Consider the following 115,343-nt stretch of genomic DNA (forward strand, 5'->3'; position numbering starts at 1 on the left):
CTGCTGGGCTGTCCACTGGTGGCGGTTGAGCCAAACCCAGCGGGCGGTGTCTGGCTGGACACGCCCTCGGCGCGTATCGAGGCGGATTTCGTGGTGTTCGCCACGGGGTTTCGCACCGACTTTCAGCAGCGCCCGGAGTTCGCACCGTTCTCTGCACACATTCGCGTCTGGCAGGACCGCTTCAAGGCAGCCAGTGACGAGCAGGATGAGGAATTGGCGCAGTTGCCTGATCTGGGCAACTGCTTCGAGTTTCAGGAGAAAACGCCGGGGGCCTGCCCAGGCATCCAGCACATTCACTGTTTCAGCTACCCCGCGGCGTTAAGCTATGGCGCGGTGTCCGGTGATATTCCGGCCATCAGCGAAGGCTCCAAGCGTCTGGCTCACGCGCTGGTCGGGCAGTTGTTCAACGAAGACGTCGCATTGCACTTCGACGCCATGCGCGATTATGCCGACCCGGAATTGCTGGGCGACGAGTGGGTCGCCAGCCAGCCGACCGCCGACGAGTTGCGTCCGTGATCGGCTGGGCGTTGCGTCGGTTGACACAGTCGTTGCTGGTCATTCTGCTGATGACCCTGGTGGTGTTCGTCGGTTTGAACGCCATTGGCAACCCGATGGATATTCTGGTGGGCGAAGACCTCAATCAAGCCGAGCGCCTGCAGGCCATTGCACACCTGGGCCTCGATAGGCCGCTATGGGAGCAGTACCTGATCTTTCTCAAGGGCGCAGTGCACGGCAATCTTGGCCAGAGCTTCGTCTATCACGAAGACGCCATGCGCCTGATTCTGCAACGGCTGCCTGCAACCTTCGAACTGGCGTTCAGTGCGCTGTTTCTGGCGGTGGTGATCGGCGTGCCGCTGGGGATGTTCGCCGGGACCTGGCCCGATCATCCCGTTTCCAGACTGCTGATGGCAGGCAGCATCGTCGGTTTTTCGCTGCCAGCATTCTGGGTCGCATTGATGATGATCATGCTGTTCTCGATCACGCTGGGCTGGCTGCCCGCCAGTGGGCGCGGTGAGACCCGCGAATGGCTGGGCGTGCAATGGTCATGGCTGACACTGGACGGCTTGCAACACCTGCTGTTGCCCGCGCTCAACCTGGCGTTGTTCAAGATATCGCTGGTGCTGCGTCTGACCCGCGCCGGTGTGCGTGAGGTGCTGCCCCAGGAGTTCGTCAAGTTTGCCAGAGCCAAGGGCCTGTCGCCGCTGCGGGTGATGTGCATGCACGTCATGCGCAACACCATGATTCCGGTTGTCACCGTACTGGCCATGGAACTGGGCTCGACCATTGCCTACGCGGTGGTCACTGAAAGCATTTTTGCCTGGCCCGGCGCAGGCAAGTTGATTCTGGACAGCATCAACATGCTGGACCGCCCGGTGGTGGTCGCTTACCTGATGGTCGTCGTGGTGATTTTCGTGGTGCTCAACCTGATCGTCGATGGCCTGTATTACCTGCTTGATCCACGCGTTCGCGTCGAGGCTTCCCGATGAATGCCATTCCCAAAGCTTCGACCACCAGCGTCGGCCTGCAAGCGCAGTCGCCCTGGCGGCGCGTGGTCGTTGAATTCACCCGCTCGCCATCGGCCATGTTCGGCCTGGTCGTTTTGACCATTATCATTCTGGTCGCGGCCCTGGCGCCGTGGATCGTGGTGCAGAACCCCTATGACCTGATGCAACTGAATGTCATGGATGCGCGCATGGCGCCCGGCAGCCCGAACATGGACAGCGGGTATACCTACTGGCTGGGTACTGACGGGCAAGGGCGTGATCTGGTTTCAGCGATCATTTATGGCTTGCGTATCAGCCTGTGGGTCGGCATTGGTTCGGCGCTGATTGCCGCCGTGATCGGCACCTTGCTGGGGCTGGTCTCGGCCTATGCCGGCGGCTGGGTCGATGCGCTGCTGATGCGTCTGGTGGACCTGCTGCTGTCGTTTCCGGTCATTCTCATGGCGCTGATGATACTTGCCTGGCTGGGCAAGGGCGTTGGCAATGTGATGCTCACGCTGGTGCTGCTGGAGTGGGCCTACTACGCCCGGACTGCGCGGGGTCAGGCCTTGACGGAAAGCCGTCGCGAATACGTGGACGCGGCGCGCGGGCAGGGCATTGGTCCGTTGCGCATCGTGATCGGCCATATTCTGCCCAACTGCCTGCCACCGCTGATCGTGATTGGCGCACTGCAGATCGCCCGCGCCATCACGCTGGAGGCGACTCTGTCGTTTCTCGGTCTGGGCGTACCGGTTACCGAGCCGTCGCTGGGGCTGCTGATCGCCAATGGCTTTCAATACATGCTCAGTAACGAATACTGGATCAGCCTGTTTCCGGGGCTGGCGCTGCTGATCACCATTGTTGCGATCAATCTGGTCGGTGACCGTTTGCGTGATGTGCTGAACCCGAGGTTGCTGCGATGAGCCTGCATGACGCAACGCCAATGGCTCAACAGCCGACCCTCGAAGTGCGCGGTCTGTGCACCTCGTTCTACACCCGTGCAGGCGTGTTGCCTGCGGTGCGGGACATATCCCTGAGCGTGCAGCCGGGGCGCATCCTCGGCCTGGTCGGCGAATCGGGATCGGGCAAATCGGTGACCGGCTTTTCGATTCTGGGGCTGGTTGACGAGCCGGGCCGTATCAGCGCAGGCCAGGTGCTGTTCAAGGGACGTGACCTGACGAAGCTGTCGGCCTCCCAATTGCGGGACGTGCAGGGCAATCGGGTCGCGATGATCTTTCAGGACCCGATGATGACCCTCAATCCTGTGCTGCGCGTCGATACCCAAATGGTTGAGGCCGTGCGTGCCCATCGTTCGGTCAGCAAGCGCGAGGCGCGTGAACACGCCAGCCGCACATTGGCGCTCATGGGGATCGCCAGCCCGGAAGAACGCCTGCGTGCGTACCCGCATCAATTGTCCGGCGGAATGCGTCAGCGCGTGGCGATTGCCATCGCGTTGCTGCACGCCCCTGACCTGATCATCGCCGATGAGCCGACCACCGCCCTGGACGTGACCATTCAGGCGCAGATTCTCAGCGAAGTGCAGAAGCTGGTCAGGGAGCAGGGTACGTCGTTGATCTGGATTACCCACGACCTGTCCGTTGTGGCGGGACTGGCCGACGACGTGGCGGTGATGTACGCCGGGCGCATCGTCGAGCAGGGGGCGGTCGCCGATGTGCTGGACCGGCCGCAACACCCTTACACCCAAGGGCTGATCGACAGTCTGCCCAGTCGCAATCGGCGCGGTCAGCGCTTGCGGCAGATTCCCGGCATGGCCCCGGATCTGCTGTCGATGCCTGAAGGGTGCGCGTTTGCCGCCCGTTGCCCAAGAGCCTCCTCAGTCTGTTCGCAGGAGCCTGAGCCTCGCGAAGTCGCGCCGGGCCAGACGGTTCGTTGTTTTCACCCGGGAGCCGCCGATGTCCAGTGACCTGATTCCCTTGATCGAGCTGAATGGGGTCAGCAAGACCTTCGGCAAGCCGGTGGTTGAACGCTCCCTTCAAGGCATGCTGCAACGCTTGCACCTGACACGACCCAGACCGGTCACCCATGCGGTGGATAGTGTGGATCTGCGCATTGTCCGGGGTGAAGTGGTGGGGCTGGTGGGTGAATCCGGCTGCGGCAAGTCGACGCTCGGGCGCATGGTGGCAGGCCTGTTGCCTGTCTCTTCGGGCACGGTTTCGGTCGACGGCAAACCTGTGGGCAGCCTGACTCCCAGCGAGCGCAAGGCACTTCGCCTGAAGGTGCAAATGATCTTTCAGGATCCCTCGTCGAGCCTCAATCCGCGTTTGCGGGTCGACCGTATCGTCGGCGAAGGTGCTTTGCTGCATGGTTTGACCGACAGCAAAGGCGTGGACGACTACGTCAGTGCGCAACTGCAACGTGCCGGGCTCAGCCCGCAACTGCGTCAGCGTTATCCGCATCAGTTCAGCGGCGGCCAGCGTCAGCGCATCGGCATTGCCCGTGCGCTGGCCGTACAGCCTGAATTGCTGGTGTGCGATGAGTCGGTTGCCGCGCTGGATGTGTCGATTCAGGCGCAGATTCTCAACCTGTTCATGGATCTGCGCGATGAGCTGGGGCTGACCTATCTGTTCATCAGCCATGACCTGGGCGTGGTCGAGCATCTGTGTGACCGGGTCGTGGTGATGTACCTGGGTCGGGTGGTCGAGACGGCATCGGTCGATGACCTGTTCTCCCGTGCCAACCACCCGTACACACAGGCATTGCTGGCGCAAATTCCACGCTTCGATATTCGCAGTACCCGTTATGACGCGATCAAAGGGGAAATCCCCAGCCCGCTGAACCCGCCTGCCGGGTGTCATTTCCATCCTCGCTGCCCGCACGCCATGGCGCGCTGCCGCGAGGAAGTTCCAGCGCTGAGGGAGGTTTCGCCGAACCACCGGAGCGCGTGTCACCTCAACGACAACCTCTGAACGAGTGCCCAGACGCTCGTGTTCCCTCTTGCCCTTGATTGCGTACCAGGAATCCTCATGAAACCACTTGTTCGTTCCCTGTTAGCTTCAGCCCTTGTCCTGGCCGCCGGCAGTGCCGCTGCACAGAACCTGCGCATCGGTTACGCCGACCCGATTTCATCCCTTGATCCGCAACTGAACAACTACGCCGGAGACCGTTCGGTGGCGCTGCATGCCTTTGAATCGCTGGTCAGCCGCCGCGATGACAAAACCTTGCCAGGCTTGGCCAAGAGCTGGAAGGTCGTCGACGACACCACGTGGGAATTCAACCTGCGTGACGACGTGAAATGGCAGGATGGACAGCCGCTGACCGCTGACGACCTGGTGTTTTCCTTCGAGCGCGCCCGCAACGTACCGGGCAGCGTAGCGTCCTACGCCGGAGCCACGCGCACGGTGGCGTCGGTTACCGCCAAGGATGACCACACGCTGATCATCAAGACCCGCTTGCCCAATGCCAACCTGCTGCCGGATGTTGACTCGATCTACATCGTCAGCCGTCACGCAGGCGCCAACGCCACCAGCGCCGATTACAACTCCGGCAAGGCCATGATCGGCACCGGGCCTTACCGCTTCGTGTCATTCGTGCCTGGCGACCGCACGGTATTCGAGCGCAATGACACGTACTGGGGCGAGAAGCCGACCTGGGACAAGGTTGATTATCGTTTCATCGCCAACGCGGCCAACCGCACCGCGGCACTGCTGGCGGGCGATGTCGACGTGATCGACAAGGTCTCGCCGACCGATGTCGAGCGCCTGCGCCAGACCCCAACCGTGAAGGTTTATGCCTATCAGGGCTTGCGTGCGCTGCTGATTCAGCCGAGTTTTCGCGCCGGTCCCAACGAGTTCATTCGCGACAACGCGGGCAAGCCTCTGCCGGAAAATCCGTTGCTGGACGTTCGGGTGCGCAAGGCGCTGTCGCTGGCCATCAACCGTCAGGCCATCAACGAACGCATCATGCAAGGCACTGTCACCGAGGCCAATCAATGGATGCCTGCCAACACGTTTGGCTACAACCCGGACGTGAAAAACATTCCTTATGACGCGAAGCAGGCCAAGGATCTGCTGGCACAGGCAGGCTTTCCCGAAGGCTTTCAGTTGACCGTGCACGTGCCTGGCGACCGCTACCCGCAGGCGCCGGAAGTCATGCAGGCCGTCGCGCAATTCTGGTCGCGCATTGGCGTCAAGGTGCAACTGGAGGTGTTGCCGTGGGCGGTGTATGCCGGCAAGGCCAACAAGAACGAGCTGGCGATCAGTGTGATCGCCTGGGGCAATGGCACGGGCGAGGCGGCTTATGCGCTGACCAACATTCTGACCACCGTCGACAGTGCCAAAGGGCAGGGCGCGTCCAACTGGGGTCATTACAGCAACCCGCTGGTGGACAAGGCGCTGGCGGACTCCACTGCCGAATTCGATGAGGCCAGGCGTCGTCAGATTCTGCAGGGCTCGGTCAAGGTGGTCAGCGATGACGTCGGCATCATTCCGCTGTTCCACTACCAGAACATCTGGGCTGCGCGCAAAGGGCTGAAAGTCGAGCCGCTGGTCAGCGACCGCACTGCCGCCACCATGGTTACCGAACAGCCTTGATCTTTCCTGCCTTCGCATCGCCATTCCAAGCGCGATGCGAAGGCCACACGATGTTGAGAATGCCATGACATTGACGACTGAAAGCCCCCATCAGCCTGACCTGCTCGACGACCTGTTGAGCATTGAGCCAGGCAGCCCGTTGCATCGGGTTCGCCATGCCCGCGACAAGGTTGCGTCGGCAACCCAGGGCAGTCAGGCGCTGTTTTTCGATCCAGCGCTGGATAACAACCTCTCACTGAGCGAGCGCCACTGGGTCGCTTATTACGCGGCGCGGCTGGGTGAACAGGCAACGCTGACCGCTTATTACCTGTCGCAACTGCAGGCCCTGGGTATCAAGGCTTCAGTACTGGCAGATGTCGATGCCGGGTCAATCGATGTGCTGGCCGATGCCCGTCTGGCAGCGATATTGCGCTTTACCCGCACGTTGATCGAATCACCGGTGCATGGCGACCAGGCCGCGCTGCTGGCCCTGCAACACGAAGGCCTGAGCACCGCCGAAGTGGTGGTGCTTGCGCAACTGATCGCCTTTATGTCCTACCAGGTGCGTCTGGCCGCTGGGCTTGGTGCGCTGCAATCTGCCGGAGCCATCCAATGAGCGAGCTGATCGAAAGCCATGGTTTCACCAATCAGGTGCTCGGCTGGAAAGCCTGGTTGCCCACCGTTGACCTGAACAGCGCCACGCCTGAACAGATCGCGGTGCTTGAAGAAAGCCATCCGCAGGCCAAGACCTCGGACTACTACCTGACCCTGGCGCATCACCCGGACATTCTTCGTCAGCGCTCGCAAGCCTTCAACGCCATCATGTACGCACCGGGCGGGTTGTCACGCGCCGAGCGGGAGCTGGCCAGCACCGTGGTGTCGCGCATCAACCGCTGCGTGTACTGCGCGTCGGTGCATGCGCAACGGTTCGAGCAACTGGCCAAACGCACCGATGTTATCGCTCAGGTGTTCGCCGATCCTGCCACCGCAGGCACGACCGAGCGAGAGCGTGCGATCGTTCAGTTCGCCATCGACCTGACGCTTGAGCCCGCGTCACTCAATGCCGGTCACATTCAGGCGCTACGCGCACAGGGGCTCGACGACGCGCAGGTGCTGGACCTGATTCATGCGATCTCGATTTTTGCCTGGGCCAATCGCTTGATGCTTAACCTGGGGGAGCCGGTTTATCCTGAGGCGGGCGCGCAGGACTGATAGCCTTGCGGGCGTCATCATGATCAAGGAGGTGAAGGGTGCTGATTGCGCAAATTTCCGATGCTCACGTGAGGCCCCGCGGCCAGCTGTATCAAGGCGTAGTCGATTCCAATGCGATGCTCGCAGCGGCGGTCGATCAGTTGAACAGGCTGGACCCTGCGCCTGACCTGATACTGTTCAGCGGTGATCTGGTGGACGAGGGCCACCCTGATGAATACGCAATGGCGCGGGAGCTACTGAAGCCGCTCAGAGCGAGGCTGATGCTGATTCCCGGCAACCACGATCATCGCGGTAACCTGCGTCGTGCGTTTCCCGAGCATGCCTACTTTGATGATGATCAAAGCTGCCACTTCGTTTATTCAGGGCCTGAACCGGTGCGTATCATTGGTATGGACATCAGCGTGCCCGAACAGCATCACGGCGACATGACCGATGCCGCGACTCAGTGGCTGGAGCGCACGCTGGCGCTGGAGCCCGACAAGCCGACCCTGATCATGATGCACCAGCCGCCGTTTTCCAGCGGCATTCCTTATATCGATGAGTATCGCTGCGAAAGCGGCGAGCGCCTGGCCGAAGTGGTGTCCAGGTACCCGGCCGTGGAGCGCATCGTCTGCGGGCATATTCATCGTTTCATGCAACTGCGCTTTGGCGGAACGCTGCTGTGCACGGCGCCCAGCACGACCACTGCCATTGCCTTGCAGTTGCGCGCCGACGCCACAGAGGCATCCTACCTGGAGCCGCCTGCATTGCTGCTGCATCACTGGACGCCTGAAAACGGCCTCATCACTCACTGGGTTCCGGTCGGAACCTTCGCCGGGCCGTTCGCGTTTGCCTGACAGCGGTGCTGGCTGTTTCGGCCATGTGTATGGCTTATTCAAGTGCCCCCGTCAGACCAGCCTGGGCTGCACCGAATCCGCCAAGCGGGTCAGTATCAGGCAGCACGACACTGCGCCGGCGTCCAGTACACCGATCGAACGCTCGCCCAAGCGGCTGGCGCGACCGATTTTTGCCATCAGATCCCTGGTTGAGTCACGCCCTTGGGAGGCCGCGCGTTTCATGGCTTCCAGCGCATCGTTGAACGAAGCGCCTGAAGCGTGAGCCTGTTCGAAGGCCTCAACCGCCGGAATCAAGGTGTCCATCAGGCACTTGTCACCCACACCGGCTTCGGTAATGTCCTGCAACGACGTCAGGCCGCCGCGCAGCAAGTGGGCGAAGGTGCTTGCGTCGATCTGTTCACTGCCGCGCACTTCGTCGGCCATCCCAATGAACAAGCTGCCATACAGTGGCCCCATGGAACCACCGATGCCTTCCATCAGGCTGAGTGTCAGTTCATCGAGCGCCTCGGCGAGGGTCAGTTGGCGGCCTTCGATGCTGCGTCCGCAGTGGGCGAACCCCTTGGCCATGTTGATGCCGTGGTCGCCGTCGCCGATGGCACCATCGACCTCACTGAGGTACTCGCGGTTGGCCACTATCACGGTGACCAGATCGGTGACGATGGCGCTGCCATCATGAGTGGAAAAATGCTGGCTCATGGTTCACTCCGCCTGGGTCATGCCGATGGAACGGCAAGGGTGGTCGATCAGGGTTTTCAGCTCGGCGTCCAGACCCAGCAGGGTCAGGGTAACGCCCATCATTTCCAGCGACGTGAAGTAGTTGCCGACGTAGCAGCGATGAATGTTCAAACCACGGGCACCGAGCTGGCGCTCTACTTCGGCGTAAAAGATGTATAGCTCCATGACGGGCGTTGCGCCGAGGCCCGAAACCAGCACCACGACGCTGTCGTCACGGCTGAAATCGCGATCAGCGAGAATCGGTGCCAGCATGCGTTCAGCCATCGCTGCTGCGGATTCGATGGGAATGACTTCAATGCCCGGCTCGCCGTGGTGGCCGATACCCAATTCCATCTGGCCGTCCGGGATCTGAAAGTTGGGCTTGCCCACGGCGGCGATGGTGCAAGGCGTCAGGCCGACACCAATGGAGCGGCACTGGTCGACGGCTTTCTGCGCCACGCGGATCACGCCGTCCAGGTCGTAGCCCAGTGCCGCAGCGGCACCGCCGGTTTTCCACATGAAAATTTCCCCGGCCACCCCGCGACGTTTGGCAATGTCGGCTTTCGGGGCCGAGGCCACGTCGTCGTTGGCGACTACGGTACGAATCTGCAAATCCTTGCTGGCGGCCATTTTCATCGCCAGCTTCACGTTCATGTTGTCGCCTGCGTAGTTGCCATACAGGCAGGCCACGCCAGCACCGTGATCAGCTGCGCGGAAGGCGTCGAAAAAGCTTTTGGCGGTCGGTGAAGAGAAGATTTCGCCCACCGCGACCGCATCCACCAGGCCAGGGCCGACATAACCCAGAAAGGCGGGCTCGTGACCAGAACCACCGCCCGTTACGATACCGACCTGGCCTTGCGGTGAGGGCCTGGTTTTGCGGATGACCCTGGGGTTCGTGTCGTTTTGCGACAGTTCGGGGTGCGCAACCAGAATGCCGCGCAGCATGTCTTCGACCACTTGGTCCGGATCGTTGATGACTCGATTCATAACGCGGTGTCCTGTGTTCTTTTTATAAGGAGAGTGCGTATCAAGGTTCCAGTACTACTTTCAGCGACTTGTCGCCGCGTTCCATCACGGCAAAGGCTTCCTTGAAGTCGGCGAGGGCGAATTTGTGAGTCACCACGTCGCGCATGTCGATCTTGCGATTGCCAATGAAATCGATGGCACGCGGGTACATGTATGGCCCCAGATGTGAGCCCAGCACGTCCAGCTCCTTGCGGTCGCCGATGATCGACCAATCTACCGTGGCTTCGTCGTTGAACACACTGAATTCAACGAAACGCCCCAGCTTGCGCAGCATCGCCAGGCCCTGATTGACCGCTTTGTGGTGCCCGGTGGCTTCTATATAGATGTCACAGCCGTACCCTTGCGTGATGTCCCGAATTTTGGTCAGCACATCCACTTCGGCCGGGTTCCAGACTTCGTCGGCACCCATGCGCAAGGCGAGGGCGGCACGCTCGGGTTTCATGTCCAGCACGATCAGCTTTTTCGGGTTGCGCATACGAACTGCGCCAATGATGCCCAGGCCCAGCGTACCCGCCCCGGCCACTACCACTACATCATCGAAATCGACATTAGCGCGTTCTGCCGCGTGCAGCGAGCACGCCAGCGGCTCGATCAGAATCGCTTCATCCGGCGCAATGGAATCGGGCACTTTATGAATGATGCCTTCCCTGGTGAAGATCATGTACTGGGCCATGGCTCCCTGAACGTTATTCTGGAAACCGTACAGGTCGTGCTTCTGGCACATCCAGTACTGACCGTGGTTGCAGAAACGGCAGCCCCAGCACGGCACGATCTGTTCGGAAATCACCCGGTCGCCGACCTTCACGCCGCGTTTTTCTGCGCCAGGACCCAAGGCAACCACACGGCAGACGAACTCGTGGCCGGGGATCATCGGTGGTTTGACGTAGCGGGGCTGCTCGGCATCGCCCCAGAACGAGGGTGCGCCGCGGTAGGTCTTGATGTCGCCCATGCAGATCCCGCACAGCTCGACCTTGGTCAGAATTTCGTCCGGGCCGGGCGTCGGGACGTCCACTGTTTCAAGGCGATAATCTTCCGGGCCATAACAGACCACGGCCTGCATGGTGGCGGGAATCACCGGAGAGAGTTGCTCGGCAGTGCGTTCGGTAACGGTGGACATGACGAAAACCTCGCGACAGAAAGTGAGTTACTGAATGCTGTAGCCGCCATCGATCACCACGTTTTCTCCGGTGATCATGCTGGCGACATCGCTGAGCAGGTACAGCGCCAGCGCAGCGATTTCTTCCGGCTGGGCGAAGCGGCCCGCCGGAATCTGCAATTTGGCCTTTTCACCCAGCTCGCCAGCCCAGGCTTTTTTGCCCAGTGCGGTCTCGACGATGGTGGGGGAGATGGCGTTGACGGTGATGTGTGGTGCCCATTCCATGGCCAGCACCTTGGTCATGCCGACCACTGCAGCCTTGCTGGCGCAATAGGCGACGTGGCGATCCAGGCCAATGACCGCGGCCTGCGACGCCAGGTTGACGATACGCCCGCTGCCTTGCGCGAGCATGTGTCGGGCGCAGGCCTGTGCCACGAAAAAGCTGGCCTTCAGGTTGATGTCCAGCGTGGTGTCCCATGCGTCTTCGGTGACGTCGGCAGCCTTGTCCAGCAGTGCGACGCCTGCGCTGTTGATCAGGTAATCCAGCCGCGTGAAGTGCTCAAATACGCTGTCGATGCTGCGCTGCACCTGATCGAGCTGGCGCAGGTCCACGGCGAGGCCGATATGCCCGTCGCCAAGGCGCGCAGCGACGTCGACCACCGCAGGGTCTCGGTCAAGCAACGCGACCCGCGCGCCGCGCTCGACCAGCAGGCTGGCACAGGCCAGACCGATCCCGGCGGCCCCGCCGGTGATCACCGCGCACTTGCCGGTAAGGTCGAAGGCCTGATTCCAGAATCCAGACATGAACGTGACTCCTGTATTGGGGGTTTTATCTGCCTATGCTCGTTGCCACACCGGCTACTCATTGCTAGACACAAATCTTGTAGCAGCCAACGGACTGTGGGAGGCGGCTTGCCGGCGATGCGTTTTTTGATGCTGCACATCAGAGGCTGAGCTGACGCCATCGCCGGCAAGCCGCCTCCCACAGGTTTTGCATCCAGTCAGGCACTCAGGTTTTGGCTGCCATCAGGGAAGCTACTTGCCGCCACTCACCTGCTGGTAAAGCGCATCGGCATTGGCGTCCGTCACCGGCACCCAGGGCAGGATGTAGTTCTTGTCAGTCCCGTCACCCCATTTGACGTCTTTGGCGTAGCGCTCCCAAATGACGGATTGTGGTTTGTAATCCTTGCCGGCGAGGGCACGCAGGGCGACGTCCAGTGCGCCCTGGGATTGGGCCTGAGCGTCCTGAAGGAAGGTGGTCACTTCGTTTTTCTTGGCTGCCTGAATCGCATCCGGCATACCGTCGATGGAGGTGACGGGGACTTCGGCAGGCGTCAGGCCGCGGGATTTGACAGCCTGCAATGCGCCGAGGGCCATGTCGTCGTTTTGCGCGATGATGCCGGAGATGCCGCCATTGGGGTGCGCGTTGAGCCAGTCTTCCGTCAGGGCCAGGGCTTCGGCGCGTGACCAGTTGGCGGTCTTCATCTCGATAATCTTGATGTCAGGGTGTTTCTTCAGGACTTCCATCTCGCCCTTTTCACGATCGATCTGCGCGGATTGGCCAATCGGTCCCTGAATGATCACCACATTGCCTTTGCCTTTGAGCTTGTCGACCATGGCCTGGGCCTGCAGTCGTCCACCCTCGACGTCGTCGTTGCCGACATAGGGCACTGTGGTGCTGGCCACGCGAGTGTTGGAGGCAATGACCGGGATATCTTCTGCCATGGCTCGGGCCACCGTGCCGATGCCTGCCTTGGTGTCGATGGGCACAAAGATGATCGCGTCATAATGCTGGGTGATCATGGTTTCGATCTGGTTGTTCTGGGTCAGTGCGTCATAGTTACCGTCGAATACGGTGATCTGCACGGTGCCGTTCTTGACCGCCGGGTGCTGCTTGAGCTCACGCACCCAGTTCTGCATGAACTGGCCTTTGAGCCCGTAGACGGCCGCGCCGATCTTGTAGGTCTTGCCATCTGCCGCCAGGGTGATGCTGCTGGCCAGCAGGGTGAGCGCCGCAACAGCGGCCAGGGAAGTGCCGAATTTCATGATGAGAACTCCGTTATTGTTGTAGTCAGTCGTTCATTCAGAGGAAAAGCGATTAGCGTTTTTTCTTGCGCCACACGTCGATCAGTACTGCGAACACGATGATCAGGCCCTTGGCGACCTGCTGGTAATAGGAGGACACGCCGAGCAGGTTCAGGCCGTTGTTGATCACCCCGATCAGCAATGCACCGAACAGCGTGCCGACAATGCTGCCAGTGCCGCCTGACAGGCTCGTGCCACCGATGACCACCGCGGCGATGGCGTCCAGCTCGTAGGACATACCAGCCTGGGGCAGGGCGGAGGTGGTTCGGGCGGACAGCACCACCCCGGCAAGGCCTGCCAGCAACCCGGACACCACGTACACCGAAAACACCACTTTGCGTACGCCGATGCCTGAGGTGCGGGCACTTTTCTCGTTGCCGCCCACGGCGTACACATAGCGGCCGTACGTGGTGTAGCGCAGCACCATCCAGAAAATCAGCGCCACCACCGCGAAGATGATGATGGGCACGCCAATCGGCCCAAGCTTGCCGATGCCGAGTGCCAGATAGGCTTCCGGCAGGTCGGTGACCGGGCTGCCGTCGTTGAGAATGAAGGTCATGCCACGCGCGATACTGAGCATGCCCAGGGTGGCGACAAAGGGCGGGATAGACAGGTTGGCGACCATGAAGCCGTTGACTACGCCCAGCATCGCCCCGGCGAACATCCCGGCACTCACCGCCGCCAGCAGGCCATAACCCTGGGTTGCGACCAGCGCGCTGCACAACCCGGCGAAGGCCAGAATCGAGCCGACGGACAGGTCGATGCCCTTGGTCAGGATCACGTAGGTCATGCCGACCGCAAGAATGCCGTTGATGGAGGTCTGGCGCAGGATGTCCATCCAGTTGCGCCAAGTCATGAAGTACTCGCTGGAAAAGGCCATCACGATACACAGCACAATGAACACCAGTGGCAGGCCAAAGCGGTCCAGCGAAAGACGCAGGCGGCTGCGAGGGGTGGCAGTAACGGGGGCGGTTATGGTTTTGGCATTCATGAGGCAAGACTCAACAAGGCTTCCTGGGAAAGGTCGGTGTCGCTGCTGATGGTCACCAGCTGACCGGCCTTGAACACGGCGATCCGGTCGCTCAGGCGCAGCAGTTCGGGCGCTTCGGACGACACCACAATGGCCGCGCCACCGGCTCGCACGAACTGGTCCAGCAGGTGGTAGATCTCCTGCTTGGCCCCTTCGTCGATGCCCCGGGTCGGTTCATCGCAGAGCAGGCAGATCGGCTCGGTCGACAGGCATTTGGCGAGCACCACCTTCTGTTGGTTGCCGCCGCTCATGGACGCCACGGGCAGGTCGAGTGAAGAGGTCTTGATCTGCAGGCGCTTGACCATGTCTTCGGCCAGTCGGGTCTCCTTGCGGGCATTGATCAGCGACCAACTCGACAACTGTTTGTAAGCCGACAGGGCGATGTTGGAGAGGATGCTGCTGCTGAGCACCAGACCACTGTCCTTACGGTCCTCGGTGACCAGCGACATTCCGGCGCGTATCGTCGCCTTGGGCAGGCCGACCGGCATGGGTTTGCCTTGCAGGGTCACTGTGCCCGCGTCCGGCGTGGTAAGCCCGTAGATGCAATTGAGAAATTCGCTGCGCCCCGAGCCCATCAGGCCATAGATGCCGAGGATTTCGCCCTGACGCAATTGCAGGCTGATGTCGTGAAACTCGCCATGGCGACTCAGGCCGCTCACGCTCAGGCAGCATTCGGCGGCGCATGCGCGACCCACTTTATGGTCGATGCGTGTCAGTTCCTGACCCACGATGCCACGAACCAGATGCGCCCGATCAATGTCGGCCATGCGCCCGGTTTCGACGAATGCCCCGTCGCGGAAGATGGTGTAGTCATCGGCAATCTGAGCCAGCTCGCTGAGGCGATGGGAGACATAGACGATGCCAGCACCTCGGGCGGTAAGGCGGCGAATCGCCTTGAACAGCGTCTGCGCTTCGCGCTCGCCAATGGCCGAGGTGGGCTCATCCATGATCATGACTTCGCAGTCGTAGCTGAACGCCTTGGCGATTTCCACCAGTTGAATCTGCGCAACGCTCAGGCGGTGCATGGGGCTGGTGGCCTCTACGTCAAACTCCAGACTTTCGAGCAGTTCACGCGTGCGCCGGTTTAGCTCGCGGGTGTCGACAATACAGCCCGCCCGACGTGGCTCGCGGCCCAGCCAGATGTTCTCGGCGACGGTCATGTGCGGGATGGGTTCCAGTTCCTGAGTGATCATGGCGATTCCCGCTGCCAGCGCTTCACCCGGACGATTGAACTGCACGGGATGGCCGTTGAGCAGGATGGTGCCGGCGTCACGCTGGGTGATGCCCATCAGAATGCTGAGGAAGGTCGATTTGCCTGCGCCGTTACCGCCGCACAGTGCGTGAACACTGCCTGCGCGCAGTGAGAGACGGCCGTCGCGCAGGGCAGGAATGCCAGCATAGGCCTTGGCGACGTGTTCAGCCTGGAGCAGTAATGGCGTGGCCATTGGCGTGTCCTCGTGCTGTGAATTCTTATTAGGTGCACTGGTGTAGCTCAGTGAGCATATGTGTATCAAATGAAATTCTGTTCAGTCAATCTCTTTCCTGAAAATTTCAGAATGGGCGAGCTGGCCGCCATTAAGCGGTCTGTCCGGCTTGCGTTTGAATCCTTGCCTAAAACTTGCTTGACAGAAAGGTGTGAATGCCTGAGAAATAAGTGATCGGAATTTCACCGATTGAACATTTGGTCAGTCATAAGTGACCCTGGCAGTGGAGCCAAACGCCATGAACACATTTTTCCCGGTGGCCATCGGATGCGATGAAGCGGGTTATGAGCTCAAAGAGTTGTTGAAGCGTCACATCGAGACACTGGGCTATCCGGTGACCGACTTCGGTACCCATTCCACCGCACCGGTGCTGTACCCGGACATTGCCCTGGCCGTGGCAACGGCCATCAATGCGGGGCAGCAGCGGCTGGGCATACTGGTCTGTGGTACGGGAATCGGCATGGCGATCTCAGCCAACAAGGTGCTGGGCATTCGCGCCGCTCAGGCGCACGACACTTACTCGGCAGAGCGGGCGCGCAAGAGTAACGATGCGCAGATTCTGTCCATCGGCGCGCGGGTGATTGGCGCTGAACTGGCGAAAAGCATCGTCAAGTCATTCCTGGAGTCGGAATTCGAAGCGGCGCGCTCCGGTGCCAAGGTCGATCGCATCAGCGCCATCGAGCGTGACGGCCATCAGTAGTGGACGCAGGGGGGCGGGAGTAGGGAGAATGCCCCTTTGACGTCGAAACGGAAGCCCGTCCACATGAGTGACAGTAACCAGCGCATGGCCAGTGACATCGATCTGATGACCGAAGTCGCGATGCTTTATTACCTTGAGAACGTCACTCAGGAAGCCATCGCCAAACGTTTCGACCTGTCCCGCGCAAAAGTCAGCCGACTGCTCAAACGCGCACGTGACGAAGGCATTGTCGAGGTGCGCGTGCTGCAGCATCCGGCCATGAACAATGAGCTTGAACAGGCCTTGGTGGAGCGGTTTCAACTCGACCGCGCGCTGATTGCAGTCGATCACAGCGACCCCGACACCCAGCGCTCGGCGGTTGCCAGTCTGGTTGCCAACTACCTGAACAAAACGCTGAGCGACGGCATGATTGTCGCCGTGGGCATGGGCCGCAACGTCGGAGCGGTGGCAGATAACGTGTTCCTGCCAGTGACGCGCAACTGCACCTTTGTGTGCGCCATCGGTGGTTCGCTCAAGGCGGGCGAGTACATGAACCCCGATCACATCTGTCGGCGTCTGGCGCTGCGCTTTGGCGGCGAAAGCGAAAGCCTTTACGCCCCGGCGCTGGTCGCCAACCCGGAATTGCGTGGCGTATTGATCAATAACGACACTGTACGTTCGACCCTGGACCGCGCTCGCCGCGCCGACATTGCGCTGATCGGCATTGGCGACATGAGCGAGAACAGCAACATGGTGCGCATGGGCTGGTTCTCGCCACAGGAAATTGCCCAGGCCCGGTTATCTGGCACGGTGGGCGACATGATGGGCTATGACTTCATCGACATCCATGGCCAGCCTGCGGTCAACGCCATCCAGGGCAGGGTGATTGGATTAACCGTTCAGGAGTTGTTTCGCATCCCGGATGTGGTCGCCATTGCCAGTGAAAACACCAAGGCGGCGGCAACGCTGGGTGCGCTGCGTTCCGGGGTGATCAACACCTTGGCAACCACAGTGACCAACGCGCACACGATCCTGGCGCTGGACGATGCCACGCGTAAGCGTTGAGATTCTTGCGGGTGTTACGCGGTCAATGGCCAGGCAGGGCAGCACGCGCCTGCCTTACGGCCCTGCCATCCACTTGGCCAGGCTGTGCCGGCCGCTGACGCCCAGCTTTGCGGTGGCGCGCTTGAGGTAGGTTTCCACCGAACTGTTCTTGACGTTCAGCCGCCGCGCCATCTCCGCAACCGAGCCTCCCGTCAGTAAGCCTATACAGACCTCCTGTTCACGGGCCGACAGCGTGATCGCGTCCTGCGCCAGGCGTCCACTGAATGCTTCATCGATCGACCCTGGCTCTGCGTCGATTTTTTCCGCAGTCGATTGCACCAGCAACTGTGAATGGTGCTCGACCAGCGGCAGCAGCATGTCGGAAAGGCTCTTGAGCAACGACAACTCGCTCAGCGAAAACGCTTTCGTTCCCGTCAGGCGATAAAGGCAGATGACCCGTCGCAGATCGCCACTGCTGGAGACCAGGCTGCAGATATGCACGTCGCGGCGTGCGCATTTCTGTCCCACGGATGCTTTTGTCTGGATCAGTAACGAGTCGTCCATCTGCACAATGCACGGCATCAGGGACTGACGCAGCGTGTCCGATGCGTAAAGATCATGCTGCAAGCCTGCGCCACCCAGGCGGGTGATGCGCTCGACACGTGCCTGAGCCACGTCCAGCGTCCATTCGCTCAGATCAATGCCTTGAACAGAAACCAGGGTGTCGACGAGTTGCAGCATTTGTCCGGTAAATGACGAGCCGCCAGTGCTCGAAACCAGATGACCCAATTCCAGATAGAAGCGCGGGTCATAGCGAGTGTTCGGCGAGCGTGTCGTTTTCATCTTTATCTGCTCCCTGATTCTGACCGTGCATGGGCGTTGCCCTGTTGTGAGCGCGTCGTGGGGTAATGACGGATGCACTGGATGATTTGGCGTATTCAACCGAAGGATCTATCCGACGTCTGTAGCAGAAAACAGGGACAGACTTACCGACCGATTCATTACACGGGACAAGTAGAGTTCTTTAGCACTTGATCAGCATCATCCTACGCAAGCGCCGAGACGTCTATCTCACGCAGCTGAGTGATGGCTATACGCCAGCGTCCGGGTTTAGCGGGACAGACACTGATAATGACCAATGGTTCAATTCCTGACTTATTCGCCAAGAAGGACCTTGAGCCATGTCGGCCGTCGACCTGTTCCCCCTGACCGCGCCCCAACGCGATATCTGGCTTGACCAGATCAGCCGCGGCGACTCGCCTCTCTATAACATCGGCGGCTACCTGAAGCTGGTTGGCCAGGTGAATCCCGTGATGCTGAAGCGTGCGCTTGAGCAACTGCTGGCCGCGCATGATGGCTTGCGTACAGTGCTGGTACCGGGCGCAGGGGCTGATGGTTTGCCGATGCAGACCTACGCCGAGTCCATACCGGTCTCTCTGCCGGTGCACGATTTACGTGATCATCCCGAGCGGGTCGAGGCGGCGCAGACGTTGATGCGCGAGCAAATGCAGCGTCCCTATGCGCTGGACGGCAGCCCGCTGTTTCGTTTATGTCTGGTGCGCTTATGTGAAGACCAGCATTGGCTGGTCATTCAGGCTCACCACCTGATCCTTGACGGCTGGGGCTTCGGGCAGATGCTCAAGTCTCTGGGTGAGCATTACACCGCGCTCTGTGAAGGCGGCACTCTCGAGACCCAGGGGTTGTCCTACAGCGAGTTCATCAGTGATGACGCGCGCTACCATGACTCGCCGCGTCATGCGCGGGACAAGGCTTATTGGCTGGACAAGTACCGGGAGCTGCCCGAGCCGCTACTGGTGTCCCGTTATCACAACCGCAGATCGACCGACCCGGCGCCATCCCATACCTGGGTCCAGGCATTTCCCGCTGAGCTGCACACGCGCATGCACCAGTTTGCCGAACGCTTTGGTGCCTCGGCGTTCCACGTTCTGCTGGCCGCGCTGCATGTCTACTTCACCCGCACTGCACAGCGCGACGACTGGGTGGTCGGCTTGCCATTGCTCAATCGCACCGGCGCGCGTTTCAAGGCCACGCTGGGGCATTTCGCCCAAGTCAGCGCGGTGCGCATGGACTTTGAGCAGGAGCTTGATTTCGCTGCCCTGGTCATCGCGGTGCGTGACACCCTCAAGCGGGATTTCCGACATCAGCGCTTTGCGCTCAGTGAGCTTAATCGCACCCTGGGCATTTCCCGCGAGGAGCGGGCGCAGTTGTTCGAGGTCTCTGTGTCCTATGAGCAGGATGACCATGACTACCGTTATGGCGATGCGCAAGCACAGGCCGTGAAAGTCTCCAATGGTTACGAAACCACGCCTCTGGCGTTGCACATGCGGACCAACAGGTTCAGTGATCAGGCATGGTTGCATGTGGTTCACCACCGCGCCTGGTTCAATGATGCCGAAGCCGAGGCGATTGGCGAGCGTCTGTTGCAGGTGATCGAGCAGGGGCTGGAGAACCCCGCGCTACGCGCCGAAGCGTTCGATCTGCTGACGCCCGCCGAACGTCAGCACATCAGCCAATGGAACGAGACCGACACGGTTGTTGCGGGCCCGCAGTTGATCCATCGGCGTATCGAGCAGCATGCCCAGCAGTGTCCGGACGCAGTGGCGGCCGTCTTCGACGGACAGCGCCTGACCTATCGGCAGCTCAACCGCAGCGCCAACAGCCTGGCGCTGCGCCTTATCGAATCAGGCATCGTGGCTGACGACCGCGTTGCGGTTGTGTCGCGACGCGGGCTGGACACCCTGGTGAGTCTGCTGGCCGTTCTCAAGGCCGGTGCCGCTTATGTGCCGATCGACCCTGCGCATCCACGCGAGCGGCTGGCCTATCTGCTGAGTGACAGCGCGCCGTCGGTGGTGCTGACGCGTGAGAATCTGCGTGAGCGCCTGCCACTACTGACTCAACCGGTGATCGAGCTGGACGACTGCGATAAAGAGAGCGGCTCCGACATCAACCCCGACGTCGAGCCCCTGTGCAGTCACCACCTGGCCTACGTGATCTACACCTCCGGGTCCACTGGCCAGCCCAAAGGCGTCATGGTGGAACACCGAATGCTTGCCAATCTGGTGGACTGGCACTGTGATGCGTTCAAGCTGACGGCGGGCGGGCATGCCTCCTGTCTGGCCGGGTTTGGTTTCGATGCCATGGCCTGGGAGGTATGGCCGACCCTGTGCGCGGGCGCGACCCTGCATCTGGCACCGGTTCAGGAGGGCGGCGAAGACATCGACGCGATGTTGCGCTGGTGGCTGGCCCAGCCCCTGGATGTCAGCTTCCTGCCGACGCCCGTGGCTGAGTACGCGTTCAGCCTGGACGAAGATCATCCGACGCTGCGCACCCTGCTAATCGGGGGTGACCGCCTTCGCCAGTTTGCCGAAAACCGACGTTATGCGGTCGTCAATAACTATGGGCCCACCGAAACCACAGTGGTTGCCACTTCCGGGCTGGTGCGCGCGGGTGCATCACTGCACATCGGCGGTCCGGTTGCCAATACGCGTGTCTACGTGCTGGATGAGCGACTGCAGCCAATGCCCGTCGGCGCCACAGGCGAGCTGTACATCGGTGGCTCGGGGGTCGCACGAGGCTATCTCAACCGGCCACAGATGACGCAAGAACGCTTCCTCGCCGACCCGTTCAGCCTCGATGCTCAGGGACGCATGTACCGCACCGGCGATCTGGTGCGCTGGAATGCCGACGGTACGCTGGAGTACCAGGGCCGCAACGATGATCAGATCAAGATTCGCGGCATGCGCATCGAACCTGGCGAAATCGAGGCGGCGATTGCCAGCCAGACAGGCGTCAAGGAAGCCGTGGTGCTGGTGCGCGACGAGCACCTTCTGGCCTGGTTCACCGAAACCTCGGCCGTGGACCCTGATCAATTGCGCCAGACGCTGCGGGCCAGACTGCCTGCTTACATGGTGCCGCGTGCGTTCACCCGGCTGGACGTCCTGCCGCTGACCGGCAACGGCAAACTCGACCGCCGTGCGTTGCCGGATCCGGATCCTGCCTATTTGCTGGGGCACGCTTACGAGGCACCGACAGGCGCGACGGAAATCGCGATGGCCGCTGTCTGGGCGCAGGTGCTGGGCGTCGAGCGAGTAGGGCGTCATGACAACTTCTTCGAGCTGGGGGGGCATTCTTTACTGGCGATCACGCTGGTAGAACGTTTGCGCACGGCCGGGCTCAAGGCCGATGTGCATGTACTGCTGTCCCAGCCGACGGTCGCGGCACTGGCGGCCAGCAAGGACAATGCCCGCGAGTTCAGCGTACCGGCCAATGCCGTGCCGCCGGCCTGTGAACGGATTACCCCGCAAATGCTGAGCCTGACGCGTCTTGATCAGGCTGCGATCGACCGCATTGTCGCCAGCGTGCCAGGCGGTGCGCCCAACGTGCAGGAAATCTACCCGTTGGCGCCTTTGCAGGAAGGCATCCTCTATCATCATTTGTCTGCCACCCAAGGCGATCCGTACCTCCTGCAATGGCGCCTGGCGTTCGACAGCGTGGAGCGTTTGCACGCATGGACCGATGCGCTGCAGCAGGTCATTGACCGTCACGACATCCTGCGGACCGCCGTGGTCTGGGAAGGGCTTGAAAGCGCGCAGCAAGTGGTCTGGCGCAAGGCCGATCTGCTGGTTCAGCCGGTCAGCCTCGACGCCGATTGCGTGGCCGACGAGAACGCCGCCGTCAGCGTCATGGATCGCCTGCATCAGCGATTCGACGCCCGCCATCATCGTCTGGACCTTTCCCAGGCACCTTTGATGCGACTGGTTCATACCCATGATCCGGCCAATGGCGAAGTGGCTGCCGTGCTGTTGTTCCACCACCTGGTTCTCGACAACGCCGCGATGGAGGTGGTCACACGGGAAATGGAAGCCCTGCTGGCTGACCGACAGACGAGTCTGGCCGCGCCGGTGCCTTACCGCAACTACGTGGCGCAGGTGCGCCTGCACAGCGACGACGCTCGGCACGAGGCGTTTTTCAGTGACATGCTGAGCGATGTGGACGAACCCACGTTGCCCTTTGGCGTGCAGGATGTACACGCCGATGGCAGTGATATCGAGCAGGCCCGACGGGTGCTCGACAGCGACCTGGCGTTGCGCGTGCGTGAGCAGTCCCGACAATTGGGCGTCAGTGCGGCGAGCCTGATGCATGCCGCCTGGGCACGTGTCCTGAGTGTGATCGCCAACCGCCAGGATGTGGTGTTCGGCACGGTGCTGCTGGGACGCATGCAGGGTGGCGAGGGCGCGGATCGGGCGCTCGGGGTGTTCATCAACACCTTGCCGCTGCGCATCGACACTGCCAGCAGCACTCGCCAGGCCGTGAAAACCGTGCATTCACGGCTGTCAGCCTTGATCGCTCATGAGCAGGCCTCACTGGTGCTGGCGCAGCGTTGCAGTGGCGTGGCGTCCGGCTCACCGCTGTTCAGCGCGTTGCTCAATTATCGCCACAGCGCCACCGTCCGGCCGCGCGACGGCGAAGGTGTGTGGCAGGGCGTGCGCGTGCTGGGTGGCGAGGTGCGCAGTAATTACCCGCTGACCCTCAGTGTCGACGATCTGGGCGAAGGCTTCGACCTGCACGTGCTGTCTCGACAAGGCATGGGGGCCGAGCGCATCGCAGGCTGGATGCAGAACACTGTGGCGAATCTGGTGCAGGCACTGGAACAGGGCGTTCCCGAACCGCTGCAAAGCTTGCCGATTCTGGACGCGGCCGAGCGCGAACGACTGCTGAACGCGTTCAATGCCAGCGCACACCGTTTCCCCGAAGGTCTGACGGTGCATGCTCAAGTGGAGTCCAGCGTTGCAAGCCATCCGCAGGCCCTCGCCGTGGTTCAGGGCGAGGAGGTGATGACATACGCCGAGCTCAATCAGCGTGCCAACCGCCTTGCGCACCACTTGATGGGTCTGGGCGTGAAGCCGGACGAGCGTGTTGCGTTGTGCCTGCGTCGTGGCCCGGGCCGCGTGGTCGGCATGCTGGCCATCCTCAAGGCAGGAGCTGCCTACGTTCCAATAGATCCGGCTTACCCGGCAGAGCGCATTGCCTATCTGCTGGAAGACAGCGCACCCCGTGCAGTCGTGACCGAAAATTCGACGGCCAGCCTGGTCGGCTCCGTGTTTCAAGTCAATCTGCAACACAGCGACTGGCATGACGCACCTGACAGTAATCCGCAAGTAGCAGGTCTCAACGACCGTCATCTGGCTTACGTCATCTACACCTCAGGCTCCACTGGCCAACCCAAGGGCGTGATGGTGGAGCATCACACCCTGAACAATCTGGTGCACTGGCATTGTCAGGCGTTCGACCTGCACGCCGGCAGCCACACCAGCAGTGTGGCCGGTTTCGGTTTCGACGCCATGGCGTGGGAAGTCTGGCCAGCGCTTTGCGCCGGTGCCGTATTGCACGTGCCGCCTGCTCAGGTGGCCAACGAGCAGGTCGATGAATTGCTCGACTGGTGGCTGGAACAACCGCTTCAGGTCAGCTTTTTGCCGACGCCGGTGGCCGAACAGGCGTTCGGTCGCGCACGTCAGCATCCGACGCTGAGCACGCTATTAATCGGCGGAGACCGTCTGCGCCAGTTCGATAAAGACCCAGGGTTTGCGGTCATCAACAATTATGGCCCGACGGAAACCACCGTGGTCGCGACCTCAGGACAGGTCATTCCAGGCGCGTCGCTGCACATTGGCGGACCGGTGGCCAACACACGTCTTTACGTGCTGGACGAGCAACGGCAACCCGTGCCGGTCGGCGTGATCGGCGAGCTTTACATCGGGGGGGCGGGTGTTGCACGTGGCTACCTGAACCGCCCGGATCTGACCGAAGAGCGATTCATCGCCGATCCGTTCTGCACACAGGCGCCGGCAAGGATGTACCGCAGTGGCGATCTGGTGCGCTGGAATGCCGATGGCACGCTGGATTACATAGGCCGTAACGACGATCAGGTCAAGATTCGCGGGATGCGTATCGAGCTGGGCGAGATCGAGACGGTCCTTGCCGCTCAACCCGGTATCAAAGATGCCGTGGTGCTGGTGCGCAACGAGCGCCTGCTGGCCTGGTTCACCGAGACGGCTGCCGTGGAGCCGGGCACGTTGCGTCAGGCGCTGCTCGACCAGTTGCCGGGTCACATGGTGCCGCTGGCGTTCATGCGCCTCACGGCCTTGCCGCTGACCAGCCACGGCAAACTGGACCGCCGGGCCTTGCCGGACCCTGAGCTTGCCGACCTGACGGCCAACCGCTATGAGGCCCCGCAAGGCGAAACCGAGATGATCATTGCCGGCCTGTGGGAGCAGGTGCTGGGCCTGGAGCGAGTCGGGCGGCATGACAACTTTTTCGAGTTGGGCGGGCATTCGCTGCTGGCCGTGAGTCTGGTCGAGCGCATGCGCAACGCCGGGCTGAGTGCCGACGTGCGTGTACTGCTTGGCCAGCCGAGCGTGGCGGCGCTGGCAGCGTCGGTCGGCAATGGCCGCGAGGTCGTGGTGCCCGAGAATAAAGTGCCAGAAGGCTGCACACGTATCACGCCGGACATGCTGAGCCTGACGCGGCTGGATCAGGCGGCCATTGATCGCATCGTATCAACCGTGCCTGGTGGCGGCGCCAACGTACAGGAAATCTACCCGCTGGCGCCGCTTCAGGAAGGCATTCTGTATCACAACCTGACGGCGCAGCAGGACGATCCGTACCTGCTGCAATTACGTCTGAATTTCGACAGCATGGCGCGTCTGCAGAGCATTGCCGAGGCGCTGCGCAAGGTCATCGCGCGTCACGACAGCCTGCGTACCGCGGTGATCTGGGAAGGCCTGCAAGCGCCGCAGCAAGTGGTCTGGCGGCACGCCGAACTGCGTGTCGAGGAAGTGGCCGATCAGACCAGACCGGCACCCATGAGTCTGGATCGTGCGCCATTGATGCGACTTGACTACAGCCAGGATCCGTCAAGCGACAGCGTGTCTGCCACCTTGCTGTTCCATCACATCGTGGTCGATGCGACGGCACTGGAAGTGATGCGCGAGGAAATGCTCGCGCACCTGCGCGGTGCTCCCGAACCAACCCAGGTTGCCGTGCCCTATCGCAACTACGTGGCTCAAGCGCGTCTGGGTGTCAGTGAGGCGGAGCACGAGGCGTATTTCCGTGAACAACTGGGCGATATCGACGAGCCAACGCTGCCGTTCGGTCTGCGTGATGTGCAGGGTGATGGCCGTAGCATTGAAGAAAACCAGCAGACGCTGCCCGACGAGCTGGTGCGACGCCTGCGCAGTCAGGCACGGCAACTGGGCGTCAGCGTCGCCAGCCTCTTTCACCTCGCATGGGGACGGGTGCTGGCTGCAGCCACCGGCAACGACCGCGTGGTGTTCGGGACGGTGTTGCTGGGACGGTTGCAAGGCGGTGCCGGGGCGGATCGCGGTATGGGCATGTTCATTAATACGCTGCCTGTGCGCGTCGATCTGGCGGATGTCAGCGTGCGTGACGGCGCGCGCGCGACGCACGCCCGGCTCGCGACGCTGCTGGGACATGAGCACGCGGCCCTGGCTCAGGCACAACGGTTCAGCGGGGTGGCGACATCGTCGCCGCTGTTCAGTGCCATCCTCAACTATCGCCACAGTGCTGGGCAGGCACGCCAGGACGCACAGCGCGACACCTGGCGCGGCCTGGAGATTCTGGCCAGTGAAAAGCACACCAATTATCCGCTGAGCCTGAATGTCGACGACCTGGGTGAATCCTTGCGCCTGTCGGTCACCGTTGCGCCCAAAATAGGGGCTGAACGCATCTGTGGCTACATGCAGCAGGCGCTGACCGGGCTGGTGGATGCGCTGGACACCGAGCCCGATCTGCCTTTACTGCATCTGCCCGTGCTTGAACCTCGCGAGCGTCAGCAATTGCTCGACGGCTTCAACGCAACCACCGTTGCCCATGACCCGGAACAGACGCTGCTGAATCTGTTCGAGACTCAGGTTGCCCGTACGCCACAGGCCATTGCCGTGCTGGCCGAGGATGCGCAGTTGAGTTGGCAGCAGCTCAACGAGCAGGCCAACGCTTTGGCCCACCATTTGATCGATCAAGGCGTACAGCCTGACGACCGCGTCGCGATCTGCGTCGAACGAGGCGCACCGATGGTGATCGGCCTGCTGGCCATTCTCAAGGCGGGCGGTGCCTATGTGCCGCTGGACCCGGGTTATCCCCGCGAGCGCTTGCATTACATGCTCCAGGACAGCGCGCCAAAAGCGCTGTTGGTACAGACTTCGACCCGCAATCTGCTGGAAAACGAGCACACATTACGGATTGATCTGGACGCCTCTAACTGGAATTCCCAGCGCACCGCCAACCCTGCCGTCTTGGGTCTGACCGCCCGTCATCTGGCGTACGTGATCTACACCTCGGGCTCCACGGGGACGCCCAAGGGTGTGATGGTCGAGCATTGCAACGTGGCGAATCTGGTGCGTTGGGGCTCGCTGCTGTGCCCGGCGACTCAACACGGAGCGCTGTTGCACAAGACGCCCATCAGTTTCGATGCCTCGGTCTGGGAGATTTTCTGGCCGTTGTGCAGTGGGCTGCCGCTGGTGCTGGCCCGGTCTGACGGGCACCGTGATCCAGTCTATCTGGCGCGGCTGATCCGGGATCAGAAGGTCAGCGTGGTGCAATTCGTTCCGGTACTGCTTCAGCAATTTCTCGACCTGCCGGACAGTAGCCAGTGTTACAGCCTCACCGACATTGTCTGCGGTGGCGGCGAGCTGACCGCCGCACTCGCCGAACAGGTGCGGTCGCGTCTGCCATGGGTACGCCTGCATAACGTTTATGGGCCGACGGAAACCACCGTCGACTGCAGCGTCTGGACGCTGGACCCGAACATGCCGCTGCCGGAGACCACACTGCCGATTGGTCGCCCGATCAGCAACACACGTCTTTACGTGCTGGATCGGCATGACCAGCCGGTGCCTCAGGGCGTGATCGGGCACCTGCACATCGGCGGTGCCGGTGTCACCCGTGGTTACCTGAACCTGCCCGCGCAGCAGGCCGAGCGTTTCATTGACAGCCCGTTCGTCGAAGGCGATCGCCTGTACCGCAGCGGCGACCTGGTTCGCCAACAGGCGGATGGCAATCTGGAGTTCCTGGGGCGCAATGACGATCAAGTGAAAATCAACGGGCTGCGTATCGAACCGGGTGATATTCAGGCCTGCCTGATTCGGTATCCGGGTATAGAACAGGCCGTCGTCATGGTGCGCGACGAGACGCCAGGCGGTCAGCGACTGGTGGCGTATTACACCGGCGCTGTGCAGTCGGTTGAAGTGCTGCGCGACGCCGTGGGCAAACACCTGCCGAACTATATGGTCCCGGCCCTTTACGTGCACCTGGACGCCTTGCCGCTGGGTCCGAACGGCAAACTGGACCGCCAGGCACTGCCGGTGCCTGGCGCCGATGCGTTGTTGTCCAGACCTTATGAAGCCCCGCAAGGCGAGATGGAAACCCTGCTGGCCGACCTCTGGCGCGAACTGCTCGGCGTCGAGCACGTTGGCCGTCACGACAATTTCTTTGAACTGGGCGGCCACTCGCTGCTGGCGGTCAGCCTGACCGCGCGCTTGCGTCAGGAAGGCCTTGAAGCCGACGTCCGCGCACTGTTCGAGCACCCAACGCTGGCGGGCTACGCAGCCATCACAGAGAACATGGAGATTATCCTGTGAGCATCAACGAACTCCTGGCGACACTGAAAGCCAACGATATCCACCTGACGGTCAAGGACGGTCAACTGGTGGTGCAGGGCAATCGCCGCGCACTGACGGACAAAGGTTTGCTGGACAGCCTGCGTGAACACAAGCCGGCGCTGATCGAACGTCTTGAACAAGGCGATTCGCTGACCACCCGACGCGGCGCACAGACCTTCCCGGAAAATGCGATTCCCAACGGCTGCACCCACATCACCCCCGACATGCTGACGCTGGTGGTGCTTGACCAGACAGCCATCGATCAGTTGGTCCAGGCCATACCGGGCGGGGCCGCCAACGTGCAGGACCTGTATCCGCTGGCGCCTTTACAGCAGGGCATTCTGTATCACCACGTCACGGCAACCCACGGCGACCCGTATGTGATGCAGGTGGAATTCGCCTTTTCCGACCAGGAACGTCTCGACGCGTTTGCCCTGGCGCTGCAAACCGTGATTGCGCGCCACGACATCCTGCGCACGTCGGTGCACTGGGAGGGGCTGGAAACTCCGGTCCAGGTGGTCTGGCGCCACGCAGAACTGGTGGTCGATACTGTGCCGAGTGCGCAGGGCATCACGCTGGATCTGGGCCAGGCACCGTTGATCCGCCTGATCTGCCATCAGCACGCAGACGACGGCGTCAAGGCGACGCTGGTGTTCCACCACATCGCCATGGACCACAGCGCGCTTGAAGTAGTACGCCACGAAATACAGGCGTGTCTGTCGGGGCAGGCCGAGGCGTTGGGCACACCGGTGCCGTTCCGCAAATACGTGGCGCAGGCGCTGCTGGGTGTCAGCGAAGCCGAGCATGAGGCGTTTTTCCGCGACATGCTGGCCGATCTGGACGAGCCGACACTGGCGTACGACCTGCAAGACCTCAGTGGAGAAGGCGGCGACATCGGCGAATACACGCTGGCACTGGAACCGTTGCTGTGCCAGCGCCTGCGCAGTCAGGCACGCACGCTGGGTGTCAGCGTGGCCAGCCTGTTTCACCTGGGCTGGGCCCGTGTGCTGGCGGGCCTGACCGGTCGCCAACGCGTGGTCTTTGGCACCGTGTTGATGGGCCGTCTTTTGGGGGCCGAGGCCACCGAGCGGGCACTGGGCATTTTCATCAACACCTTGCCGCTGCGCCTGGATCTGGGTGATCAGGACCTGCGTACAGCGATTCGCGCCACCCATCAGCGCCTGACCACACTGATGCGCCACGAACATGCCCCACTGGCGTTGGCCCAGCGGTGCAGCGGCGTCGCAGCACCGACGCCGTTGTTCAACGCCTTGCTCAACTATCGTCACAGCGCTGCGGCGCAGGCGTCCGGCGAGACCTGGCAGGGCATTCAGGTGCTGCACGCACAGGAGCGCAGCAACTACCCGCTGGTGGTGAGCGTCGATGACCTGGGCGAGGCGTTCAGTCTGACCGCACAAACGTCGCCGCAGATTGATCCACAGCGCATCTGCGCTTATCTGCAACGCGCCATGGAGCATCTGCTGGAGGCGCTGGAGCACTCGCCGCAGACCAAGGCCGAACAGCTCGACATGTTGCCGCTTGCAGAGCGCACGCATGTGCTGCAGCAGCTCAATCCGCAGCCAACTGACTACGAGCGGGGTCTGACACTGCACCAGCGTATCGAGCAACACGCACTCGAGCGACCTGAATCCATGGCCGCACACGTGGCCGGGCAATCATTGAGCTACAGCGAGCTGAATCATCGCGCCAATGCCTTGGCCCATCACCTGATCAGCCTTGGCGTTCGCGTTGATGATCGTGTGGCGGTCATGGCCCGTCGCGGGCTGGACACGCTTGTAGCCTTGCTGGCTGTGCTCAAGGCCGGGGCTGGTTACGTGCCGGTCGATCCCTCACACCCTGATGAGCGCATCGCTTATCTGCTGAGCGACAGCGCCCCCAAAGTGCTGCTGACCCAGCAGACACTGCTGAGCCGCGTCCCGGTACTGAACGCGCCGGTCATTGCCTTTGACCGTCCGGACTGGCCGGAGCGTCTGGACAACCCGCAGGTGGCGGGGCTTACGGCTGCGCATCTGGCCTACGTGATCTACACCTCGGGCTCGACCGGCCAGCCCAAGGGCGTCATGGTCGAGCACCGCACCCTGAATAATCTGCTGGCGTGGCACTGCCAGGCGTTCGAGCTGCAGGCTGGCAGCCACACGGCCAGCGTCGCCGGTTTCGGCTTTGATGCCATGGCGTGGGAAATCTGGCCGGCGCTGTGTGCCGGGGCAACGTTGCACCTGCCGCCAGAGAACATCAGCAACGAACAGCTTGATGCGCTGCTCGACTGGTGGATCGCCCAGCCGTTGCAGGTCGCGTTTTTGCCTACACCGGTCGCGGAATATGCGTTCAGCCGTGACCTGCGCCATCCGACGCTGCGTACGCTGTTGATCGGCGGCGACCGTTTGCGTCAATTTCATCGTGATCCGGGCTTTGCGGTCATCAACAACTACGGCCCGACCGAGGCCACGGTGGTCGCCACCTCCGGCCGTTTGTGGCCGGACGGCAGTCTCGACATTGGCAAACCCATTGCCAACACCCGCGTGTACCTGCTCGACGAACGTCAGCAACTGGTGCCGCTGGGCGTGGCGGGCGAGCTGTACGTGGCAGGTGACAGCGTAGCGCGTGGCTACCTGAATCGACCCGAAATGACCGCCGAACGCTTCCTGCGTGACCCATTCCACCAGGACGCCGGCGCGCGTATGTACCGCACCGGCGACCTGGCGCGCTGGAACGCCGACGGCACGCTTGAGTACCTGGGGCGTAATGACGACCAAGTGAAAATCCGTGGCGTGCGCATCGAACTCGGCGAGATCGAAGCACAGTTGAGCCAGTTGCCGGGCATCGAAGAAGCGCTGGTAGTGGCCCGGGAAGACGAGCCGGGTCAGCTAAGGCTGGTGGGTTATTTCATCGAACAAGCCGATGTTACTGGCTCCACTGCGGGTGATCTGCGTGCCGCCTTGCTGGCGGTGCTACCGGGTTACATGGTGCCCAGTGCCTTCGTGCGTCTTGACGCCTGGCCGCTGACCGCCAATGGCAAGGTTGACCGTCGGGCCTTGCCGGTTCCGGATCGTCAGGCGTTGCAAACATCTGATTACGAGGCGCCGCAAGGCGAGCTGGAAATAGCTCTTGCGGCGATCTGGGGCCAATTGCTGCAGGTCGAACGGGTAGGGCGTCAGGATCGTTTCTTCGAGCTGGGCGGTCATTCGTTGCTGGCCATGCGCATGGTGTCTCAGGTGCGCCAGCGCCTGTCGCTGGAGCTTGCGCTGGGCGACCTGTTTGCCGACAGCGCACTGGCCGCCGTCGCGCGCTGTCTGGGTAATGCCGGACACCATGAACTGCCTGCCATCCAGGCTTCCAAACATGACGGACCGGTTCCATTGTCCTTCGCCCAGCAAAGGTTGTGGTTTCTGGCGCAAATGGAGGATGCCAACAGCGCTTACAACATTCCGCTGGGCCTGCAACTGAAAGGGCATCTGGACACCCGCGCACTCAAGCGCGCCCTTGAGCGTATCGTCGTACGCCATGACAGCCTGCGCAGCCGCTTCATTCAACACGAAGGCGAGGCCCGTGTGCAGGCTGCACCGGCCTCGGTCGTTCCCGAACTGCTCTGGCAGGACCTGCGCGGTGAGAACGAGCACGCACTGCAGCGCATTGTTCGCGAAGAAGCTGCGCAGCCGTTCGATCTGCTGGACGACCTGCCGATTCGCGGGCGTCTGCTGTGCCTGGCCGAAGACCGGCACGTGCTGTTGCTGACCCTGCACCACATCGTCGCCGATGGTTGGTCGCTGGGCGTCTTCACCCGTGAACTCACTGCGTTGTATCGGGCATTCAGCCAAGGTCTGGAGGACCCGCTTGCGCCGTTGTCCTTGCAGTACGCGGACTACGCGCTGTGGCAACGCAACTGGCTGGACGGCGAGCGCATGAGCCGCCAGAGCGACTTCTGGCATCAGGCGCTGACCGGCGCACCGGCCTTATTGACCTTACCGACCGACCGACCGCGCCCGGCGCGTCAGGACTACTCGGGTGCCAGCGTTGCGGTACGTCTCGACCCGCGCCTGTGCGATGACCTGAAAGCCTGCTGCCAGCACCATGGCGTGACGCCGTTCATGCTGTTCATGGGGGCGTGGGCTGTGCTGCTGGCCCGGCTGTCGGGGCAGTCCGAGGTGGTGATCGGCATGCCGGTGGCCAACCGTCGACACAGCGAAGTCGAGGCGTTGATCGGTCTGTTCGTCAACACCCTCGCGGTGCGCATCGATACCTCCGCAGAGCCGGATGTCAGTACGCTGCTGGCGCGGATCAAATCTCAAGTGATTCAGGCCCAGGAACATCAGGATCTGCCTTTCGAACAAGTGGTGGAGCGTCTGAAGCCGCCGCGCAGCCTGGCCCACAGCCCGTTGTTCCAGGCGTCACTGGCCTGGGACGGCAGTCAGGGGCTGGAATTGCAATTGGGCGATCTGCACCTGCAGCCGTTGTCCGAGCAGCCGACGTTCGCCAAGTTCGACCTGACCCTGAGCATGGGTGAGACCGCTGAAGGGTTCGGCGGTGTGGTGGATTACGCCACTGCGTTGTTCGATGAAGCGACTGTAGTGCGTTATGTGGGTTATCTGGAGCAGTTGCTGTGGACGATGGTCGGCAATGCCCATGCGGTGCCGGCCAGGGCTGGCATGCTGGGGCATGAGGAACGGCGCCGTCTGCTGGTGGATTTCAACGCCAACGAGCGGGATTTCCAACTTGATCGCCCCGTGCAGGCACTGTTCGAGGCTAAGGTTGCCCGAACCCCGGATGCCATTGCGCTGGAGTCGGCAGGCGTTCGCCTGACCTATCGCCAGCTCAACGAGGCGGCCAATCGGCTGGCGAATCATCTGCTCGAGCAGGGCGTGCAGCCGCAAAGCCGGGTCGCGGTCTGCCTGCAACGGGGCCCACACCTGCTGGTCGGGCTGCTGGCCGTGCTCAAGGCAGGCGGTGCCTATGTGCCGCTGGACCCTGGCTACCCCATGGATCGTCTGGCCTACATGCTCAATGACAGCCAGGCCGTGACGCTGCTGGTGGATGCCAGCACGCGCGAGCGCTTTGCCGAGCGCCTGCTGCCGCAGCTCGACCTGGACAGCAGCACCTGGAACGAGCAGTCGGCTGAAAACCCGGTTATTCAAGGGGTGGGGGCGGGGCATCTGGCCTACGTGATCTACACCTCGGGCTCCACTGGCACCCCCAAGGGCGTGATGGTCGAGCATCGCGGCCTGTGCAATCTGGTGCAATGGAGTTCGCAGCTGTGTCCGCCAGCCCCTGATCGCGCGTTGCTGCTTAAAACACCGGTCAGTTTCGACGCCTCGGTCTGGGAGCTTTTCTGGCCGCTGTGTGCGGGTATGCGTCTGGTGCTGGCGCGCCCTGACGGGCAGCGTGACCCGGCGTATCTGGCTCAGGAGATTCAGGACCGTGAGGTCAGCGTGGTGCAGTTCGTGCCTGCGCTGTTGCAACAGTTCGTCGAACTCGACGAAAGCGCCCGCTGCACCAGCCTGACCGATATCGTCTGCGGTGGTGGTGAACTGACTGCCGCCATGGCCGCGCAGGTACGCATGCGTTTGCCGCACGTGCGCTTGCACAACGTGTATGGTCCGACCGAAGCCACGGTGGACTGCAGTGTGTGGACCCTGGAGCCTGACCAGCCGGTGCCGGAGTCGACGTTGCCAATCGGCCGCGCCATCAGCAATACGCGCCTGTACGTGCTCGATGACCATGACCAGCCCGTGCCGCAAGGCGTGGTCGGGCAGTTGCACATCGGCGGTGCGGGTGTCGCGCGTGGCTACCTGAACCTGCCCGACATGCAGGCTGAACGGTTCATCGACAGCCCGTTTGTGCCCGGTGATCGCCTGTACCGCAGCGGCGATCTGGTTCGCCAGCGCTTAGATGGTCAGCTGGAATTTCTCGGCCGCAACGACTTCCAGGTCAAGCTGCATGGCCTGCGCATCGAACTGGGCGAGATCGAAGCACGGCTGAGTGCCCATCCGGCGTTGCGTGAAGCCGCGGTGCTGTTGCATGGAGACCGATTGGTCGCCTGGTTCAGTTGCCGGGAAGGCCATTCTGCGCCCGGCATCGAGGTGTTGCGCGCCCATGTGCTGGCGCAACTGCCGGATTACATGGTGCCGACGGCCTACGTAGCGTTGTCGGCCTTGCCGCTAAGCCTCAATGGCAAGCTGGACCGTGCAGCGCTGCCTGAGCCGGACGCGAATGCCGTGCTTAGCCGCCACTACGAGGCGCCGCTGTGCGAAACCGAAGCCCGTCTGGCAGAACTGTGGGCCGAACTGCTGAATGTCGCCCGAGTCGGGCGTCAGGATCACTTCTTCGAACTGGGCGGGCATTCACTGCTCGCTGTCACCCTGATCGCACGCATGCGCAAACTGGGCATGAGCGCCGACATTCGCGTGTTGTTCGCCCAGCCGACCCTTTCGGCGCTGGCCAGCGCGGTCGGCAATAACAATGAACTGCAGATACCGGCGAACCGGATCGACGCAGAGTGCCGCTACATCACTCCAGACCTGTTGCCACTGGTGTCGCTGGATCAGGACGCTATCGAGCGTATCGTCGCCCATGTGCCTGGCGGCGCGGCCAACGTGCAGGACATTTACCCGCTCGGACCATTGCAGGCTGGCATTCTTTATCATCATCTGGCCGCTGGCGACAGCGATCCGTACCTGCTGCAACCCCGATTCTCCTTCGCGGATCACGCGCGTCTGGACGCATTCTGCAGCGCGTTGCAGCAGGTGATCGAACGGCACGACATCCTGCGCACAGCATTGTTCTGGGAAGGCCTGTCAGCGCCGGTTCAGGTGGTATGGCGCAAGGCGGCACTGCGTGTCGACGAGGTTGCGCTGCAGGATCTGGACAACGCCCCGCGCATGGACCTGACTCAGGCACCGCTGCTGCATCTGGTGTACGCCCGGGATCCGGGCACTGGCCTGATCGCTGCGACGCTGCGTTTCCATCACGTGGTCATGGACCATGTCGCGCTCGACGTGCTGGGTCAGGAATTGCAAAGCATTCTGCTTGGCGACGAGGCGCAGCTCGCCGCGCCTGTTCCCTATCGCAATTACATCGCTCACGTGCTGCACGGACCGGACGATGCCGCCCATGAGGCATTCTTCAGCGAGCAATTAGGCGACATCGATGAGCCTACGCTGCCTTACGGTCTGGCGTTCGCCTCGCAGGACGATGTTCCCCTCGAAGCGCGTCTGGTGCTCGACGATGCCCTGTGCCACAAGGTGCGCGATCAATCCCGCCTGCTCGGTGTGAGTGCTGCAAGCCTGATGCACCTGGCCTGGGCGCAGGTGCTCGGGCACCTGTCAGGACGTGAAAGCGTGGTATTCGGCACGGTGCTGCTGGGTCGCCTGCAGGGCTCTGAAGGCGTCGAACGGGCATTGGGTGTGTTCATCAATACCTTGCCGCTGCGCATCGAGCTGGGCAGCCAGTCCGTGCGCGACGCCGTACAGGATACGCATCGCAGGCTGACCGGTCTGCTCGTCCACGAGCATGCGCAGCTGGCGCTGGCCCAGCGATGCAGCGCGTTGCCTGCGGGCGCTCCGTTGTTCAACAGCTTGCTCAACTACCGTCACAGCGCGGTTCACGAAGCCGCCGATGAGGCTAGGACCCTGGCGTGGCAAGGGATTGAAGTGCTGAATGCGCAGGAGCGCAGCAACTATCCGTTGACCCTGAGCGTCGATGACCTGGGCCAGGGCTTCAGCTTCACAGCACAGGCCACGCCGGGCATTGAGCCGCAGCGGGTCTGCGATTACCTGCACGAAGCACTGACGCACCTGATTCTGGCGCTGGAGCAGCAACCCGATACCGCCATGACGCAACTGGGCATTCTGCCTGCGTCTGAGCGTCAGCAATTGCTGCATGAGTTCAACGACACGCGTCGCGACTACCCGCGTGAGCAACCCGTGCATTGCCTGTTCGAACAGCGTGCCGCTCGCCATCCTGAGCGCGTGGCCGTCGTGCATGGCCAGCGTTCGATGACGTATGGCGAACTGAATGAGCAAGCCAACCGCCTCGCTCATCACCTGATTGAACAAGGGATTGCGCCGAGCGACCATGTGGCAATCGTGTTGCCGCGTTCTGTAGCGCTGCTGATCGCCCAGTTGGCCGTAAGCAAATGCGCCGCAACCTTCGTCCCGCTGGATATCAATGCGCCTGCGGAGCGCCAGAGCTACATGCTGGATGACTGCCAGGCGGTCTGCGTGCTGACCCGCAGCACGACAGCCATCAACGCGGCAACCCAACGTGTCGATCTGGACAGTCTTGAACTGAATGACCAGCCCGCCCATGACCCTCAACGGGCGCAGGGCTCGAACGCTGCGGCTTACGTCATGTACACCTCCGGCTCCACCGGCGCACCGAAAGGCGTGCGGGTGCCACATCGGGGCATCGCTCGTCTGGTGCTGAACAACGGCTATGCCGATTTCAATGATCAGGACCGCATTGCCTTTGCCTCCAATCCGGCATTCGATGCCAGCACCCTGGAAGTGTGGGGTGCGTTACTCAATGGCGGACAGGTGTGTGTGGTGGACCATGAAATACTGGTCGATCCGAGCCGTTTCAGCGCCTTACTGAGCGATGCCGGGATCACCGTGTTGTTCATCACCACGGCGCTGTTCAACCAATACGTACAGCAGATTCCTGCGGCGCTGCGAGGCCTGCGCGTGCTGTTTTCCGGCGGTGAGCGCGCCGATCCGGTCAGTTTTCGCACGCTGCTGACTCAGGCCCGGGGGATGCGTTTGTTCAATGCCTACGGACCGACCGAGACCACCACCTTTGCTACTGTCTGCGAAGTTCGGGCTGTATCCGAGGGCGAAGAGAGCCTCCCGATTGGCCGTCCCATCGGCAACACCCGCGTCTATGTGCTGGACGCTCATCAGCGCCTGGCGCCCAAAGGCGTAACCGGCGAGCTGTACATTGGCGGCGATGGTGTGGCACTGGGTTACCTGAACCGCCCGGAACTCACTGCCGAAAAATTCATGGCCGACCCGTTCAGTGATGAACCCGACGCCATGATGTACCGCACCGGCGACCTGGGACGCTGGCTGGAAGACGGACAACTGGAGTGCCTGGGGCGTGACGACGATCAGGTGAAGATCCGTGGTTTCCGCATTGAACTCGGTGAAATTGTCAGTTGCCTGCACCAGTTGCCGGGTATTGGCGAAACCGTGGTGCTGGCTCGCGAAGACGAGCCAGGCAATGTGCGGCTTGTGGCGTACTACACCAGCCATGACGAGGGCGCGTTGCTGGTTCCCGAGCAGATGCGTGCACACCTGCAGGCCAGCTTGCCGGACTACATGGTGCCGACCGCGTTCATCGAGCTGACGACACTGCCGCTGACGGCCAATGGCAAGCTTGATCGTCGGGCGCTGCCCAAACCCGAGCGTTCGGCACTGTTCGGTCTGAGCTACGAAGCGCCTCAAGGCGAGTTCGAAGTGGCGCTGGCCGAGATCTGGGCCGAGGTGTTGCAGGTCGAACGAGTCGGTCGTCACGATCACTTTTTCGAGCTGGGCGGGCATTCCTTGCTGGCCATGCGCATGGTGTCTCAGGTTCGCCAGCAACTGGGCGTGGAGTTGCCGTTGGGTGAGCTGTTTGCCCTTGGCGAACTGGCGGCGGTGGCGGCCGCGCTGTGTGACGTGGCGCGCAGTGAGCTGCCGTCAATCCTGCCGGTGACGCGTGACCAGCCGATGCCACTGTCTTTCGCCCAGCAAAGGTTGTGGTTCCTGGCGCAGATGGACGGCGGCAACGAGGCCTACAACATCCCCATGGCGCTGAGCCTTGAGGGTAGCCTTGACGTGACAGCGTTGACGCGTGCCCTGGCGCGTATCGTCGAACGCCACGAAACCTTGCGCAGCCGGTTCGTGGCCAGTGAAGACAGCGCGCACGTGCTGTTCGTACCGACATTCGCCGACGCCCGGCTGCCTGTCGAGGACATGCGCCACATTCCGCAGGCATTGGCCGAGCGCATCCGCGCCGAAGCGGTCGCGCCGTTCGACCTGGCTCACGGACCGCTGATTCGTGCTCATCTGTTACAAGTGGCCGATGAGCGTCACGTGCTGCTGCTGACCGTTCACCATATCGTCGCCGATGGCTGGTCGATGGGCGTAATGACACAGGAACTTCTGGCGCTGTACCCGGCGTTCTGCCGAGGGCAGCATGACCCGCTGCCACCCTTGGCGATCCAGTACGCCGATTATGCTGTGTGGCAACGCCGCTGGCTGAGCGGCGAGCGCCTGCAACACCAGGCGGCTTACTGGCGTCAGGTCCTGGAAGGCGCGCCGACACTGCTCACCCTGCCGACCGACCGGCCACGTCCGGCACAACAGGATTTTGCAGGTGCCAGCCTTGCGTTGCAGTTGAATGCACGGTTGACGGCGGATCTGCGCACACTGGCGCAACGTCAGGGCGTCACGCTGTACATGGCACTGATGGCGGCCTGGGCTGCGACCCTCACGCGTCTGTCCGGGCAGGCCGAAGTGGTGATCGGCAGCCCGGTGGCAGGTCGAGGCCGTGCCGAGCTGGAAGACCTGGTCGGCCTGTTCGTCAACACGCTGGCCGTGCGCATCGATACTTCGGGCAGTCCGAGCGGCGAAGCGCTGCTGGCGCGGGTCAAGGCTCGCGTGCTGGAGGCGCAGGACCATCAGGACCTGCCATTCGAACAGGTCGTGGAAGTGGTTCGTCCTGCCCGCAATCTGGCCCATCCACCGTTGTTCCAGACCACCCTGAATTGGATGCCTGGTGGACACGCTGCCGTGCCGCTCGACGGTCTGGTCGTGGCACCGGTCGAGCAGGTCAGCCAGGTCTCCAAATTCGACCTGTCGCTGAACCTGAGCGAGCAGGGCGAGACGTTGATTGGCACGCTGGACTACGCGACGGCGCTGTTCGACGAAGCGACCGTACAGCGCTATCTCGGCTATTTCCTGCAGGTCCTCGAAACGCTGGCTAACCATGAGCAGGCGCTGCTCGACCGGATTGCGCTGGTAAGCCATCAGGAGCGGCATTACCTGCTGGACACGCTGAATGCGACTGCGCTGGATGTTTCCTTCGAGCAAACCGTGCATGCGCTTATCGAAGCCCGTGCGGCCAGCGCGCCGGAGAGCGTGGCCGCACAGGTGGACCAGCGCTGCCTGAGCTACGGCGAGCTGAATCACCGCGCCAACGCGCTGGCCCATCACCTGATCAGCCTTGGCGTGCGCGTTGATGATCGCGTGGCGGTCATGGCCCGTCGCGGGCTGGACACACTGGTGGCCTTGCTGGCCGTGCTCAAGGCGGGAGCCGGTTACGTGCCGGTCGATCCTTCGCACCCGGACGAACGCATTGCTTATCTGCTGAGTGACAGCGCCCCCAAAGTGCTGCTGACCCAGCAGGCATTGTTGAGCCGCGTGCCGGTATCGAACGCGCCGGTCATTGCCTTTGACCGTCCGGACTGGCCGGAGCGTCTGGACAACCCGCAGGTGGCGGGGCTGACGGCTGCGCATCTGGCCTACGTGATCTACACGTCGGGCTCGACCGGGCAGCCCAAGGGCGTCATGGTCGAGCACCGCACCCTGAACAATCTGCTGGCGTGGCACTGCCAGACGTTCGAGCTGCAGGCGGGCAGCCACACGGCCAGCGTCGCCGGTTTCGGCTTTGATGCCATGGCCTGGGAAATCTGGCCGGCGCTGTGTGCTGGGGCAACCTTGCACCTGCCGCCAGAGAACATCAGCAACGAACAGCTGGATGCGCTGCTCGACTGGTGGATCGCCCAGCCGCTGCAAGTCGCGTTTCTGCCTACACCGGTCGCGGAATACGCCTTCAGCCGTGACCTGCGTCATCCGACGTTGCGCACGCTGTTGATCGGCGGCGATCGTCTGCGTCAATTCCATCGTGATCCGGGCTTTGCGGTGATCAACAACTACGGCCCGACCGAGGCCACGGTGGTCGCCACCTCCGGCCGTTTGTGGCCGGACGGCAGTCTCGATATCGGCAAACCCATTGCCAACACCCGCGTGTACCTGCTCGACGAACGCCAGCAACTGGTGCCGCTGGGCGTGGCGGGCGAGCTGTACGTGGCAGGCGACAGCGTAGCGCGTGGCTACCTGAATCGACCCGAAATGACCGCCGAACGCTTCCTGCGTGACCCGTTCCACCAGGACGCCGGCGCGCGTATGTACCGCACCGGCGACCTGGCGCGCTGGAACTCCGACGGTGCGCTGGAGTACCTGGGGCGTAATGACGATCAGGTGAAAATCCGTGGCGTGCGCATCGAACTCGGCGAGATCGAAGCGCAGTTGAGCCAGTTGCCGGGCATCAAAGAAGCGCTGGTAGTGGCCCGGGAAGACGAGCCGGGTCAGCCAAGGCTGGTGGGTTATTTCATCGAACAAGCCGATGTTACTGGCTCGACTGCGGGTGATCTGCGTGCCGCCTTGCTGGCGGTGCTGCCGGGTTACATGGTGCCCACTGCCTTCGTGCGTCTTGACGCCTGGCCGCTGACCGCCAATGACAAGGTTGACCGTCGCGCCTTGCCGATGCCGGATCGTGAGGCGTTGCCGGGTCGAGATTACGAGGCGCCTCAGGGAGCGGTGGAGACGGCGCTGGCCGAGATATGGGGCGAGCTGCTGCAGGTCGAGCGGGTGGGGCGGCATGATCACTTCTTCGAGCTGGGCGGGCACTCGCTGCTGGCTGTGACCCTGATCGCGCAGATGCGCCGCCAAGGCATCGAGGCGGACATTCGCACCCTGTTTGCGCAACCGACGCTGTCCGCACTGGCCGGCGCAATCGGCAGCAGTCAGCAGACGCCGATACCGGCCAACCTGATTCAAGTGGATTGCACGCACATCACGCCAGACCTGTTGCCGCTGGTCACGCTGGAACAGGCCGACATCGACCTCATCGTCGCCCGTGTTCCGGGCGGCGTGGCGAATGTGCAGGACATTTATCCGCTGGGGCCGCTGCAGGCCGGGATCTTCTATCACCATTTATCCGCAGGCGGCGACGATCCTTATCAGTTACAGGCCCGTTTTGCCTTTGCCGACCGTGCGCGTCTGAACGCGTTTTGCGCAGCCTTGCAGCGGGTGATCGCCCGCAACGATGTGCTGCGTACCTCCTTGTGCTGGGAAGGGTTGGAAACACCGGTTCAAGTGGTCTGGCGACAGGCCGTATTGCCGGTGATCGAAGTGGCGCTGGACACTCTCGCACAGGCCGAACCGCTGGGCCTTGAAAAGGCGCCGCTGTTGCGCCTGGTCCATGCGGATGACCCGGCCAACGGACGGATTGTTGCAGTACTGCTGTTCCATCACCTGATCATGGATCACATGGCGCTGGAACTGTTGAGCCACGAACTGCAAGCCGTGCTGCTCGATCAGGAAGCAGACCTGCCTTCGCCCGTGCCATACCGAAATTACATCGCCCAGACGTTGCAGGAAGAGGGCGATCAGAACCATGAACTGTTCTTCCGCGAGCAGTTGGGCGACCTCAGCGAACCGACCCTGCCTTATGGTCAGAGCGGGTTGCCGGGCGCTCAGGTGCCGGGGGAAGCCAGGCAGCCTCTGGACGCTGAACTGAGCCGCAAGGTGCGCGATCAGGCGCGTTTGCTGGGTGTCAGCGCTGCGAGCCTGATGCACCTGGCCTGGGCGCAGGTGCTCGGACAATTGTCCGGTCGTGACACGGTGGTATTCGGCACGGTTCTGCTCGGGCGGCTGCAGGGCGGTGAAGGTGTAGAACGCACGCTGGGTGTGTTCATCAACACCTTGCCACTGCGCATCGATCTGGCTGGCCAGTCGGCGCAGGATGCAGTGCTTCAGACTCATCGGCGTCTCAGTGGGTTGCTGGGGCACGAACATGCACCGCTGGCCCTCGCACAACGCTGCAGTGCGTTGCCAGCCGGCGCACCCTTGTTCAGCGCTTTGCTCAACTACCGTCACAGCGCGGCCCCTCAAACCGCTGACGTTCCTGCGAGCACGGCCTGGCAAGGTATCGAGCTGCTCGCTGCGCAAGAACGCAGCAATTACTCGCTGACCCTGAGCGTGGATGACCTGGGCGAGGGTTTCGACCTGACAGCGCTTACCGCGACCGGTATCGATGCACGACGCGTCTGCGCTTACATGGTCTGCGCTGTGGAAACCCTCATTGATGCGTTGTCACAGTCACCGCTGACGGGGCTGGAAACACTGGACCTTCTGCCCGTCGCCGAACGTACCGAGTTGCTGGAAGGCTTCAATGCCCAGCGCAGCGAGCCGGCCAGCGAACTCACCATCCATCAGCGCATCGAGCGTCAGGCGGCGGTCGCCCCGGATGCGGTTGCGGCGCAGGTGGGTGATGAACGGTTGAGCTACGACCAGTTGAATCGTCGTGCCAACGCCCTGGCACACCACCTGATCGGACTGGGTGTGTGTCCTGATGACCGCGTTGCGGTTATCGCACGTCGCGGGCTGGACACGCTGGTGGGTCTGCTGGCCGTGCTCAAGGCCGGTGCCGGTTATGTGCCGGTCGATCCGGCGCACCCGGCCGAGCGCATCAACTATCTGCTGGCAGACAGCGCGCCGGTAGTGGTGCTGACCCAGGCCGATCTGCTGCAGCGGCTCCCGGGCCTGACGGTGCCGGTGGTTGCGATGGACCGCGCAGACTGGCCGACGCGTGAGGCCAACCCGCAGGTGACGCAGCTGACCACCACCCATCTGGCCTACGTGATCTACACCTCGGGCTCCACCGGCTTGCCCAAGGGCGTGATGGTTGAGCACCTGGCCCTCAACAAACTGGTGGACTGGCATTGCGAGGCCTTCGACCTGCACGCCGGCAGTCACACTGCCAGCGTTGCCGGCTTCGGGTTCGATGCCATGGCCTGGGAAGTCTGGCCTGCGTTGTGCGCCGGGGCGACCCTGCACGTGCCGCCTGCTGACATCGGCAATGAACAACTGGATGCATTGCTCGACTGGTGGCTGGCTCAACCGCTGCAGGTTGCCTTTCTGCCGACGCCGGTCGCCGAATATGCCTTCAGCCGCGAGCTGCGTCATCCGACGTTGCGCACGCTGTTGATCGGCGGTGACCGTCTACGTCACTTCCAGCGCGATCCGGGCTTTGCGGTGATCAACAACTACGGTCCGACCGAAACCACAGTGGTGGCGAGTTCGGGCGAGATGTTTGCCGGCCGTGTGCTGCACATCGGTAAACCGGTGCGCCATGCACGGCTTTACGTGCTGGATGCCCGTTGCCGGCCGGTGCCGCTGGGTGTTCCGGGCGAGCTGTACATTGGCGGCGACGCGGTTGCACGGGGTTATCTGAACCGTGCGGACCTGACTGCCGAACGCTTTCTGGATGACCCGTTCAGCGACCGGCCGGACGCACGGATGTATCGCTCGGGCGATCTGGTTCGCTGGTTGGCCGATGGCACGCTGGAGTATCTGGGCCGCAACGACCATCAGGTGAAGATTCGCGGCGTACGCATCGAACTGGGCGAAATCGAGCAACACCTGGCGCTGTGCCCAGGCGTCGCCGAAGCCGTGGTCGTCGCTCAGCGCCTGGAAGAGGGCGGATTGCGGCTGGTGGCGTATTTTACGCGTCATGATGCGTTGCTCGACGCGACGGCATTGCGTGCGCACCTGGCAGAGCGTCTACCGGAGTACATGGTGCCTGCCGCTTATGTCGTGCTGGATGCGTTGCCACTGACCCGTAACGGCAAGGTGGACCGCAAGGCGTTGCCGCTGCCGAGCGTAGACTCGCTGGCGACAGCCACGTATCAGGCACCCGAAACTCCGCTCGAAGAGCGTCTGGCCGAACGCTGGGCCGAGGTGTTGGAAGTCGAGCGGGTTGGCCGCCATGACAGCTTCTTCGAACTGGGAGGCCATTCGCTGCTGGCGATTCGTCTGGTCAGCCTGATCCAGAAATCCGGCCTGTCGCTGAGTCTTGCCGAGCTGTTTCAGCATCCAAGCGTCGCCGCACTGGCCCGACTGCTTGAACGACGGCCTGTCGGAACCGCTGAAATGCCTGAGGTCGTCACGGTGCGAGAGGGCAGCAGTGCAACGCCGCTGTTCCTGATCCACGACTTCACCGGGCTGGACGCTTACTTCCCGGTACTCAGTCAGCACCTGGACGGCGATTTTGCGATCTACGGTCTGCCAGGCGTTGGCTTGGGGCAACCGCAACTCAACACGCTGGAAGGTCTGGCAGCACGGCTGATCGAGCGGATTCAAAGCGTGCAGCCTCAAGGGCCTTACCGACTGGCGGGTTGGTCATTTGGTGGCGTATTGGCTTATGAAGTGGCCACGCAACTCGTGGGTATGGACGCGTCAGTGGCCTTTGTCGGTCTGCTGGACAGCTACGTGCCGCGTCTGACCGATCAGGGCAAGGCGCGCTGGCAAGGGCCGCAGTTGCTTGAACGTGAGTTGCTGGCGCATTGCTCGACGTACTGGCGAGCGCAAGGCCAGGCAGGCGTTGCGCCTCTGGTGCGACTGGAAGCGTTGCAGGCACAGCCCGAGAAGCCGGTATTTGAGTCACTGTTGCAACTGTGTCGGGATGAGCAACTGCTGTATCCAGAGCTGGCGCAGGCGAGCGATCTACAACTGCGCCACTATCTGGAGCGCGAACTGGCCCACGGCCATGCGCTGGCTCATTACCGGCTGGAGCCGATTAACCTGCCGGTCCATCTGTTTTGCGCCGAGCAACGCGAGCATGCACCAGGCAATGCGGCCAGCGGCCAAGACTCAACCCGTGACTCCAGCCATGGCTGGGCCGAGGTTGTGCCCGCCGCGCAGCTGCATTGCGTCAGTGTGCCGGGCGATCACATGAGCATGATGCAGGCACCGCATGTTCAGGTGTTGGGCCAGGCATTGAGCCGTGTACTGAGCGATCAGACACCGGCCATGCTACCCGTCTACAAGGCGTTGCTGGCGATTCAGAGCGGACAGCGTGGGAGGGCACCCCTGTTCTGCGTACCGGGCGCTGGCGACAGTGTCACCAGCCTGATCGGTCTGGCGGAAGCCTTCGGGCCGGACTGGCCGATCTATGGGTTGCAGGCGCGAGGTCTGGAAGGTCGTTACGTGCCTCACAGCCGTGTCGAGGCGGCCGCCAAAAGCTACGTTCAGGAAATCGAAAACCTGTATCCGCAGGGGCCTCTGCATCTGGTGGGGCATTCGTTCGGTGGCTGGGTAGCCCACGCCATGGCGAGCAGGCTCCAGGCACAGGGTCGAGAAGTGCTGTCGCTGACCCTGATCGACAGCGAAGCACCCGGCAACACGACCACGTGCAGCAAGCCATATACCGCTACGGCGGCGCTGCAGCGGCTAATCAATGCGCTGCAACTGTCTAGCGGCAAGGACCTGGGGCTTGATTCGCACGCTTTCGTCGATGCCGAGGACGCCGTCCAGTTACACCAGCTTCGCGAGGCCATGGTCCGCGTCGGTTTGCTGTCGTCGCGGGTTACGCCACAGGCGTTGAGCGGGATCGTGCGCACATTCTCCAGTGCCTTGCGCACCCTGTACCGGCCAGAGCAGAGCTACGTCGGCCCCGCCAGTCTGGTGCTGTTGACCGACCCCGGTCTGGACGCGGCTGCCAATCAGCTTGAGCACACCGATATGACCCAGGGCTGGCAACAGCTGTTGCCGCAACTGACGCTGTGGAACGGTCCAGGCGACCATTTCAGCATCCTCAAGACGCCAGACGTCTACAGCCTGGCGGCCTGGTGGTACGACAGACAGGCCGTCGGGGTCCGGGAACCGCTGGCATGAAACCCTGAAAAACCCCTGCGGCAGGCTTTCGAGCTGCCGCAGGGGCACGTGTACGCAAAACGGACAATCAGTCGCCGCCTCACACAGTAGGCGCGATCTTCAAGGATCAGCAGGCCTTTATGAACAAGTCGAAATTACGCAAGACGGGATTGATCACCGCGTTGGTGCTGGTGGCAGGTGCCGTGCTGTATGCCGTCGAGGCTCCGGCCAAACCGCCCGCGTACATCACCGCCAGGGCTGAACGTAATGACATCGAAAATGCTGTACTCGCCACGGGTGTGCTGGAAGGCATCAAGCAGGTGGATGTCGGTGCTCAGGTGTCGGGGCAGCTGAAATCGCTCAAGGTCAAACTGGGTGACAAGGTCAAAAAGGGGCAATGGCTGGCTGAAATCGACCCGCTGGTGCTGCGCAATACGTTGCGCCAGGCGCAAGTGGACGAAGAGAAACTCAAGGCCCAGCGGGCGTCTGCGCAGGCGAAGATGAAACAGGCCAAGCGTCTGTATGACCGCTACAAGGAATTACAGACCGATCAGTCGGTATCTCGTCAGGACTTTGAAAGTGCCGAGTCCGATTACGACATGCAACAGGCCAATGTGCGCGCACTGGACGCCGAGATCAAAAGCGCTCAGGTGCAGATCGATACCGCCAAGGTCAATCTGGGCTATACGCGGATCATCGCGCCCATCGACGGCGACGTGGTCGGTGTCGTGACGCAGGAAGGCCAGACCGTCATCGCCCAGCAACTGGCACCGGTGCTGTTGAAGCTGGCCGATCTGGACACCATGACCATCAAGGCTCAGATATCGGAAGCGGACGTCATCCATATCACGCCGGGGCAGGAGGTCTATTTTACGATCCTGGGTGAGGACAAGCGCTACTACGCCAAGCTGCGCGGCACCGAGCCCGCGCCGCAGGATTATCTGGAAACCGAAAGCGGCAGTTCAGCGTCCCGGCAGAACTCAGCGGTGTTCTACAACGCCCTGTTCGAGGTGCCCAATGAGGATCACCGCCTGCGTATTGCCATGACCGCCCAGGTGCGCATTGTCCTGGGCACGGCCCGAAACGCGCTTACGGTGCCCGTGGCCGCGCTGGGTTCACGCACCCGCGAAGGTTCATCGTTCGTGCGCGTGCTGGACGCCAAGGGCTTTGCCCAGGAGCGTAAGGTCGAGGTTGGCATCAACAACAACGTGCAGGTAGAAATCAAGGACGGCCTGATCGAAGGGGATCAGGTGGTCATCGGCGATCCCGCGTCGGTCGTGGCAGGGGCCTGACATGAACCAGAAAGTAGACGTCGCCGACCTGCACGAAACCTCGATTTCAACAGTCGCTCCGTTGCTGCAACTGGAAAACGTGAGCCGCAGCTTCATGGCGGGAGACCGTGAAGTCATGGTCCTCAAGCAGATCAATCTGGCGATCCACGCCGGTGAACTGGTAGCGATCATTGGCGCGTCGGGCTCGGGCAAGTCCACGCTGATGAACATACTCGGCTGCCTGGATAACGCCAGCAGCGGCATCTACCGGGTTGCGGGTCAGCCAACCCGCGACCTGGATGACGACGCGCTGGCCGCTTTGCGACGCGACCACTTCGGCTTTATTTTCCAGCGTTACCACTTGCTGCCGCATCTGGATGCCGTGCGCAATACCGAGATTCCCGCAGTGTACGCAGGCACCTCGCAGGCCAGCCGCCATCAGCGCGCCCGGGAACTGCTCACGCGCCTGGGGCTGGGCGGGCACCTGGAGCACCGCCCCAGTCAGATGTCGGGCGGACAGCAGCAGCGCGTCAGCATCGCCAGGGCATTGATGAATGGTGGGGAGGTGATCCTTGCCGACGAGCCGACCGGTGCACTGGACACCACCAGTGGCAAGGAAGTCATGCGCACGCTGCTGGAACTGCATGCGATGGGGCATACCGTCATTCTGGTGACCCATGACCCCAAGGTCGCGGCCAATGCCGAGCGGGTCATCGAAGTCAGTGACGGCGAGATCATCAGCGACCAGCGCACCGCGCCTCGCGTGCAGCCAGCGACCGAAACTGCACCCGCCGCGCAGCCAGCGGCGACTGCCCGGAGACGGCTGGTCGCCAGCTTCGGCCTGTTCCGCGAAGCCTTCAACATGGCCTGGATCGCGCTGATTTCACATCGCATGCGAACCTTGCTGACCATGCTCGGCATCATTATCGGCATTACCTCGGTGGTGTCGATCTCTGCCATCGGCGAGGGCGCCAAGCGTTACGTGCTCAAGGATATTCAATCGATCGGCAGCAACACCATCGACATCTATGCCGGCAGCAACTTCGGCGACAGCCGGGCCAAATCCATCGAAACCCTGTTGCCCTCCGACGTTACAGCGCTCAACCGGCTGTATTACATCGACAGCGCCACCCCCGTGGTCGGACGCAGCATGCTGATTCGTTACCGAAACATTGACGTCGATGCGCAGCTAAACGGGGTCAGCAGCCTTTATTTCAAGGTGCGCAATATTCAGCTGGCGGCCGGTATCACCTTCAACGATCAGGACGCCCGACGTCAGGCGCAGGTCGTGGTGCTGGATCACAATACCGCCCAGCGCCTGTTCGGTCCGGGCGTCGATCCACTCGGAAAAGTGATCCTGATCGGCAAGCTGCCGTGCACCGTGATCGGCGTTACCAGCGATCACAAGAACCTGTTCATCGCCGGCAACACGCTCAATATCTGGATGCCATATGAAACGGCTGCCGGCCGTGTGCTCGGCCAGCGCCACCTGGACAGCATCAGCGTGCGGGTCAAGGACGGCATGCCCAGCAAGGCGGTGGAAGAGGAAATCAAGCGCTTGATGTTGCAGCGTCACGGCACCAAGGACTTTTTCACCAACAATCTGGACAGTGTCATGCAGACGGTGCAGAAAACCAGCCGTTCGCTGACCCTGCTGTTGTCGTTGATCGCGGTAATTTCCCTGGTGGTCGGCGGCATCGGCGTGATGAATATCATGTTGGTGTCCGTCACCGAGCGAACACGGGAAATCGGTATTCGCATGGCGGTGGGCGCGCGCCAATCGGATATCCGCCAGCAATTTCTGGTGGAAGCCGTCATGGTCTGCCTGATCGGCGGTGTGATCGGCATCGGCCTGTCCTACGGCATCGGCTATCTGTTCACGCTGTTCGTCAAACAGTGGGAAATGGTCTTTTCGATGGCGTCGGTGATCACCGCGTTTGCCTGTTCCACGCTGATCGGCGTTCTGTTTGGGTTTGTGCCCGCACGCAACGCGGCAAGGCTCGACCCTATCGAAGCGCTTGCGCGGGATTGAGGCGCGGTGTGGTGGCGTCGGACGAGGCGTATATCCAGCGCATCAGTGCGTTGCGTCCGCTGATCCCCAGCTTGACGGCGGCGCGGCGCTGATAACTGCTGATCGTACTGACCTTGAGCGCCAGACGCTTTGCCTGTGCCACAGCCGTCTGGCCAGTCAGCAGTCCCACGCAGACCTGCACTTCGCGTTCGGAAAGCACCAGTCCGGTTTCACGCAGCCGCTCGTGGAAACGATCTTCGACGCCTTCGGGCCTCTTCGATTCAGCTTCCAGCGTGGCCAGTTGCAAGGCATCGACGTGTTTTTCGAGAATCGAAAAAAGCAGCGGCGAAATGTCTTCAAGACGGCGCCGTTCGGCCATGGAGAAATCACTGGAGGGACGCCCCCGGAAGGCGGTGATCTTGCAGCAGTAACTGGGTGACTCCTGCGCCGGGTTCAGCTGGATGGAGTCGGTAAAGCGCGAGGCGGCCCTGGGGGACGTGACGGTTTCATTGAACACCGTCGAGACCGGCGCTTTCGGTGATTGCCAGGGTCGGGGCAGCAAGTAGAGGTGTGTGGCATCCACGGTGAGCTGAGAATTGATCAGCGCGTGAAACATGCTTGAAAAATGGCCGCTGCCAATGCTGGCGATGGCTTTTCCGATCTGTGGAAGTAAGGTTGGGGTCATCTTTCTCATCCATGATTTAGAACTACTGACATCACTAAGACGCTAGTACCGATTTCCAGTCACATAAACTAATTTTTTTGACTAGTTGAACTAAGCTGCCTGCGAAAGATGACGTTTTAGAGCGGCAAAAAATTATTGACGCAAAAAGAGAAGGGGATTTACCGCCGTTATTGAGGCGGTCAGGCCGGTTGAGCCCGCCGCTACAGCGGCGCGCCTCTGGAAAAAGGCCATGGACTCGGGATGTCGCACTAATTAGAATGAGTCTCATTTGACGCATTCATAGCGCAAGGCCTCGATACATGACCGACGCAGCGACGTCAGCGCAGCTCACTCTGCATGCCCTGTACCGCGACCACCATGGCTGGCTCGAAACCTGGTTACGGCGACGCATGGGCAATGCCTGGGATGCCGCGGACCTGAGCCAGGATACGTTTGTACGCGTGCTGTCCAGTTCGCAGCAAGTCGCTGACCTGCACGAACCTCGCGCGTACCTGCTGACGGTGGGCAAACGCCTGTTGAGCAACTTCTACACGCGTCGCAGTCTGGAGCAGGCCTACCTTGATGCGTTGGCGCAGTTGCCTGAAGAAAGCGTCCCATCTCCCGAACACCGCTGGCTGCTGTTGGAAACCCTGCAGGCACTGGATGAGCTGCTCGACGGTCTGAGTGCCGCTGTGCGTCGCGCGTTTCTCCTGAGTCAGCTGGAAGGGCTGGGGTATCGGGAAATCGCCGAGCGTTTGCATGTCTCTGAGCGCACGATCAAACGCTACATGGCTCAGGCCTACGAACATTGCCTGCTGGTGGACTGGTGACTCGTCAGGCACCCTCCAGCGAGGCGCGTGAAGTCGCTCGCAGTGCCGCCAAATGGCTTGCCCTGCTGGAGTCCGGCGGGGCCAACGACGAAGATCATGTCAGGCTTCAGCACTGGCGCGACAGTTGCTCAAGCCATGAGCGTGCCTGGCAGAAGGCGCAACAACTGCGTCAGCGTTTTTCCGGCCTGCCGACCCCGCTGGCGATGGCCACGCTGGATCGCCCCGACAAGGCAAGGCGAGCCCTGCTCAAGAAAGCCCTCGGCGTCGCGACACTGGTACCTGCCGCCTGGCTGCTGGGTCGACAATTGCCTCTGGACGTCTGGCGCGCCGATCTGCACACCGCCATCGGTGAGCACACACGTCTGTCGCTGGCCGATGGCAGTACCCTGCAACTGAACACCGACAGCGCGGTGAACGTCGACCTCGCCGCACGCCGGGTGACACTGGTGCGTGGCGAAATCGCGCTCAAGGTGCCGGGCAGCACACCACTGACTATTGAAGCGCCATACGGACGCATCACTGTCAGCCGAGGTGAGGTCTGTGTGCGTCTCGGCGAGAACGACTGCCAGGTATCGGTCGTCAGCGGGACGGTTCAGGTGCAGCCGCTGCACGGTCTGGCGCTGGACCTGCACGCGCAACAGCAGGTCAGTCTGCAGCGCAGCGGGGCAGGGCAGATCAACGCGTTCGACGCGATGCTGCCGGGCTGGCGCGACGGTGTGCTGACCGCGCAGAACCAGCCGCTAGGGCAGTTCCTGCGTGAGCTGGGACGCTATAGGCCTGGCCTGCTGCGCTGGGAGCCGGCGCTTGAATCGTTGCGCGTTACCGGCAGCTTCCGGCTCGACAACACCGACCGGATTCTTTCGCTGCTGGCGGCCAGTCTGCCGGTGGACGTGCACATGCGCACCCGCTATTGGGTCACTCTGGTACCCCGACAAAAACGCACTGCAAAAAATACTGCGTGAGCGCTGTCCCTTTTTTTCGCCTCACGGGTCATTTCGGGTAAGTGAATAAAATGACGAGAGCTTTCCGACATGTCCGCAGTGCCTCCTTATCGTTTACGTCCGTTGTTGCACTTCAGTCTTTTGCTGACGCTCAGTTCCAGTCCGCTGTTCATCTCGAACAGTTGGGCCGAGACGTCGGGCCGTCGCGCCTACGAAGTACCTGCTGGCAGCCTGAGCGCCGCGCTGACCCGTTTCGCCGGGCTCGCGGGCGTCAATCTGTCGGTTGATCCCGCGCTGGTAAACGGGCGCATCAGCGCAGGTCTTTCTGGAGACTTTGCTGTTGAGGAGGGCTTTGCGCGTCTGTTGCAGGGGTCCGGTCTGCAACTGGTGCCTGTAGGGGAGCAGGCGTACACACTGATTCCAGCACCCGCCAGCGGCAGCCTCGAATTGGCCCCGACCTCGATTCTCGGTGCCAACGGGGTGTCCACGGAGGGTCAGGCCTACGCCGGAGGCCAGGTTGCGCGTCGTGGTTCACAAGGTCTGCTCGGTTCGCGGGACTTCATGGACACGCCGTTCAGCATGACCACCTACACCCAGCAAGCCGTCAAAAATCAGCAAGCGCGCACGCTCGGCGACCTGATTGCCAGCGACCCCTCGGTACGCGCAACTAATCCGGCAGGCGGGCGCTACGAGCAGTTCACCATTCGTGGCTTGAGCCTGTTCAACAGTGATGTTTCCTACAACGGCCTGTACGGCATTTTGCCGACCTATACCATCGACATGGAAATGGCCGAACGGGTGGACATCCTCAAAGGCCCGAGCCAGTTGGTCAACGGCATTTCACCGCGTGGCAGCGTCGGCGGCGGCATCAACGTGGTCCCCAAGCGCGCGGCTGACAAGCCGATCACGGAATTCACCGGCAGTTATGCCTCTGACAGCCAAGTCGGTGGTGCCGTGGACATCGGTCGACGGTTTGGTGAGGAGGATAAATTCGGTATTCGCTTCAATGGCGTCAAGCAGTCGGGTGACACCACGTGGGATCACCAGAGCGTTGACCGGGAAATGGCTGTGCTGGGCCTGGATTTCCGCGGCGAGCGTCTGCGCCTGTCGACTGACGTCGGTCACACCGAACGCAACACCGATGCGCCCCAGGAGCGTGTACAGATTGGTGCCAACGCCAAGGTGCCTAACGCCAACGACGTACGAGACAACTATGCGCAGTCCTGGAGCAAGGCGCGCACCCGGGACACCTTTGGCACCGTCAATGCCGAGTACGACGTCAACGATTCGGTGATGCTGTACGGCGCCGTGGGGGCACGCAAAAGCAACCATGATTTCCTGCGTCACGCCGTTTCAGTCACCAATGATGCAGGCGACTTCAGCGTCCAGCCACGGGACTTCACCCGCGATGAAAACGTACGCACGGCCACGGCGGGCGTACGCAACTGGTTCCAGACCGGCCCGGTCAGCCACGAGGTGAATCTGGCGGCCAGCTATTTCTACATGGACTTCGAAAACGGCGGTGCCCGATACGCTGCGGCGCCCAGCAACCTGTTTGACCCGGTTGATACCCCGAAGCCGGGCAATCCGACCCGGCTCGATTCGAAGGTGTACACCGAAAACCGCTTCAGTGGTCTGGCGCTGTCCGACACACTGGGCTTCTTCGATGATCGTCTGTTACTCACGCTGGGTGCACGCTGGCAGCGGGTCAAGGTCGATGACTGGAGTGACAACGTCAAAGGCGACACGGCCTACGACGAGGAAAAGGTCTCGCCGTCCGGCGGCATTCTGTACAAGGTGACCGACGCGCTGTCGGTATACGCGAACTACATGGAAGGCCTGAGCCAAGGCAAGATCGCGCCTTCAACCTCGATCAACGAGGACGAGATATTTCCGCCATTCGTCAGCCGTCAGGTCGAAGTCGGTGCCAAATATGATCTGGGCTCGTTCGCTTTTACCGGCAGTGTGTTTCGCATCAAGCAACCCGCCTACGAGACCAATACCGCATCCCGCGTCTTCGGCCCCAACGGCAAACGCGAGAACACGGGTGTGGAGCTGACCCTGTTCGGCGAACCACTTAAAGGGTTCCGCGTGTTGGGCGGCGTCATGTTCATCGACAGCGAACTGACCAACACGACCAGCGGCACCTTCGATGGCAACAGTGCGCCGGCAACACCCAAATACAACGTCAATGTCGGGGCAGAGTGGGATGTGCCAACGGTTCAAGGTCTCACCCTGACCGGGCGCGGCATCTACACCAGTTCACAGTACCTGGACCAGGCCAACAGCAAGGAAATCGATTCGTCCGAGCGTTTCGACGTGGGCGCCCGATATGCGTTCAAGGTCGATGAGAAGGTCATAACCCTGCGGGCCAACGTCGAGAACGTGCTGGACAAGCGTTACTGGAGTTCTGCTGGCGCCTCGGATGACAGTGAGCCCGGCTTGACGCTGGCCACGCCAAGGACCTATCTGTTCTCAGCGACTATCGGCTTCTGATCGCAGGCGCTGACGCCAGCTTGCCGAGTTGACGGGAAAACCGTCGAATGGATCGATTTGCCAACGTGCGATGCACCCCGTCCGGACTGCATCGCACGTTGTTCACGCAAAGCGTTTCAGGTGCAAGGACGTTCAGCTCGGGTCATCCATTGAAACCTGTGCGATACCTTCTGCACCCAGACTGTCCATGATGCCGTTGACCAGTTGGGTGATCGTCCAGGGCTTGGCGATGAACAATACGTCGTCCTTTAACTGGTCACTGCCCGGCGTACCGTGGCCAGACATCACCACGACCGGGATATGCGACCACTGGGCGCCCACGACATTGGCCAGTGCGATGCCATCCATGCTGCCCGGCATGCGCACGTCGGTCAGCAGCAGCGCAACCTTGTCGGTGTGTTGCTGGAGGTATTTCATCGCCTCGTCAGCGTTTTCCACAGCCTTGGTGCGCAGCCCGACATCGGTTTCAAGGATTTCGCAGACGAAGTCGCGGATTGTCTGTTCGTCTTCAACGACCAGCACCAGGCCTTCACCTTGCGCAGATTTCCCATACTGCTCTGATTGAGCCATTTCTCGTTCCCTCAGCCTTGCCGTTTCGCATTCAAAAACACTGCAACGTTGGATTGAATCGTTGCTCATGCTGATATGAGCAAAACGGGGGGCGAAAAATTCATATTTTTCTGAAAATCGGACCGTTAACGCCCGACAGACGCTTTAAGTAGTCCGCCCAGACCTACCGGAGGCGGTGACGATCCTGAGGGACAATCGGTGCAATGTGTTCTGGCGTCCTGCGGGACGGGAAGATCCTCCCGCCCCACATCGGGTTTCTAGTGACCGCCCTTCATACGACGCGCCAACAGGTAGACGCCCAACCCCGCCAGCGCACAGATTGCTCCGATATAGCCGGTGCTCGTCCAGCCGAGGCCGGCGCTGATCGCCATACCACCAAACCATGGCCCCAGCGCATTGGCCAGGTTGAAGGCCGCGTGGTTGGACGCCGCCGCCAGGCTAGGCGCTTCATGGGCAATATCCATCAGACGAATCTGCAGTGGCGCGGCCAGTGCGACCATCGTGCCGACCAGAGCGATGCCCAGCAATACGCCCCACAGAGAACCTGCAGCGAACGGGAAGAACAGCAGGACGGCCATTGACCAGATCAACAACACGCCAACGGCCTTGAACTGCATGCGGTCGAACAGCTTGCCGCCTGCAATGTTGCCGATGATGCCGCCCACACCGAATGCCGCCAGGCCAAAGGGAATCCACTGTGGTAACACGCGGGTCACTTCGAGCATGGTAGGTGCCAGATAGCTGAACACGCAGAACATCCCGGCAAAGCCGACGGCACCGATGGCAAGCGCCATCCAGACCTGTGGTTTGGTGAACGCACCCAGCTCCTTGCGTGGATCACTGCGCGGCTCGTCGTGGCGATCAGGTACGAAGTGCCATACCAGTGCGATCGTGCAGAGGGCAATCAACCCCACCAGCGCGAATGCCGAGCGCCAGCCGAAAAACTGACCAAGAAACGTCGCAATCGGGTTACCCAGCAACATCGCCAGAGTCAGGCCCATCATGACGCGCGCCACGGCTCCGGCGCGTTGGTTGTCAGGCACCATGCTCGACGCCACGACTGCGGCAATACCGAAGTAAGCGCCATGGGGCAGGCCACTGATGAAACGAAAGGCCACCAGGCTGCCGAAAGTCGGCGTGAAGGCCGTGGCCACGTTACCCAGTGCATACAACGCCATCAGCAGCAACAGCATGTGCTTGCGCAGCAGCTTTGCGCCCAAAATAGTCAGTAGCGGGGCACCCACCATGACGCCAAGCGCGTATGCGCTGATCGCATGCCCCACCTGCGGCTCGCTCAGGTGCAGATTTTTGGCGATGTCAGGCATCAACCCCATGATTGCAAATTCGCCCGTACCGATGGCGAAGCTGCCAACGGCCATGGCCGCTTCCATCTTGCCAGCGGCGCGCGCGGGCAAGACGTGCCCAGGTTGTTGCTGTATCGACATGCGTCGCTCCAATGTAAAAAGGCTACCCAACGAAAAACGGCCGATGCCCACAGCGCATCGGCGAAGGGGTTCTAGAACCGTGTTTGCCGGGAGAGTTCCGGAAAAATCAGGATTGATCCGGAGCACCAGCCTGTCGTCCGGTCAACGTCCGGCCTGCCACTTGCTGCCATGGAGCGCCTTTCGGGACTGACAGCTCAGCGATAACGAATGATGTAATTAAGGTAGAGATTGACGGGGCGTGTTTCCGAAGCAGTGCGTGGTTTGCCGTCGGAATCTTCTTCGTCCATATCGGTGGTAGGGGTCGGCTCGGTATTGGGTACGTAGACGGGAACACCTTCTCCGGGCTGGGCGACGAGCTCACCTAAAGTCACCGCTGTGTAATTGTGCTCATGTCCCTGAAAGGCATCCGCTTGCAAGGAGCCCACCTGGTTGCCGGTATTCCCGGTCTTGCCGTCTGGCGCCGTCGCTGTGCGTTTTCCCTGCTCCGGGTCGTGGCCGCTGCCGCCATCCACGCCGCGAATGAACCGGCCACGCAGGTCTGGAAGATAGAACGCCGTCTGATCCGGGTAACCGTAGGCGGTGCCGATAACACCGAAAAGCTCCCAAAACGCGTCGCGAGGCATAGGGCTGCCGTCGCAGAACAGCCAGCCTGCCTGAGCGAGGTTGGCGCGAATCTGATCGAGATTGATGCCATCGGCAGTATCGGTATTGGCCAGAGGCCCTGCGTAGGCGATCACTGATCCCACGGGGAAGAGGTCGTAGGGTTTCATCCATTTATCCTTGTAGACCGGCTTGCGCGATGGCTGACAGGTACAGTCCTGTCAGGCTTTCAGAAGGTTCATCATCAGAGCATCATGGCGCATTGGTATCAATCTTCAAACAGGATTTCTTGCTTCAGATTCAGCCAGTGCGAGGGCGCAGGCCGCCTCGCGATCCATGCGTGCACCTTCAGGCATCAGGCGCCTGAGCGTCGAAGCGTCCAGTCGCTGCGCGATCATCTGACTGCTTCGCGAACGAACCTGCGCGACGCTAAGGCACTGGGCGTGTGCCGGGTCGCAAACCGCGTCTGCGAACCCCAGCAGACGCGCAGCGTCGAAGGCGCGATCTTCACTGGCGGCCAGCAAGGCCAGCAGGTCAGCGTAGAGACCGAACCCTGACCAGTCCTGCCGCATGGCGGTGGCGATGAAGTCGCTCAGCGCACGGCGGGCGTCGTCTGTGCGTCCCAGAAACATCTGTGCGGTGGCGATGATTGCCAGATCCTGCAGGCAGGCGTCGCGTTCAGTCCCGCCCGGACGGGTGATCAGCGCCTGGCCAGCGTGCAGCGCAGTTTCGTGATCCCCCAGCACCAGATTGCGTTCTGCCAACCCTCTGATGGCGGTCATTGCGAGGCTGTCCAGTTCTGCGGAGGTGGCGAGCCAGTGAAGCGATTCGAGAGGGAATCGGACGTCGGCCCACTGGTGACTTTGGCGATAGAGTCCGGCCTCAGCCAGCAATCGCTGTGCGCGAACTCTTGCCGGCCACTGCGGTTGCACCCGCTCGGTAATTTCATCCTGGACCTGACGCGCATGAGCGGCGGGCAATGCTTGACTGTGTGCGGCACAGCACAGCGCCAGGAATACGCCTTGGGGATGATCGGTCGCCCGGTAATGAACCTCAGCGGTCAAGGCATACTGGCTCATCCAGAAAGGCGAAACGCCGATGTGTAACCACGCTCTGGCCAGCCAGTACCTGGCCAGGAGTATTTCCAGCTCCGTGGAGTCAGCGTGAAGCGCGGCCTCTATCAAGCTCAAGGCGGTGGGTTCGATAGACTGGCAGCGAGTCCTGCCTTCAGTCGTCATGTCCAGCAGCATGAACAGCGGGCTTACGGCTCCCATCAGTCTCACGGCCAGGTCGGGGCGGTGCAGCAGACTCCAGTCCAGCGCGGCACGCATGTTGTCCAGTTCGGCCCTCCATGCCTGAAGCCAGGGTCGATCGGCCTCATGCCAGTAAGCCTCGTACGCACGGTCCATCAGCGCTGCACAGGCCAGCGCATGGCGGTTGTGCACCGTGGCGATTTCGCCTGCGGCTTCAAGCATCACTCTGCCGTACTCGTACGCGTATTCCGACAAACGAAAACGATGCGCGTCGCCTTCCGCCACAACGATCAGAGAACGATCGACCAGACTCTCAAGGGCGTTGATCACATCCCACTTTTCAACCGTGGACTCGTCACAGACGGCGCAGGCCAGCTCCAGCGTGAAGCCACCGACGAACACTGAGCAGCGGCGAAACAGCGATTGCTCTGCGGGTGACAGCAGGCTATGGCTCCAGCTAAGCGATGCCACAAGCGTGGCGCTTCGTGAATCAGCGCCATAATCGCTGCCGCGACTGCCGCCGCTCAGCAGATTGAGACGCTCGCCCAACTGTGACTCGACGCCGTCCAGACCCAGCAGCGGCAAGCGGGCGGCCGCCAGTTTGATTGCCAGGGCAATGCCATCCAGACGCCGACACACAGAGATCACTGTGGCGACGTTCTGGTCTGTGACGCTGAAGGTTCGGTCGCTCGCTTGCGCCTGATCGACAAACAGCATGACCGAGCCGTGTCGCCTGGCTTGCCCGGCACTGGCTCCCACCTCAGGAACCGATAAACCCGCGAGGCGCATGACGCGTTCGTTGTCCATCTTCAACGCGACCTGGCTGGTGATGAGCAGCTTCACGCCGGGTGCGTTGACGCTGAGCAGCCTGGCAAATCGGGCGACGACTTCAAGCAGATGTTCAGCGCCGTCCAGTACCAGCAGCATCTGCCTGAACTGCAACGCGTCAATCAGCGCCGCAAACGAATCGTCGTCAGCGACAGACACGCCCATGCGGTCAGCCAGCGTGACGGGCAGCTGCGTGGGATCACTGACGCTGGATAAGTCCAGCCAGACGTCGGCGTTCGAGCGGTCACGTTGCGGGGCGTGCAACGCCGCAAGCGCCAGCAGCGTCTTGCCGACGCCAGCCGCGCCCACGATAGAGACAAGCGCGTAATCGCGCAGCAGCGCGAGCAGATCGTCGAGTTCGTCCTCGCGGCCCAGTAATCGGCGCGGCGGCGGCAGGATGCTCTTCAGGATTTGCACGGCAGGCAGCGGCGGGGCGATCTGCGGAGTGTGTTCATCAAGCGCCATTGCAAAGCGATAACCCTGACCGGCAACGGTAGCCAGTACCTGAGGCCCCAGCAGTTTGCGCAAGGTCGATACCTGCACCTGGAGGTTGTTCTCCTCGACGAACAGGTTAGGCCACACCAGGTCCAGCAGCTCGCTTTTGGTGACCAGCCGATCCCGACGCTCGATCAGCGTCACCAGCACGTCAAAGGCACGCGCGCCCAACGCGGTAAGTTGCCCATCAATGTACAGCGAGCGCTCTGCAGGCCGGACCTCAAATCGTCCAAAGCGGTAGTTCACTTCAATGGTCTCCCCAAAAACGTGGCTGCGGACAGGGTTCAGATTATTTAAGGAGTGACGCCTGCAGATTTCAGGCCGTTTAAGGACGCAAGTGCTGCCGAAAGCTGAAAGTTGCTCTGCCTTCAGGTCAACACTCCAGCGACTCATTCCAGGATGGAGACCTTTATGGATACACCTAGAAATACCGACCCAGCAGTTCTCAGTCTTGTATTGGAAGCTGGTAGCGAGTAACGACCATAAACCAGTCGGTTTGTGGCTAACCCTGTCTCCAAGGAGTTTTCATGAGTCTTGTATTGCGTAACACCACCAGCTACGACGCCCAGTATGTCATCAAGAAAGGCGCTCAAGTCATTGCCCGTCTGCCCGCCATTACCCCTGGCGCAAGCATGACTGTGCCAACCAACGACGTTTATGAAGTCGTTGCGACCACGCTGATTGATGGCAACACCTACACGTCGGCGCCTATTTCGGTAAACGGCAGCATGGGGTTCCTGGCGCAAGTGCTTCAGGTTCCGGCGCAGGGCACCTACGAGTTCGATGTGCAGGAGTTCCCAAGCTCGGTGGCTGACCAGCTGGCCTTTCAGAAAACCTGCATCAACCCGGTGACCTTCACGATCCGCAAGGACGGTAAGCCCCTGCAAAGCGTCGTGGTCGACAGCAGCACCGAGAACCAGACGCTGGACATCAGCAACACCTTCTTCATTTATGCCGTGATCGAAGGCGTAACGACCTCGACTCTGGTGACCAGCAACCCGAATGCGACCGTTACCGCAACCGTCAATGGCTCGGTGCTGGAAGGCGGTTACTTCTCGTTGAGCGCTGCCTGATCCGATTGGCGCTGTCGGGCTGGCACTACGTCAGCCCGGCGGCTTCATCCTGCCAGGACCCTCTCTATGACTCCACACGCTCAGTCGACTGCACTTGAGGTGCTCAACAGAAGTGGCTGCCCGGTGCAATTGCGGTTTTATCGCGGGGCACATCTGATCTGGGACGTCTGGCTGGCATCGGGTTCCGAGCTCTCGGTACCCGATCCAGTCCACGCCGAAATAGACATCTGTGTTGTGTTTATCGATCCAGTCAGTCGCGTGACCTATCGGATTCGCACCCGAATCTGCTCAAAGGCCAAGCGGCTGGTGACGCGCATGCTGGCTGAGGAGGGGAGCGTGCGCTTCGACCTTGATATCGAGCCTGGCGATACGATCAGTGACATCGACGTGCATAACCTGTGTTCAGGCAAGGTGCTGATCGAAGCCCGGTACCTGCACAGCCCGTTTGTGCTGACGTCAGCACTCGACACGTCGGGCAGCGGCACGCTGAACTTCAGAGGTGTCGAGGTGGCGGCGATCATGAACGGGATCACCACGGCGCGGATTGCAATCAAGGACTGGTCCAGCGACCTGCTGATCGACAGCTCGTCCCCGGGCCACGACGGTGTTGCGACAGTAAGCCTGGTGCCGCACAGCAAAGACGGGAAGGGCAGCTCAGCGAACGACAACCAAAGGATAAAGGCATGACAAACTTAACGCTCGTCAACAATGTCTCGGATGCGGACGCCATCGTCACCTACAAGATCACCGACGGTGCCGGAACCATCAACAAACTCACAGTACCCGGAGGCGGCGGGTCCGTTAGCCATCCCACCGACTCTGAAACCAGCCCCTGGAGCGTATTGGCGATTACTGCTACCGGGCCGCAGCTCAACAGCGCGCAGGACCAGACGGCCATTCTGATCGTGACCGACCCTAACGCGATCATTCATTTTTCGGTGGATCCGGTGTTCGGCGTACTGGCGACAACCCAATCGGCACCGCCGCCGCAGAACAATTCAGTGACCCCCATTACGCCGGCAGCCCCTGATGATGGACTGGGGGGCGATGCGGGTGTCTCCGGTCAAAGTGCAGCGTCTGCGCTGGACAATCAGCAGAACTGGGACGCCCCGGATCCAGTGAATGCAGCGGTTGCACAGACATCGCTGACCCTGCCGTTTGCCATGCAACCACAGCAACAAACCAACTGGTGCTGGGCGGCGGTTTCGGTCAGCACCGCACTTTTTTATGACCCGAGCAATTCTGCTACTCAATGTGCTCTGGCCAATCAGGCCTTCGGTGAGGGTTGTAACTGCTGCGTGAATGGCAGTTCAGGGATGTGTAATCAGCCCTACTATCTGAACGTGGCACTCGGCTGGGTCGGGCACTTGAACAATTGGTACCAACAGGCGTTCACATTGGCCCAAATCATGGGTGAGATTGATGCCGGACATCCACTGGGTGCGCGGATCGGATGGAACGCCGGCGGCGGCCACTTTGTAGCGATTTTTGGTTACAACACCAACGTTCCTGCTCCAGCCCCCGCGTTGTCAGCGCCGGTCGCACCTGCGCCAGCACCAGCACCTGCTCCAGCCGCGCCGCCTGCGACCCTCTCGATAGCAGACCCCTGGTTTGGCGTGTCAGTCATCGCCGTGACTGACTTCGCCGCACATTACCAGGGCGGCGGCACCTGGACCCACAGCTACACCACCCACTAAGGACCGCAGCCATGTCGAAGATCAAGTTCATCAAAGGGCCGCTGGATGGCGAGAAAGTTGTCCGGGCCGCGCTGGAACACATGCATCACTACAAACACGCACCGCATGCAGTACAAGCTGCCGATCTCACGCAGCTTCGGGTGGGTGTTCATCACCAGATCTATGACCTGAGCCCGGCCGATATTCTGGCCGGCAAAGGTCTTGAAGCCGCCGCACTCAGCGGCTCGCGCTATCTGGTGGCAGAAGGCACAAAGAGCGTGGCCGCCGCCGAGGTCAGAACGGATGCGACCGGCAAAAACCCAGCCTTTCACCTCGTCAACGAAGGCCCCTTCGTCAGCGGGTTTGAAAAAGCCGTGCGGTTTGCCGAAGCGCTTCCCCATAAAGGCGAGTACGCGTGTCACCTCCTGCGCATTGCGCCGCTTTACATCATCGCGTTGTGGCTCAAACCCACGAACGGCACCAAGGACATCGTCATTCCGCTGGAGCCAGCCCCTGGCTACCTGCAAACCCGAGAGTACACGCCGGCCCAGTTCCTTAAGGCCGTGCAGCCTCATGCTCATCCAGTCGATATGCCTGCCTGATCCAATGCGTTGAGGGTGGACTCATCAACGGGGCTCAAGCCTTGCACGTCGGTGCCTGGCTTGAGCCCTGTTCTATTTGATATCGGTTACGAGCGGGAGTGCATCATGAGCGCCACGCAAGTCATGGGCGTGCAACGCGGCTACAAAGGTCACTGGACGATCACCGCACGCAATGGTGTACGCCTGGAAATACGCTGGACGGTGTCTGAGGACGGCAAGTCCGTCGAGGGCGAAATACGCGACGCCGGCACTCAGGAAAACCATCCGTTCAAGCTTGGCCTTGTATACCCCATGGTCCTTGAGATAACCCAGCAACTGGGCTCGATCGAGGTAACGTTGACGCTGACCCCGGACAGTCGTCATCTGTCTTTGGTGTGCAATGTGCCGCTGTCGATCAACAAGTTTTTCAACGCCCCGATTGGCGAATGGTCGCTGACACCCAAGCCAGACGATGAGCCTGGCGATAACACGGTGCCGTCCATTGATGAGCCCCATGAGGCCATGGACCTTGCGCCCTTCATCTGGCTGCATCCGTTAACGCCACAGGAGACGCTGGATACCCGTCTGCGCTTCGTACGCCTGGATAGCCCGCAGAGCCTGCCGCTTTACGTGACGCTCAGTCAGTGCAGCGGTGCAGATGCCGCCGCTGCCAAACAGGCTGCCGCCAAAACATTTAGCGGATTTGTCAGCGATATCACGACACTGCCCGCGCCAATCTGTGATTTCCCGACGCTGCGTACACAGTTCCTCACGACCTTGCCAGGTCCGCAGACGCTGGCTGCGATCACCCAACAGGCACAAACCCTGTTGGGCGAGTCGGTGGACTCGTTGCTGGGCAGTACCGAGTGGGCCACCAGCCAGGCATCGGTGTGGCAAAGTCTTTTCGTGCTGGTCCTGACCGGCACGCCTGACCGTTCTGCGCTGGCCACGCAACTGGCCGATATTCTGAGGGTCGGGCATTTTCTCGGGCTGCTGCAACAAAACCTGCCTGCCCTTGAGGCACCGCAGGCGCGCCGCAGCGCGCTGAGTGCCAACCCTGCGCTACCTGATGCTGTTGCCACCAGCACGTTGAATGCGACGGCCAACCCTGTGCCGGCCAATTCTGCGCCAGCCAACCTTGCGCCCGCCAGTGCTGCAGACAATGCAACAGCAACGGCGACGCCGGTAACGCCTCCCTCTGATAAATGGCAGATTCTAGGGCCTGGCACGCTCAAACGTGCCCGTCAGCACCTGATCGGCTATCAACCGGGTGAGCTGGCTGAAGTGGTCAACGTTATGCCTCACGAGCGACAGGAGCGTCAGGAACACTTGCAGACCCGTCGTGAAGACTATGACAGTGAGGACAATGAGCACCGCGGGGAAACCGATGATCTGCGCCAGACCTCCGCCAGCAGCGAGCTCACGGATGCGCTTCAGGAAGTCATGGCGGCCGATGGCCTGGTGCGCAATCTCAACAACGTCAAACCGACCTACGAAAACCTTAATGAAATACTGTCCGGTGCCTGGGCGGGTAGCAGCGGCGGGGCGTCCTGGTCCGGTGACGATACCTCGCGGCAAGTACAGCAACTGACTGAAAAGGCCGCTCGACACATGGGCGATCGCATTACGCGCCAACGCGGCAGGGTCTGGCAGGAATTGTGCGAACGCCGGCAAAGCAACCTGATCGACAATGCTGGCGACAAGCGATTGGTCGGCATTTATCACTGGGTCGACAAGCTGATGAAGGTTCATCTGGCCGATGCAGGACGGCGTCTGGTGCTGGGGTTTGTGATCAACCAGCCTGCCAGGCCCTGGGTTCAGAGCATCACGGCGCAGGACGACATTCCACTGAATAAGCCGTATGCCATTCCGGCTTTTTCCGAACCCCACGGTCTGGGCTATTACCGGATCAAACCGGAAAACTATCAGGCGCTCTGCGCGATGTATGGCATCAACGACGCTGAACCTCCGCCGCTGGAAACGATACGAGTCGTGGCAACGGTCAGTGGTGTGGTGCTCGGCGATGTCTCGATGCTGCGCATTCCCGATGGCTACGCCGCAGCCTCTGGCCTGGTCACTATGGCGCTGGCAGACACTCAGTACAACCTGGTGTGTTCAGTCGCAGGCGAGGACGTCAAACCTGGCGTACCGCCCACCCCGACAGCACCGGCAGCCATGACTGTGGTGGTGCCCGATGCCAGTGCTGCGACGGCAGTCGGCAACGTCACCATCACGCCTCCCGCACGCACGACAGCCCTGGTCAGTACTGTGCCATTGGCAAACATCGCCGGTAAGACCGGACCCATTCCGCTGACCGTGATGTCATCGGCGCCGCTGATGAGCGTGACGGTCGATATCACCTGCAGTCGGCCAGCGTTAACGGGCAAGGATAAAGACCCGATGATGACGGCCTGGCAAATACGCACCTTTTACCGGTTGCTCGCCGCCTGGCAGGCGGCCATGCAGCGCTATCAGGACGAGTTCGACAAACGCATGAAAGTGGCATGCGCAGAACGCACCGCCGAGATCCAGCGGGATGTCCTGGCTCAAGCGTGCCTGAATCTGATGGCAACGCCTGCGAACAGCGCTCAGGCGCTTGAGTCGCAGTTCAGCTGGGCTGACATGAGCTGGTACTACGACACACAGCCCTTCGTGAAAACCACCGCGCAGCCCAAAAAGATGGCCGCAGCGTCGACCGCCTCGGTGACGGAACGGCTGTTTCTGCGCTTTTTGAAAGCATCGAGCGCCCACGTGCTGCTGCCCGTGAACCGAGGTTGTGAAACCGGGTTGCTGTTCGAATGGCAGTTCCCGGCGCGCTGGATCGGTGATCCCTCGAGTACGCCGGTGACCGAAAGCACCCTGACCTTGCTGGAGGAAGTGCTCGGCGCTGACTCGTTGCCGCCCGAGCAGCAGCCCAAGCCACGGCACTGGACGGTCCGTTTGCCGACTTCAATGCTCTACCTGCAGCAGGGCACAGAGCTTGCGGGGCTTGTCATGCCGAATTGAACCGGACACCGCCGGGGAAGAACCGCAGGAAAACAGACACGGCATCGCCTTTAAACCAATACCCGCCCGATGGCGGGCGCTATCAGCCTCAGTGTTCGGAGTTCATCATGCCAGTCATCACAGCAGCCGAAGCAGGCGGTCAGAACGTGCTTGCATTTCTCGACATGCTTGCCTTCGCGGAAGGAACATCGACGAGCCCTCACACGTTCGACGATGGGTATGACGTAGTCGTAGGAGGTTTCAATAGCCCTAACACCTTTAATGACTACTCGGAGCATCCCGAACATCCTGACGTGTTGGTAACCGTCAACAGCCATGGCCTCAAATCCACGGCCGCGGGGCGCTATCAGTTGCTTTACCGTTACTGGTGTTATTACCGCAAGCACATGAAGCTTGAAGGTTTCGGTCCATTGAATCAGGACCGTGTGGCCATCCAGCAAATCCGCGAACAACGAGCGTTTGCGTTTATTCAGTCGGGCCACCTTTCAGTGGCAATAGCCCGATGCTCCAACATTTGGGCGAGCTTGCCGGGCAATCACTACGATCAGCATCAGGAATCCTTCAGCAGCCTGATCAGGGCTTATGAAAGTGCCGGCGGCACAAGGGTTTGATCGCGTCATGCAGCCATTCCAAAACGGCTATCTGGACATGACCTGAGAGTGATTTATCGGTCATTACCACTTGCTGATGGGCGGGTGCGTCCTGGTTCGCGCACCCGCCGAGAATTATGACGGCAGGTCAGACACGCACTGGGCGCGCCCTGAAACCGCATCGTCACGTTTTACCCGTTTCATCGCCGGTACCAGACTCAACAACCCCACCAGCGCCATCGCCGCGCCAACCCACAGGGGCGAACGCAACCCATACCCGCCATCAATCACAGCACCGCCGGCCCAGCTGCCAAACGCCAGGCCAGCCGTGATGACCGAGGTATGCAGAATGTTGACCATTGCCGCAGGCTCCGCGGCCTTCATTACCCGCGCAACCATTGCCGGGTTCAAGGCAACGCCCGTCAGTCCCAGTGCAAAGAAACAGCCCAGGTTCAGCCACGTATGGTCACCGGCCAACGCAAAGCCGCCCAGTACGAGCACCATCAGCGCCAGTCCCCAGGCGAGGACCGGGAAGGTGTGACGATCCGCGAAACGGCCGACGATCATGTTGCCCATCAGATTGGCAACGCCGTAGACAGCGAGCACCGGGGCAACCAGACTCGGCGCAATGCCTACTTCATGGATCAGGATCGGTGTGCAATAGCTGAACGCTGCGAAAGTGCCGCCGATGATCAGGCCGCTGGTGACATAGGCGCCCCACAGCGTGGGATTTTTCAAGCCTGCCCATTGCTGACTCAATGGAGGTTCACCGCCTTTTTGAATGGCAGGCAAGCGTCTTGTCGCCAGAACCGTACACAGCAATGCGAGCGCAACCACCGCCCAAGAGCTGGCACGCCAGCCGACATGCTGCTCCACCCAGGTGGTCATCGGCACGCCGACCACAGGAGAGAGCATCAGCCCGGCCAGCACCACAGACACCGCGCGCCCACGCCCTTCGGGCGCCACCAGCCCGGCGCAGATGGTCATGCACAAGCCGATACACACGGCACTGGAAATGCCCATGATGATGCGCGCAACCGCCAGCACCGGATAACTGGGGGCTGCCGCAGCAACGGCTCCCGCGACCACGTAACAGGTCAGCAGCCAGACCAGCGCGCGCTTGTTGCTGATACCTCTGGACAGCAATAACACCGTGACGGGGGGACCGCCCAGCGCCATGCCCAGCGCGTAGTAAGCAATCAGATTGCCAACCTGCGCCAGGCTGACGGAAAACGCCTCGGCCAGCGCTGGCATCATTCCGGCAACCATGAACTCGGCAGTGACCAGAGAAAATATCGTCAGACCCAGCAGGTAGACGGTTGGAGGCAGTTTGGAGCGGGTAGTCATCAGTGTCTCGGGCCGGGGAAAAGGGCCGGTCACGTTAGGGAATGTTGACCTGATGGTCAAATCAACCTCAGGCATATTGTTATTCACCCGGCATCATACTGGCGCCAGGGTGCAGCCCGCCGCGTGATCCGATCGCGTCAGCGCGGCTGATATTCGCAACGTCTTGACGTATTCTTCGAACGCAATTGACCAAACAGGATGTCTGGACAGATGACCGCCGATGCAACCGATCACGTCACCCGGTGTACCCCATCACATGTTTTCTGGCTTACCGGATTGCCGGCAGCGGGCAAGACGACCCTGGCCCGTGCGCTGGAACAGCGCCTGAAGCTGGCCGGGCAGGGCGCGGTGGTACTCGACGGCGATGAGCTGCGGCGTGGCTTGTGTGCCGACCTGGGAATGGATGATCAAGGGCGTCGGGAGAATATTCGTCGCGCCGGGGAAGTGGCTGCGCTTTTACAGCGTGCAGGGCTGCACGTGATCTGCGCCTTTGTCTCACCCTTCGCGGAGGATCGCCAGCGAGTGAGAGGCCTGTTTGCCGAGGGTCTGTTTACTGAAGTCCATGTGTCGACGTCCCTGAAGGAATGTATGCGTCGTGACCCTAAAGGGCTGTACGGACGCGCCCGGCGGGGTGAACTGCATAACCTCACAGGCTGGGACGCCCCGTTCGAAGTGCCACAACAGGCCGAATTCAGCTACGACAGTGAACATGCCGACAGCGAATGGATTCTCGACGCACTGCTCAAGCGAGCGATGGGACTGTCATCCGGCATGCTGCCAGGCGTGCCCGTTGACTAACCGTCAAACCAGCCCTTCAACCGATCCCGAAAGCTCTGAATCAACGGCTCTCTCGCTCGTCCACGTCGCAAGGCCAGCGAGAACGGCGCCTGATGCCCGAACGTCGTGGGCAACAAGACCTTCAGCCGCTTCTGATCCACCCAGAATTGCGCATAGTGTTCCGGCAGATAGCCGATGTAGGCACCGGACAGCACCAGAATCAGTTGCGCCTCCATGGACTCCACGGTTGCGGCGCTGTCCTTGAAGCCATGGCGGGCCAGCTCGGCCTGACTCCAGTAGCCGCGGCCGACCATGCGCTGTTGGGTGATGACTTCCGCCGGGATACGGCGCTGCTCGAACAGCTCGTGCCGGTCACTGCAGTACAGCCAGTGTTGCTCGCGATAGAGCGCTTGATACATCAAACCATTCATGCGGATCGAGAAAGAGCCGATCGCCAGATCCACGCGGTTCTCCAGGACGCCCAGTTGCAGTTGCGCGGGGCTGAGTACTGAAAGGTGCAAGTGCACCGCAGGATGCTCCTTGCTGTAGGCACCGATGACATCGGCCAACGGCAAGGCCGGGTCGCTGACGGTCGAGTCGAGTACGCCCAGGTTCAGGGTGCCGCGCAGTTCGCCCTTGAGCGCGGCGCTGTAGCGTTCGAAGCCTTCCAGCTCCGCCAGCAATCGCAAGGTTTCCTGGTGAAAGAGTTCGCCTTTGCTGGTCAGGTTGAATCCGCCACGGCCGCGATGACACAGCACCAGACCCAGGTGGGTTTCGAGCTGACTCATGTAAGTGCTGATCGCCGAAGTGGAAAGATTGAGCTCCTGTTGCGCTGCCGCAAAGCCCTGGTGGCGTACCACGCAGGCGAAGATGCGCAGCAGCTTGAGGTCGGGCAGGGCAGAAGACATAGGTGCTCCAGAGGTTGAGTCTGCTGGCAGTCTATTGAAGGCGGCTGCGCTGGCAAGTGTTGTGTTGGCGAAGGTTGGGCCTGCCGCGCCGCAAAAGAAGGCTGCGCGCGGGTCGATTGTGTCGGGCGATAGTTTAGAAATCTCTGAACCAAGTATTTGCTGGCAGCGATTCTTCTGTCCACTGGCCCTCACCAGAATGGCCTCACATTTATCGAACGACGTGAGGCCACTTGTGGACCAGACTTTCCACCAGCCCCTGGGCGGCAATGAGATGCCCCGTTTTGGCGGTATCGCCACCATGCTGCGCCTGCCCCATGTGCAAAACCCTGAAGAACTGGATCGTCTGGACGCCGCTTTCGTGGGTATTCCGCTGGATGTCGGCACCTCGCTGCGCCCCGGCACCCGCTTCGGGCCGCGAGGCATCCGTGCCGAATCGGTGATGATTCGTCCTTACAACATGGCCACCGGGGCCGCGCCGTTCGATTCGCTGAACGTGGCTGACATCGGCGATGTGGCGATCAACACCTTCAACCTGCTCGATTCGGTGCGCATCATCGAAGAGGCGTACGACCGGATTCTGGGCCACGGCATCATCCCGCTGACGCTGGGGGGTGACCACACCCTGACCCTGCCGATTCTGCGCGCCATTCATAAGAAACACGGCAAGGTCGGGCTGGTGCACATTGATGCCCATGCCGACGTCAACGACCACATGTTCGGCGAGAAGATCGCCCACGGCACGACATTCCGCCGCGCTCAGGAAGAAGGCTTGCTGGACAGCGAGCGCGTGGTGCAGATCGGCCTGCGCGCACAGGGTTACACCGCGGAAGATTTCAACTGGAGCCGCAAGCAGGGTTTCCGCGTGGTGCAGGCCGAGGAGTGCTGGCATCAGTCGTTGGCGCCGCTGATGGCTGAGGTGCGCGAGAAAGTCGGCGGTGGCCCGGTGTATCTGTCGTTCGACATCGACGGTATCGATCCTGCCTGGGCGCCGGGCACAGGCACGCCGGAAGTGGGGGGGCTGACGACCATTCAGGCGCTGGAGATCATTCGCGGCTGCCACGGCCTGGACCTGATTGGCTGCGACCTGGTGGAAGTGTCGCCGCCGTACGACACCACCGGCAATACCTCGCTGCTGGGCGCCAACCTGCTTTATGAAATGCTGTGCGTGCTGCCGGGCGTGGTTCGCCGTTGAGCCTTTGGGCATGAACACCGATCAGGTGTGGCAGAAGAATAATCAGATCGACCCTCCGCCCGGGGTTAACGGGCGGCCATAAAGGGTTAGCGTGCCTGCGCTGGCCTTACAACAACCGTGACAGGTGCTGGAGCGACACATGAGCCATTCGACGCGTGCCGAAAAACCCGACAAAACCCGAATCGAAACCTGGGGCGTCGAGCAGATCCCCGACAGCCAGCGACATGCACGCCCGCTGGATCTGTTTCGTCTGATCTTCGGCGGTGCCAACACCTTTTCCACGGCAGTGCTGGGCAGTTTCCCCGTGCTGTTCGGGTTGTCGTTTCAGGCCGGGTTCTGGGCGATTGTGCTCGGGGTGGCCGTAGGGGCTTTGATCCTCGCGCCGATGGGGCTGTTCGGTGCGCTCAACGGCACCAATAACGCGGTGTCTTCCGGCGCACATTTCGGGGTTCATGGGCGCATCATCGGATCGTTTCTGTCGTTGCTGACAGCCGTAGCGTTCTTCTCTCTTTCTGTGTGGAGCTCAGGTGATGCGTTGGTCGGTGGGGCACAGCGCCTGGTTGGCCTGCCGGAAAACGACTTGAGCCTGGGCCTGTCCTATGGACTGTTTGCGGTGTTGGTGCTGGTGGTGTGCATCTTCGGTTTCCGCTTCATGTTGTGGGTCAACAAGATCGCAGTGTGGGCGTCCAGTTTATTGTTCCTGCTGGGTATTTTCGCATTTTCCGGGTCTTTCGATTCGGGCTATGCCGGCAGCGTCAACCTTCAGCAGCAAGGTTTTTGGGCCGCCTTTGTCGGCGCGGCGCTGCTGGCGATGAGCAATCCGGTGTCCTTTGGTGCTTTTCTGGGGGACTGGTCGCGTTACATTCCGCGTGAAACGTCGCAAAAGCGAATCATGCTGGCCGTTTTGGCAGCGCAAGCCGGTACGCTGATTCCCTTTCTGTTCGGGCTGTGCACGGCGACGCTCGTTGCCAGTCAGGCGCCGCAGTACATCGAAACCAACAATTACGTCGGCGGTTTGCTGGCCATTTCACCAGGCTGGTTCTTTCTGCCGGAGTGCCTGATTGCCGTGATCGGGGGGCTATCCACAGGGACCACTGCGCTCTACGGCACGGGACTGGACATGTCGAGCATCTTCCCGCGCCTGCTGAGTCGCGCCGGGGCGACGTTGTTGATCGGTGTGGCCGCCATCGCCTTTATCTTCGTCGGTCGCTTCACGTTCAATCTGGTGCAGAGCGTGTCGACCTTCGCAGTGCTGATCATTACCTGCACCAGTCCGTGGATGGTGGTCATGATCCTCGGTCTGATCAGTCGCCGTGGTTTCTATCACTCGGATGACCTGCAAGTCTTCACCCGTGGTCAACGCGGCGGGCACTACTGGTTTCAGAATGGCTGGAACTGGCGCGGGCTGGGTGCCTGGATTCCCAGTGCGGCCATAGGCCTGTGCTTCGTCAACCTGCCGGGGCAGTTCGTCGGCCCGCTGGGCGATCTGGCAGGCGGCATTGATATCAGCCTGCTGATCACCCTTGGCCTGGCGACGCTGCTGTACCTGACCTTGCTGCGTACCTTCCCCGAACCTGCCGGTGTATACGGTCCCAACGGGGCCCACCCGATGCTCGGCGGCAAGGCCATGAGCAACGCCGCACAACCGGCCCCCGTTCATTCGTGATCCGCGCTGCGCCCGACCGGGCACTACTGATGAGGCATGCTCATGAAGCTGGAAATCTTTCGCACGTTGTGGGGGTATCGCGGGACGTGGCAGCAGGCGCTGGACGAGGCCCGCGCCGCAGGCTTTGACGGGTTCGAAGCGCGTATACCCGAAGCGAATGCGGAGCGTGCCGCGTTCGCTGAGTTTTTGCGCGACAACCGGGTGCCTTACATCGCCATTCTGTTTACCTCTACCCCCGTGCTCCCGCTGCAGTCTGCAACGCCTGCCGAACATCTGGCAGATTTTGCCCGTAAGTTGCAGCTGGCGGCGGAGCTTGAGCCACGCTTCGTCAACGTGCTGGCTGGCAACGATCGCTGGCCCTTGGCGCAGCAAGTGGACTTTTTTGGTGAGGCGCTACAGATCGCTGCTCGCAGCGGCTTGATGTGCAGTTTCGAGACGCACCGGGCGCGCTCGCTGTTCAATCCCTGGCTGACGCTGCAATTGATCGAGCAAGTCCCGGACCTGCGTTTTACCAGCGACATCAGTCATTGGGTGGTGACGTGCGAACGCCTGTTGAATGACCCCGCCGACGATCTGCGCGCCTTTGTCGAGCGTGTGCACCACATTCAGGCGCGAGTCGGATATGACCAGGGCCCTCAGGTGCCTCACCCGGCAGCGCCCGAGTATGCCCAGGCGCTGGCGTTTCATCAGCAACACTGGGTCGATATCTGGAAATCCCAAGCGGCGCGCGGGTATACCGGCACGACCCTGACCCCGGAGTTCGGTCCCGATGGTTACCTGCATCACTTACCGTTTACCGATGTGCCGGTGGCGGATCTGTGGAGCCTCAACGCCTGGATGGGACGCACCGAACGCGAGCATTTCAACACCGTCGTCAACCAAACCGTGAGGCCGCAGTCATGAGTGAACGTCCCGCTTTCACCCGTATTCCGGTGGTCGATATCCAGGGCTTGTCCAGCGAACGCCTTGAAGATCGCCAGGCCGTGGCCCAGGCGCTGGGCGAGGCTGCCCGTCATGTGGGCTTTCTGTACATCACCGGCCACGGTATCGAGCCTGCGCTGATCGACAACCTGCATCGCGCAGCCGAGCAGTATTTCGCCCAGCCCATCGACGCCAAGATGCGTCACTACATCGGCGCCTCGCAGACCCACAAAGGTTTCGTGCCGGAAGGGGAAGAGGTCTACGGCACCGGCAGACCGGACCATAAGGAAGCGTTCGATGTCGGCTTTGAAGTGCCCGCCGATAACCCTCTGGTGATCGCAGGCACGCCGTTGCTGGGCCCGAATGACTGGCCGACCTTGCCTGGATTTCAGGCCGCCGTGCAAGCCTATTACCAGGCGGTATTCGCCTTGGGGCATCAGCTGTTTCGCGGCTTTGCCCTGGCCTTGGGCCTGAACGAGCATTTCTTCGATGAAATGGCCTGTTTCCCGCCTTCAAAGCTGCGCCTGATCCATTACCCGTTCGACGCCACGGCCGAGGACGCCCCTGGCATTGGCGCGCACACCGATTACGAGTGCTTCACCATTCTCAAGGCCGATCAGCCCGGGCTTGAGGTCATGAACGAACAGGGCGAATGGATCGATGCGCCGCCACTGCCGGACGCCTTCGTGGTCAACATCGGCGACATGCTTGAAGTCATGACAAGCGGCACTTTCGTCGCCACTGCGCACCGAGTGCGCAAGGTCCGACAAGAGCGCTATTCCTTCCCGCTGTTTTATGCCTGCGACTACCACACGCTGATCAAGCCTCTGCCGCAGTTTGCTGCTGCCGGAGAGGGTTATGAGGAAATCGCCATCGGCGAGCACATGTGGGCCCAGGCTTTGCAAACCTATCAATACCTTCGCCAGCGCGTCGCCAGCGGGCAACTTGCCCTGCCGGAACGCGCCAGAAAGCCATCAAGCTTCGGGCACCTGAAAAACCAGAGCGTGACTTCGTGACCTGCCGTTTCCCTCAATCTGGAATGACTACTATGCAAAACACCACGCTTTCGCGCCTTGCCACTTCGGTTCTGGGTCTGGCCCTCTTTGCCGGTGCCGTTCATGCAGCCCCCACCGCCACACCCGGCACGCTCAAGGTGGGTATGGAGATTTCCTATCCGCCGTTCGAATCCTACGATGGCGACAAGGTCGTAGGCTTCGACCCGGAGGTTTCCACTGCGCTGGCCAAGCAGTTGGGCGGCCTGAAGGTCGAGTTTGTCGATACCCGTTTTCCTAACCTGATCCTGGGGCTGAACGCCAACCGCTTCGACACCATCATTTCCGGTATGTACATCACTGAAGAACGTACCAAACAGGCCGACGCGATCCCTTACGCGCAAGTCGGTGCCGCCATCATGGTGCGCAGCGACAACACCAGCAAGCCGCAGCAGCCGGAAGACTTGTGCGGTATGAAAGTCGGCCTTCAGCAAGGCACCAACTGGATCAACCAGCTAAAAGCGGTGTCCGCCGATTACTGTGCAAAACAGAACAAGGGCGAGATCGCAATCAGCGAATTCCCGACCACCGCCGAGGCGTCACAGGCGCTGATGTCCGGCAATATTCAGGCGCACCTGGAAATCTCCGCTGCCGCGCAGATGATCATCGACAAGGCCCGTGGGCGCATCCTGATCAGCTCGCAGAAAGCGCTGTATCCACAAACGCTGGGTATCTACGTGAAGAAAGGCAATGCCGAGCTGGTGGAGCAGATGCGCAGTGCTGTGGACGCATGGAAGAAGAGCAGCGAGTACAGCGAGCTTCTCAAAAAGTACAACCTTGAGCCTGCGTGACTCAGTAGCGCTGTGGTCCTGAGACAACTAGGTCGCACAGCAAACACCCACTGTGGGAGGCGGCTTGCCGGCGATGCAATATTGAAGGCGACTTTGCAGTGACTGGACTGACGCCATCGCCGGCAAGCCGCCTCCCACGGGAAATGCGTTTGCACAGTGGATAACGCATTGTCAGCTGAGCAGCAATCTTGCGCTCGACGCGACATTCGCTCCTCAACGCCACAGCTACACCGGCCATCACCTTCACCCGCTGCACCGAGGTCAACATGGCATTCGATTGGGCTTATTTCTTCTCACTGTTTTCCTTTTCCGCTTTCTGGAAAGCCTGCCTCACCGTGGTTCAGTTGAGCACGCTGTCGTGGACGCTGGGGCTTGCGCTGGGCTTCGTGCTCGCCAGCGCCAAACTGTCCAGCCACGCCTGGCTGCGTTTGCCGGCAAGTTTTTATATCTGGCTGTTTCGCAGCATTCCGCTGTTGGTGTTGCTGGTGTTCGTCTACAACCTGCCGCAGCTGTTTCCATCGGCGGGCAGCGTGCTGTCTCAGCCTTTCTATTCAGGGCTCATCGCGCTGGTACTGACGGAGACTGCGTACATGGCTGAAATCCATCGCGGCGGATTGCTGTCGGTGCTCAAAGGGCAGCGTGAAGCCGCCAAGGCCTTGGGTGTGCGCGGGCTCGGCGCGCAACGGCTGGTGATCATTCCACAGGCGATTCGCATCGCCTTGCCGACACTGACCAACGAATACGTGACCATCGTCAAACTCACCTCGCTGGTCTCGGTGATCTCCCTGAACGAACTGTTGCTGGTCGGTCAGCGCCTGTACGCGCAGAACTTTCTGGTGCTCGAAACCCTCGCTGCCGTGGCCGTGTATTACGTGCTCATCGTCACGGTGTTCGGTTGGGTGCTTCAGTGGGCCGAGCGGCATCTGGACCTGGCGCGCAAGAACGCCCAGACCCTGAATGACAGCGAGGTCGCTGCGTTGCGCCAACCGGCCGCACAGGGCAAACCCCGTGCGGAAAAGATCGCTGACCAGGCCGACGCCTTGTCGCTGCGCAGCATTCACAAACGCTACGGGAGTCATGAGGTGCTCAAAGGCATCGATCTGACCGTGCGCCCAGGTGAGGTGATTTCCATTATCGGCCCCTCGGGCTCCGGCAAGACGTCGCTGATTCGAACGATCAACACCCTTGAGAGCATCGACAAGGGCGAGATTGTGTTGTTCGGCAATGACTACATTGCCGCTGGCAAGCACCCGGACTCGCCTGTCATCCGCCAGGGCATCCGGCGCATCGGCATGGTGTTCCAGAACTTCAACCTGTTCCCGCACCGCACCATTCTCGACAACGTGATTCTGGCCCCGCGTTACCACGGACTGGCCAGTACCCGAGAGCTGCGCAGCAAGGGGCATACGTTGCTCGAGCGGGTCGGCCTGCTGGCCCAGGCCGACAAATACCCGCATCAGCTGTCGGGCGGCCAGCAACAGCGCGTCGCCATCGCCCGCGCACTGGCCATGGAGCCGGACATCATGCTGTTCGACGAGCCGACCTCGGCGCTTGATCCTGAACTGGTGGGCGACGTACTCAACGTCATTCGTGACCTGGCAGAAGAGGGCATGACCATGCTGATCGTCACCCACGAGATGGATTTCGCACTGTCGATTTCCGACCGCATTGTGTTCATGGAAAACGGACACGTCGCCGCAGATGCATCACCAGCAGACATCCGTAGCACGGGTCACGAGCGGGTGCGGCGCTTTATCGGCCTGGAACAGGAGGCAATCGCATGAGCACCTGTGGAGAGTTTCTCGTCAAACAGCTGCAGGCCTGGGGCGTTGACACGGTGTTTGGCATCCCCGGCGTGCACACCGTCGAGCTGTATCGCGGTCTGCCCGCCAGCAGCATTCGCCATATCACCCCGCGCCATGAGCAGGGCGCAGGGTTCATGGCTGACGGTTACGCCAGGGTCAGTGGCAAACCCGGCGTATGTTTCATCATCACCGGGCCGGGCATGACCAACATTCTCACGGCGATGGGGCAGGCCTACGCCGACTCGATCCCGATGCTGGTGATCTCCAGCGTAAACGAACGCGCACGGCTCGGACTGGGCAACGGCTACCTGCACGAACTGCCCGACCAGCGTGCAATGGTCGCGGGCGTCAGCGCCTTCAGCCATACACTGATGAGCGTCGACGAACTGCCCGATGTCCTGGCCAGGGCGTTTGCAGTGTTCGACAGCCAGCGACCGCGACCGGTACACATTGAGTTACCGCTGGACATCATCACGGCGGCTGCGGATCACCTGCAGGTGCGCCCGCGCCAGGTGATCGCCCGCCCAACACCCGACCCGGCAACGATCCAGGAAGCGGCCACTCGCCTGCAGAACGCCAAACGACCGCTTTTGCTGCTGGGCGGTGGTTGCGTGGAGGCCATGCACGAAGCGCGCGAGCTGGCCATTCGTCTCGATGCCCCCACGGCGCTGACCATTAACGCCAAGGGCGTGTTGCCGAGTGATCATCCGTTATTGATCGGCAGCAACCAGTCGCTGATTCCCGTAAGGCAACTGGCGCTGGACGCCGATGTGGTACTGGCAATCGGCACCGAACTGGGCGAAACCGATTACGACGTGGTGTTTGACGGTAACTTCCGCTTGGGCGGCGAGCTGATTCGTATCGACATCGATGCTGCACAGCTGACCCGCAACCATACGCCCAGTCTTTCGATTGTCAGCGATGCCAGGTATGCCATGCAGGCGCTGCTGGACGCCTTGCCGCCTCGCCCCGCACGTACCGACAGCCCGGGCGCACAACAGGCCGCCGAGGTTCGCAGGCAACTGGCTGAAGACTTTAGGGGTTGGGCGCATTACCGGAGGTTGTTCGACTGCATCCTTGAGGTGTTGCCCGACTCGCGCTTTGTCGGCGATTCGACCCAGACCGTTTACAGCGGTAATCACCTGGTCGACCTCGACAGCCCGCGACGCTGGTTCAATGCATCGACCGGTTACGGCACGCTGGGTTACGGTCTGCCCGCAGCGATCGGTGCGAAGCTTGCCGACCCGACGGTGCCTGTGATCAGTCTGATGGGGGATGGCGGCCTTCAGTTCACGTTGCCGGAACTGGCCAGTGCGGTGGAAGCGCGGGTGGGAATCATCGTGCTCCTGTGGAATAACCAGGGGTATGGCGAGATCAAACGCTATATGGAGCGTCGCGCTATCACGCCGCTGGGCGTAGACATCTATACCCCGGACTTTTTGACCATCGCCCGAGGGTTCGGCTGCCTGGCCGAGCGCGCCCGCGATCATGCGCACCTGCAAACGCTGCTGCGCGAAGCACCGAGCGACCGGCCGTTGATCATCGAAGTCAACGAAGCTGCACCTTTTGCACCCTAAATCCTGAGTGAGAGGGCCTTGTCGAGGCCCTCAATCGTTGTTTCGAGGAGCGCTGCTCGATGAATACCCCGCATTACATCAACGGTCGATGGCTGGCAGGCGAGGGCAACGATGTCCTCACCGTGTACGATCCGTCCCTTGGCGAGCCTTTCGCTGAGCTGGTTTCGGCCAGCACTGCGCAGGTCGATCACGCCGTGGCAGCCGCGCGTGCCGCGCTGCCTGAATGGAAGGCAACGACAGTGACCCACAGGGCGGGTGTCCTGCGCAGCTTTGCAGGGCAGCTCGTTCAGCGCCGGGAGGCATTGATCGCGCTGCAGATGCGTAATAACGGCAAACCGCGCCATGAGGCCGAAGTGGATCTGGACGATGCTGTAGCGACCTTCAGCTATTACGCTAACCTGATCGAAAGCCAGCCCTCACATCGCCACGTTGAACTGTCCGTGCCCGGCTTCAGCTCACGCACGCGCCTGGAAGCGGTGGGCGTGGTCGGCTTGATCGTACCGTGGAATTTCCCATTGGTGACCAGCGCCTGGAAGCTCGCACCGGCCTTGGCAGCGGGTTGTACGGTGGTGCTCAAACCATCGGAAATCACGCCGCTGATCGAGCAGACCTATGGCCAGATCGCCGAACACTTGGGGTTGCCGGACGGTGTGCTGAACATCATCAATGGCAAAGCCGAGACCGGCGCAGCGCTGAGCAATCACGCGGGCCTGGACAAACTGTCGTTCACGGGGAGCAATGCCGTCGGCACGCAGGTGATGCGCAGCTCGGCGACTCATTATCGGCCAGTGACCCTCGAACTGGGCGGTAAATCGGCGTTTATCGTGTTCGATGACTGCGATCTGGATCAGGCCGTGGAATGGATTGTGGCGGGTATCTGCTGGAACGCCGGGCAAATGTGCTCGGCCACCTCGCGTTTGCTGATTCAGGACGGCATCGCCGAAGCGTTGATCCCGCGTCTGCAGGCCGCTTTCCAGAACCTGCGGGTAGGTAATCCCATGGTCGGCGAAGTGGACATGGGGCCGCTGACCAGCGAGGCGCAGTGGCTCAAGGTGCGCGAGTACTTCGCCGTCGCTGAAGGGGAAGGGCTGAGTTGTCTTGCAGGCGCAGGTGCCGAACCGCAAGGTCAGGGCTGGTTCGTCAGCCCGACGCTGTACACCGATGTGCCCGATGGGAGTCGGTTGTGGCGTGAAGAGATCTTCGGCCCGGTGCTATGCACCCGACGTTTCAGCACTGAAGACGAGGCCATCGCCCTGGCCAATGACAGTCGCTTCGGTCTGGTGGCCACCGTTGCCAGTGCAGACGTTGAGCGTGCCGAACGGGTCGCTGATGCACTGGACGTCGGCCATGTGTGGATCAATTCGATTCAGGCGGTTTTCGTCGAAACGTCCTGGGGCGGCACCAAGGGCAGCGGCATCGGGCGTGAGCTAGGTCCCTGGGGGCTGGCTGCCTATCAGTCGGTCAAGCATGTGACGCGGTGTGTGGGATAGTAGGTCAACACGCAGACCCAGCAGTCAGGAGCGCCGACGCTCGAAATTCGCACGCAGCAGCTTCGTGCTCAAGTCTTCCCAGTGCTCGACGAACGCTGTGCGAGCGGTTTCGAAGTCCCTGCTGCGCAGGCACTCGATCAAGTGCTCGTGATCGGCAATGATCTGCTTGGGATCTTCGTAGCAGGGCTGCTGCAACACGAGCAGCAGCTCAATCTCGCTTTCCAGCATCGCGTAACTGCGCTGCAAGCGCGGGCTGCCACTGGCGCGGATGATTGCCCGATGGAAGTCGCCATCTGCCGTAACGATTTCTGAACGGGGCGCGTCAGCAGGTGCGTTGCGCAGTTTCTCCACAGCACTCAGGGCGTCGGCTGGAACGACGCCGTTGAGGATGATCATCCGTACCGCTTCGGTTTCCAGAACACCTCGCAACCTGGCAATGTCCACAATATCGTTCGGCCCGAACTCAGGGATGCAGAAGCCGCGATGGGGCACCTTCAGCAGTAATCCCAACGCGACGAGCAACTGCGCGGCGCTTCGGAAGGTGTTGCGCGCGACCTCGTACTCGTCGGCCATTTTCACATCACGCAAAAACTCGCCTGGCTCGAAGTCACCGTTCAGGATTCGGGCTTTCAGTTTTTCGGCCAGCGCCTCGACAGCCGAAGGCCTGGGCGAGTGCGTTTCAATGGATTCGTGAAAAGACGTCATTTTATACAAGACCAAGGTGAAGGCTCTGCCGAGGGCCGATTCTAATACGGTTTGACAGCGGCGTGCCAGATGCCAGCCTGGCAATCGCCATAATTGTCCAACAATATTAATTTTCTATTTGAAAAAACGAAAAGAATTTATCTATGTAAAACAGCTATATAGATGATTTTTTAGCCAAATCCCTTATGCGCTCTTCTAAAAACCTCACCTGATACTCTTTCAATTTAAAAAGTTGTAGCACAATATCTGGGCATCAAGAGCCGCAGTACATGGCATGCTCAAGGCCTGGAGTTCAGTGATGCAAGTGATTCGGGAAGATACATTCAGCGATGGCCTCAAGAGCCTGCAAGGCGACCTGGCGGCTCCTTTCACGGCGGTTTCGCTGGAAGAGGGCGGACGAATTCTCCAGGACCTGTTCGGGATCGATGCTGTTCTGACACGATTTGCGACGGAGAAAGACGATACGTTTCGATGCGACACTGAAAACGGTCAATCCTGCGTTCTTAAAATCGCCAACCCTCAGGAAGCACCGCAGGAGCTTTCCCTGCAAATCGAAGTGTTGCGGCATATCGAGCGCCAGGCTCCGCAGCTTCCGATCTCTCGGGTTTATCAGTCTCTGGATGGACACTGCCTGACTCCGGTCACAACGCAGCACGGAGAATCACGGCAAGTCAGGCTGATGAGCTTCCTTCCGGGAACGCCGCTGGATAAAACCACCATGAATGCGCAAGGTCGCGAGCACATTGGTGAACTGCTGGCTCACCTGCGGCTGGCCACCGCAGATTTTTCCCATCCGGCGGAGTCTCGCAAAGTGTGTTGGGACGTCCAGAATCTCAGCATGCTTGAACCACTGATGAGGTGCGTCGCCGAGCCGCAACGCCGCCAACAGCTGGAGAAGGGGCTGGTGCGTTTTTTCGACATCGAGGAACGCATCGCCGGCTGTAGAAAGCAGGTGCTGCATAACGATTTCAACACCTCAAACATCGTTGTCGATGCGCACAAGCAGCAGTGTGTCAGCGGAATCATTGACTTCGGCGATACGGTCAAGACCGCCATCGCGATCGACGTATCTACGGCCATGATGAACCAGCTGGCCATCGTAAAAGTGGGTAATGAGGCCGATATCTTCGCGCCGGCTAAAGACCTCTTGAAGGGGTATCTGCGCGTCGCCGACCTGACCGCCGAGGAGCTTTCCCTCATCCCGCACCTGGCCATGGCGCGCCTGGTGGCCAGAGCGTTGCTCACCACCTGGCGATCGCAGCTCTTCCCGCAAAACAGTGCCTACATTCTGAGGAACGCAGCGCCAGGCTGGGCACAGCTCGACTGGATGCTCAGCCGTTCACCGTCGCACCTGTCAGAACTGCTGATGTCGTTCGCCGATTAATCCACCCCAGTGAGTGAGTATTAAATGAGCAATGTAAAAATCGAGGCTGTCCGTGGTGACATGCCCAACGGATTCAATCCTGCCCATCTTGATCACCTGGATGCCGCGGCACGCGAGCACATTCAGCGAAGGGCCAACCTGTTGGGCCCGGCCTACCGATTGTTCTACAACGAACCCGTGGGTGTGGTGCGCGGCAAGGGTGCTTACCTTTACGACAAGCAAGGCAATGAGTACCTGGACGCCTACAACAATGTCGTCTCGGTCGGACACTGCCACCCTCGAGTGATCGCAGCGATCACCGAGCAGATGGGCATTCTGTGCAGCCACACGCGCTACATGCAGGACGGCATTCTGGATTACGCCGAGCAGCTGCGTGCCACAGCGGACGGTGAGATAGGGGCTGACGGGCACCTGATGTTTACCTGCAGCGGTTCGGAAGCCAATGACCTGGCCATCCGTATTGCACGTCATCACACCGGTAACACCGGCGTTATTGTGACCTCGGAGGCTTACCACGGAAACTCTGCAACCGTGGCTGCGTTTTCACCGTCGCTGGGAGCCAACGCCAGGCTTGATCCTTACGTTCGCTGCGTACCAGCGCCCGATTCTTATCGCATCCCGCGTGAGGCACTGGGTCGCTACATGGCGGATCAGGTCTCGGCGCAGATTCAGGACATTCAACGCCATGGCGGCGGGGTGGCCGCGTTCATTGCCGACTGCCTGTTTTCGTCCGACGGCGTGTTCTGTGATCCGGTAGATCTATTCGCTCCAATCGCCGAGGTGGTGCGCAAAGCCGGTGGCCTGTTTATCGCCGACGAGGTTCAGTCAGGGTTCGGCCGCAGCGGAACACACTTCTGGGGGCATCAACGTCACGGCGTCATACCGGACATCATCACCATGGGCAAACCGATGGGTAACGGCTACCCCGTTGCAGGCTTGATGGTGCATCCGCAAGTGGTTGCCGGATTTGGTCGCGACATGCGCTATTTCAATACCTTTGGCGGCAACAGTGTCGCGATTGCTGCGGCCCAGGCAACGTTCGACGTCATCAAGGAAGAGCAGCTCATGCTCAATGCCAACCGGGTTGGAGGTCTGATACTGGCCGGCCTCAAAGACCTGGCGCGCCGATATGAACAGATCGGCGATGTGCGTGGCACCGGTATGTACTTCGCAGTGGAACTGGTCACTGACCGGGCGAGCAAGGTCCCTGACATGAAGACTGCGCTGCGACTGGTCAACCACTTGCGTGAACAACGCGTGCTTATTTCCGCCACCGGCCCACAGGCGAGCATTCTGAAGATTCGCCCTCCCTTGATATGGACTGAACGAGAAGCGGGTCGTCTGCTCGATGCGCTGGAAAATGCGTTTTGCGCACTGTGAAAACACGGGCCTGTCTCGTCAGCAAAGTCTGCCGAGGCAAGCCTGTTAAACGGTGTTTCGTACCAGAAAGTCCGCACTTTCAACCGTTTATGCATGGCTTCATGGTGGTGTAATAAATCCATGCTGCACAGACGCTCTGGTACCAATCAATGCTTGCCTCGTTATGACTTCACTCTTCACTCAGGACTGCATTCATGAGCTTTCTTCGCCCCAAATACATCACCTTCGACTGCTACGGTACCTTGACCAACTTCAAGACGGCAGCCCTGACGCGCGAGTTGTTTGCCGACCGCGTCTCCTCTGAGCGGATGGATCAGTTCATCAAGGACTTTGCCGCTTACCGCCTGGATCAGGTCATGGGCGACTGGCAACCTTATGACGAGATTCTCAAGACCGCCCTGGCACGCACCTGCAAGCGCTGGGGTATCGAATACCGCGGCGAAGGTCAGGTGTACTACGATGCTGTGCCGACCTGGGGCCCGCATGCGGACGTGCCGGCCGGGCTTGCGAAAATTGCCGACAAGATTCCGTTGGTGATCTTCTCGAACGCCATGGACGAGCAGATCATGTCCAACGTCGACCAACTGGGGGCTCCCTTCCATAAAGTCTTTACCGCCCAGCAAGCCCAGGCGTACAAGCCGCGCCTCGCTGCTTTCGAGTACATGCTTGATAGCCTGGGCTGTGGGCCAGAGGATGTCTTGCACGTGTCCTCAAGCTTTCGTTACGACTTGATGTCGGCACATGACATGAAGATCAAGCACAAGGCTTTTGTTGCCCGTGGTCATGAACAGCCCGCAAACGCCGCGTTCGGCTACCACCAGATTCCGGACATTGGCGGGCTTCCAGGTTTGGTCGGTCTCTGACGCCTGCGAACGTTCAACGCTAAAAGCAGGCAGGCCGGGTCGATATCGAACCTGGTCCTTCCTGATGAACATCGACTGTGCCTTCACCGTCCCAAAGGAATACCCAAAGCATGCCAGCGCCTTTAACTGCTGTAGAAACGTCTCCCGAACTGCCTGCGGACGCTGATGTGGTCGTGATTGGCGGCGGCATCATCGGCGCGTTTACCGCCTACTACCTGGCCAAACGCGGCATGAAAGTCGCGCTGGTCGAAAAAGGTCGTATCGGGGCGGAACAATCAAGCCGTAACTGGGGCTGGTGTCGTCAGCAGAACCGCGATGCACGGGAATTGCCCATGGCCACCAAAAGCCTGGAGTTGTGGGAGCAGTTCGGTGCTGAAACCGGCGAGCAGACGGGCTTTACCCGATGTGGCTTGCTCTACCTCAGCAATGACGAAAAGGAGATTGCCGGCTGGGCGCGCTGGGGGGATTTTGCCCGCACGGTTGGTGTCGAGACTCATACGCTCACTGCACAACAGGCCGCTGAGCGGGGCCGGGCGACTGGTCAGCAATGGAAAGGGGGCGTTTTTTCACCTACCGACGGCATCGCAGATCCATCCCGTGCAGCCCCTGCGGTCGCACGCGCAATCATGGCGCTGGGCGGTACGGTGCATCAGGGCTGCGCGGTACGAGGCATCGAGACCCAGGCCGGTCGACTGTCTGGCGTCGTGACTGAAAAAGGCGTGATCCGTACACGGCTCGCGGTGCTCTCGGCAGGCGCATGGGCGTCGTCGTTCTGCCACCAGTACGGCATTCGCTTTCCTCAGGCCACCATTCGCCAGACCGTGCTTTCGGTCACCGCACCCAACGATGAAATCCCCAGCGCGCTGCATACCACCAACGTCTCCATGACACGCCGCTTTGACGGCAGTTACACGCTGGCGATCAGCGGAAGAGGGCGCGTGGACCCCACGCCGCAACTGGTACGCTTCTCCGCGCAATTCCTGCCAATGTTTCACCGCAGGTGGCGAAACCTTGCGCCGGGTGGGCTGGAGGGTATGCGCGCAGGTCATGAAGGCTGGAAACGCTGGAGCCTTGACCAACCGACGCCAATGGAAAAAATGAGAATTCTCGACCCCACAGCCGATGCGTCCGCCGTCGCGCTGACCTACAAGCGTGCTCAGGAACTGGTTCCTGCGCTGAGAGAGTCATCCATCAAGGCGGCCTGGGCGGGCTACGTGGACAGCACCCCTGACGGGGTTCCTGGCATCGGCGAAATGGCCAGCTTGCCAGGCCTGGTCCTTGCCGCTGGCTTCAGCGGACACGGCTTCGGGATCGGTCCAGGCGCAGGGCATTTGATCGCCGACATCGTCAGCGGCGTCGCACCTATCGTTGATCCGAAACCCTATCATCCGGATCGGTTCAGGCGTTCTGCGTGGGGGAAGGTGGCTGATTTCTGAAGCGCTGCCAAGCGAGTGCCGTGCGTTGTTCGCGGCCAGCCATAATCAGCCAAAAGAAGTCATCGACCCTAAAGAGTTCAGGACCCTAAAGAGTTCAGGACCCGTGCGACCGTTACCACAGCCGCACTCAATGCGGCTGCCAGGATGATAAGCACCCATTTGGCGGCAGTGATATCGGCTTGCGGGGTAAGTTTATGGATGTCGGTTGGCACATTAATGGATGCACAGGTCTGCGGGTACGGTTTCGGAATTAATCGTAGTTTGCTACGCGATGGCAATGACGATGCTGTTATCGCTGTCCAGCCCCATGAAAGTATCTCGTGTAGGATGAGTCGTGATCAGAGACTGCGCTGTCGCACTATGTTTTGAAGTGCGACACGTGTCGTCCTCCGCACACCGATACAAGGATTCATTTGATGAAAGCTTTTCAGATTGGGAACCAGCAAGGCCTGGGTTCGCTGACCGCAACTAGCCGTCCCGAGCCGTTGGCAGGGCCGGGAGAAGCAATCGTCGCTCCCCGCCTGGTGAGTCTCATAAGCCGGGATGTTCAAATCCTGCGTGGGGTTTATGGTGCCCGGCAGGCACCTGATCGTATTCCTATGTCAGAGGGCGTGGGAGAGGTTATCGCGGTAGGCGAGGGTGTGAGTGAAGTCAAAATAGGCGACCGGGTTATCTGCGGCCACTTCCCAGGCTGGCTGGAGGGTGAGTTTCGTGGCAGCGTCTTTGCCCATGACGTCGGCGTCACTCATGACGGCTGGCTTGCCGAGCAGGTTTTATTGCCTGCCAACGCATTGATCCGCGTACCTGACGCCTTGGCCGACAAAGACGTTGCAGCACTGGCATCAGCGGGACTTACAGCCTGGAATGCGCTCTTCGAGGTCTGCCATGTCAAGCCTGGCGATCTTGTCCTTTGCCTGGGGACTGGCGGGGTGGCGTTGGCTGCGTTGAAGCTGGCCAAGCTTCATGGTGCGCGAGTGGCTATTACCTCGTCGAGTGATAAAAAGCTGGAAATCGCACGTGAGCTGGGTGCGGACATCACAATCAACTACAACCAGTATCCTGACTGGGCGGCTCGACTAATGGCGCTGACGGGCAATGCTGGCGCCGACATCATCATCGAAACCGGTGGTCAGGACACGCTGGGGCAGTCCATTGCGGCCAGCGCGGTGAATGGTCGTATTGCAGTGATTGGTGTGACACCGGGTCAGCATTCTCCCATTCCTGACTACGTATCGCTCATCATCAAAAACGTCACAATCAGGGGTATCGCCAACGGCAATCGCAAGATGTTCGTCGACCTCGTCCGCGCAATAGAAGCGAACGGGATCGAGACGGTGATCGCCAAAACGTTCAAGTTTGATGACGCCCCTGATGCCTACGCATATTTCGCTGCTGCCGAGCATGTCGGTAAGGTATTGATCGAGTTCGATTGATCATGACTTCGCGAGCTTTTCGGCGAGACTGGAAAGCTCGCGATACCCGGAAGGTCGTGTTGATTCGGGTGAAAAAAAAGGCGGGGATTGGCCTTGGCATTACCGCTTAATCTGCCGGGTTGAGGCGCGCTCAAACCAGGCGGATACGGGCGGCCTGATAACGTTTGAGGCCGGACTCATTCTGCCAGAACAAGCTCGTGAAAAATCCTCGGCCCGTGTTTGTTATCTATCCTGCGGGTGAATCCCATTTTCGTGGCCAGGCCGTCCATGGCCAGATTGGCGGAGGCGTCCATTGACGAGATTTTGCTGAATCCCTTGCGGGTCGCTGTATCAATAAGATGACGCATCAGGGCAGTGGCCACACCCTGGCGCTGCCAGCGCTCACACACTGCTACAGCAAACTCGCAATGCGCGTCACTCTCAAAAGCCCCGTAACGTGCAACGCCGATTTCAACAAGTTTGCTGTCTTCGAGGACCAGCGCGATGTAGGCCACGCGGTTGCGCAAGTCGGTGTCCATCAGTTGGTCGTGGACCTGCGTCAGTTCGCTGAAGGTTCCCAGAAATCGAAAGTGCGGAATGCCCTTACCCAGATTGTTGAAGAACGTGAAGTCGCGGTCGCGATCCTTGTCCGCCAACTCGCGAATCAGCATCGTCGTTCCATCCCGTAACGTCTCGACCCAGTAATAGCCGGTCAGGTCCTCGATTTCATCATCGAAGTGCTTGGTGTTTGCTTTATGGGACATAAGAAGAACTCCGGCTGATCGATAGGATTGCTCATTGAGCCTAGTCTCATCAGCGCGCAGCAGGGTTAATACCACTTCGCTGACAGGATTAAGAGACGGCCGGTCGCGTTAACGACTGACGGCGCTCAGGAAGAGAGACTGAAGCGAAACTGCAGCAAGGTAATCCACCGAAAAACCGGCTCTATAACCCATGCGCACTCCCGCGCAGCGTCCCGTCAAGTGATCAGCAGATGGTTTTCTACGTGCTTGACGCCAGGTACCGCCCAGGCGATATGTTCGACTGCTTTGCGTTCACGCCATCGGTGAACGGTTCCTTCAAGCTTGACCTGATCACCGTCGGCGCAGATGCGGATCCTGGTCGGGTCCAGTTCAGAGCTTCTCGCCAGCGCTTCCTCGATAAGCCTCTTGATGTCTTGAATGTCGACCTTGGATCTTATGACCAGCAGATTGTCGAGGCCCACGACACCGCCCAGTTTCTGTATCGCGTTTTGCGCCGCCTCTTTCGATGGCCGTATCGCTTTCTTCGGTCAAGCCAAGGTGGATATTGCAGGCACGTTGCCGCTGCGCCGCTACAGCGCTCGACTGATGGACACCGCGCATAGACCGGCAGGGCGCCTGTCCTTTGATCTTCGCTATTTGAGCCAGTCGGAGTGGGCCGCTGAGGAGGCCGCCCGACCGGGTTGGAGCCCGGCGGCCATGCAAGCTTTCGCGCAACATCTGTCCATCACGATGACCGATGAGGTCTCATCTCTATTTGCCGCAATGCATGGCGAAGCAGGAACTCACTGGGAGGGAATTCAATGATGTCAGAGGCCTATCGAGCGTTCGAGACGCTGACGCAGAATAAACGTCTGAGCGTATCCGAACTGCGGCAGATGCGACCTGTACAGAGCAGTAGCCAGGACGGACAACAGGTTTATCACGACCCTGTTTCCGAGCTGGTTGCCCAGGATGTCCATCATCTGATCATGTATCACATGCCTGGTGACTTGCGAACGAGGTTCGTCAGTGCGGCAGTACCGTCACTGGACCCTGGCCTGCGGGCCATTGCCAATAGCAATCCGGCCGCGGCGGGGTTCTACGCGAGCCTCGCAGTTCCCTTTCTGACTGCGCTCTATGGCACGGACCGCAGTCATCCGGACGGGCGCCTGCTCAACAGCCGTCGGGCGTCGCGCAAGTTGGGTATCGAGTTGCAGAGAGAGCAGGTTTTTCAGGAGCAGCAGGAGCAGCTGTTTCGCTACCGCATGGCCAGCTACTTCCCGCGTCTGCAGCTCTACCTCGACGATCAGGCCAACCAGGCAGATGATTATCTCGACTACATTGACGCCGTGTCCAAGGCATGGTCGGAGTCGGTCGACGAGCAGTTTGATGCAACTGACCCTGTTACCAGAACCGATCGCAGTGTATCGCTTGAGAACGTGAAAAAAGCTGCGCGCAAGGCCCAGCGCGGAGCCTTCTGGGCGTGGGCGCTGTTTCGCGAGCTGCTCGAGAACGTGCCGGCAGAGTTTGGCCCTCGGACATCGACCGGAGATGCGCGGCCCGAAGATGCTGCAATACGTATCAAACAGTCAGTCATGCTGCTGGAGGCGCTGGATCCGAGCAAATACTTCTCCAAGCGTTATCTGGATTACCTGAACAGTTATACGACCGTCGTACAGTTGGCCTCCAACGTCGATCTTGACCAGAACGCCGACCTGCTGACTGATTATGCCCGGGCGGCGCTGCAGCAGTTCGCGCTGATACACAGCACGGCTGAAAGCCAGCATTTGCGCGAAGCAGCCGATATCGCCCGGCATCTCGTGCCAGGTACCGCCAGGACGGCTCGTAAAGATCCTCTTCACCAGATACTTCACGCAGCTCGGACGGCCGCAGCGAAACTTGAAGGGCGTGACTTCATTGCGGCGATAGAGGCCGCCGTGATGAAGCTGACGGGGGCCAAAACCGAACCCTGGCTTGCTACCGTGCAGGCGCGTCAAATCCTTCTGGCGCTGCTCAAGGGGTCGGTGGGGGCTGCCGCGATTGGACTGGTCGTGTCAGGCGGAATCAAACTGGACGGCCTTGCGGAGCAACGCGGCCAGCGGATCCTGCAAGGCATTGTGGTGTCGTTATCGCAATCCTTTGCAATGATCATGCGCGGCGCTACCTACGCAGGTGGCTTCTTCTTCGCGCAAGGGACGGTCCTTTCAAGCCTTGGCCACACTTGGGCGCAGTGGAAGGTGTTCGATGCGCAGGCTGTCTACTCTCGCGGGTTTGCGGGGTGGATTTTGCGCGAGAAGGGCGGCGTGCTCCCGGCTACAGCGCATTGGCGAGAACATGTGCGTGCCCTTCAGATGCCCGGCGGGCGTTACGATTACGGCCATGACAGCAAGACGATTTCGCGCCTGTTTGGTCGTAATCTGGACGAGTTCATGGCCTATCGGGTGGGCGCGGTTGTCGGGGCAATCAGTCTTTGGTTCGCTATCTCATCTTTACGCAACGCTTCGGAGCCCCTGGACATTGCCGCGGCTTCCGTCTCTGTGGCCGGGGCTTCTTTCGGCGTGATCGGCGCCGCTGGCGGGTGGGTATTTTCAGCAATTGGTCATTTCACTACGGCAGGACGGGTGGCATCCTTCATGTCGAGCCTGGCGTTCGCAGCGACGATTGTTGTCGTGGCGTTAGTGGTTGTCCGGATTGTATGCAAGCGTGATAGCAGCCAGTCCGAGCTACGCAAGTTCGCCCAGACCGAGGCAAAGGAAGCTGGCCTTTACATGCCACTGGGTGGCGCTATTGAATATTTCGCTGCGGCGGAGTCTGGCGACGGCGTCACGATCAGGGCCTCGAGTGACCAGTTCCTGCACATCGCACAGAATGGTGAGGTAAGCCTGGTCTCGAAGCCGGCCTTAGGGGGCGACATGATCTGGATCAGGCTCGCAGCCAACGGCGACACGCAACTTCTCTCTGGTGGGAATCAGCAGGCCCAGGTCTGGACCCTGATCGCGGCGGCAAAAGGCGTTTCGACACGACTTATTGATCCTGTGAAGGACGCGGTATTCTGCTGGAAAGTGGAGGTAAAGGGCGAGCCTGTCTGGAGCGATGACCCGTTGCCAAGCGCTACCCTTCGTTCAGCGCTTGTTGAAATCGCCGTCGCGGGGGGGGCTTCGCCTTTGTACCTGGCAGTCCGCGAGGGCAGCCTTGTACTCGAGACGACTCCGGACCGATGGTTGATGGAGTCTGTGGTGCCCGCTTGAGCACAAGCCATGTCGCTCGGAGGGGGAGGCGCGGTCACTGTTAAAGCTTTGGTCAAATGGCTACCATCGTCGCGAATTTTATCGAAAGGACTCAGTTGTGCCGGGTGTTGATTGGCGGGCGATAACCAGATGGACTCAGAGGCTTGGCAGGCGTGGCTTTCCCTTCATGGTCCTGCGCTCCCGGCGCACGGCCATGGGGCATGTTCGTGCCGCGGCCCGCGCCGCGATGTTTGCTCACCTGCCACTCTGGCAGCGCTGGCCGCTGCGTAGTGTCATGACATTGCTGTGGCCTGTTGGCGCGCTGTTGGAAACCCGACGCTGCCTGTTTCAGGCGCCCGCGGACGGACGCGTCCATGGTAAGTGGCAAACAGTCCGCCAGGGCTTTCAGATGTGGTGGCTGGCAATGTTGCACAACGTTCCGCCGCTGGAGTTCAGTAGCTATAACCTGGCCCGTAAGAGCCATAGAGCATTGGCCGCTGATTATTTCTACTGGTGCGAAAACGACCTTCTGCGAGCACTGAACACCCGTCGCCGCGCCAACATCGACGATGTCCAGGACAAGGCACGTTTTGCTGAAATCTGCAGGCTTCACGGCTTACCTTGCATTCCCACACTGGCGGTCTTTCGCCGGGGCATGCGCGAGGGTGAGTACCCTCAGCTGCCAGCGGATGAGCCGCGGCTATGGATTAAAGACCTGGCCGGGAAACAGGGCAGTGGTACACAGCAGTGGCAACTGGATAACGGGGTCTATCAGGATTCTGCCGGACGCAGCCTGACGCCGGCCCGACTAGCGCAACATCTGCTCCAGCGCGATTGTATTGTTCAGCCTTGGTTGAGCACCCATCCGGCACTCGCAGCGCCGGCTAACGGGCCGCTGGTTGTCGTGCGTGTCGTCACCGGAATACTGCCCTCAGGCGATGTTCATCGGGTTGCCTGTATGCTGAGCATGCCCAATGGCAGGCACCGTCCGATTCTCTGCGCCATTGACGACGACACATGTCAGGTCAGTCGCATCCTCAGCGTGGACGGATCTGCCGCACATTCTCATCCGGTTTCTGGCCACACCTTCGTTGGTATGCGAGTCCCTCATTGGCACGCGTGTATTGAACTGGCCTGCAATGCTCATCGTCTTGGGTTCCAGCGCTTCGCCTTTCTTGGCTGGGATGTGGCTATCACCGCCGACGGCCCGCTACTGGTCGAGACCAACGCTGGCTGGGGAGCGATGCATCACCAGATGATCGAGGACAAGCCGTTGGGCGATACGCCTTTCGCGACCATCGCTATGGCGCACCTGGAGTCACCGCCGTGCGCCTGATCTGCGGTTTTTTAAATCTTGACGATCAGCCCGCCGATGAATCGTCCCTGGAAACCATGCTCCAGGCGATGATCGAACCCGGTCTGACACCGCATGTAGCTCGCTGGGCGTCGGGTCAGATGGCCATGGCGGTGCTGGACTTTCGTGACCCGCTCGGCGCTTTGCGGCAAAGCGCCGATGGCCTGGTCATGGCGGCTGATGCGCAGATCCATGAGCCTCACTGCACGGACCACACATCCTTGCTGGCGGCGCTGGGAGCGCAGAGTATCGCGCCGCTCGGCAAGCTTATCGGCGAGTTTGCCGTCGCGGCCTGGGACCCGGGCACCGCAACATTGACCTGTGCTCGGGACGGCATGGGTGTGCGGCCTCTGTTTTTCTCCCATCAACCGGGTCGAATATTCGCGTTCGCGTCATTGCCGCGCAGCCTCCATGTGACCGGTATTGTGGAGCGGCGCCTGGACAGCGACTTCCTCATGAGCGAGCTGTTGGGGGCAATGCACGGCCCCCAGCGTTCGTTGTTTCAGGGCGTCGAGCGAGTAGCAGCGGGGGAGCGGCTTCAGGTGTCCTCCCGAGGGCTCGAGCGTGAACGGCATTGGCAGCTGGAACGCAACGCTGGCGGACGCTACGAAGGCAGCCCTGAACAAGCTGTCGAGCACATGAACTTATTACTGAGAGAGGCAGTGCAGTGCCGCTTGCCTGCCAAGGGGCCTGTTGCGACGCATCTGAGTGGTGGTTTGGACTCATCGTCCCTGGCTATTCTTGCGGCTCGCTATTTGCGTCAGACAGGCCAACCGCTACTGGGGTACTCGTTCATGCCCAGCCGGATAGAGGGCCAGGATCTGCAGGGGGAAGCGGATTATGTCAACGCCGTTTTGCAGCAAGAACCGGACATCGATTCTCGTCCGATACGCATCGACGACCCCGTCGGCTTTCTGTTTCCACACATGGACTGCGATCTGCCTTACCCGGCCAATGCGACCAACCCGGAGATCCAGGTGTGTATCGACGCTGCGGCGGCCGGCACGGATACGGTGTTATCTGGCTGGGGAGGCGACGAGGGCGCGACGTTCAACGGGCGTGGCGTTCTGGCGCAGGCCTTGTTTGAAGGGCGCTGGGGCTATGTGGCGGACGAAGTGCGGGCGTTGGCCCGAACTCGCGGGCTTCCCGTCAGTCGACTGATACGTGGCGAACTGCTTCCCTATCTGCTGCCCGGCGCTGTGCTCAAGGAAATCCGCCGCAGGCGAGGTAAAAGTCGCATGGGGGGCATTGATTCACTTTTAGCCGAGCGACCCGTCGAGCTGGGCAAGCCCATCCGCATGGGCCGTAACGCGGTCGAAAGTCGTTGGCAACTGCTGGCTGAACAGACTCACCTGATGCGCAGAATGGAGCAATGGGCGCTGATCGGCGCTCGTCATGGCATCGCCTTTACCTTCCCGATGCTCGACCGTCGGGTACTCGAACTGGCCTGGTCGCTGCCCGGCACGCATTTCATTCGCGGCGGCTGGAAGCGTCGTGTCATCCGCGATGCCATGGCTGAGGTGCTGCCAGAGAAAATCCGCTGGCGCCACGATAAGCTCAGCCCTTTTCCCGAGGTGCTGGTGTTGCAGAGCCTGCACCGTGATGCGCTGTTGGCCTGGATCGATGAGTTGCGAGGGCACGCGCTTATCTGCGAGCTATTCGACCTCTCGGCGATTCGCCAACGCATCGAGCGCTTGCCGTCGCCTTCAATGGCACGGCAGATGGCAAAAGCCGAAGATCACGTGCGCATGGCTACGGCGGGGAGAATCATTCCAATGCCTTTGATTCATGCCCTGGCCTATATACAGCAGCACCACTGATATGCCCTACAGGTAGCCCAGCTTTTGCATGAGTGGCTGATGGGTATCGACGATACGCTGCGCCTGCGCAGGGGACAGGACATCGGACCAGGCGCCTGCACGTCCGGAGCGAAAGAACGGCGCGGTGGAGCCCTGGAGACGCTCGTGAAACCCCGCGTCGCGTTCCTGTTTCTGCAATTGATCGAACGCCGAAAAACGCACCGCACGCTCCACCACATCGCGGGTCATTTGCAGATCAAGAAAATCAAGGGCTGCGGTAAAGGTATCGACCGGCTGGGCCAGCAGATCCTCATAGCGCAGCATCTGTAGCGGCATATCCGTTTGCTCAAGCCAGCTGCTGACATGCTCGGTCCAGTTGCACAGGACATCGTCGAAGCGATTGACGTAGTGCTTGATTTGCAGCGGGGCAGTGGTGCTGCTCCGGTTGATATGCATGACTCCCTGGTCCAGGGTGCAGCCATAGTGATGGGCCAGTGACACGGCAACATCTCGCGGATCACGCACCACATACAAGGCTCGCATGGATGCATCCCGACCAAAAATCGGCTCGTGGTCGTGGTTCAGTCGATAGTTGTCGTGAGTCTTGACGAAGCGACGCCCAGACTGCTGTGCAAGCATTTGTCTGGTCCAGGCAGGTCGCAACAGATCGACTTCGTGACGCAGTAACAGGCTGCTGTCGATCAGGGTCATCTCTTCCATGGCCACCCTGTTCACCAACGGGGCGGCAGGCAACGGCACATCATTGATGTCTACCGGCTTCTCGTCGGCACACAGCAAGTTGGCCAGTAACAGCCGTAGCCAGGTATTGCCCGATTTCGGGAAGGATGCCAGCCATATTGTCTGCCGATCCGCAGTCATTGCAGGTGCTCCAGCAGCAATCGAGTATCGTCTGCCAACTGCTCGAAGCTGGGGTGGCGGTCAACGCACAACACACGTGTTTGGGAGAGCAAGGCGGCAATCTGTTTGAACGACTGGCCTTGATGACCGAGCTGGGTTGCCAGCGGTCGGCAGTAAATGCTGTTCATTAACGCCGCCATCGCGTCTGCCGATCGCAACGGGTAGATTTTTGCTGCAACCGGCTGGCCGATATCGCGCAACACCACGACAGTCTTCAGCGGCAGGGGATCAGAAGGGATGGCGATGGCCGGTGCAACATGGAACTTGCGCACACCTTCACGAACTGCCGGGCCTTGTCGGCCGGTCAGGTGAAAGTGTTCGATACTGTCGAGCCAGAGTTGATGACTACGGCCATCGGGCATCAAGCGTGGCTGACCACTGGCGTCAGCCTGGATAACAGAGACGTCGTCGCCTAGCAACTCGCAGCCTGCGACGCACAACGATGCGATAAGCGTTGATTTGCCAACTCCGCTGGGACCGCAAAGGGCGATAGCCTGACCACCCAGGGATACCGCACCTGCGTGCAGGGTCAGCAGCTTGCGTTGGTGCAAGAGGGCCGCCAGGGCGGTACTCAGTAAAAAGGGGATGGCGTCAGCGTCTGTAGCGTGACCTTCAAGCTCAAATCGGACTTCAGCGCCCGCGCAGATCATGAAACGGACGATTCCCGGAACCCGGAACAAAACCCGGCCTTCGCTGGCCTGCCAATTGGCGCCGCCATTTTCGTTGCGCAAGGGGAGTGGAACGAGATCCCGACACACGCGAACATCCACGTTCCCGCGCAATGCTTGTGCTGGCGCAAGGGGAAGCTGAAGTTCGGAATCTACAAGTAAGCCGCAGACCTGGTAGATAGACAAACGCATGCCTTGGTTCGGTAATTGAGCCAGCTGTTTATTTTAGTGCCGGTAGCGCTACAGGCGGGTCAGGATGCAGGGCCGATACTGGGGCTGAACTCCGAGGGATCCACGCTCTTGACCCCCTCCGTAATGCTTTTGACGCTTTGATCCTGCAACTCAGGTGTGACCCACGTTTTCTTGGCGGGTGAGGACTGTAGCGAGCAGGATTGGGTTTCGTCGTGAGAAGGCATGAGTCAGGGTCCCTTTGACAGAAGGCGTGGCGATGGCGAATGCTTCGCCGCAGAAACGCTATGCAGGTTATATGATTGCATTTTGCTGTTCAAGGCTGATAGCCACCCCGGCGGGTTGCCATGCCATACGCAGGAAGGGCGTGGCCGTTGCGGTTACAACGAAGCCCAGGCGTTGATAGAGCCGTTGCGCGCGCGCATTGTTCACCTCCACGCTCAGGCTGACGCCTTTGCCGAGGTCCCGAGCGCTGGATTGGACGCCCTCGATCAGCACGCGGCCCAGGCCGCGCCCGCGGGCCTCTGGCAGTAAGGAAATATCCACTATATGGACCTGCGTCGGCGTCTGTGACAGATACAGCCTTCCGATAGGCCGATCGTCATGCTCGACGATGGCAAAGTCCTGATGTGCATAGGTCGCATAGTGACGATCCTGTGCCTGAAACTGAGTGGCGAGAAACGACGTTCTCATCGCCGCAGGCCACTCGCATATGCCTGGTTCCGTTTCACGTACCGCAACGAAAAGCCGTTCCAGGAACGGCTTGTCGCTATCGGTTGCCGCTCGCAGCACCAAGCCTGCCTGTACCCATTGCAGTGGGCACGAGGTGGTTATTGGCAAATCGCTGGACATGGCTGATCTCAAGCTGACACTGGATAAGTGCCTTCGTAGCAGATGAAATAGGAAAGCACCAAGGCCGGTTGGCGGTTCTCATGCGACTGCGTGACGTTCTGAGCGTCACCGCCGGTCACGCCCAACGTCCGGCCAGCCAGTTGTGCTGTGACAGGCTGCCCTGTCACGAATGCGCGGATAGCGAAGTTAGTAGGAGTCGCAACCTTCACTGGCCGCATGAGTCTCGACGACCCGTTGGCACTTGGTGCTGACGACGTGTCCGTTGAGAAGTTGACGCTTGCTGGCGTCGGTTGAACCAATTGCAATTGATGGTTGTGAACTGGGAGCTGAAGAGCGGTCAGGGTTACGGTTTCAGCGCCTGACTGATTGCCCAGCGCACGCGCCGTCAGACCCGTCCCCGTGCCCATCCCTACCAAGGCCTGGCCCTGGAGGTTTGGCACCCCGAAGGTCTGCAACGCGACCCCGCCATACTGGTTGCCCAGCAGCGCATAAAGCGCTTGATATTGTTGAACATTCACCAATCTGCCATCACACGGCAGCCACCCATCGGGTACCCTGTTTGCGAGATACGGATAAGCCCTGACTTCACCAATAAAAGCATCCATAGCTGTACCGTCCTTAGTTCGAAGTGGGAAAGAGGCCGCGCGTTGCGATAATGAACCTCAGCGCCACGGTGGGCATCATGTTCGCGTGCGGCATGCCTGAGCCACTGTTGGTAATGGACGTGTTAGCGAGATTGATCCCGGTCCCGGCGACGTTAGCATTCAGGTATTGAATCACCGGCGGTTGAGTGTTGGCCAAAGTGACTGAATTGGATGGCGTTGAAACGGTCGCTGTTACCCCCGCAGTATTGAATGTATGCGTGTGGGCCGGTAGTTGATCCGGGATCATGGTCACCGTCTCCGTTCCGCCTTTGGATCCCAGGGTGTAGTTCGTCAATCCCACACCCTGACCCTGGCTTATCATTAAACGCCCTCGCAAGTCCGGAAGGCCGAAGTTGGCAACGCCGTCTCCACCATAGAGGGTGCCTAGCAACGCATACAGCGCTTCATTGCCATTAATAGGCAACACCGAACCGTCACAGTCGTGCCAGCCTTCGGGAACGACCGAAGTGGCCATTGTGCGAATTTCACCTACGTAGCAATCAACCATGTGCTTCTCCTTAAGCGAATTGCGGGTAAAGTCCGTCCTGGACGGCAATGCAGGCAATGAGAGTCATGTAGGGCTGCATGTTGGGATGCCCTTGACCCAGTCCAGTCGAGGTAATGGTGGTGCTGGCCAGAGCAGCCGTCGGGTTAGCGGGGGGCGTGCCGTATATATTCACGTCAGGCGTATTTGCATTAGGTGCTGGTGTGGTGTAGACGCCTTCATTGGTAGGGGCGGGAGCAGTGCCGTTGACGGTCGCTACCGCCACGCCATGGTTGTGTGCGGGCATTTGTGCGACGGTAATGGCGACGGTTTCTGCACCCAGGGGCTTGCCTACGGTGTTGTAGTCAGCTTTGGTTGGCAGGGCGCTCCAGCCCATGGGTGTTCGACCGCGCAAATCGGGTATTGCGAAGGTCGTTTTGCCGTCGCCGCCATAAGCAGTACCGATCAATGAAAACAGCGCCGCATAATTCCTGAGGTTCAGCTGCGTGCCGTCACAAATATGCCACCCAGAGGGAATTCTATTGTAGGGAAACCAGCGTATATCGCCGAGAAAGAAATCTGACATGTACTGCTCCTGTCCGTAGATTCAATGATGTCCAAATACACAGCCCGGAAATTGCTATTTACCGGTTGCACCTTAGGCTGCACATTAGTATTTACAACGGCAGCATCGCGCTGGCAAGCGCTGTTTTTTGACGCTTCAAAAAATAGTCCGCGGCAACATTCGCTTTCCCCTGGCCACTCCGCAGACCGCTGTAGGCGCGCGCTTCAAGGGCGCACTGGCTTGTGTGCCTGCACGCGATTAGGTAGTATGTTCAGCGCTCAAGCGACCCCGTACCGCCATATATAAGAGGGTGGGAATGCACACGCAGGTCACGCCGACTGTTATTTCTTCCGCCTGTTTTTCCGCTCATAAGCGTTGTCTTATTGCCAGACAGTGTGCCGGGATACATACCCATAAACGAATTTTCTGTTTGGTTATATTAGGGTTTGCGTGATCAACTACCTTATTTGCGGCCTGTCTGTCAGTTCCGAGTTGCTGTTGCCAGGTCACTCAATAGTGGAAACCGCTTCTGCAGAGGTTAACGTACTGCGTGGACAGGTGCCTGCGCCGTGTTCGAATGAACATACCAGTACGCCTTATCAGTTTATTGGCGATTCAACGGTACTTTTCCGCGCACCAGGCGTTGTTCGATTTCAGATCATTGATGGCAAAGAAATTTTATTCGAACTCGAGGCGTTCGGCAGCGACGAACAAGCCGTATCGTTCTTGCTGAGCACAGTGATCGGCATTGTCCTGCATCAGCGTCAGTTGATGGTGCTGCATGCGTCGGCTGTCATGGTGGATGGTCAGGCACTGGCCATCTGTGGGCCAAGCGGGGCTGGCAAGTCTACGCTTGCAGCTGCGATATGCCAGGCCGGTGGTCATTTTGTCAGTGACGATATTTCGGTCATTTCCAGAGAAAGCGTAGGCGGTTATTCAGTGCGCCCCGATGGCCGTCAGCATCGTTTGTGGGCTGACAGCATTCAGCAGCTCTCTCTAGCAGGACGCAAGACCGAGGTCGTTCGCGCGGGCTGGGACAAGTTTCATGTCGAGCCAGCGGACAATGCTTTGCCGGTTGCGGTCCCTTTAAAGGCCGTGATTGTCCTCTGTCCAGCGAGCAGTCCGTCCCCGGCAACCCTTTCACGTTTGTCTCCTGCTGACGCCGTCGCGCTGCTGGATCGAAATGTATTTCGCAGGCAGCTAGCTGAACGCATGGGACGGTCCGCACAATTATTTGCGCAGATTGCAGGTTTGATCGCCGACGTGCCGGTTCTGCGGTTTGAAAGGCTGGCCGACTTCGCGCGAATTCAAGATGACGTACGGCAGGTACTGAATCAGCTGGAGCGTTGTAAATAACCCTCTGTTAGCTGAAAATCACTCGCTCATTCGAGCGTTACCGGCTCGTTTATTGTTTGGAGCAGGGATTTTGACAATGGAAGGTAAAAGGTTTCGCAACGGCGTTTTTCAACGTGCCGAAGGTTTGCTCGCCGCCGAGGCGGGTGAGGATCTATTGATGATGAACGTCGAACTTGGGCGTTATTTCAATCTGAATTCGGTCGGTGCACGGATCTTTGCCCTGCTCGAGCAGCCCATGACCCAACAGGCCCTGGTCGCAGCGCTGACCAATGAATATGAGGTTAGCGAGCAGGTAGCGTTTGACGAATTGGAAACCTTTCTCGGGGTTCTGTATGAACGTGGCCTGGTGACGGTCAGTGATGGCCCGGCCAACTGATCACTGGCGACTGCCGGGTGGGGACCGCTGGCTGACCCTGGAAGCCGCCGCCGCGCTGCTATTTGCGGCGATTGCAGTGCGCACGTTACCCTTTCGCTGGATCATCAAGTGGTCAGGTTCCGCCGCTAAAAGCCTGCAGCACAGCGATGTGTCCCTGCACCCGATCGCGCATTCTGCTTTACCTGGTCAGATAGGCAACGCCGTGAAGCGGGCCGCGCGTCACTTGCCATTGACCTTGCTTTGTCTACCTCAGGCACTTGCTGCTAACTGGATGTTGCGTCGACGCGGCGTGGCCGCGAGCCTGCATTTTGGTGTGGCCCTTTGCGAGGGCCCGGTGCGTCGAATGCGCGCGCATGCCTGGCTGACGGTTGGTCAGCAGTCGGTAATCGGTGTTGCGGGCAGTCAGGCATTTGTCGAAGTGGCGCGCTTCAGTGACGAGGCACCTGACCGGTCACCTGAGTCATAGCCCTTGCGACGTCACGGCAGGATGACCCGGTCGGTCAAGGCAAGTCGGAGCTTTACGCCTCAGACTTAAGGTCTGCAGACTGACCAACCACTGCCACATCACTGGCATAAAGCAAACCCACCATCAGCGCGCCGTGCAACGCGAAGCCATAGAAAGGCTGGTAGTAATCGAATAGCCCGAAACTCAGCAGCGTGAGCAAAACCACTGCGGCCCAGCCACGGCCAGGCGTACCTCGGGCAAGCCAGGGCCGCCACAAGGCAAAAGCCAGCGCCATGAAACTCACGGTGCCAAACAGGCCCAGCTCGGACAGCAAGCCCAACAACAGGTTGTGAGCGTGCAACTCGCCGCGCAGAAAGCGGCCGTCTGCGAAGTCCGGGATCAGGAACTGGAACACGCTAGGCCCGAGACCAAACAGCGGTTCACTGAGCCAGGCTTTCCATGCGGCTGCCCAAATGTAGGGACGGCCCAGGGAAAAGGCAGTGAAGACGCTTTCATTGGATGCGCTGGTCAGCTCTGCGTAGCGGCTGTGAAGAGTGAATGTAATCAGCGCGATGAGCACCAGGCAGGCGAGCACCGCCAATCGGCGCGCATGACGATTAGCGCGTAGATGCCAGAGTCCAGCACCGGCCAGCACCAGCAGGCCCAGTATCGGATTACGAGCACCGCACAATAGTAGTGCGATCAGGCAACCCAGCAGAGCCACTGCCGCAGAGCGCCAGCTGTATACACCCAGACGACACAGTTGCAAGGTCATCGCCAGCGACATCACCGCCGTTGCGCCGAACAGCGCCGGGTGTTGGTACAAGCCGGACGAGCGGGGCAGGTATTGATCCAGGGTTTCCTGCGTGTAGAACAGCAAGGCAAGACTTCTTGCGCCGCTGATGTCCAGCTGAACGACGATACTTAACAGCAGGCCAAGCCATAGCAGGATCATCGTGGCGCGGGCGGCGGCGCGGGCAACGATCGGAAAAGCCAGCGACAGGTTAAGCACACTCCAGAGCATCAAAAGTTCCAGGGCGTAGCGGGGCGCAAATTGCAGGGCGATGGCGCGATGCCCGGAGGCAAGCGCCGAAACCGCCACCGAGGTCAGGCACAGGCCAATGGCGGCCGCCGGCCAACGCAATACAGGGGGAATGCCATGATGCCAAAGCATCCAGGCGCAACTGCCGACTACGAATACCCGCAGCAACATTGACCCCAGCGACAGATTGACCCCAAGCCCGTGGCCGATGACCACTTGTTGCAGTGAAAAAGCCAGGTAGACACAGACACAGAGCAGGACCAGCCAGCTCGGCGGTTGCTGCGCATTGAGCCCGCTATCACGCATTCCTGCGCGATCCGGCACGACGTTGAGCGATGGATCTGAGCTTGGCAAAGGTCAGCAGAAAGAAGTAGGCAGCGTTGGTCCGCACATAACGCCACAGCAGCCGACGCGGTTCGAGCACCAGGCGGAAAAACCACTCCATGCCAATGACCTGGACCCAGCGCGGAGCGCGTGGCAGTTTGCCGGACAGCACGTCAAATGAACCGCCAACTCCCATGCCGATTTTCACGCCAAGTTCTGGCCAGTGCTTTTGCAGCAGCAGTTCTTTTTTCGGGGAGCTCATGCCGATGAAAAGCAGGTCTGCGCCACTGGTGCGAATCGACTCGACGACACTGGCTTCTTCTTCAGGCCTGAAATAACCATCCCGCGCACCGACGATGCGTAATCCCGGATAGCGCGCCCGCAGATGGTCAGCCGTCAGCGCCACCACATCGCGCCGAGCCCCGAGGAGGTAGACCGAGGCCCCGGTTTCAGCCGCCAGAGCGCACAGGTCGCCCAGAAAATCGATACCGGCACGACGGGGTGGCGCGGGTACACCCAGCACCTTTAGCCCCAACGAAATACCGGCCCCGTCGATATGAACGCGCTCGGCATCATTGAGCGCTCTGGCCAACACCGGGGTGCTGCGTGCGTCGACCAGTTTGGCAACGTTCAAGCCCTCCACACGCAGGCGTCTTTCTCCGCGCAGTGCGTGTCGAGCGTCTTCAAGCAGCTCTTGTGGAGTCAGCAGGTCGAGTGGACAGCCAAGAAAGTCGATGCGATGTTGAGCGACCGGGTTATTCATAACGGATCCCTACTGCGGAATGGGGTGTTTGCGGCAGGCTTCGTAGCGTGGCTCCGCACAGTAGCCAGAAAGCTCCCGTACCAGAAACCGCCAGCATGTGCTCGGATGTCATCAGGGTAGGAGCGATGCCCAGTGTTAGCCAGAACATGGCCAGTGACGCTGGGTCGCGATGTTCTCGGTAGCCACGCCAAAGGGCGCGCGCAAGATTGCCATAGAACGTCAGAAACAGCAGTGCGGCAGGCAGCCCCAGCTGAAACGCAATACTGAAAATTGCACCTTCTCCACCGCCGATGGAGGTTGCACCTTGTTGCGCGGCGATGGCGCCTTGCTGACCCAGGCCAGCACCGAGCAGAACGACTCTCGATACTTCTCGCAGGTTTTTTTGCAAGGCCATCCAATGGCCTACCGTCGAGCCATCAGCCAGTTGGAGACTGAACTGCACGATACTGTAAGAGGCAAGCACAATGATCCCACTGGCACAGATCGTCATCAGCAGGCGAGTCTTGCGACCGCGAAAGAGTGTCGAACTGGTTGCCATGTAACCGACCAGGGCCAGGCTGGCGGCCAGCATGCCGGCACGGGTACCGGACATCCAGATGCCGATAAACATCACCAGGCATGAAGCCATTCCCAGCCAGCGCGCACGGCGTTCAAGGCAAGCAACGCCGGCTAGCGCCACGACCGCGAGAAACAGCCCTTGGGCCAGCGGGGAGGCAAGCAAGCCAGCGGCCCGGCGATCAAGCTCGGTATTGGCGTAGAAGTTCCACGGCAGACCGGTGTCAGGGTTGGCGCCTATCAGCAGGCCTTTGACGTTGAGCATGTAGCCCGGAAAATCCAGAGTATCGACCCAGAACTCGGTATGTTGTTGTTCCCAGGCACCAAACCCGGTGCTGGCGATGCCCAATATCAGCAGCAAATAGATGGCGCGTGTCAGTTGCCAGCGCTGACGAACACAATAGAACCCCACCAGGAAAAACAGCATGGGGATGATCAGGGTACCGAACGAGCCCAGCAAAACGCCGCGCGTGACACCGCCGCGGTTCCACAGCAGATAAACAGCCGCCAGGCCGCCATAGGCCAGTATCGGAACGAGCAGGCGCGACGGGATTCGTACGCTCAGGAGACAGACCGAGGCCAGGACAACGACCAGCAGATCGCGTACGTTGCGCATGAGTCCGATGGCGGGCCAGCTTCCGCCGTCATACAGCCACGCACTGACCAGATCGCCCAGATGCATCCAGACCAACAGGATCAGCAACAGCCTGAACCTCATTGACCAGTTCCCTGATCGGAGCGGGTACGTGCCCGATGTTGACGCCAGCGTTGCAGCTCGCCGATCAGTCCGAGCCCCAGCAGTCTGGTCACCATGCGTTTGAGCAGAGTCTTGAGGCGATCTTTGCCATCCCAACCGACTCTTTCGATCCACTGATCTACGGCGGCTACGGTTGCCGGCTCGGCCGGCGCTACGGGCGACAACCCCCGTTGTGACGCGCGCCTGGCGACAAGCCACACGTTATCGGCCAGCGATTCCAGCGGATGACGACCACAGGAGACAACCTGCAAGCCTGCGGCCTGGGCGAGTCGGCTCAGGGTGTCTGCGCAGAAATAACTCAGATGGGCTGGATGGATAAACAACCGGGTGCGCCAGTCTGCCATCAGATCCGGTACTTCGATCCACAACTGGCCATCAGCCCGCAATGCACGGGCTGCCTGTTCCATAAATCCCCTCGGATCAATCAAGTGCTCCAGCACATGGAACGCGACCACGGCATCGAGGCTGCCGGCTTCCAGACTCGCCAGTGAGTCAGAAAACTGCACCGAAGCCTTCCCCAGCAGAGCCTCTCGATTGACCTGATCCGGTTCGCTGGCCGTGAGTTGCAGATCAGGCCGCAACACTTGAGCCTCGCCTAAAAAGGCTCCAAAACCCGAGCCCATTTCAAACAGGTGCGCTCCTGGTGGTAGCGTCGGGACAATTAACGACAAACGATCGCGGGCAACTGCCCGATCGCCACGCCAGGCAAAGAATCGGTCCCGGCTCAGCCACGGCACTTCGGCGGGAAACAGCTGACGATAACGTTCTTCGTAGAACCTCGACAGGCCGGCCTCGGTAAACCCTGGCGCAAGGTAGACCCCGGCGCAGTAACCGCAGCGGCGCAACTGTTGGCCAGAGTCGGCATACACTTCCTGCCAGAAATGCCGTTGAGACTCGCTGCTGGCACACAGGCGACATTGGCCCGAGTCCGCTGCCAGCCCCCACTGATCACGGGAATCAGGCATAAAATCTCCGATACCAGAGCGCTACGGACAGTGCCAGCCACAAGGTGCTGTGCTGGTTTTCGCTGGACAAGCGGGTCCTGAGGCTGTCGACATCGAGAAAAGCCGACAGCTCGGCAGGCAAATCCTCGAGCAGTTCCCGCCACGGCAGCCGCCCGACCAGAAACTGCTCCGCGTGACCGAAGCCCACCGTTTTCGGTGTTTTGACGATGTTTTGCGGTAGCTGCTTCTGGAAGGCGTCCCTCAGCAGGGCCTTGGAGCGGCCTTCGCCGATTCTGGTCAGCGCCGGTGTGGCGAAGGCGCGCTCGACCAGACGGTGATCCATGAACGGACTGCGCAGCTCGATGCCCGCGCTCATGCTGTTGCGATCAGCCATGCGCAGGGCCATGGGCAGCAGGTTTTCAAGCTCGTCCTGACGCAACCGGCTTTCCAGGTCGCCCTGCATTCGCTCTCTTATTGCCTGCAAACGGTGCTGCTGGGTGTGCCAGAGCGTTTCACTCATCAAAGTGACGCTGGGTCGCTGGCGCCGCAGTAACGAGCTGATAACGGGTAAAGGCATGTCCCACACCAGTCGGTTAAGCAGCAGGCTGGGAGAAAAAGTGCGGTGTTTCAACAAGCGGAGCATCTGCAGCCATTGACCTGCCCTGAAGGCATCCCGGGTGGCCAACGCGTGATAACGGCCGATGTAGCCGCCGAACAGCTCGTCAGCACCTTCACCGGACAGCACCACTTTGAAACCCTGTTCACGAATGCAGCGGTAGGTCCTGAAACCGGCGATGGCCGAAGGGGTACTGAACGGCTCGCCCTGGGCGCTGACCAGACTCATCAATTCATCAGCTGTGGGGGTCGGCGAAAAACGCAGCACATGATGCAATTCAGGCCGTCCGCTGGCGTTCATCAGCGAAGCTGCCGTCGCCGACTCATCGAATGCCGCCTGCTCGCCATGTGGATAGCCATAGGTGAATACGCCGCCCAGTTGCTGGCGGGGCCGCTGGCTGGCGTCCAGGGCAACACGGGTAATGATGGAACTGTCCAGCCCGCCAGACAGCAGGCTGGCGACCGGCACATCAGCCTGCAGGCGCAGGCGCACAGCGTCCTCAACCAAGGTACGCGCCTCGTTGGAGGACAAGGGCTCTGCACTGCCTGATTCAGGCCAATGATGGTAAGGCGCAGTGCTTAATCGTCCGGCACGGCTCATACGACACACCTGACCAGGCGGCACGGCCTGAACGCCTTCGAAGAAGGTGGCAGTGCCTTGCTCGGAAAAACCCGAAATCAGGAAATCGAACAGTTTTTCCGGATTGGGTGCCGGGTAGCCACCGCGCATGACTGCAATTGCACTGATCTCGCTGGCCAATGTCAGTTGCTGACCGTCGTGATGCAGGTACAGCGGTTTGACCCCCAGTCGATCGCGGCAGTACACCAGATCCCCACTGGAAGCGTCCCACAGCACCAGAGCCCACATGCCGTTACAGCGGGCGAACAGACCTTCGCCCCATATACGCCATCCGTGCAGCAGGACTTCGCTGTCACCATCGGTGGTGAACACGCAGCCCAATGCACTCAGTTCTTCGCGCAACTCAACGAAGTTATAGATAGCGCCGTTGAATACCAGAGTCGTACCAGTGACGGGGCAGCGCATGGGTTGTTCGGCGGCGCTGCTGGTGTCAAGGATAGCCAGTCGGCAATGGCCAAGCAGGGTCGCAGGAGCCTGCTCTACCATGAGCAGGCCCTGCGCATCAGGGCCGCGCAGGGCAAGGGTCGTGAGCGCCCGGCGGGTTCTTTGCTCCAGGTCGCTGCGCGCACTGAATGCGCGTACCGCGATCAGGCCGCACATCGAAGAGACTCCACGCGCTTCATGGGCATGTATCCGCATTGCGCGCCGGTACATAGCAAGGCACCTGGCGCAGCAGGCCAAACAGGGCAGGGAGCAATAGTGCGGCAGCCAACCCTGCTGACCCGCTTGCCGCGCCAATCGCGCAGGCTGGCAATGACAGCGCCAGCGCAGCCCAGCCCCAGAGACCGAAACGTAGTCTCAGCAGTCTCAGCAACCAGGTCAGCATGGCGAGCATGCCCAATAATCTGGCCCCTGCCAGGTAGTCTGCCGAGCCGATCCATGCCGCGCAGATCTGCAGCAAAGCACTGCAGATCATTCCCGCCATCAGTACTCTCAACAGTGGCTTTTCCTGACGGGCGCCGATCAGTGAGGTGGCGAAAAAACCGCTGGATGCCGACACCCCCCAAGCCAATACGAGCGTGGCTGCCGGTGCAAGCCACTGGCGTTGCTCAGCAAGCATCGGCAGATCCTGAAGGAGTATGCCGATCAACAACGCCACGACCGTTGCCCACATGAGCAATGACGCCGAATTCACGATTTTGCGCTGTCCTTGCGGTGTATCAGCTCCAGGCAGCAGCAATCGCGCAAGCTGGGCTTGTATCCCGGAAAGCCCGCTCATGATGTGATTCAGAATCAACAGAAGCGGCAGAAATCCCGGCGCCAGAGGAGCCAGCAGAAAGGGGGTGAGACGGTCATGCAACGTGCCGCAGATGCCGATCAGCGACAGGTGAAGCGCTGCACCTATCTGACCTTTGCCAGCCTTCGGTAACCATAACGATAAATGCCGGCGACTGCAGGCAAGACTGGTCAGTGCCTGGGCCAGATAGCCAAGGCTAAACGCAAGCCCGGCGGTGGCCGCCGGCGACAAGCCTGACTCGGCAGGCAACAGCCACCAGATCAACAATGCACTCGGCCAGGCCACTTGAGCGACCAGCAAGCCCGCCAAACTGCGGCCTTCGGCAATCATGGGTGAAGAGTAATTGACCAATGCGAACAGGCAGGCAGGAATGGCCCAGAACAGGTAGTCACGACCGGCCCCGGTGCTGCCCCACACCTGCCATCCCAGCGTGACGACGGCCAGCAGCACGAGCGTCGCTAACAGCCGATGCCCCAGGGCATAGCGCCAGGTGTGCTGCCAGTTTATCGAACTGCGGACTTCACGCAGGAACAGTGACGAATAGCCTAGGTCAGCAAGGAAAATGAGGGTTATCAGCGCCAGATGGGCCAGCCCGGCCTCGCCGTATTGCGAAGGCCCCAGCTGATCCAGCAGAAGCAGTTGGAACACGAAGTTGGCAACCTGACCGCAAGCGTAAGCCAGTGCAGCGAACAGCAACGACTTGTCGACTGCCCGGGCTTCGGGGGAGAGCGCATGTGGATCCTGGGCGGGTTGCGCAAGTGGACGCATAGCGCCGGGTGTCACTGCGTGCCGTCCGGGAATACGACTTTGCGCAGAGCTTCGTCGAAGCTCAGTCTCGGCCGCCAGCCGAGCAGATCGAGCGTCCGCTTCGGGTCGCCAAGCTGGCTGGGACGATCCACTCGACGCTGACGCGCGGGATCGACTTCAACGTCAACCTCCATGTCCAGAATTTTGCCCAGTTGCACCACCAGCTCTTCTACAGAATGCTCGACCCCGGAACACAGGTTCAAGGTGTCGAATGCCACGTCCGTCCGCGTATCGTGCAGCATGGCGATGAGGCCGCGAGCGATATCGTCCGCATGCAGATAATCACGTCTGGGCGTGAGGTTGCCCAGCCGCACACGGCCGTCGGTAGCACTGCGCAGCTGTTTCAAAATGTCGGGAATCAGGTGCCCGTTAGGGTCGTCATGGCCGATGGCGTTGAATATCCTCGCTGCGCGGCCGATGTGCTGGCCCCTCGCTGTCCAGAATTGCAATTGCCGTTCGTTGTTGTACTTGCTCAGCGCATAGTTATCGCACGGTGCCAGAGGACTGGTCAGTTCGGCGAGTGCCGCTTCCTGCCAGGCATACACCGCGCCGCTGGATGCGATCACTATTCGCGAGACATCAGCGTGTTCCGCCGCCGCAAGCAGTCGTTCGGTGCCGACCACATTGACGTCCAGACAATGTGCCCGTCGTTGCTCGCACGTGGGAATGTGGTGCACAGCAGCCAGGTGAATGATGGCGCTCGGGCGAAAGTCACTGAGTAGCGAGGTGAGCGTCGCGCTGTCGCACACATCACCCCGGACCGCGAGATTAGCTTCTTCTGGCATCGGCAAACCGCTGGACAGATTGTCCAGCACGGCAACGTCGCCGCCAGCCTCACGCCATTGCCGAGTCACCCGGCGACCCAGCATTCCAGCTCCGCCGGTCACGAGCAGGCGCATCATAACGGCACCTCGACAATAAGCCAGCGGCGCAGAGGGCGTGGCAACCAGCCTAGAACTTCGGCTTCGCGGCTCAGCCATGTATGAACCGCCAGCAACGTGGACAGACCGGCAAAAACAACACCGAAAACAAGCAGCCCAATCATGAACGGACGGCGGGCGAGGATCGGCTTGCTGGAAAGTGCCGAACGAGTCTTGATGCCGATGGCTTGTTGGCGAGCATCGGCCAGCGCCAGCTTCAGATCCATGTCCTGGACGACTTCCTGAGCGCCTGACGAAAGCTGTGGGTGGTCAGCGAGAAGCCTGGCGCGATTCTCGCGCAATTTGCCAATGATGGCGTCACCGGAACTCGCATTGCGGATCGCCTGGTCCATGCCAGTCAGCAATTGCGCGGTCCAGTCAAGTTTCTCCAGCTCGTGGCGGGTTTTGCGGGACCGTGCCTGTAGCTCTGAAACAGTGGTTTCCAACGCGACAATCTGCGCAAGCGGTGCCAGGTATTTACCGCCGCCATCACTCACCGAAACGACCGTGGTGTTCTCCATCTGGCGCAGTTCGGGGTAGCGCTCCAGCAGCTGACGCATATCCTCGATGCGCTGGCGCTCCTGTCCGATCTGGAAGTCCGTCTGTAACAGTTCAAGGTTCAGTAGCGGTTTGCGTGCCAGGGCCTGCTGACCGTCACGTGTCAGGCTGATCAGGCTGTTGGCCAGTAACGCCTGGCGAACATGACGGGTCAATAACTCGAATGTCTGGAACGCCTGATTTTCATCTTTTACACGCAGCCTCAGGTCCAATCCCAGACTGCGGGTTTTCTGAACTTCGGCGACAGGCACGTCACGTATATCGTCTTTGTTGAGTGCAGAGCGATAACGAACCGTGTTGGTCCAGAAGACGGGGGTCAGCGCAAGGCGCTTGAGTTGGATGGGGGCGGTCTGGCCGTCCAGGTCGCCGAATGTATGGGCTACCCAACGCTGATCCCAGAGAAAGGACTGACTTTGACGCCACTCTTCGAGTGAGGCATCGGGGACTTCCAGCATCGCCGATACGTCGTACAGCGGTCGCCCGGAAATCCACCAGGCGCAACTGATGGCCAGAACCAGTGAGGGAATAACCAGTAACCGGCCATAACGTTGATAAAAGCGCAGGACGCCTATGATCAATTCGCCGAGAGAAATCTCATCATCACGAAGCCGCTGTGGGCGTCCTGCCGCTGTTGAATCCATGAATACAACCTGAAAGGGAAACTAAAGACCTCCCGCAGTCCGACCGCCAGGCGCTCGCACATCCATGCTTCGAGGTAGCGAGAATTTGCCATAGATAACAACTGCATGCAATTAGCCCGTACGTCGCTGCCACACATGGTTCCACTCAGGGGGTGCGGACGCGCTCGGTTTCGCAACACCACCAACGGGCCAGTAACAGGGCTCCCAGCAAGGCTTCTGTCGCCGTGGTGGCCCAAGCCGCGCCGAGTGCGCCGTGTTGAGGGATCAAGGTCGCATTCATCGCAATATTGAACACCGCTGCGGCGGCGGCCGCCAAGGCGTAGTAGCGTTCCTGATGCCTGGCTATCGCCCACTGGGTCAGCACCCCATTGGGCAAGGCGAAAATCAGCGCGCAGAATAACCAGCCGATCAGGTGGCCTTGGGTGAACTCTGTGCCAAACAAATACGCGGCCACAGGCGTGCCGACCAGCCATCCAGCCGCCGACAGCATGATGCCTGCACCCAAAGCCAGACCCATGGCACGGATTTCAGGGCGCAAGTCCGGTGACAGTCGCATGCGCCGAAACAGAAGCAGCGTCAGAGGTGCGGCGAGCAGCAGGATTCCGTCATAAAGCCGGTAAGCGGCCGCATAGCGGCCCACTTCGGCGGCGTCGCTGAGGCTATAGAGCAGAATGATATCCGCGCGATTGTAAATCAGCGTCGCCAGGTCCACCGCCGCAAAGCTGAGGCTCGCTCTGTAAAGCCTCACGGCGGGTAAAGCTGCGCGTATTGACCCTTTTGGCCCCATCAGGTGTATGGCCAGCAGCAGCCCAACCGCCCAGGCAACGAAGACAATGTCGGGATCCGGATCGAAGAGCAGCAATGCCGCGACGATCACTGAGGCACTGATAAGTCTGCCTGCCAATTGCCACTTTGCCTCAAGCTGGAACTCCCCAGCCCCCTTCAGCCATGCGGAATACCATTGGGCAAGGGTGATCGCGGCAAAACACAGCACAACACCTGGCCCGCTCCAGTGCCCACTGACGACCCCAGCAAGAGCCCCCAGCGGCAGGCCGATGAGCAGCAGGTGGCCAAGCATGGAAGGAGCATCGTTCTCAAGCTTGAACTGCGACCCTCCTGTTGGGGCAGTACGCTCGCGCAGGAGCAAGGTACGGAAACCTGCGTCCAGGAAAATGCCCATGACCGCGCCGATACCGAGCCAGAAGGCGTAGCTACCAAATGATGTCGGCCCCATGAATCGCGCGATCAGTACGGACAGCCCGAGGGATATCATCGCGCAGAGGATCGACGCACTCCATTGCGGCCAGAGGTCGTGCCTGCGCGCAAGTCGTAACCATTTATGCAGCATGCACCGATCCTGGTTGTGCCTGAGAAATAGGGCGACATTCAGGTCGCGGCCAAACTAGCGCTTGCATGGAGTGAGCGCGCAGGGCAGATTTCCGTTCTTTGTTCGTGAAAGTACTGTGATGGCTGCCCCTAAGCGTTTCTCCCTGATTACCGATCTGTTGAGACTCAATCAACAATTGGTAAAGCTTTCCTGCCCGGGTTGTGCAAGCGATGATCCGCAGTTGATCTGGCGTCGTGACCGCTATTTTCTCGAAGTGAATTTGTCGGCCTGCCGTGCCTGTGGTCTGGTGTATCTGGCTCGCGGATTGCGTGGCGAAGCTCAGGACACGTTTTACCGGCAAATTTATCACCGCCTGATGGTGCAACCGCCGCCGCCCGACCTGCTGTGGAACTATCGCTTGATCGCCGGCTACCGGTACAGCGAGATTACCTCGGTCATTGGGCGCTTCGATTCGGTGCTGGATATTGGTGCCGGTCTCGGATTTTTTCTCGATGCCTGCCGAGCTCATGGCTGTTCGCACTATGTGGGCCTGGAGCCGGGCGGCGCGCAGCGCGAACATGCGGTCCAGACCTTGGGTCTGGGTGACAAGGTACTGGCTCAAGGCTTGAGTGCCGAAACGTCGCTGCCGTTCATGCCAAAACTGATCACCTTGTTTCATGTGTTGGAGCATCTGGAAGAGCCGGGCAAGGCACTTCAAGAAATCGCTGCACGAATCGATCCCCAAGGATGGCTGGTTATCGAGGTGCCCGATATCCGTGCCAAATGGTCCGCGTTGGGGTTGTGGCAAATCCATATCTCTCATCGCAGCTATTTCTGTCAGGAGACCCTTGAAGCGTTGCTGCGTAATAACGGCTTCAAGGTGCAACACAGCGCTTCTGAGGCATATGGAATTTATGAGGGCAACTTGAGAGTCTATGCGCAACTGGGTAACAACGATGCGGCCGCCGAGCCTTTCAGACCGCAGCGACTGGCTGAAACCATCGGACATATTCTCAAGCAGATTCGCCCCTTGAGTCTTCGCAATGGCTATCCACGTGCGGCTCTGCGTCTTGGCAAGTTGTCGTTGAAAGGTCGTTGAGCACAGGCCAATGCTTTGTGGCGTCACTGTCTTTTTGTGGCATCCCCCGGGTTTCATGCCTTGGTTCGCTACGCAAAAGGGCCATAGGGGTCGCAAATAAAATCCTGAGGTCCAGGAACAGCGATTGCCGGCCAATGTATTCAAGGTCGGCGTTGATACGCAGCGCCATGTCCTCGCTGGCACGGGTTTCACCTCGCATGCCACGGACCTGGGCCAGCCCGGTGAGTCCGGGCTTAGCTGCACGCCGCAAAGCATAATCAGCAACTTTCGCCCCGTACTGCAGGTCATGAGCGACGGCATGAGGGCGTGGGCCAACCATGGACATGTCACCGTTGATTACGTTAAGCAGTTGCGGCAGCTCGTCTATGCCCCATAAACGCATCCAATGACCCAGCGGTGTGATTCGCGGGTCGCAGTTGCGCGCCTGCGGAGCCAGAGGGTCACTGCCGGCCGTGACCAGCATGCTGCGGAATTTGAGAATGGTGATGCATCGGCCGTCCAGACCCAAGCGTTGCTGACGAAACAACGCTGGCCCGCCATCCTGAAACCTGATCAATAAAACGATCAATAGCATCGGCACGGCGCACAGAGTTAACAGCACCGCCGCGCAGAACATATCGAACAGTCGCTTGCCCACAGTCACCAACGCAGAGGGTTGGGGTACCGCTTGCCTGTTCAGGCCAGCATCGCGCAGGCGAAGCGGTTGACGTTTGATTGCCTCGAGCAATCCCTCAATTTCAGTATCAGTGAGGCGTAGATCAAAGATCACGACGTCGTCGACATCCGATTTAGCCTGCGCCTCATTGAGCCAGGCAATGGCATCCGGTCGCGGCAGACACTTGGCCGCATAGCCTGACGAACATGGAAAATCAGCCGTTTGCCATTCATCGCCAGCTAACAAGGCTCTGGGTCGGCGCGGGCGCCAGGTTGCTATCCGGTTATTGAACGTAGTCAGCAGAAGCAGGCCGCTGGCCGCCAGGGCAAACCATGTCGCAGGCCACTGCCAGGACGTCGTCAGACCGAACACGGCTGCCGGGCAAAACACCAGTCCAAGGCTTATCAAGAGTTGGCCAGTATCAGTCCCGATGCGCTCGGCAAGTCGATCTTGGGGACGCAGCATTGTGCGGTCCAGCCACACGAAAATCAGCATCGTCAGGATTGACCAGAAAACCGAGACCCATTCCCATAGTTCTACTGAAAGGGCGACATTAGCCAGCCAGCCCGTCGCAGCAATACTCAGGCCGCGTGCAAGGTACCGAGAAGTCGGAATAGGGTGATTCAGGTTAGGCAATTTAGCGTCCTGCTATTAAAATCCCGGCCATGGGCGACTCTGTCCATGGCCATGAAATCCCTGGGTGCTGGCCTGCTGCAAAACGTTGCGGGTATCCCTTCAGCGCGACCGCATCACAAGCCGGTAAAGGCGAACGGCAGGATAAAGAAAGGCCAGCAGCCGTGGCAGTATTACCCAATTGCTGTCTTTTCCGGTAGGGCTCAGCCATCCGGCAAGTGCATTCCAACGTCCTTTAGGGGTGTCTTGCAGTGCAACATCCAGCATGACCCTCTTGAGGGGGCCCAGACGTGCAGCGACTTCATTGTCAGAGAGTGAGTTGCAGATCGCTACTGTTGCCAGATCAACCATGGCCTTGCTAGCCCGGCAAGGACGTCGCATTTGCTGCAGCGGGCTCGCCACCTGCGTGCCGAAAAATCGCTCCAGCAGCGTCAGGCATGCGTCCAGCATGGCGCGAGTACCACTCAACTTAATCTGTCGCGCAGCCTCTGCGGCGTCGAAGTCGGGTCGCTGAAGCAGCGCGTGGATATCTATCAGCCAAATCAGGCGACGAAAGCAATGTTGATTGGCGTGGGCAATCAGATAAGCAAGGGCATGCATCGGCTTCAGGCTGGCAACTGGCGTGCCCTGCAAGTCGATATCGCAGGCCATCGCGTCGGTGTGCTGGAGCAAGTGTCGCTGGCGCAGCAGCCGTCGGTGCAATTCCACTCGGGGCCTGGTGCGATGCAGCAGAACCAGCTCATGGGTGCCCGCGGGGAGGGGAAGGTGCTGATCGGGTGCGAGTGTGTAGCCAAGGTCGTGCAACACCTCAAGAGCCTGCGGCCACTTGAGCTCATCGAGCATCAGGTCAAGATCCACTCCACCGCGCGCGCCGAGTGATCCATGGGCCTGCAGGGCCAGAACCGGACCCTTGAGCGCCAACGGCTTCAAATCACGAGCAGCAAACGCCGCTACCAGCGTTTTGAGAGTGCCCCCCAGTTGCAGAGAGCGCAATGCGATGCGTCGCTGCTCGTTGTTCAGTGCGATGGAGTTCGGGAGGTCAAGCGCGTCAATGCGTGTGCTGACTAACAGGCCGGCAATGCCATGATGACGGACAAAGGCTGAGGCTGAGGCTGAGGCTGAAGGCGGGGTGTTCGGCATGTCGGATGGACCGAAGCCCATCAGCCATAACGTGAACTGCAAAAGGTCATCGCCTGACTTCGGCTGCGCAACGGCAGCGTCACCGGCGTCGCTGGCCGCAGGATGGGAATGACGAATTAACATGGCGAGCCTGGCATCCATTCCCAGTGAGTGACACTCAATTGAATAGTAAAGTTGGCAAGTCAATCAAGCATCTGTAGCGTTAGGCTATCAAAAACAGTGATGTTGACCAATGACCCCCTCTTTTTGGATGAAGAATTCGTTTGCGCAACACGCCATCGAGTGGCGCAAGCGTTTTGGCAAGGAAGCGACTGATGTGCGTCACGAACTGTTTTTTCTCACGGCTGGCAGAACGCGATTTTCGGCAGGATTGCGGGGTGTTGGGGCATTACTGCGCGATATTCGA

82 protein-coding genes (2 of these 82 only partly in view) are annotated in these 115,343 nt (G+C 60.5%); 47 read left to right on the plus strand and 35 right to left on the minus strand.

Features of this window, described 5'->3' with window-relative positions:
* The 9 genes from BUB69_RS02320 to BUB69_RS02360 all read left to right on the plus strand — a co-directional run.
* Positions 1 to 516: the 3' end of a SidA/IucD/PvdA family monooxygenase gene (locus BUB69_RS02320; protein ID WP_073162094.1), read on the plus strand. It extends 945 nt beyond the left edge of the window; the window shows 516 of its 1,461 coding nt (coding positions 946-1,461); its start codon lies off the left edge, out of view; the stop codon is at positions 514 to 516.
* Positions 513 to 1,487 (plus strand): ABC transporter permease, encoded by a 975-nt coding sequence (locus tag BUB69_RS02325; protein ID WP_073162095.1) that lies wholly within the window; start codon positions 513 to 515, stop codon positions 1,485 to 1,487. Before BUB69_RS02320 ends, BUB69_RS02325 begins: the two co-directional genes overlap by 4 nt.
* Positions 1,484 to 2,404 carry an ABC transporter permease gene (locus BUB69_RS02330; RefSeq protein ID WP_073162096.1) on the plus strand — a complete coding sequence of 307 codons (921 nt, stop codon included), beginning with the start codon at positions 1,484 to 1,486 and terminating at the stop codon, positions 2,402 to 2,404. The genes BUB69_RS02325 and BUB69_RS02330 overlap by 4 nt, the downstream gene beginning before the upstream one ends.
* Complete coding sequence (locus BUB69_RS02335) at positions 2,401 to 3,405, plus strand: ABC transporter ATP-binding protein (protein WP_073162097.1); 1,005 nt, start codon at positions 2,401 to 2,403, stop codon at positions 3,403 to 3,405. Before BUB69_RS02330 ends, BUB69_RS02335 begins: the two co-directional genes overlap by 4 nt.
* Positions 3,395 to 4,408, plus strand: a complete 1,014-nt coding sequence (locus BUB69_RS02340; RefSeq protein ID WP_073162098.1) for an ABC transporter ATP-binding protein — start codon at positions 3,395 to 3,397, stop codon at positions 4,406 to 4,408. The genes BUB69_RS02335 and BUB69_RS02340 overlap by 11 nt, the downstream gene beginning before the upstream one ends.
* Positions 4,409 to 4,465: 57 nt before the next feature.
* Positions 4,466 to 6,031: an ABC transporter substrate-binding protein gene (locus BUB69_RS02345; RefSeq protein ID WP_073162099.1), complete on the plus strand. Its 1,566-nt coding sequence runs from the start codon at positions 4,466 to 4,468 to the stop codon at positions 6,029 to 6,031.
* Between the two features lie 70 nt (positions 6,032 to 6,101).
* Positions 6,102 to 6,626 (plus strand): CMD domain-containing protein, encoded by a 525-nt coding sequence (locus tag BUB69_RS02350; protein WP_175561642.1) that lies wholly within the window; start codon positions 6,102 to 6,104, stop codon positions 6,624 to 6,626.
* Entirely contained in the window at positions 6,623 to 7,222 is a 600-nt protein-coding gene (locus tag BUB69_RS02355) for a peroxidase-related enzyme (RefSeq protein WP_073162101.1), read from the plus strand. The genes BUB69_RS02350 and BUB69_RS02355 overlap by 4 nt, the downstream gene beginning before the upstream one ends.
* 38 nt (positions 7,223 to 7,260) lie before the next feature.
* Positions 7,261 to 8,058, plus strand: a complete 798-nt coding sequence (locus BUB69_RS02360) for a phosphodiesterase (protein ID WP_073162102.1) — start codon at positions 7,261 to 7,263, stop codon at positions 8,056 to 8,058.
* A gap of 51 nt (positions 8,059 to 8,109) precedes the next feature.
* Here the strand turns inward: BUB69_RS02360 and dhaL are convergent, their stop codons facing one another.
* From dhaL to BUB69_RS02395, 7 genes are all read right to left on the minus strand, one after another.
* Positions 8,110 to 8,754 (minus strand): dihydroxyacetone kinase subunit DhaL, encoded by a 645-nt coding sequence (dhaL, locus tag BUB69_RS02365; RefSeq protein WP_073162103.1) that lies wholly within the window; start codon positions 8,752 to 8,754, stop codon positions 8,110 to 8,112.
* A gap of 3 nt (positions 8,755 to 8,757) precedes the next feature.
* Positions 8,758 to 9,759 (minus strand): dihydroxyacetone kinase subunit DhaK, encoded by a 1,002-nt coding sequence (locus tag BUB69_RS02370; protein WP_073162104.1) that lies wholly within the window; start codon positions 9,757 to 9,759, stop codon positions 8,758 to 8,760.
* Positions 9,760 to 9,799: 40 nt separating this feature from the next.
* A complete protein-coding gene (locus BUB69_RS02375; RefSeq protein WP_073162105.1) occupies positions 9,800 to 10,915 on the minus strand; it encodes an MDR/zinc-dependent alcohol dehydrogenase-like family protein in 1,116 nt (371 codons plus the stop codon).
* 27 nt (positions 10,916 to 10,942) lie between these two features.
* Complete coding sequence (locus BUB69_RS02380; RefSeq protein ID WP_073162106.1) at positions 10,943 to 11,698, minus strand: SDR family oxidoreductase; 756 nt, start codon at positions 11,696 to 11,698, stop codon at positions 10,943 to 10,945.
* A 231-nt stretch (positions 11,699 to 11,929) separates the two neighbouring features.
* Positions 11,930 to 12,940, minus strand: a complete 1,011-nt coding sequence (locus BUB69_RS02385) for a substrate-binding domain-containing protein (RefSeq protein WP_073162107.1) — start codon at positions 12,938 to 12,940, stop codon at positions 11,930 to 11,932.
* 52 nt (positions 12,941 to 12,992) lie between these two features.
* Positions 12,993 to 13,970, minus strand: coding sequence for an ABC transporter permease (locus tag BUB69_RS02390; RefSeq protein ID WP_073162108.1), 978 nt, complete (start codon positions 13,968 to 13,970; stop codon positions 12,993 to 12,995).
* Positions 13,967 to 15,454: a sugar ABC transporter ATP-binding protein gene (locus BUB69_RS02395; protein ID WP_073162109.1), complete on the minus strand. Its 1,488-nt coding sequence runs from the start codon at positions 15,452 to 15,454 to the stop codon at positions 13,967 to 13,969. Before BUB69_RS02395 ends, BUB69_RS02390 begins: the two co-directional genes overlap by 4 nt.
* Positions 15,455 to 15,731: 277 nt before the next feature.
* On the opposite strand from BUB69_RS02395, the gene rpiB reads away from it, so the two are divergent.
* Entirely contained in the window at positions 15,732 to 16,193 is a 462-nt protein-coding gene (rpiB, locus tag BUB69_RS02400) for a ribose 5-phosphate isomerase B (RefSeq protein ID WP_073162110.1), read from the plus strand.
* Between the two features lie 63 nt (positions 16,194 to 16,256).
* A complete protein-coding gene (locus tag BUB69_RS02405) occupies positions 16,257 to 17,237 on the plus strand; it encodes a sugar-binding transcriptional regulator (RefSeq protein ID WP_024689468.1) in 981 nt (326 codons plus the stop codon).
* A 54-nt stretch (positions 17,238 to 17,291) separates the two neighbouring features.
* On the opposite strand, the gene BUB69_RS02410 is transcribed toward BUB69_RS02405, so the two are convergent.
* Positions 17,292 to 18,059: a helix-turn-helix transcriptional regulator gene (locus BUB69_RS02410; protein WP_073162111.1), complete on the minus strand. Its 768-nt coding sequence runs from the start codon at positions 18,057 to 18,059 to the stop codon at positions 17,292 to 17,294.
* A gap of 338 nt (positions 18,060 to 18,397) precedes the next feature.
* Here BUB69_RS02410 and BUB69_RS02415 point away from each other — a divergent pair, with 338 nt between their 5' ends.
* The 4 genes from BUB69_RS02415 to BUB69_RS02430 all read left to right on the plus strand — a co-directional run bounded on the left by BUB69_RS02415 (position 18,398) and on the right by BUB69_RS02430 (position 48,927).
* Positions 18,398 to 27,892 carry a non-ribosomal peptide synthetase gene (locus BUB69_RS02415; protein WP_073162112.1) on the plus strand — a complete coding sequence of 3,165 codons (9,495 nt, stop codon included), beginning with the start codon at positions 18,398 to 18,400 and terminating at the stop codon, positions 27,890 to 27,892.
* Positions 27,889 to 45,645 carry a non-ribosomal peptide synthetase gene (locus BUB69_RS02420; protein ID WP_073162113.1) on the plus strand — a complete coding sequence of 5,919 codons (17,757 nt, stop codon included), beginning with the start codon at positions 27,889 to 27,891 and terminating at the stop codon, positions 45,643 to 45,645. The genes BUB69_RS02415 and BUB69_RS02420 overlap by 4 nt, the downstream gene beginning before the upstream one ends.
* Positions 45,646 to 45,764: 119 nt before the next feature.
* On the plus strand, positions 45,765 to 46,916 hold the full coding sequence (gene macA / locus BUB69_RS02425) for a macrolide transporter subunit MacA (protein ID WP_073162114.1): 1,152 nt from the start codon (positions 45,765 to 45,767) through the stop codon (positions 46,914 to 46,916).
* A gap of 1 nt (position 46,917) precedes the next feature.
* Positions 46,918 to 48,927 (plus strand): MacB family efflux pump subunit, encoded by a 2,010-nt coding sequence (locus BUB69_RS02430; protein WP_073162115.1) that lies wholly within the window; start codon positions 46,918 to 46,920, stop codon positions 48,925 to 48,927.
* Here BUB69_RS02430 and BUB69_RS02435 read toward each other — a convergent pair.
* Positions 48,902 to 49,591, minus strand: coding sequence for a helix-turn-helix transcriptional regulator (locus tag BUB69_RS02435; RefSeq protein WP_084537024.1), 690 nt, complete (start codon positions 49,589 to 49,591; stop codon positions 48,902 to 48,904). The two genes, BUB69_RS02430 and BUB69_RS02435, sit on opposite strands and share 26 nt — an antisense overlap.
* A gap of 299 nt (positions 49,592 to 49,890) precedes the next feature.
* On the opposite strand from BUB69_RS02435, the gene BUB69_RS02440 reads away from it, so the two are divergent.
* The 3 genes from BUB69_RS02440 (at position 49,891) to BUB69_RS02450 (ending at position 53,837) form a co-directional block, all read left to right on the plus strand.
* Positions 49,891 to 50,400, plus strand: coding sequence for a sigma-70 family RNA polymerase sigma factor (locus BUB69_RS02440; RefSeq protein WP_073162117.1), 510 nt, complete (start codon positions 49,891 to 49,893; stop codon positions 50,398 to 50,400).
* Positions 50,397 to 51,362 (plus strand): FecR domain-containing protein, encoded by a 966-nt coding sequence (locus tag BUB69_RS02445; protein ID WP_073162118.1) that lies wholly within the window; start codon positions 50,397 to 50,399, stop codon positions 51,360 to 51,362. Before BUB69_RS02440 ends, BUB69_RS02445 begins: the two co-directional genes overlap by 4 nt.
* Before the next feature lie 69 nt (positions 51,363 to 51,431).
* Positions 51,432 to 53,837: a TonB-dependent receptor gene (locus tag BUB69_RS02450; RefSeq protein WP_073162119.1), complete on the plus strand. Its 2,406-nt coding sequence runs from the start codon at positions 51,432 to 51,434 to the stop codon at positions 53,835 to 53,837.
* A gap of 132 nt (positions 53,838 to 53,969) precedes the next feature.
* Here BUB69_RS02450 and BUB69_RS02455 read toward each other — a convergent pair whose 3' ends face one another.
* The 4 genes from BUB69_RS02455 to BUB69_RS02470 all read right to left on the minus strand — a co-directional run bounded on the left by BUB69_RS02455 (position 53,970) and on the right by BUB69_RS02470 (position 59,274).
* A complete protein-coding gene (locus BUB69_RS02455; protein ID WP_073162120.1) occupies positions 53,970 to 54,407 on the minus strand; it encodes a response regulator in 438 nt (145 codons plus the stop codon).
* Positions 54,408 to 54,664: 257 nt separating this feature from the next.
* Positions 54,665 to 55,852: an MFS transporter gene (locus tag BUB69_RS02460; RefSeq protein ID WP_084537025.1), complete on the minus strand. Its 1,188-nt coding sequence runs from the start codon at positions 55,850 to 55,852 to the stop codon at positions 54,665 to 54,667.
* 194 nt (positions 55,853 to 56,046) lie between these two features.
* Positions 56,047 to 56,622 (minus strand): phage tail protein, encoded by a 576-nt coding sequence (locus BUB69_RS02465; RefSeq protein ID WP_073162121.1) that lies wholly within the window; start codon positions 56,620 to 56,622, stop codon positions 56,047 to 56,049.
* A 105-nt stretch (positions 56,623 to 56,727) separates the two neighbouring features.
* The gene (locus BUB69_RS02470; RefSeq protein ID WP_073162122.1) at positions 56,728 to 59,274 is read right to left on the minus strand and encodes an ATP-binding protein; all 2,547 of its coding nucleotides are present in this window, start codon (positions 59,272 to 59,274) and stop codon (positions 56,728 to 56,730) included.
* 281 nt (positions 59,275 to 59,555) lie between these two features.
* On the opposite strand from BUB69_RS02470, the gene BUB69_RS02475 reads away from it, so the two are divergent.
* The 6 genes from BUB69_RS02475 (at position 59,556) to BUB69_RS02500 (ending at position 65,975) form a co-directional block, all read left to right on the plus strand.
* A complete protein-coding gene (locus tag BUB69_RS02475; RefSeq protein ID WP_024687009.1) occupies positions 59,556 to 60,101 on the plus strand; it encodes a hypothetical protein in 546 nt (181 codons plus the stop codon).
* A gap of 66 nt (positions 60,102 to 60,167) precedes the next feature.
* A complete protein-coding gene (locus BUB69_RS02480) occupies positions 60,168 to 60,788 on the plus strand; it encodes a hypothetical protein (RefSeq protein WP_073162123.1) in 621 nt (206 codons plus the stop codon).
* Positions 60,785 to 61,798, plus strand: coding sequence for a papain-like cysteine protease family protein (locus BUB69_RS02485; protein ID WP_073162124.1), 1,014 nt, complete (start codon positions 60,785 to 60,787; stop codon positions 61,796 to 61,798). Before BUB69_RS02480 ends, BUB69_RS02485 begins: the two co-directional genes overlap by 4 nt.
* 11 nt (positions 61,799 to 61,809) lie before the next feature.
* Positions 61,810 to 62,379, plus strand: coding sequence for a hypothetical protein (locus BUB69_RS02490; RefSeq protein ID WP_073162125.1), 570 nt, complete (start codon positions 61,810 to 61,812; stop codon positions 62,377 to 62,379).
* 105 nt (positions 62,380 to 62,484) lie between these two features.
* Positions 62,485 to 65,364: a hypothetical protein gene (locus tag BUB69_RS02495; RefSeq protein ID WP_073162126.1), complete on the plus strand. Its 2,880-nt coding sequence runs from the start codon at positions 62,485 to 62,487 to the stop codon at positions 65,362 to 65,364.
* Positions 65,365 to 65,471: 107 nt separating this feature from the next.
* The gene (locus tag BUB69_RS02500) at positions 65,472 to 65,975 is read left to right on the plus strand and encodes a glycoside hydrolase family 24 protein (RefSeq protein ID WP_073162127.1); all 504 of its coding nucleotides are present in this window, start codon (positions 65,472 to 65,474) and stop codon (positions 65,973 to 65,975) included.
* A gap of 114 nt (positions 65,976 to 66,089) precedes the next feature.
* Here the strand turns inward: BUB69_RS02500 and BUB69_RS02505 are convergent, their stop codons facing one another.
* Positions 66,090 to 67,301, minus strand: coding sequence for an MFS transporter (locus BUB69_RS02505; RefSeq protein ID WP_073162128.1), 1,212 nt, complete (start codon positions 67,299 to 67,301; stop codon positions 66,090 to 66,092).
* A 210-nt stretch (positions 67,302 to 67,511) separates the two neighbouring features.
* Here BUB69_RS02505 and cysC point away from each other — a divergent pair, with 210 nt between their 5' ends.
* Entirely contained in the window at positions 67,512 to 68,099 is a 588-nt protein-coding gene (gene cysC, locus BUB69_RS02510) for an adenylyl-sulfate kinase (protein ID WP_073162129.1), read from the plus strand.
* Here the strand turns inward: cysC and BUB69_RS02515 are convergent.
* Positions 68,096 to 68,986, minus strand: a complete 891-nt coding sequence (locus BUB69_RS02515) for a LysR family transcriptional regulator (protein WP_024696286.1) — start codon at positions 68,984 to 68,986, stop codon at positions 68,096 to 68,098. The genes cysC and BUB69_RS02515 overlap by 4 nt on opposite strands.
* Before the next feature lie 232 nt (positions 68,987 to 69,218).
* On the opposite strand from BUB69_RS02515, the gene speB reads away from it, so the two are divergent.
* From speB to BUB69_RS02555, 8 genes are all read left to right on the plus strand, one after another.
* A complete protein-coding gene (gene speB, locus BUB69_RS02520; protein WP_073162130.1) occupies positions 69,219 to 70,178 on the plus strand; it encodes an agmatinase in 960 nt (319 codons plus the stop codon).
* A 139-nt stretch (positions 70,179 to 70,317) separates the two neighbouring features.
* Positions 70,318 to 71,844: a purine-cytosine permease family protein gene (locus tag BUB69_RS02525; protein WP_073162131.1), complete on the plus strand. Its 1,527-nt coding sequence runs from the start codon at positions 70,318 to 70,320 to the stop codon at positions 71,842 to 71,844.
* 42 nt (positions 71,845 to 71,886) lie between these two features.
* Positions 71,887 to 72,747: a sugar phosphate isomerase/epimerase family protein gene (locus BUB69_RS02530; protein ID WP_073162132.1), complete on the plus strand. Its 861-nt coding sequence runs from the start codon at positions 71,887 to 71,889 to the stop codon at positions 72,745 to 72,747.
* Complete coding sequence (locus BUB69_RS02535; RefSeq protein WP_073162133.1) at positions 72,744 to 73,781, plus strand: isopenicillin N synthase family dioxygenase; 1,038 nt, start codon at positions 72,744 to 72,746, stop codon at positions 73,779 to 73,781. Before BUB69_RS02530 ends, BUB69_RS02535 begins: the two co-directional genes overlap by 4 nt.
* A 32-nt stretch (positions 73,782 to 73,813) precedes the next feature.
* A complete protein-coding gene (locus BUB69_RS02540) occupies positions 73,814 to 74,608 on the plus strand; it encodes a transporter substrate-binding domain-containing protein (RefSeq protein ID WP_073162134.1) in 795 nt (264 codons plus the stop codon).
* 266 nt (positions 74,609 to 74,874) lie between these two features.
* The gene (locus tag BUB69_RS02545; RefSeq protein ID WP_073162250.1) at positions 74,875 to 76,392 is read left to right on the plus strand and encodes an amino acid ABC transporter permease/ATP-binding protein; all 1,518 of its coding nucleotides are present in this window, start codon (positions 74,875 to 74,877) and stop codon (positions 76,390 to 76,392) included.
* Positions 76,389 to 77,990, plus strand: a complete 1,602-nt coding sequence (locus BUB69_RS02550) for a 5-guanidino-2-oxopentanoate decarboxylase (RefSeq protein WP_073162135.1) — start codon at positions 76,389 to 76,391, stop codon at positions 77,988 to 77,990. The genes BUB69_RS02545 and BUB69_RS02550 overlap by 4 nt, the downstream gene beginning before the upstream one ends.
* Positions 77,991 to 78,049: 59 nt before the next feature.
* Entirely contained in the window at positions 78,050 to 79,480 is a 1,431-nt protein-coding gene (locus tag BUB69_RS02555; protein ID WP_073162136.1) for an aldehyde dehydrogenase family protein, read from the plus strand.
* Positions 79,481 to 79,504: 24 nt separating this feature from the next.
* Here BUB69_RS02555 and BUB69_RS02560 read toward each other — a convergent pair whose 3' ends face one another.
* Positions 79,505 to 80,185 (minus strand): GntR family transcriptional regulator, encoded by a 681-nt coding sequence (locus tag BUB69_RS02560; RefSeq protein ID WP_073162137.1) that lies wholly within the window; start codon positions 80,183 to 80,185, stop codon positions 79,505 to 79,507.
* Positions 80,186 to 80,483: 298 nt separating this feature from the next.
* On the opposite strand from BUB69_RS02560, the gene BUB69_RS02565 reads away from it, so the two are divergent.
* From BUB69_RS02565 to BUB69_RS02585, 5 genes are all read left to right on the plus strand, one after another.
* Positions 80,484 to 81,569, plus strand: a complete 1,086-nt coding sequence (locus BUB69_RS02565; RefSeq protein WP_073162138.1) for a phosphotransferase — start codon at positions 80,484 to 80,486, stop codon at positions 81,567 to 81,569.
* Positions 81,570 to 81,593: 24 nt separating this feature from the next.
* Positions 81,594 to 82,949: an aspartate aminotransferase family protein gene (locus BUB69_RS02570; protein WP_073162139.1), complete on the plus strand. Its 1,356-nt coding sequence runs from the start codon at positions 81,594 to 81,596 to the stop codon at positions 82,947 to 82,949.
* A gap of 194 nt (positions 82,950 to 83,143) precedes the next feature.
* Positions 83,144 to 83,812 (plus strand): haloacid dehalogenase type II, encoded by a 669-nt coding sequence (locus tag BUB69_RS02575; protein ID WP_073162140.1) that lies wholly within the window; start codon positions 83,144 to 83,146, stop codon positions 83,810 to 83,812.
* 110 nt (positions 83,813 to 83,922) lie between these two features.
* Positions 83,923 to 85,248, plus strand: coding sequence for an NAD(P)/FAD-dependent oxidoreductase (locus tag BUB69_RS02580; protein WP_073162141.1), 1,326 nt, complete (start codon positions 83,923 to 83,925; stop codon positions 85,246 to 85,248).
* A gap of 416 nt (positions 85,249 to 85,664) precedes the next feature.
* Positions 85,665 to 86,681 carry a zinc-dependent alcohol dehydrogenase family protein gene (locus tag BUB69_RS02585; RefSeq protein WP_073162142.1) on the plus strand — a complete coding sequence of 339 codons (1,017 nt, stop codon included), beginning with the start codon at positions 85,665 to 85,667 and terminating at the stop codon, positions 86,679 to 86,681.
* A 176-nt stretch (positions 86,682 to 86,857) separates the two neighbouring features.
* On the opposite strand, the gene BUB69_RS02590 is transcribed toward BUB69_RS02585, so the two are convergent.
* Positions 86,858 to 87,424 (minus strand): GNAT family N-acetyltransferase, encoded by a 567-nt coding sequence (locus tag BUB69_RS02590; RefSeq protein ID WP_073162143.1) that lies wholly within the window; start codon positions 87,422 to 87,424, stop codon positions 86,858 to 86,860.
* A gap of 215 nt (positions 87,425 to 87,639) precedes the next feature.
* Positions 87,640 to 87,885 carry a BON domain-containing protein gene (locus BUB69_RS02595; RefSeq protein WP_245825247.1) on the minus strand — a complete coding sequence of 82 codons (246 nt, stop codon included), beginning with the start codon at positions 87,883 to 87,885 and terminating at the stop codon, positions 87,640 to 87,642.
* A 339-nt stretch (positions 87,886 to 88,224) separates the two neighbouring features.
* Between BUB69_RS02595 and BUB69_RS02605 the strand changes: the two genes are divergently transcribed.
* The 3 genes from BUB69_RS02605 (at position 88,225) to BUB69_RS02615 (ending at position 93,804) form a co-directional block, all read left to right on the plus strand.
* Complete coding sequence (locus BUB69_RS02605) at positions 88,225 to 90,651, plus strand: hypothetical protein (RefSeq protein WP_073162145.1); 2,427 nt, start codon at positions 88,225 to 88,227, stop codon at positions 90,649 to 90,651.
* A gap of 166 nt (positions 90,652 to 90,817) precedes the next feature.
* Positions 90,818 to 91,966 (plus strand): sugar-transfer associated ATP-grasp domain-containing protein, encoded by a 1,149-nt coding sequence (locus BUB69_RS02610; RefSeq protein ID WP_073162146.1) that lies wholly within the window; start codon positions 90,818 to 90,820, stop codon positions 91,964 to 91,966.
* Positions 91,957 to 93,804 carry an asparagine synthase-related protein gene (locus BUB69_RS02615; protein WP_073162147.1) on the plus strand — a complete coding sequence of 616 codons (1,848 nt, stop codon included), beginning with the start codon at positions 91,957 to 91,959 and terminating at the stop codon, positions 93,802 to 93,804. Before BUB69_RS02610 ends, BUB69_RS02615 begins: the two co-directional genes overlap by 10 nt.
* Before the next feature lie 6 nt (positions 93,805 to 93,810).
* On the opposite strand, the gene BUB69_RS02620 is transcribed toward BUB69_RS02615, so the two are convergent.
* Positions 93,811 to 94,662: a sulfotransferase domain-containing protein gene (locus BUB69_RS02620; protein WP_073162148.1), complete on the minus strand. Its 852-nt coding sequence runs from the start codon at positions 94,660 to 94,662 to the stop codon at positions 93,811 to 93,813.
* Entirely contained in the window at positions 94,659 to 95,252 is a 594-nt protein-coding gene (locus BUB69_RS02625) for a hypothetical protein (protein WP_141121804.1), read from the minus strand. Before BUB69_RS02625 ends, BUB69_RS02620 begins: the two co-directional genes overlap by 4 nt.
* Before the next feature lie 54 nt (positions 95,253 to 95,306).
* Here BUB69_RS02625 and BUB69_RS28385 point away from each other — a divergent pair, with 54 nt between their 5' ends.
* On the plus strand, positions 95,307 to 95,531 hold the full coding sequence (locus BUB69_RS28385) for a hypothetical protein (protein ID WP_141121805.1): 225 nt from the start codon (positions 95,307 to 95,309) through the stop codon (positions 95,529 to 95,531).
* Positions 95,532 to 95,852: 321 nt separating this feature from the next.
* On the opposite strand, the gene BUB69_RS02630 is transcribed toward BUB69_RS28385, so the two are convergent.
* Genes BUB69_RS02630 through BUB69_RS02645 form a run of 4 tightly spaced genes read right to left on the minus strand, consistent with a single transcriptional unit; the run spans position 95,853 to position 98,124 of the window.
* On the minus strand, positions 95,853 to 96,410 hold the full coding sequence (locus BUB69_RS02630) for a GNAT family N-acetyltransferase (RefSeq protein WP_073162150.1): 558 nt from the start codon (positions 96,408 to 96,410) through the stop codon (positions 95,853 to 95,855).
* An 8-nt stretch (positions 96,411 to 96,418) separates the two neighbouring features.
* Entirely contained in the window at positions 96,419 to 97,015 is a 597-nt protein-coding gene (locus BUB69_RS02635) for a phage tail protein (protein ID WP_073162151.1), read from the minus strand.
* A 13-nt stretch (positions 97,016 to 97,028) separates the two neighbouring features.
* Positions 97,029 to 97,562 (minus strand): phage tail protein, encoded by a 534-nt coding sequence (locus tag BUB69_RS02640; RefSeq protein WP_073162152.1) that lies wholly within the window; start codon positions 97,560 to 97,562, stop codon positions 97,029 to 97,031.
* A 10-nt stretch (positions 97,563 to 97,572) separates the two neighbouring features.
* Positions 97,573 to 98,124 carry a phage tail protein gene (locus BUB69_RS02645; protein ID WP_073162153.1) on the minus strand — a complete coding sequence of 184 codons (552 nt, stop codon included), beginning with the start codon at positions 98,122 to 98,124 and terminating at the stop codon, positions 97,573 to 97,575.
* 495 nt (positions 98,125 to 98,619) lie between these two features.
* Here BUB69_RS02645 and BUB69_RS02650 point away from each other — a divergent pair, with 495 nt between their 5' ends.
* The 3 genes from BUB69_RS02650 (at position 98,620) to BUB69_RS02660 (ending at position 100,301) form a co-directional block, all read left to right on the plus strand.
* Positions 98,620 to 99,459, plus strand: a complete 840-nt coding sequence (locus BUB69_RS02650) for an ATP-binding cassette domain-containing protein (protein WP_141121806.1) — start codon at positions 98,620 to 98,622, stop codon at positions 99,457 to 99,459.
* Between the two features lie 76 nt (positions 99,460 to 99,535).
* Positions 99,536 to 99,835, plus strand: coding sequence for a PqqD family peptide modification chaperone (locus tag BUB69_RS02655; protein WP_073162155.1), 300 nt, complete (start codon positions 99,536 to 99,538; stop codon positions 99,833 to 99,835).
* Positions 99,819 to 100,301 carry a lasso peptide biosynthesis B2 protein gene (locus tag BUB69_RS02660; protein WP_073162156.1) on the plus strand — a complete coding sequence of 161 codons (483 nt, stop codon included), beginning with the start codon at positions 99,819 to 99,821 and terminating at the stop codon, positions 100,299 to 100,301. The genes BUB69_RS02655 and BUB69_RS02660 overlap by 17 nt, the downstream gene beginning before the upstream one ends.
* A gap of 52 nt (positions 100,302 to 100,353) precedes the next feature.
* Here the strand turns inward: BUB69_RS02660 and BUB69_RS02665 are convergent, their stop codons facing one another.
* The 9 genes from BUB69_RS02665 to BUB69_RS02710 form a co-directional block, all read right to left on the minus strand.
* Positions 100,354 to 101,628, minus strand: a complete 1,275-nt coding sequence (locus BUB69_RS02665) for an O-antigen ligase family protein (RefSeq protein WP_073162157.1) — start codon at positions 101,626 to 101,628, stop codon at positions 100,354 to 100,356.
* The gene (locus BUB69_RS02670; RefSeq protein ID WP_084537028.1) at positions 101,621 to 102,409 is read right to left on the minus strand and encodes a WecB/TagA/CpsF family glycosyltransferase; all 789 of its coding nucleotides are present in this window, start codon (positions 102,407 to 102,409) and stop codon (positions 101,621 to 101,623) included. The genes BUB69_RS02665 and BUB69_RS02670 overlap by 8 nt, the downstream gene beginning before the upstream one ends.
* Positions 102,402 to 103,682, minus strand: a complete 1,281-nt coding sequence (locus BUB69_RS02675) for an O-antigen ligase family protein (RefSeq protein ID WP_073162158.1) — start codon at positions 103,680 to 103,682, stop codon at positions 102,402 to 102,404. The genes BUB69_RS02670 and BUB69_RS02675 overlap by 8 nt, the downstream gene beginning before the upstream one ends.
* Positions 103,679 to 104,686 carry a class I SAM-dependent methyltransferase gene (locus BUB69_RS02680; RefSeq protein WP_073162159.1) on the minus strand — a complete coding sequence of 336 codons (1,008 nt, stop codon included), beginning with the start codon at positions 104,684 to 104,686 and terminating at the stop codon, positions 103,679 to 103,681. The genes BUB69_RS02675 and BUB69_RS02680 overlap by 4 nt, the downstream gene beginning before the upstream one ends.
* Entirely contained in the window at positions 104,679 to 106,520 is a 1,842-nt protein-coding gene (gene asnB, locus BUB69_RS02685) for an asparagine synthase (glutamine-hydrolyzing) (RefSeq protein ID WP_073162160.1), read from the minus strand. Before asnB ends, BUB69_RS02680 begins: the two co-directional genes overlap by 8 nt.
* 19 nt (positions 106,521 to 106,539) lie before the next feature.
* Entirely contained in the window at positions 106,540 to 107,925 is a 1,386-nt protein-coding gene (locus BUB69_RS02690) for a hypothetical protein (protein WP_084537029.1), read from the minus strand.
* 11 nt (positions 107,926 to 107,936) lie between these two features.
* Positions 107,937 to 108,866, minus strand: a complete 930-nt coding sequence (locus BUB69_RS02695) for an NAD-dependent epimerase/dehydratase family protein (protein WP_073162161.1) — start codon at positions 108,864 to 108,866, stop codon at positions 107,937 to 107,939.
* On the minus strand, positions 108,863 to 110,083 hold the full coding sequence (locus tag BUB69_RS02700) for a hypothetical protein (RefSeq protein ID WP_141121807.1): 1,221 nt from the start codon (positions 110,081 to 110,083) through the stop codon (positions 108,863 to 108,865). The genes BUB69_RS02695 and BUB69_RS02700 overlap by 4 nt, the downstream gene beginning before the upstream one ends.
* Positions 110,084 to 110,228: 145 nt before the next feature.
* The gene (locus BUB69_RS02710; protein WP_073162164.1) at positions 110,229 to 111,431 is read right to left on the minus strand and encodes a lipopolysaccharide biosynthesis protein; all 1,203 of its coding nucleotides are present in this window, start codon (positions 111,429 to 111,431) and stop codon (positions 110,229 to 110,231) included.
* 118 nt (positions 111,432 to 111,549) lie between these two features.
* On the opposite strand from BUB69_RS02710, the gene BUB69_RS02715 reads away from it, so the two are divergent.
* The gene (locus BUB69_RS02715; protein ID WP_073162165.1) at positions 111,550 to 112,509 is read left to right on the plus strand and encodes a class I SAM-dependent methyltransferase; all 960 of its coding nucleotides are present in this window, start codon (positions 111,550 to 111,552) and stop codon (positions 112,507 to 112,509) included.
* Here BUB69_RS02715 and BUB69_RS29050 read toward each other — a convergent pair.
* Together BUB69_RS29050 and BUB69_RS02725 are read right to left on the minus strand one after the other, a co-directional pair.
* Positions 112,424 to 113,800, minus strand: coding sequence for a sugar transferase (locus BUB69_RS29050; protein ID WP_073162166.1), 1,377 nt, complete (start codon positions 113,798 to 113,800; stop codon positions 112,424 to 112,426). The two genes, BUB69_RS02715 and BUB69_RS29050, sit on opposite strands and share 86 nt — an antisense overlap.
* A gap of 99 nt (positions 113,801 to 113,899) precedes the next feature.
* Positions 113,900 to 115,078: a nucleotidyltransferase family protein gene (locus BUB69_RS02725; RefSeq protein WP_073162167.1), complete on the minus strand. Its 1,179-nt coding sequence runs from the start codon at positions 115,076 to 115,078 to the stop codon at positions 113,900 to 113,902.
* Positions 115,079 to 115,253: 175 nt separating this feature from the next.
* Between BUB69_RS02725 and BUB69_RS02730 the strand changes: the two genes are divergently transcribed.
* Positions 115,254 to 115,343, plus strand: partial view of a hypothetical protein gene (locus BUB69_RS02730; RefSeq protein ID WP_175561631.1) — the start only. It continues 1,122 nt past the right edge of the window; 90 of the gene's 1,212 nt are visible here — the first part of the coding sequence; it begins with the start codon at positions 115,254 to 115,256; its stop codon lies beyond the right edge, outside the window.

The organism is Pseudomonas asturiensis (genome assembly GCF_900143095.1).
In the GTDB taxonomy this organism is placed as follows: Bacteria; Pseudomonadota; Gammaproteobacteria; order Pseudomonadales; family Pseudomonadaceae; genus Aquipseudomonas; species Aquipseudomonas asturiensis.

Excerpts from the sequence above, each read along its gene's own strand:
- BUB69_RS02330 (WP_073162096.1), top strand. The coding sequence starts at position 1,484 with ATGAATGCCATTCCCAAAGCTTCGACCACCAGCGTCGGCCTGCAAGCG.
- BUB69_RS02335 (WP_073162097.1), top strand. The coding sequence starts at position 2,401 with ATGAGCCTGCATGACGCAACGCCAATGGCTCAACAGCCGACCCTCGAA.
- BUB69_RS02340 (WP_073162098.1), top strand. The coding sequence starts at position 3,395 with ATGTCCAGTGACCTGATTCCCTTGATCGAGCTGAATGGGGTCAGCAAG.
- BUB69_RS02345 (WP_073162099.1), top strand. The coding sequence starts at position 4,466 with ATGAAACCACTTGTTCGTTCCCTGTTAGCTTCAGCCCTTGTCCTGGCC.
- BUB69_RS02355 (WP_073162101.1), top strand. The coding sequence starts at position 6,623 with ATGAGCGAGCTGATCGAAAGCCATGGTTTCACCAATCAGGTGCTCGGC.
- dhaL (WP_073162103.1), bottom strand. The coding sequence starts at position 8,754 with ATGAGCCAGCATTTTTCCACTCATGATGGCAGCGCCATCGTCACCGAT.
- BUB69_RS02370 (WP_073162104.1), bottom strand. The coding sequence starts at position 9,759 with ATGAATCGAGTCATCAACGATCCGGACCAAGTGGTCGAAGACATGCTG.
- BUB69_RS02375 (WP_073162105.1), bottom strand. The coding sequence starts at position 10,915 with ATGTCCACCGTTACCGAACGCACTGCCGAGCAACTCTCTCCGGTGATT.
- BUB69_RS02380 (WP_073162106.1), bottom strand. The coding sequence starts at position 11,698 with ATGTCTGGATTCTGGAATCAGGCCTTCGACCTTACCGGCAAGTGCGCG.
- BUB69_RS02385 (WP_073162107.1), bottom strand. The coding sequence starts at position 12,940 with ATGAAATTCGGCACTTCCCTGGCCGCTGTTGCGGCGCTCACCCTGCTG.
- BUB69_RS02390 (WP_073162108.1), bottom strand. The coding sequence starts at position 13,970 with ATGAATGCCAAAACCATAACCGCCCCCGTTACTGCCACCCCTCGCAGC.
- BUB69_RS02395 (WP_073162109.1), bottom strand. The coding sequence starts at position 15,454 with ATGGCCACGCCATTACTGCTCCAGGCTGAACACGTCGCCAAGGCCTAT.
- rpiB (WP_073162110.1), top strand. The coding sequence starts at position 15,732 with ATGAACACATTTTTCCCGGTGGCCATCGGATGCGATGAAGCGGGTTAT.
- BUB69_RS02405 (WP_024689468.1), top strand. The coding sequence starts at position 16,257 with ATGAGTGACAGTAACCAGCGCATGGCCAGTGACATCGATCTGATGACC.
- BUB69_RS02410 (WP_073162111.1), bottom strand. The coding sequence starts at position 18,059 with ATGAAAACGACACGCTCGCCGAACACTCGCTATGACCCGCGCTTCTAT.
- BUB69_RS02415 (WP_073162112.1), top strand. The coding sequence starts at position 18,398 with ATGTCGGCCGTCGACCTGTTCCCCCTGACCGCGCCCCAACGCGATATC.
- macA (WP_073162114.1), top strand. The coding sequence starts at position 45,765 with ATGAACAAGTCGAAATTACGCAAGACGGGATTGATCACCGCGTTGGTG.
- BUB69_RS02430 (WP_073162115.1), top strand. The coding sequence starts at position 46,918 with ATGAACCAGAAAGTAGACGTCGCCGACCTGCACGAAACCTCGATTTCA.
- BUB69_RS02435 (WP_084537024.1), bottom strand. The coding sequence starts at position 49,591 with ATGACCCCAACCTTACTTCCACAGATCGGAAAAGCCATCGCCAGCATT.
- BUB69_RS02440 (WP_073162117.1), top strand. The coding sequence starts at position 49,891 with ATGACCGACGCAGCGACGTCAGCGCAGCTCACTCTGCATGCCCTGTAC.
- BUB69_RS02450 (WP_073162119.1), top strand. The coding sequence starts at position 51,432 with ATGTCCGCAGTGCCTCCTTATCGTTTACGTCCGTTGTTGCACTTCAGT.
- BUB69_RS02455 (WP_073162120.1), bottom strand. The coding sequence starts at position 54,407 with ATGGCTCAATCAGAGCAGTATGGGAAATCTGCGCAAGGTGAAGGCCTG.
- BUB69_RS02460 (WP_084537025.1), bottom strand. The coding sequence starts at position 55,852 with ATGTCGATACAGCAACAACCTGGGCACGTCTTGCCCGCGCGCGCCGCT.
- BUB69_RS02465 (WP_073162121.1), bottom strand. The coding sequence starts at position 56,622 with ATGAAACCCTACGACCTCTTCCCCGTGGGATCAGTGATCGCCTACGCA.
- BUB69_RS02475 (WP_024687009.1), top strand. The coding sequence starts at position 59,556 with ATGAGTCTTGTATTGCGTAACACCACCAGCTACGACGCCCAGTATGTC.
- BUB69_RS02480 (WP_073162123.1), top strand. The coding sequence starts at position 60,168 with ATGACTCCACACGCTCAGTCGACTGCACTTGAGGTGCTCAACAGAAGT.
- BUB69_RS02485 (WP_073162124.1), top strand. The coding sequence starts at position 60,785 with ATGACAAACTTAACGCTCGTCAACAATGTCTCGGATGCGGACGCCATC.
- BUB69_RS02490 (WP_073162125.1), top strand. The coding sequence starts at position 61,810 with ATGTCGAAGATCAAGTTCATCAAAGGGCCGCTGGATGGCGAGAAAGTT.
- BUB69_RS02495 (WP_073162126.1), top strand. The coding sequence starts at position 62,485 with ATGAGCGCCACGCAAGTCATGGGCGTGCAACGCGGCTACAAAGGTCAC.
- BUB69_RS02500 (WP_073162127.1), top strand. The coding sequence starts at position 65,472 with ATGCCAGTCATCACAGCAGCCGAAGCAGGCGGTCAGAACGTGCTTGCA.
- BUB69_RS02505 (WP_073162128.1), bottom strand. The coding sequence starts at position 67,301 with ATGACTACCCGCTCCAAACTGCCTCCAACCGTCTACCTGCTGGGTCTG.
- cysC (WP_073162129.1), top strand. The coding sequence starts at position 67,512 with ATGACCGCCGATGCAACCGATCACGTCACCCGGTGTACCCCATCACAT.
- BUB69_RS02515 (WP_024696286.1), bottom strand. The coding sequence starts at position 68,986 with ATGTCTTCTGCCCTGCCCGACCTCAAGCTGCTGCGCATCTTCGCCTGC.
- BUB69_RS02525 (WP_073162131.1), top strand. The coding sequence starts at position 70,318 with ATGAGCCATTCGACGCGTGCCGAAAAACCCGACAAAACCCGAATCGAA.
- BUB69_RS02530 (WP_073162132.1), top strand. The coding sequence starts at position 71,887 with ATGAAGCTGGAAATCTTTCGCACGTTGTGGGGGTATCGCGGGACGTGG.
- BUB69_RS02535 (WP_073162133.1), top strand. The coding sequence starts at position 72,744 with ATGAGTGAACGTCCCGCTTTCACCCGTATTCCGGTGGTCGATATCCAG.
- BUB69_RS02540 (WP_073162134.1), top strand. The coding sequence starts at position 73,814 with ATGCAAAACACCACGCTTTCGCGCCTTGCCACTTCGGTTCTGGGTCTG.
- BUB69_RS02545 (WP_073162250.1), top strand. The coding sequence starts at position 74,875 with ATGGCATTCGATTGGGCTTATTTCTTCTCACTGTTTTCCTTTTCCGCT.
- BUB69_RS02550 (WP_073162135.1), top strand. The coding sequence starts at position 76,389 with ATGAGCACCTGTGGAGAGTTTCTCGTCAAACAGCTGCAGGCCTGGGGC.
- BUB69_RS02555 (WP_073162136.1), top strand. The coding sequence starts at position 78,050 with ATGAATACCCCGCATTACATCAACGGTCGATGGCTGGCAGGCGAGGGC.
- BUB69_RS02560 (WP_073162137.1), bottom strand. The coding sequence starts at position 80,185 with ATGACGTCTTTTCACGAATCCATTGAAACGCACTCGCCCAGGCCTTCG.
- BUB69_RS02565 (WP_073162138.1), top strand. The coding sequence starts at position 80,484 with ATGCAAGTGATTCGGGAAGATACATTCAGCGATGGCCTCAAGAGCCTG.
- BUB69_RS02570 (WP_073162139.1), top strand. The coding sequence starts at position 81,594 with ATGAGCAATGTAAAAATCGAGGCTGTCCGTGGTGACATGCCCAACGGA.
- BUB69_RS02575 (WP_073162140.1), top strand. The coding sequence starts at position 83,144 with ATGAGCTTTCTTCGCCCCAAATACATCACCTTCGACTGCTACGGTACC.
- BUB69_RS02580 (WP_073162141.1), top strand. The coding sequence starts at position 83,923 with ATGCCAGCGCCTTTAACTGCTGTAGAAACGTCTCCCGAACTGCCTGCG.
- BUB69_RS02585 (WP_073162142.1), top strand. The coding sequence starts at position 85,665 with ATGAAAGCTTTTCAGATTGGGAACCAGCAAGGCCTGGGTTCGCTGACC.
- BUB69_RS02590 (WP_073162143.1), bottom strand. The coding sequence starts at position 87,424 with ATGTCCCATAAAGCAAACACCAAGCACTTCGATGATGAAATCGAGGAC.
- BUB69_RS02605 (WP_073162145.1), top strand. The coding sequence starts at position 88,225 with ATGATGTCAGAGGCCTATCGAGCGTTCGAGACGCTGACGCAGAATAAA.
- BUB69_RS02610 (WP_073162146.1), top strand. The coding sequence starts at position 90,818 with ATGGTCCTGCGCTCCCGGCGCACGGCCATGGGGCATGTTCGTGCCGCG.
- BUB69_RS02620 (WP_073162148.1), bottom strand. The coding sequence starts at position 94,662 with ATGACTGCGGATCGGCAGACAATATGGCTGGCATCCTTCCCGAAATCG.
- BUB69_RS02630 (WP_073162150.1), bottom strand. The coding sequence starts at position 96,410 with ATGTCCAGCGATTTGCCAATAACCACCTCGTGCCCACTGCAATGGGTA.
- BUB69_RS02635 (WP_073162151.1), bottom strand. The coding sequence starts at position 97,015 with ATGGATGCTTTTATTGGTGAAGTCAGGGCTTATCCGTATCTCGCAAAC.
- BUB69_RS02640 (WP_073162152.1), bottom strand. The coding sequence starts at position 97,562 with ATGGTTGATTGCTACGTAGGTGAAATTCGCACAATGGCCACTTCGGTC.
- BUB69_RS02645 (WP_073162153.1), bottom strand. The coding sequence starts at position 98,124 with ATGTCAGATTTCTTTCTCGGCGATATACGCTGGTTTCCCTACAATAGA.
- BUB69_RS02655 (WP_073162155.1), top strand. The coding sequence starts at position 99,536 with ATGGAAGGTAAAAGGTTTCGCAACGGCGTTTTTCAACGTGCCGAAGGT.
- BUB69_RS02660 (WP_073162156.1), top strand. The coding sequence starts at position 99,819 with ATGGCCCGGCCAACTGATCACTGGCGACTGCCGGGTGGGGACCGCTGG.
- BUB69_RS02665 (WP_073162157.1), bottom strand. The coding sequence starts at position 101,628 with ATGCGTGATAGCGGGCTCAATGCGCAGCAACCGCCGAGCTGGCTGGTC.
- BUB69_RS02670 (WP_084537028.1), bottom strand. The coding sequence starts at position 102,409 with ATGAATAACCCGGTCGCTCAACATCGCATCGACTTTCTTGGCTGTCCA.
- BUB69_RS02675 (WP_073162158.1), bottom strand. The coding sequence starts at position 103,682 with ATGAGGTTCAGGCTGTTGCTGATCCTGTTGGTCTGGATGCATCTGGGC.
- BUB69_RS02680 (WP_073162159.1), bottom strand. The coding sequence starts at position 104,686 with ATGCCTGATTCCCGTGATCAGTGGGGGCTGGCAGCGGACTCGGGCCAA.
- asnB (WP_073162160.1), bottom strand. The coding sequence starts at position 106,520 with ATGTGCGGCCTGATCGCGGTACGCGCATTCAGTGCGCGCAGCGACCTG.
- BUB69_RS02690 (WP_084537029.1), bottom strand. The coding sequence starts at position 107,925 with ATGCGTCCACTTGCGCAACCCGCCCAGGATCCACATGCGCTCTCCCCC.
- BUB69_RS02695 (WP_073162161.1), bottom strand. The coding sequence starts at position 108,866 with ATGATGCGCCTGCTCGTGACCGGCGGAGCTGGAATGCTGGGTCGCCGG.
- BUB69_RS02700 (WP_141121807.1), bottom strand. The coding sequence starts at position 110,083 with ATGGATTCAACAGCGGCAGGACGCCCACAGCGGCTTCGTGATGATGAG.
- BUB69_RS02710 (WP_073162164.1), bottom strand. The coding sequence starts at position 111,431 with ATGCTGCATAAATGGTTACGACTTGCGCGCAGGCACGACCTCTGGCCG.
- BUB69_RS02715 (WP_073162165.1), top strand. The coding sequence starts at position 111,550 with ATGGCTGCCCCTAAGCGTTTCTCCCTGATTACCGATCTGTTGAGACTC.
- BUB69_RS02725 (WP_073162167.1), bottom strand. The coding sequence starts at position 115,078 with ATGGATGCCAGGCTCGCCATGTTAATTCGTCATTCCCATCCTGCGGCC.